Below are 115343 nucleotides of genomic sequence, written 5' to 3'. Positions count from 1 at the left end.
GGAGGAATTATAAAGCAATGAGCGGATCACTACGTTAAAATCAAAATCATCATCCGGACTAAAATAGCCTATTGCACCTGAGTATACGCCACGCTTACTGCGCTCATATTGCTCCATCAGCTGCATACAGCTCACTTTCGGGGCACCGGTCATGCTGCCCATAGGAAAAGTGTTTTTGATGGCTTGCACATTTGATAAGCCCTCCTGTATTTCACAAACCACGGTCGAGATCATCTGGTGCACCTGCTTAAAGCTGTAGATACCAAAAAGTTCTTCGGTTTTAACCGTGCCGGGTTTAGCCGAGCGGGTTAAATCATTTCTTACCAGGTCAACAACCATTACGTTTTCCTGCAGTTCTTTGGGATGGCTGCGCAGGCTCTGTTTAGCCTGTTTATCGGCTTCAATATCATCCATCCTTTTAGCCGTACCTTTTATGGGTTGCGAGATGAGTTTACTTCCCCGTTTAGCCAAAAATCGTTCGGGCGAAGCGCCGAGAATATAATTACCATTCCATTTAAAAAAAGTAGAGAACGGATTGGGTGAAACTTCGTTCAGTCTCGTAAAAATCTCCAGCGGATCAAGAAGTATATCCTCTGCAAAAAATTCCTGGCAAAAGTTAGTGACATAAATATCGCCGCGGGTAATGTGCTCTTTTATTTTGTTTACAGTGTCAATGTATTCCTGCCTGCTGAAGCGTGGGGTTAAGCTAACTGCGGATTGTTGAACATACAGGGGCAGATCTTGCCCGTCTATCGCTTTTATAACCAGTTCGGGATTATCTGAAATAATTTCAGCCCCCTCCCCCCTTATCAAAATCAGATGCTGAGGAACAAAGAAATACAAATCTGGAAATTTTAAGCCATCGTGATTAGTTGATGTAAGCGCTTCAATTTCATTTTTAAGGTCATATCCCAGGAAACCCGTCATCCAGCCGGGATTATTTTTCCTGAACTCATCAAGCTGATCAAAAGCGTTACCTGCATTTGCAGTAAGTTCGGCACGGGCGCCAACCGCTATCAGCGTATCAAATTTGGAGTAGGGATCATTAAATCCGTTCGAATCAAGGTAACACAGCGTATCAAAAGTTGTGGCCCATTGTAACGCCTTCTTTCTGAATCCCGGCAGATCATTAACCTGTACTATCACCCCGCAAAAATAACCAAGTAAATGAAAAAAGGCCGGAACGTCCGGCCTTTTTATTCTTATTTATAGCTATGTCATCCTGAACTCGTTTCAGTATCCTGCAAGAAGGTTACACACGAAGTACACCCTGCTGGTGGGGTGCCGAAATAAATTCGGCATGACGCTTTTTTATTCTTAGTGCAATGTTAAAGTCTGCTTCCTGTCTGGGCCTACTGATAAATACTTAACCGGTACGCCAAGTTCAGCTTCAAGATAATCAATGTATGATTGCAGTTTAGCCGGGATTTGAGACAGCTCGGTAATGCCGGTCAGGTCTTCGTTCCAGCCATCAATTTCCTTATATACCGGTTCTGGTTTAACTGAGCAAATATCGTAAGGCATATAATCAATCTGCTCACCTAAATAGTTATAATGAGTAGCAGCATAGATCTTTTCAAAACCACTTAAAACATCAGCCTTGGTCATTACCAGTTGGGTAACGCCATTAAGCATAATAGCATATTTTAAAGCCGGCAGGTCGATCCAGCCGGTGCGGCGTGGCCTGCCGGTAGTTGCGCCAAACTCATGGCCTACCTTACGTAATTCTTCGCCGGTTTCATTTTCCAGCTCGGTTGGGAACGGACCACCACCTACACGGGTGCAATAAGCTTTGAAAATACCTATTACTTCGCCAATTTGCTGAGGGGCAATACCTAAACCTGTGCAAGCGCCGGCAGCGGTAGTATTTGATGAAGTTACAAACGGATATGAGCCAAAGTCGATATCAAGCATAGCGCCCTGTGCACCTTCGGCCAAAACTTTCTTTCCTTCTTTGATGTAGTTATTAACCAAATGCTCGGAATCAACCAGCGGGAACTGGCGTAAAACGTCAAGCGCCTCGAAGAACAGTGTTTCGCGTTCTGAAAAATCTGCTACCTCGCCATAAAGCTGCTGCAGCATAGATACATGCTTATCAACCAGCTTCTGATAACGCTCCTTAAAATCGGGCAGGGTGATATCACCGATACGTAAACCGTTACGACCGGTTTTATCCATATACGTTGGACCAATACCTTTTAACGTTGAACCAATTTTGCCTTCACCCATCTTTTTTTCATTGGCGGCATCAAGCAACTGGTGGGTAGGTAATATCAGGTGTGCTTTTTTAGCAATTAAAAGATTCTTTTTTGCCAGCAGGTCGTGCCCGGCATCTTTTAATTTATCCAGTTCTTTTTTCAGGGTGATAGGATCAATCACCACACCATTACCAATAAGGTTCATGGTGTTTTCAAAAAATATACCTGAAGGAATGGTGTTTAAAACAAACTTTTTACTGTCAAACTCCAACGTGTGACCTGCATTTGGCCCGCCCTGGAAACGTGCAATCAGGTCATAACCTGCGCTAAGCACATCAACAATTTTTCCTTTTCCTTCATCGCCCCACTGGAGGCCTAATAATACGTCAACAGCCATTAATTTCTAATATTTCTATAATAATCGTCAAATGCGTTTGTGATGGTTTGTTTTACTTTGTCCCATGTCATACCATCTAATGACTCGGGAGTTATAGTATTTTCAGCGTCAGCAAAATAAACCACTGATCTTATGACCGCAAAGGTATCATCATAAGTATATCTATCATGATAAAATTGAAAAAGATTTTCAAATGAATAAAACTCCAGGAGTTTGGCAATGTCCCAAAAGTCTTTTTTTACCCCTCTGCCTTTCACTGCATTAAGCTTCAACGCTATTAAATCGCGAATATCGGCAATGGGAATTCCTTCAATTATTTGTGCCGGATAAGTAAATGGATCTTTAACAGAAACAAAATCAACTTTGATATTTTCAATGAGGCATTGATATATGGATTTAAACCTGTCGTTTTCACTTCTAACCTGATTGAAGTTATCATTAAGGGTTTCTTTGATAAATTCTTTATCAAGTGGCTGATCTGTAAAAAAATCAAGATCAATTGATAGCCTGTGTCCGTAAAGTAGCGAAAGTGCAGTACCTCCAACCAATCTAAATTGTTCAAATCCAGGAAATGAAACTATTTTTTTTAAAAGTTCCAGTGTTGCAGGTTCAACTGTTTCTTTTCGTAGCATTTAAAATCAGTAGGTTTAACCTTAAACAGTACGCAGCAAAAATTGATGCTGATATCTGAAAGCGATAATGCTTGCAAGGCTAATTCTTTTACCTTGTCAAAACCATAAAATTTCAACAAGTTATTAAAATCTTCTGCTTTTCCTCTTTCGATAACCTTTTCAACAACATGCGCGGCATTTTTCTGATAGTCGATACTATCCATATCAACATCCCAAAATGCCTGCTTGCTTAAAATAGGTTTGTCCATGATTTTATACTCGTCTGTCACAAAAACCCTCTCTTAATTTGGTACAATTACCATAAAGATTTAAAGAGTGGTGTTTGATGTCAAATTTCAATATATCGCCCATCATACTCTGGATCTGCTGGATGCGCGGATCGCAAAACTCAACTACTTTACCGCAATCGATGCAAATGATGTGGTCATGCTGTTTGTAACCGTATGATTTTTCGAATTGGGCCATGTTTTTGCCAAACTGGTGTTTAGTAACCAGATCGCACGAAACCAACAGCTCAAGCGTATTGTAAACCGTAGCGCGGCTTACACGGTATTTTTTATTTTTCATGTGGATGTACAACGACTCCACATCAAAGTGATCTGTACGGGAATATATCTCTTCGAGTATAGCAAAACGTTCAGGGGTTTTCCTGAGGTTTTTATTTTCGAGGTAAGCCTCAAAAATTTTTTTAACCATTGGTATGGTATCCTGCTGTGACATAATGATGTATTAACGGGGCAAAGTTATTAATAAATTATGGATTAGAGAGACAAGAGGTCAAGAGTCAAGAATCAAGATTGGTGAATTCTGCCTTGCCTCATAATTCTTAATTTCCCGGCTCTTTCTTGCTTCTTGACTCTTGACTTCCTGCTTCTATCCTCACGACGCTTTTTCAATTGCCGAATCAAAACGGTTAACCGCGGTTACGCCTTTTACTTGTTTTAGGTTTTTAATCAGGGTATCAAGGTGACTGGTATCGTTCACATACAACATCAGCGAGCCTTCAAATATACCATTATCGCTGTCAACTGTTATAGACCTGATGTTTATTTTAAAATCATTTGATATTACCGTGGTTAGCTTGTTGATCAACCCAACCTCGTCAATACCGGTAATACGCAAACCGGTAAGAAAAGCAAGTTCCTGCTGATTTGTCCAGCGGGCTTTTACTATCCTGTAGCCATAGTTAGCCATAAGCTTAGCCGCATTAGGGCAATTGGTACGGTGGATCTTGATTCCGTCGCTCACGGTAACAAAACCAAAAACATCATCGCCAGGAATAGGATTGCAGCAATTGGCCAGCTTGTAATCAATCTTTTGCATATCCTCGCCAATGAGCAGGATATCACTGTCTTTGGCCTTGATATTTTTGATGAGGTTTTGAACCTGCTCCTGGTCAATTTTATCCTGCGGCTTATTGTCAATTACTTTTTCGGATGCCTGGTACTCTTTCAGGTCTTTCATATCAATAATGCCTTTGGCAACATTGTAAAAAAGATCCTGGGTGGCCTGCAGCTTAAAAAAGTAGCTGATCTTTTGCAGGTTTTCGGAGTTATAGGTGATCTTGAGCGATTTCATTTTACGCTCAAGGATCTCTTTGCCATCCTCGGCAATCTTGCGTTTCTCCTCTTTTAAAGCCGACTTGATTTTAGCCTTAGCTTTTGCGGTAACTACAAAATTAAGCCAGTCTTCCTTAGGGGTTTGCTTGCCTGAGGTAATGATCTCTACCTGGTCGCCGTTTTGGAGCTTGTAGCTTAGCGGCACCAGTTTATGATTTACTTTAGCACCGATACAGCTTGCGCCTACATCGGTATGGATCTCGAAGGCAAAATCAAGCGCCGTAGCATTCAATGGCAACTGGATCAGCGCTCCCTTTGGCGTAAAAATGAAGATCTCATCGCTGAAGAGGTTCATCTTAAAATCATCGATGAAGTCGAGCGCGTTGGTATCGGGGTTTTTGAGCATTTCGCGCACTTTGTGTACCCATTGATCAAGACCGCTGTCGGTGCTGGCTTCCTTGTATTTCCAATGCGCGGCAAAACCTTTTTCGGCAATCTCGTTCATGCGCTTGGTGCGGATCTGTACTTCAACCCACTGCCCCCGCGGGCCCATTACCGTGGTATGCAATGATTCATAACCGTTGGCTTTGGGTGAAGAGATCCAGTCGCGCAGCCTGTCCGGGTTTGGACGGTACTGGTCGGTTACTATAGAGTAGGCTTTCCAGCAATCAGCCTTTTCATGTTCGGGGGCGCTGTCCAATATAATCCGGATGGCGAAAAGGTCATATACCTCCTCAAAAGGTATCGATTTCTTTTTCATCTTATTCCAGATAGAATGGATTGATTTCGGCCTGCCAAAAATATCAGCCTCAAGCCCCTGGCTTTGCAGCGATTTATTAATTGGCTCGATAAAATCACGAATAAAACGCTCACGCTCGGCCTTTTTCTCGTTCAGTTTATTTTTGATGAACTGGTAGGTTTCGCGCTCCATGTATTTCATGGAGAGGTCTTCCAGCTCAGATTTTATGGCATACAAGCCCAGGCGGTGTGCCAGGGGCGCATACAGGTAAACCGTTTCTGACGATAACTTAAGCTGCTTATCCCTGGGCATAAACTCCATGGTACGCATGTTATGCAGCCTGTCGGCAAGCTTAATCAGGATCACCCTCACGTCATCGGCAAGGGTAAGCAGCATTTTACGGAAGTTTTCGGCCTGCAATGAGCTGTTGGTATCAAATACACCTGATATTTTGGTAAGGCCGTCAATAATTTTGGCTACCTTTTTACCAAATTCCATCTCAATTTCATCAAGCGTCATGTTGGTATCTTCAACCACATCATGCAGCAGGGCGCACACTATTGAGGTGGTACCCAGGCCAATTTCTTCGGCGGCTATCTGTGCAACGGCAATAGGGTGATATATATAAGGTTCGCCGCTTTTACGGCGCATGTCCTTATGGCTTTCCAGGGCCATATCAAATGCCTTGCGTATCATGCGTTTATCGCCCTTTTGCAGGGTTGATTTACAGGCACGCAACAAAGCACGGTATCTTTTTAGTATCTCGTTCTTCTCGGCTTCCAGGTCTATCACTAAGTCTTTCATGTACGGGGTATTAGCGGTATTCAATCATAAACATGCAGCAAATAAATATTATTGCAGGTATTAGTAAAATACCAAAAAAAATTACATTATTTTTGTATTAAGTAAAAATATGAAATTTATTGGTTTTACGCTGCTGTTATGTTGCTTAATGGGTGCTGCAAAGGCCCAAACAGCTACGCCTGCACCCGTAACTCTTGGCAAAAATGATACCATCAAAACAGCGATGACCAACCTTGACGGTGAGCTTGTACCATGGATAGTTGAGCCGGAGGTTAGAATTGTAGATACCCGTATTTTTGCGAGCGAGGCCGACAGGCTAAACTACCGCCGTTTGCGTTATAATGTAATGAAAGTACTGCCCTACGCACGTTTTGCAGGGCAAAGGTACCGCCAGTTACAGCGCGACCTTGCCGTTACTGCCGATAGGAAAAAACAAAAAGAACTGGTAAGCACCTGTGAGGGTGAAATAAAAAACCTGTTCAATAAAGAAATAAAAAACCTGACAATTAGTCAGGGAGAGGTTTTAATTAAGCTTATTGACCGCGAAACCGGGCAAACCAGCTTTGCTATGGTTAAAGAATTAAAAGGCGGCTTTAAGGCTTTCATGTTCCAGTCGGTAGCCAGCATATTTGGTCATAATCTCAAAGAAACCTACGACCCTGAAGAACAGAAGGATATCGAGGCCATATTAAACCAGGCCGGATATAATTCATACAGCAATTAGTTTAATGGATAACAAAAGCATTTACCGGTTTAACGTTAAAAGGTTAAACGGTGAAGAGATCAGTCTTTCCGAATATAAAAACAAGGTCCTTTTAATTGTAAACACTGCATCGCAGTGCGGTTTTACACCTCAGTTAAAAGAACTTGCAGCTTTGAAAGCCGGGCTTGCAGGCAAGGATTTTGAAATCCTTGCATTCCCTTCAAATGATTTTGGCGGACAGGAACCTTTAGATGGTGAAGCTATTGCCGTTTTTTGTGAAGCCAATGGAGCAAATTATCCCATATTTGAAAAAATACGGGTACGCGGCCCCTATGCCGACCCTTTGTATCAATTTTTTGCCGATAAAAAGGAGAATGGAAATGTACGGTCGGTTCCGCGCTGGAATTTTCATAAATTTTTGATTGATAAGAATGGGCATGTAGTTGATTTTTACTACCCTTTCACCAAACCTAACTCCTCAAAAATCAGGCGAAAGATTGACCGCCTGCTGACAGCGGCATTTAACCAATGAATTATTTTTGCGCATGCTTAAATTAGATATATTAGTTTTATCGGTACATCCTGATGATGCTGAATTAGGTTGTTCAGGTACAATTTTAAAACATATTGCCCTTGGCTATAAAGTTGGTATTGTTGACCTTACCCGCGGCGAGTTGGGTACCCGCGGCTCGGCCGAAATCCGTAAGCAGGAAGCTGCGGCAGCCGCCGAAATATTAGGTTTAGCCGTACGTGAAAACCTTGGCCTGCCCGATGCCTTTTTTGAAAATACCCGCGAACACCAGGTAAAGGTTATTGAAGCCATCCGCAAATTTCGTCCTTCCATTGTAATAACCAATGCTTACCATGACCGCCACCCCGATCATGGCCGGGCAAATGAACTTGTTGAAGCCTCGGCATTTTTAGCGGGCCTTCGCAAAATAGAAACATTTGATATTGATGGCACACCACAAGAAGCCTGGCGGCCAGACATGGTGCTGCATTTTATACAGGATAATTATATTACTCCTGATATATTAATTGATGTAACCGAACATTGGGATAAAAAGATAGAGAGTATTAATGCTTACGGATCGCAGTTTTATAACCCAAGCTGGGAAGATGAACCTCAAACCTATATTTCAACATCCAATTTTATTGAAATAGTAACCGGCCGCGCACGCGAGTTTGGCAAAAGCATCCAGGTAAAATATGCCGAGGGCTTTACCAGCAGAAAAATTTTAGGGGTAGATAATTTATTTAACCTTAAATAATACTTATACTTAACTATAAGTTATATATAATAAATTTCACCCTAAATAAACAGGGAGCCTGAAAATCAGGCTCCCTGTTTATTTTATCAAGTATGATGATACTTATGCTTTAATATATTCAAAGCGATTATTTTCATTGCTCCGCTCCCTTCTAAGCTTATTTTCATTAGCTAATTTTAAAAGGATCCCTGAAAGTTCAGACGTTTTAAAATCAGAATCATACTGTTCTTTACAGTAATTGGCAATTGATGAAATAGACCGCTGACTATCAAAGAAATCTGTATTTAGCAATTGATTAAGTATTTTGGTAGCGCCTGGCTTTTTACGTCCTGAAACACCTCCGCCTTCATCTTCAACGCGTAATTTCCTTACTTTTTTACCAAACATTTCAACACCCTCGGCATCTACTTTCTCCGATTCGATCATAACTTCCAGTAAACGGTCAATTATTCGAACCTGCACAGCTTCAGATTTGAATGAGTTTACAACCTCGGCAACTTCAACCAGTTGTTTCTTTAATTTCTCTATGTGTTTGCTCATGGTGCTTGAAATAGAACTACGTTACTTTAATAGGGTTGCAACAAATCTAATCGGAATAATAACAAAAAATATAGCGTATTTTGGAAAAAAAGTAGCGTATATTAATATCTTTCTATTTTTGCAAATAATAGATGCCGATTTTACCTTATTAAATATTAGTTAATTTCATCCGTTTCATGAGCGGATTTAGCTGTAGCCGGGATTAATTTTCTTTATTTACTGTATTATAAAGTGACCGAAAGCTGTTCAAGCATATCAAGGCCTGTATCAATGTGGCTTTTTTCAATGATCAGCGCAGGGCGGAAACGCACACTCTTTTCGCCACAGCCAAGGTACATAATATTATTATCAAAACCTTTTTTAATAAAGCTGTCCCTTATTGCTTTGTCCGGAAAATCAAAGGCAGTGAGCAGTCCTTTTCCCCGCACATTACTTATAACCGGGTGCCGTTCGGCAATTTCACTCAAACCGTTTTGCAGGTACTCTCCCATTACTGCCGCATTATCGCAAAGCTTATCCTCCTCAATAATTTCCATTATTTTTGACGAGCGTACCATATCAACCAAACTGCCCCCCCAGGTTGAGTTTATGCGCGATGATACTTTAAATACATTATCTTCAACCTCATCAATGCGCCTGCCAGCCAATATGCCGCAAACCTGCATTTTTTTACCAAAAGCAATAATATCAGGGCGCGCCCTTTCACCAAAATGTTGATGGCACCAGAATTTGCCTGTTAAACCAACTCCCGTTTGTACCTCATCATAAACCAGCAATGCTTCGTACTCATCAGCAAGTTCACGCAGCTTCTCTAAAAACTCTTTGCGTACATGGTTATCACCGCCTTCTGATTGCACAGGCTCAATTATTATGGCGCATATATCATCCTTATTATCTTCAAATGCTTTCCTGATTTGTGCCACCGATAATTGCTCCCTCTTTAACAGGTCTTCATGATTGGCATCGCTGTAAGGGAAATTCATATAAGGTACAGATACCCGCGGCCAGTCAAACTTGGCAAACCACTTGGTTTTATTAGGCAAGGTATTGGTAAGGCTCAGGGTATAACCCGAGCGGCCGTGAAAAGCATGCTCAAAGTGCAATACTTTAAAACCTTTTTCCTTAGTATAGCCCCTGGCAAAGTTTTTCTGCACCTTCCAGTCCATAGCTACTTTCAGCGCGTTTTCGATAGCCAGCGCACCACCGGAAATGAAAAAAGCATGCGGTAAATATTCGGGGATCCCTATCCTGTCAAATGTTTCAACAAACTGGGCGTATTGCGTTGTGTAGATATCTGAATTTGACGGGTTGGTTAATGCCGCAAGCATGAGGTTTTTCTTAAACTCCTCGTCGTTCAGCATTTTGGGATGGTTATAGCCCAAGGGCACCGAAGCAAAGCAGGTAAAAAAGTCAAGCAGCGTACGGTTATATTTTGCATCATAAATATAAACACCCTTACTTTTTTCCATATCAAAAGTGAGGTCGAATCCATCGGCCAGTACATGCTTTTGAAGCGATGCCTGGACATCCTGCGGAGAAACAAGTAGGTTGTACATATTAATTTGGTTTATTACAAATTTAGTAAAAACCGCCTAAAATCAAAATTTAAGCGGTTTTTGAACCGATTGACAAAAAAGTAACTTTAAATTGTTTAAAGTTACTTTTTGTACCAAACTCAAAACCGGTACACCCGTTTCGATCACAATATTCATAAAAAAATGCAGCTCAAATTTACATTTACCGCCCGGTTGCCAATTAAATTCCTCATCCGCCAACCTGAATTGTACCGGCAAAATTTAATAAACGTTTCTTTTTAATTAATTTGGCATAGGTTGATTATTTTAATATTAAATTAGTACCAGATACAACCAAAGGGGATATTTATAACCATGGGAGAAGAACCATTATCTGCCAGCCACTCAAAACCGGCCCCAAAAGTAACATTTAACAATAGTGCCGACTGGGACTTGTTTGAAGACCTGCCCGTTGCAGTTTATACCTGCGATAAAGAGGGTTATATAACCTCTTTTAACAAAGCGGCGGTAATGCTTTGGGGCAAAACGCCTGAAGCTAATAAAGACAAGTGGTATGTAAACTGGGAGATATTTACCTCCGACGGTATACTGTTAACTCCCGATGAAACACCAACGGGTAAAGTATTAAAATATGGCAAGGCTATAAAGCAGCAGGAAATACTTATTAAACGTCCCGATGGAAGTGTAAGCTATATATTATCCAACCCTAAGCCCCGTTTCAATGAAAAGGGCGAACTGGCAGGCGCCGCCAATACCCTGATAGATATTACCGAACAAAAAAATGCCGAGTCAAAGCAAGGGATGCTGGCCTCTATCATTGAATCATCAGAAGATGCTATTGTAAGTAAAAACCTTAATGGTATAATTACCAGCTGGAACGGCGCGGCCCAACGTTTATTTGGTTATACCGAAGATGAGATCATAGGCAAACATATCACGGTTTTGATACCGGAAGACCGTTATGATGAGGAAGAAATGATTATTAATAAAATACGGGCTAACGAACGGATAGAACATTTTGAAACCATACGTAAAACAAAAAGCGGCGAGGAAATACAAATTTCGCTTACCATATCTCCCATAAGAAACAACAACAATAAGGTAATAGGGGCTTCAAAAATAATCCGCGATATAGGCCGGCAAAAAAAATCAGAAGAAAGATTACAACAGTATGCCGAACGCCTGGAGATCTTAAACTCCATAGGACAGGTTATTTCGGCCGAGTTGGATATTCAAAATATCCTGCAAAAAGTTACCGATGCCACCACCCAGTTGTGCGGCGCACAGTTTGGCGCTTTTTTTCACAACCAGGTTAACGAGCAGGGCGAATCATATATGCTATTCACGCTTTCGGGCGCGCCGCGTGAGGCATTTGAAAAATTTGGCATGCCACGTAATACGGCAGTCTTTCATCCCACTTTCAGTGGTGAGGGAACGGTAAGGGTTGATGATATAACCAAAGACCCACGCTACGGAAAAAATGCACCACATTTTGGCCAGCCTAAAGGGCACCTGCCGGTGGTAAGCTACCTCGCTGTTCCGGTAAGGGGCAAATCGGGCGAGGTGATTGGCGGGTTATTTTTTGGACACGAACAACCGGCCAGGTTTACCAGGGAACATGAGCAGCTTGTTTTGGCTGTTGCCGCCCAGGCCGCGGTAGCACTTGATAACGCCAAGCTTTATGAAAATATTAAAGAGCTTAATGAAAAAAAGGACGAGTTTATAGGGCTTGCAAGCCATGAGCTAAAAACACCGGTCACCAGTTTAAAGGGCTACCTCCAAATCATAGCCCGTAACCTCCCCCCGGATGATAAAAGCAAAGTACTGGCCAACAGGGCATTGGAACAGGTAGGCAAATTAACCATCCTGATATCAGACTTGCTTGATGTTACCAAAATCCAGACCGGTAAACTGCCTTTTACTTATGCTGATTTTGATGTGATCAAACTGCTTACCGAATTGAGAGAGATCCTGCAACAAACCGGCCCCTCCCATCAGCTCCTTTTAAATTTACCTGCCGGGGAATTAATTATCCATGCCGATAGCCAGCGTATTGAGCAGGTTGTCATTAACCTGGTAACCAACGCCGTTAAATATTCGCCAAAGGCAGATAAAGTGATCATCGAGGCCCTTGTTATCAACAATAAATTCAGGGTATCGGTACAGGATTTTGGTATCGGCATCCAGCCCGATCAACTGGAACGGGTGTTTTCACGTTTTTACCGCGTTGAGAACCTCGCCTCTCACATGTCGGGGTTAGGAATTGGCCTGTACATTTGCCAGGAAATTGTTAACCGTCACCAGGGCAGGCTTTGGGTTGAAAGCACTTACGGCGAAGGGTCAACCTTCCATTTTGAGATCCCGATAAACACGAATTGAAATTTATGCACGAATGCTTAGCGTATTATTGAGCAATTAGAACGAATTACACGAATTAGTTGGTTCGTGTAAATTCGGACGCATTTGTGAAATTAGTGCTATTTAATTCCAATTCGCGAAAATTCGATCTCATTCGTGTAATTAGTGTTGATTAATTAGTGTTGATTAAACTTTTCTTTCATCCCCAATAATCCCCAAATGCCCCCGCTATGAATAGCCAGGATTTTACTGCCGGGTTTAAAGTGCCCTTTGCTTATTAAATCATATAGGGCATACATCATTTTACCGGTGTATACAGGTTCTATCAATATCCCTGTTGCAGCAACAAATTGTTTAATGAAACTGATGAGCTCGTCATTTGCTTTGCCATAGCCTCCAAAGTGGTAACCGGTATGTATGTTATATCCTGCCGGGGCCGTTAAAAACCGGTCTATCTCCTCTTTAATAAAACCACCGTTTTTAAATACCGGCACCGCGTTGAATTTTGTTTTAAGCTGATGACCATTTAATCCGTTAATGATACCCGCCGCTGTTGTACCGGTACCGCAGGCACAAAAAATATGGTCGTAGGTTTCGGTTAGTTCGTTAACCAGTTCGCTGCAGCCTTTGGCCCCTTCGGCAGATGCGCCGCCTTCATCAATAAAAAAAGCCTGTTCATCATTACCAAAATACCGATTAAACAGGGCAAGTTTATCACGATAGCTGTCGCGATCGGTAAACTGCAGTTCCATACCATGCAGGCGGCATAAAAACAAGGTATCGTTATCAACCTTCTCGCCGCGAACTATGCCGGTAGCTTTAAAACCAAACTTTGCGGCAGCCGCGGCTGTGGCCATCAGGTGGTTGGAGTAAGCGCCGCCAAAAGTTACGAGGTGTGTTTTTTGTGCAGTTTGCGCCTGTTTCAGTAAATATTTAAGCTTACGCCATTTATTGCCCGATATCATGGGGTGGATCAGGTCATCGCGCTTAATGAAAACTTTAACGCCGTAGTCATCAAACAGGGGGTTACTGATTTGCTGTACCGGGCTAAAAATTTCAAGCTCAATGTTCATAAAATAATACGGCGTTAATGCTATTGCAATATTACGTTTAACCTACCATAAAAAACGATTACTTTTGCGCCTCAAATGGCACACGAACCCGAACTTATTGAGCAGGAAGAACAGGACTTGTACGAACACTTACGCGTAGTGGTTGACAAGGGCCAGTCGCTTTTGCGGATTGATAAATTTTTGATGCACCGCGTGGAGAATGCTTCGCGCAACCGCATTCAAAATGCCATTGAGCTTGGCAATGTGCTGGTGAACGATAAAACCATCAAATCGAGCTATAAGGTAAAGCCGCTTGATATAATTTCGGTAGTGCTGCCGCACCCGCCGCGCGATACGGAAGTATATCCCGAAAACATCCCCATCAATATTATTTATGAAGATGATGATGTATTGGTGGTTGATAAGGAAGCCGGTATGGTGGTTCACCCCGGCTATAACAATTACACGGGCACGTTGGTGAATGCGCTGGTTTACCATTTTCAGCAATTGCCAACCCTGCCGGGCAACGACGGCAGGCCGGGGCTGGTACACCGCATTGACAAGGATACCTCAGGCCTGCTGCTTATCAGCAAAAATGAGCGTGCCATGAACTGGCTGGCTAAGCAGTTTTTTGAGCATACCATCACTCGTAAATATATAGCGCTTGCCTGGGGCGATTTACCGGAAGACGGCACCGTTACCGGCTATATTGGCCGCAGTGTGGCCGACAGGCGGGTAATGTCGATATATGATGATCCTGAAAAAGGAAAATGGTCGGTAACGCATTATAAAGTTTTAGAGCGAATGGGCTACGTTACCCTGATTGAATGCCAACTGGAAACGGGCCGTACCCATCAGATCAGGGCACATATGAAGCATATCGGTCACCCCCTGTTTAGCGACGCCACTTACGGCGGTGATAAAATTTTAAAGGGCACCATGTTCAGCAAGTATAAGCAGTTTGTTGAAAATTGTTTTGAGCTGATGCCACGGCAAGCCCTGCATGCACAAACACTGGGCTTTTTACATCCTACATTAAAAAAGCAGGTGCATTTTGAATCGCCGCTGCCGGCTGATTTTGAGGCCGTACTTGCAAAATGGCGAAAGTACAGCGATACAGATACGAAATAACAGACGTTAGATAGAAGAGCAACAATACCCGGTAATTATTAACAACACGATCAAATTATAACATCTATCCGTCCTATGATGCCCGTATTCATCAATTTTAACGGCGAATATCTCCCTCAAAACACACCATTGCTTACCATTGGTAACAGGGGCTTTAAATATGGCGATGGCCTGTTTGAAAGCATGCGACTAATGAAAGGGAAACTGAAATTTGCCGAACTGCATGCCGACCGCCTTCAGCGGGGCATGAAAGCCCTTAAAATTGATGGTTATTCGCAAATGGACACCTGGTTCCTGAACGAAATAGTTAGTGAGCTTGCCCGCCGGAATAAAGTTAAACATGGCAGGCTGCGCCTGACAGTTTACCGCGATGCCGAAGGCTTGTATACCCCTACTCAAAATAAAATGGGTTATTGCCTGGAGCTAACCCCATCCGAAGAGCCCCGGTATTTTTTGAATGAGAAGGGCCTGATCATGGATGTGTTTACGGAACTGCCTAAACCGTCCAACTATCTGTCGAACATTAAAACATGCAACTCGCTTATTTATGTAATGGCGGGTTTGTACAAAACTCAAAACAAGCTGGATGATGTTTTTCTGTTGAACCAAAGCGGTAACTTATGCGAAGCCAGCAGTTCCAATATTTTCATCAATTATCAAAACCACTTATATACCCCGGCGCTAAGCGAGGGCTGCGTTGAAGGTGTAATGCGCCAGGTAGTGATCAAACTGGCAAAAGAAAACAACATTGATATCACCGAAGCCCAGATCAATCCTGATATTTTATACGAGGCCGACGAAGTATTTTTAACCAACGCCACCCGAGGTATCCAAACCGTTATGGGTTTTGGGGTAAGGCGCTATTTTAATCAGTACAGCAAGGTATTGATGGATGAGTTGAATAAACTATAAGCTAAACATATTTTAATAAGAAACGTCATTTCGACGGACCAGCGAGGGGCAAAGCGCCGGATTGAGGAGAAAATCCTATAGCCCATGTAACGGAAGGCTGGGCTTTCAGCTTTAGGCATTCAGCTTTTTTATGCCCCTATTGCCTTCCTGTAATTTCGAAGTGCCCTGATGATCGTCATTACAATTTCGTGCTGCCCTTCGTCCGAGTTAAGGTACTCCTCCTCTTCGGGGTTATTAATGAAACCGGTTTCAATCAATACAGCAGGCATAGCGCTATGGGCCAGCACCAATACTCCCTGTTCTTTCACACCATTACTTTCGCGGCCATCTACCCCGGTAAACTCATCGTCAAGCAAATCACCAAAACGGATACTTTGCTTACGGTATTTTTGAATATAAGCATTCAGTACGATCAGGTTTGAAGGATCGCTTTCATCATAGCTCTCGTAGTTCTGTTTGTAATCCTTTTCCTGGAAAATAGAAGCATTTTCGCGTACGGCCTCTTCCTGCTCCTTAAGGCGGTGGAAACCGTATACCAGCATCAGCACACCTTTTTGCTTGTGTGCACGTGCGGCAGTTCCCTCGGGCGATGAATTGCAGTGAATGGAAATAAACAGGTTGCCATGGTTTTGATTAGCAATAGCCGAGCGCTGGTTTAGCGGGATAAAGGTATCATCGGTACGGGTAAGGATAGCGTTAACATCAGTAATGGCCGTATCAAGAGCTGCCTTGAGCTTCAGGGCTATTGACAGTGTTACATTTTTCTCAAACGAATGTGAACCACGCGCCCCGGCATCCTTGCCGCCATGCCCGGCATCAATAACAACCGTTTTAAACCTAAAAGTTGTAACAGCAGGTATAGTATCTTTTTGCTGCGCGAATGAATTTTGAAACAGGAATAACAGGATGATCATCCCGGGCAAAGCGATGTATTTCATTTTTTCACCGCCTTTTTACTGCACCTGGGGCATAAGCCATGAGCATACAGGGTAAAGCCATGCGACTCAAAACCCGCTGGAAGATCTATTGCGGGCAAGTTCATATCATTAAGGCAATATACATTTTTGCACTGGGTGCAATTAAAATGCAGGTGCTCGTCATGGTGATCATGCTCATTACAACTTGACGAGCAAAGTGCATAATTAGCCGTACCGTTTAAATCAAATATCTTATGGATGATCCCTTTTTCTTCAAAAGCATTAAGGATCCGGTAAAGGGTAACCCTGTCGATATCATGCATCAGGTTCTCCAGGTCGGGCTGCGAGGTAGCCGAATGCCTTGACGACATCATGGATAAAACCCGCAGCCTGGGCGCGGTTTTTTTCAGGTGATGCTTATCAAGCAGGTGCTCAAAATGATGTATATCGCGGGTTTGTGTCATGTATTAATTGGGTAATAATTATAAGGCCGCTAATTTAATAATGGTACGTATAATATGCGCCATTAGTTGCCGGCTTTTATAACGGTATTTTTTATCGGCTTAGTATGATGGTTTGATACAGCCCGGGCACTATGCTTTTCATGGTTACAAGCCGGACTCAAAAAGCAGTTGAACAGCAAAAACGTATAAAAGAATTTCCTGTGGCGCTTGTCCATTATTCAACCTTTTTAAGTTTATATGTTTTATGATCATGGTTGCAGGCGCCGGTATACCTATAATTTACATAATGCGCGGCGGCTATCAGCAAGCCTCCAACAGGAACTATCATAGCCTCGGATTTTCCTGTTGTTGTAAACGCGTGCCCTGCCATTATGATAACAAAACCTGATACAAGCATAAATAGTGGAACTGAACGGCGATGCGTACGCCGGTAAGATAAGCCTATAGAATACACTCCTATCACCAGGGCGAAAATGATCATCCCCCACTCTACCCAGGCGTTAGCCAAAAAACCAAGGCCCACCAAGGGCAAACTGGTAAACAGCAAAGGCACTACTGCACAATGGATAGCACAAAGCGTTGAAGCGGTGATACCAATATTATCCAGCCGGGGCGAAAGCTTTTGAAAATCCATGCCGCAAATATAAACAAGTTAATGCAACACAATTGCATTTGTTCCCACTATCCATATTTGAGTTTATTAAATTAACAAATACCTGACAATTACTTAATATTAATCAGCAAACTGTATTTTTGCAGGCTTTCTAAAAAAAACACAGATTGAATTTAGCCTCCATTTATCATATAAAACAGCTTTGGCAGAGCGCCTACGATACCCGGGCCAGCAGGCTCAAGTTACTGGGTGCCACTATAGTCATAGTCATCATCATTAACCTGTTACCGTCTTTTTTTAAGTATGTTGAAAAAAGGCAAGACGGCGTTGTACTTAATGATTGGGTATTGGCCCATTTACCCTCTTACGATTTCTCAGTTCCGATTTTTATACTCATCTGGAGCATGGGCCTGCTCATGATGTGGCGGGCGCTTTATAACCCGAGGGTATGTATCACTTATATCTGGACACTGAATTTTGTATGTATTGCCCGGTTTATTACTATCGGCCTGGTCAAGCTCAATCCGCCAGTGGGCCTTGTCCCGCTTATTGACCCAAGCACAAGCGTGTTTTACGGGCATACATTTATCACCAAAGACCTGTTTTTTTCGGGCCACACGGCAACCATGGTACTCGTATATCTGCACCTGCAAAAGCGAACAGACAAACTGATCGCATTAATTTGCGCAATAGTATTGGTAGTATTACTGTTGATACAGCATATTCATTACACTATTGATGTAGTGGCCGCGCCGTTTTTTGTATATGGTTGCTGGAGATTGGTTAAGTGGCTGGGGCTGGAATGATAACTTTTTTAATCCGTCTTCACTCCCATCCATCCACCAAATGCATGCTGTCCTTTAAATCACCATACAGCTTTTTAAACACCGGGAACATTTTGCTGTATACTTCATGATTTTTAGGATTTGGTTCGATAAAATCCTGTTGTTCAACACGGGTAAGCATGCCATAACTTTCAGGATATAATACCCGTGCAGCGAGATAAATAGCGCCGAGCGCTGATGAATCTTCAGACTGAAGCACTGCGAGCCTTTTCCCGGTGATATCTGCCAGGACCTGTGTCCACACTGCCGAGCTGGTAAAACCACCACTGATATTAACTTGTGTAATCCCGCCCGATGCATCTTCCAATGTTTTAAGCACATCATTCAGCGCAAAGCAAATGCCTTCAAGCCCCGCACGTAAAAAGTGCGACCGGGTATGTGCCGGCTTGATATTAAAAAATGTGCCGCAGGCTTTGGTATCCCAGAGCGGAGCACGTTCACCGTACAGGTAAGGTAAAAATATAAGTCCGTTGCTGCCGGCGGGTATGGTTGCTATCTCATTAAACAAAGCGTCATAATCAGCAGCGGTAAGGTTATCCTTTTGCAAAAAGTTTTTGAGCAGCCAGTTTACCCCTATACCTCCGTTATTTACTGCTCCGCCGCATACATAAGTGTGTTCATCAAGCAGGTAATTAAAAACCATGGCTTCGTAATTGTAAACCGGCTTCGGGCTGGTAATGCGCACCGCGCCGCTGGTACCTATAGTAAGCGCCGCTACATCCGGGCCGGTAGTGTGGCTGCCCAAATTGGCACATGCCCCATCACTTGCCCCTATAACAAACGGGGTAACGGCATTTATCCCGGTTAATGCGGCTACTTCAGGCCTGATATTGTTACGGTAATAAGTGGTATTAACCGGGGTTGATAATTTTGAAGCAGTAATACCGGTGAGTGTAAGAGCCTCATCATTCCATTCTTTCGTTACAATGTTAAACAGTCCTGCAGCCGACGCAATGGAATAATCAACCTCAAAAACACCAAAAAGCCTGAACCAGATAAACTCCTTTATCGAAATGAATTTATGGGCGGCTTCAAAGATTCCACTTTGATTATCACGCAGCCACAGCAACTTATTTAGGGGCGACATGGCATGGATTGCTGTGCCGCAGTTATGATAAAGGCGTTCACCTTTTTTAGTTGCACGCAATGCCTGCGCGATGCTCTCGCTCCGCGCATCTGCCCAGGTCATCATAGGCAGCAGCGCTTCGCCATGCTCATCAACCGGAATAATACTATGCATAGCGCTGCTCAGGCTCACGGCCTGCGGAACGGCGCCCAATTTAGCAGTAATACCGGCAAGGCATTTTACAAAAGCGTCCCAAATCAACAGCGGATCCTGTTCGCTGTAACCGGGTTCAGGGCTATTAATGGGATAATGATTGGATACTGTACCTAATGGTTCGCCCGTTAAACTTACCGCTACGGCCTTTGTACTGCCGGTGCCAATATCAATACCTAAAATATATGCCTGCATAGAGATGTATTTGATTGCCAAAATAATAAACAGAACCGGGATTGTCAGAATCAGAATTTACAGAATTTTTGAATTAGCAGAATACTCTACAGAGATTTCCTATTCTGAAAATCTTATAATTCTGTAAATTCTGATTCAGATGAAATTACGGTACATCCATGACAGCAAAGGACAGTTCCGGCATTTAAATTATCTACATTAGCCTTACCAATATAAACCAATCAGAGAATATGCAAGTAATTTTAGGGGTCATCTTCCATTTTATCGGTGGCTTTGCTTCGGGGAGCTTTTACATCCCCTACAAAAAAATAAAAGGCTGGGCCTGGGAAAGCTACTGGATAGTAGGCGGCATTTTTTCCTGGCTCATTGTGCCACCGCTGGCAGCATGGCTTACTATTCCCGGCTTTGCCGATATTATAAACCATACGGATACTGCTACCCTTGGCTGGACGTACCTTATGGGACTGCTGTGGGGCATTGGCGGTTTAACGTATGGATTAGGGGTACGTTACTTGGGAGTATCGCTGGGTAGCACCATTATACTGGGCTTATGCTCGGTTTTTGGGTCGATAATTCCATCGGTGTATTATGACCTTTTCCCGAAAGAAGGGAAAGATACTTTTACGCTGATGCTGCACAGCGAATGGGGGCAGATGGTTTTATTGGGCATTGTGCTTTGTGTAGTGGGCATTATTATATGCGGTAAAGCAGGTATGATGAAAGAGAAAGAACTCTCGGCCGATAAAACCATAGCCCAGGAGAATAAAGATTACCGCTTTGGTTTAGGTATACTGGTGGCGGTAGTTTCGGGGATCCTGAGCGCTTGTTTCAACTTCGGTATTGAAGCCGGGAAACCAATGGCCGATACCGCTAACCAGATCTGGCAGGCGGCGCATCCGGGACAGGGCAATTTCCTGTTTTCAAACAACGTAACCTATATTATTATACTATGGGGTGGCTTAACCACTAACTTTATATGGTGTATGGTGCTAAATGCCCGCAACAAAACGTTTGATAATTATACCGATAAAAAAACACCGCTGCTTAAAAACTACCTATTTGCGGCACTGGCCGGCACAACCTGGTTTTTACAGTTCTTTTTTTACGGTATGGGCGAAAGCAAAATGGGTAATGGCGCCAGCTCCTGGATCCTGCACATGGCTTTCATTATCCTGATAGCTAATACGTGGGGCCTGGTACTTAAAGAGTGGAAAGGCGTAAGTAAAAAAGCATTCGCAACGGTAATAGCCGGTATAGCAGTAATTGTAATATCGGTACTGGTTGTGGGATATGGAAATAAGATAAAACCCGAAAAACCGACGGTAAAAGCCGAGCTAAATAAGCCAACGATAAAAACAAATCAATAATTCATTAACTCAATAATTCAACAATTAAAATATATGTCGTCGAAAACAACTGAATTTAAACACGTAAGCTATTTGTGGGATGAAGCAAAAGCCGCCGAACTGGCGGGCGATGAAGTAGCCCTGCTCATATACCGCTCCAACCTTTTGGGTGCCGACCTGCGCCTTACCAACTACGGCGGCGGCAACACCTCATGCAAGTTGATGAGTAAAGACCCGCTTACCGGCAATGATGTTGAGGTAATGTGGATCAAAGGCTCGGGGGGTGACATTGGTACGCTGAAAAAGAGCGGCTTGGCTGCCCTTTATGTTGATCGCCTTCGTAGCCTGAAAAACATTTATCGCGGGGTTGAATTTGAAGACGAAATGGTGGAATTATTTAACCATTGCATCTACGATCTTAACTCGAAAGCGCCATCTATTGATACGCCGCTTCACGGCTTCCTGCCATTCAAACACATTGATCACCTGCACCCTGATGCTGCCATCGCCATCGCGGCAGCAAAAGATGGTAAAAAAATAACCCAGGAGCTTTTTAACGGCACCATCGGCTGGGTTGAATGGAAAAAACCAGGCTTTGAGCTCGGCCTGCAATTAAAACAATGCCTTGACGAAAATCCCGGCATCCGTGGTATAATGCTGGGCTCGCATGGTTTATTCACCTGGGGCGATACGGCTTACGAAAGCTACATGAACACGCTTGAGGTTATTGAGCGCTGTGCCGAATATCTTGAAGAAAACTACGGAAAAAAAGGCCCTGTTTTCGGTGGTCAAAAAGTTGAAAGTTTGGACGAGACCAGCCGTAAAAAACAGGCGGCTGCCCTTGCACCTATATTACGTGGTTTTTGTTCAAGCTACAGGCACATGGTTGGTCATTTTACTGATGATGCCCGCGTACTGGAATTTATTAACTCCAATGACCTTGACCGTTTGGCCCCATTAGGTACCAGCTGCCCTGACCACTTCCTGCGTACAAAGATCAGTCCGCTGGTGCTTGACCTTGCACCGGGCGAAGACCTGAGCGATGTTACCGCGTTAAAAGCACGTTTGGCTCCTGCCTTTGAGGCTTACCGCCAAATGTATACTGATTATTACAATACCTGTAAGCATGATAACAGTCCGGCTATCAGGGATACCAACCCGGTGATCATCCTGTATCCGGGTGTAGGCTTGTTCTCTTTTTCAAAAGATAAACAAACCGCCCGTGTTGCTGCCGAGTTTTATACCAACGCCATCAACGTAATGAAAGGTGCTGAAGCTATCTCCGAATATACTTCCCTCCCGCGCCAGGAAGCTTTTGATATTGAGTACTGGCTATTGGAAGAAGCCAAACTACAGCGTATGCCTAAGCCAAAAGCCCTTTCAGGTAAAATTGCCCTGATCACCGGCAGCGCAGGTGGTATAGGTAAAGCTATCGCCAAAAAATTTGTTGATGAAGGCGCTGTAGTTATTCTGAATGATATGAATGCCGAGCGCTTGGAAGGTGCAGGTGAGGAGTTCAAAAAGCAATACGGCAAAGATTCATACACAACTGCCGTACTTGACGTAACCAAAGCCGATCAGATCAACGAAGCGCTTGAAATTGCTGCTTTAGCTTTCGGCGGCGTTGATATTGTGGTGAACAACGCCGGCTTGTCTATCTCTAAATCAATTGCCGACCATACTGAAAAAGACTGGGATTTATTGTATGACGTACTGGTTAAAGGCCAGTTCTTCATTACCCAGGCGGCAGTTGCTGTGATGAAAAAACAAGACATTGGCGGCGACATTATCAACATTGTAAGCAAAAACGCCTTAGTGAGCGGACCGAACAACGCCGGCTACGGCTCGGCAAAATCGGCCCAGTTACACCTGAGCAGGCTGAACGCGGCCGAGCTTGGCACCGATAAAATCCGTGTGAACGTTGTTAACCCGGATGCCGTAATCAGCGACAGCAACATTTGGGCCGGCGGATGGGCCGAAGGCCGTGCTAAAGCTTACGGCGTTACCGTAGATGAACTGCCAGCGTACTACGCAAAACGTACTTTATTAAACGAGGTGATTTTACCTGCCGATATAGCTAATGCCTGCTTTGCCTTTACAGGCGGCCTGCTTAACAAATCAACCGGTAACGTGTTGAATGTTGATGGCGGCGTGGCGATGGCGTTTGTGAGATAGTTACAGTAACCCATGTCGTTGCGAGCGATAGCGTGGCAATCGCACGGAAGCATGACCACCATGCGTAGCCACTCTGTATAGCATGCGATTGCTTCGTTCCTCGCAATGACATATTTATAAATTTTGCAAGTTCAAGCGTCAAACTTGAACTTGCTTTATAACCAATACCAATTATGCAGTTAGAAAAATATAAAATTGATGAAGCCAATCATCAGCAACTAAAAGATCATCAGCGCAAATTTGATTTTGTTGCCGGTGATGTAAAAAATCTGGATACCATCCTGCAAAAACTGATTGATTTTAATATTGCTATACCAAGCTGGGCTTTGGGTACGGGTGGTACCCGTTTCGGCAGGTTTTCGGGCGGTGGTGAGCCGCGTAGCCTGGAAGAAAAAATTGAAGACGTGGGCTTGATCCATGCACTTAACCGTAGCAGCAACTCTATTTCGCTGCACATTCCCTGGGATATCCCATCCAATGCCTCAGCTATCAAAGCTCATGCAGCGCAGTTGGGCTTGCATTTTGATGCGGTTAACTCCAATACCTTCCAAGATCAGCCATCACAGGAGCTGAGCTACAAATTTGGCTCATTGCACCATGTAGATAAAGCGGTACGCAAACAGGCTGTTGCCCACAATATTGAGGTGATCAAATACGGCGTTGAACTTGATTCAAAAGCATTATCGGTTTGGCTGTCGGACGGATCGAACTTCCCCGGTCAGTTGAACATGCGCGGCGCGTTTGAACGCACTTTAGAAAGCTTACAGGAAATTTATGAGGCACTGCCTGACGACTGGAAAGTTTGGGTTGAGTATAAACCTTATGAGCCTAACTTCTACTCAACCACTATTGGCGATTGGGGGCAATCATACCTGTTATCATCAAAACTGGGACAAAAAGCACAAACATTAGTTGATCTTGGTCACCATTTACAAGGGGCAAACATAGAGCAAATAGTTTCATTACTGCTGATGGAAGGCAAACTGGCCGGCTTCCACTTTAATGATTCAAAATATGGTGATGATGACCTTACCGTTGGCAGTATCAATCCATATCAGTTGTTCCTGATCTTTAACGAACTGGTTGAAGGTATGGACGCCCGCGGCATGACACACGCCACTTCTATAGGCTGGATGATCGATGCTTCACACAATGTAAAAGATCCGATTGAAGACCTGTTACAATCAGTAGAAGCCATTAAGATAGCCTATGCACAGGCATTGTTAGTAGATACTCCAGCATTGGTACAGGCCCAACAGGATAATGATGTAGTACTTGCCCAGGAAATATTGCAGCAGGCTTACCGCACCGACGTCCGTTCGTTATTGGCCGAAGCACGCTTAAGAGCAGGCGGCGCGTTAAACCCGCTGGCTGTTTACAGGCAGCAAACTATCAGGCAGCAACTGATAAACGAAAGAGGAGCTAAAGCAGTATCAACCGGATTGTAAGTCTATGGAGCCGATACCTGTTATAGCCGTTTTTGATGTGGGTAAAACCAACAAGAAGCTGTTCCTGTTCGATGAGAACTACAAAATAGTTTTTGAACGGACAGCCCGTTTTTTGGAAACCCACGACGAAGATGGCGACGCATGTGAAAACCTCGACAGCCTCAGGTTATCGGTGTTTGATTCATTGCGGGAAATTTTTAAGCATAAAGAGTTTGATCTTAAAGCGGTCAACTTTTCAACTTATGGCGCCAGCTTTGTTTATGTTGATGAACACGGCAAGCCGCTTACCCCACTGTATAATTACCTCAAACCATATCCGCCTGAACTGAGCAGGCAGTTTTATGAAAACTATGGCGATGAAGCCAGGTTTGCTTTAGAAACCGCCTCGCCGGTTTTGGGCAACCTTAATTCGGGATTGCAGTTATACAGGCTTAAATATCAACAGCCCGAAGTGTTTAAGCGGATAAAGTATGCCTTACACCTACCCCAATATATGAGCTATCTTATCAGCGGGCAAATGGTGAGCGACCTTACCAGCATTGGCTGCCATACCGCTCTTTGGGATTTTGCTAAGAACACCTATCACAACTGGCTCAACGATGAAGAGATCCTGCCCAAAATGGCGCCTCTTCATCCCGCAGATAGTGTGCTTCCGGCCGAATTTCCGGGCAGCACTTACAAGGTTGGTATTGGGTTGCATGATAGTTCGGCAGCGCTCATCCCTTACCTCGTGAGCTTTAATATGCCCTTTGTGCTGATCTCTACGGGTACCTGGTCTATCAGCCTGAACCCTTTTAACCAAACACCGCTTACAGCTGATGAGCTGAAGCATGATTGTCTTAACTACCTGCAATATAAAGGCAGCCCGGTAAAAGCCTCACGTTTGTTTACGGGTTATGAATATGAGCAGCAGGTAAAAAGAATAGCCGCCCACTTTAACCAGGACGAGATCAGGTATCGTGCCATAAATTATGATCCTGCAATTGCAGCCCGGTTAAATAATCAGCCGTCACTACAGGCAAATGAAAATGAAGGCCAGTTACAGAAATCGGCATTTGAGCAACGCGACTTAAACAGTTTTGCCGATGATGTTAAAGCTTACCACCAACTCATGATTGATATTATTGCCCAGCAAACCATATCAACCAATTATGTTTTAAACGGCTGTACGGTAAAGCGCATTTTTGTAGATGGCGGCTTTAGTAAAAACAGCGTTTTCATGCACCTGCTGGCGCTGGCCTTCCCTCATTTGGAAGTTTACGCCGCGTCGATGGCACAGGCAACTGCCGTAGGTACAGCATTGGCTATTCATCATGCCTGGAATACCAAAACACTGCCGCATGACCTGATCGAGCTGAAATATTATTCGGGGGTGCAGAGCGAGGTATGTTAAAATTATGAAGAGATCCGGTTATCCAACCGGATTTTTTTATTTTAGGCCAATTAATCCAAAGCCCCCGTCATGAAAAAATTAGCGCTGTTTCTGTTATTGCTCAACTTTTTATTTGTTGCCAACGCTCAACAAGCCAAACGCAAAAAAGCCATCATTGTGCTTACATATGATGACGGGCTAACTTCGCAGCTAAACACAGCCATTCCGCAACTGGATTCGGCACATCTTACCGCCACCTTTTTTTTAACCGGAAACATGACCGAAGCTTCGTTACCCCGCTGGCGCCAGGCAGGTAAAAAAGGTTACGAACTCGCTAACCATACTTTGTACCATCCGTGCCTGCTAAATGTAAAAACTAATCCTGCCGACAATTCGGCCAATTATACCCCATATATCATGGTGCGCGAAATAAAGGAAATGAACACCCTGCTTTTTGCCCTTGATGGTAAAACCGGCGGCCGCACTTATGCCTACCCCTGCACTGAACTTGAAGTTGGCGGCGTGAACTATGTTGATACCCTGCGTAAAGCAGGCCTCGCAAAATACGCCCGTATAGGCGGCGGGCCGGATGCTGTGATCACTGATTTTAAAAACCTCGACCCGTTAAAAGTGCCCTCATGGGGCGTAACAGGCAACCCGGTAACCGGCGATGCCCTGATAGATTTTGTAAAGAAAGTACAACAAAGCGGTGGACTGGGCATCTTCATGTTTCACGGCGTGGGCGGCGATTATTTGGTTACACCCGCAGATGCGCACAGGAAGCTGTTAGCATATTTAAAGGCACACCGAAACGAAATTGAAGTGACAACTTTTATGAAAGCCATGGATGAGGTGATGGCAGCCAAATAGTTTTATAAAAGCTTAAAGCATTTTATGTAAAATTAAGCTATCAGGCTAACGAGATCTGATATAACAAGCTCATCTTTAATAATGCGTTCATGACCGGGGCCCTGGTATACTTTGGTTTCAACTTCGGGATGAGCGATAAGGAAGTTTTCCAGGAATGCGAAGGGTGCAATTTTATCTTCCGGGTCATAGGCTAACCAATGCTTCCCGACCAGGCCGGCAGGATATAAATTATGAAGTGTAAAATCCGAAGCCTCCATATCAAACAATGCCTCAAAATCAGTAAAGAATTGATCCTGTAAACCCGGGGCTACATCGGCCGCGTTCAGGCTGGCTATAAAATTCTCTTTCAGATTAATCAGCGGGGCAATGCTGATGAGCAAGGCAGGCTGAATAGCCGTTTCCTTAATAGCAATGGCATTGGCCATTCCCCCTAACGAGTGACCGATGAGCACATCGGGCGCCCCAAAGGTTTTGATTACCGTTGCCGCAGCTTTGGCGAAGAGCAGGAGGTTTGACAGCTCTCCTTCCGAGCTGCCGTTACCCGGTGCATCAAAAGCTATTACCTGCACATCATCAACACTTTTTAAAGCCGTAATGAGCTCGGCAAAGTCGGCGGCTTTTGAGCCCCAGCCGTGGGTGATAAGTATTTTGCGTTTCCCCTCTCCCCAGGTAAAACCGTTGAACTTTAAAGTAGATTTGGCAAAATGAGGATCATCTATTTCAAGTGTAAAAGGTTTGGCTTCATCAAGCAAAAGTTGCTGCTGCAGGCGGACCGGCATTTTAGGCGAATAACAGATCAATTGCCATAGCAAGTTAACCGTACCAGGCGCTTCGGCGCCATTAAGAGATTTTACCTGGTTAAATACCGTTTTTAACTTTTTCATAAGCGAGGCAGGATTTCGCCGGCAAAATAAGCAAAAGCGCCTTTAAAATATACCAATAGGTATTTTATTTACATTGTCCCGACGAAGTCCTGCATTCCAATTGTAACAAAACGCATGTCCCAAATTTTTGATTCCCCATAAAAATTTAAAAATCCTGCCGGCGTTCTTTTTTGGAAAAACGGGGGTGTTCCAAATTCTGAATGTAAAAACGCGGAACACCTTTTTTATGAAACACGTTGATATTCAATATTTTAACATTTACGTGAAACATTATTAAAATACTGATAATCAACACTTAAAACTATAAAGAGTTTAAAACGCGTTTTTTTGAAAGGTTAAAATTGGTAGCATTTAAAAGTGTAATTTTGCCGATTTTTTAGCGTTTTTTTGAGAAAAAACCCAATGGAGGCTTTATCTGTCTGGCATACTGACAATGTGGCGACACCATTTTTATGCTCTGTTTTTCCGATAGTTTTTTGCGCCCGGATACGCAGGAATTTCTTGCCTGTGGCGGGGAGCGTGGACGCTCCTTCCCTGGCAAGGTTCAGGCGTGGATGCCATAACCGTTAATCTAAGGGATTAATTTAACGTAAGCGCTTTAAAATCCCCTCTTGAGAGGGGGCGCAGTAGGAAAAAGCGGGAGCAGGGATGTGTTATACAAGCGATAAGCCGCACGTAGAATAACACACCCCTCCGCCCCTCTCAAGAGGGGAATCGCACATTCCCCCACTTTTGAAGAGTTTTTTTCTTAGGTTACGGTTCAGGGCGTGGATGCACCTTAAACCCGCGTAAAAATAAAACTTCCGCTTCAAGGGGCTGGTGCCACTATTTTCCTCTGCCTAACCAAAGCAGCGAGTTGATGATCAGCTTATCAACATTATCGTTAGCAAAAGTTTGAGAAAGCTCTTTGTTTGTGCCGCCGTCATAGTCCATATCATTGTGACCTATGTTGAAATAAACCATGCGGTAGTTTTTATTAGTCCAGGCTACGGGGTAGTAACCGCTATGCCAGATCTCGTGTTGCTTTGGGCCTGTACCCAAGGGAAAACTTGTTGAATCAACCGCCAGCAGGATATCGATATCCGGATTTTTACGAAGATCGTGTTCCCAGCGGTACCATTCGTTAGGGTTGGTTTTAAAAGTGATGGGCAGGCCTTTGGTTACCGGATGATTAGCATCCTCAACTCTTAAAATGGCCGAAGTTGGGTGCCAGGTATTGCTCACATATTGTCCCGAACCGAGGAACTCGTTATGGTACCAGTCCCAGTTTTGCGGAAAGTCCGAGGGCGTAAGCGCGAAGGCCGAAAAATGAAACCCCATCCAGGCGCCGCCCTTTTTCATATACTGTTCAAAAGCTGCACGTTGTTCGGGGTTATCAGTGCGGGTATCTAAAAATATTACTACCTGGTATCTGGCCAAAAACTCAGGGTTCATATTTGCCCAGTTGTTGGTGCTGTCGTAGGTAAAATTATACTTTTTAGCAATTTTAGGAAACCACCGATTAGCCTCGTGCATAAAGCTGATATGCGCCAGGTCGTTCCGACCGGTGTAAAAGGCAACTACTTTGAATTTTTTGTGGCTTTGGGCGTTGGCGTTTACTGCTGTAAAAAAAGCTATAATGATGAGAGCCACAAGCAGCATGGCCCTGTTGATCAGATTTCGGTTGATGTTCATATCCCTGCGTTTATAATTGTGCTTATAAAACTAATGGATTTGATTTTATGATGATGGAGAAATGGTGTGATGAGAGGTAATGTAGGGGCGATTAGATGTTGGTGACAACACCAGCATCGGCGAAGTGATGAGAGGTAATGTAGTGTTAAGATAATGTTCTTGCGCTCGTTTGCAACGAGTGCTTAATCTGGTTTGGCGATTGTATCGCCTGTGCGTTATAAACGCAAACCCAGCTACGCACTCGTTACAAACGAGCGCGAGCTTTTTTTTCTTCCCCTTTGCCTGTGTCCTCACGAGCAAATATCATCACAACACCATCTGCTCAAACAACCTGTTCAGCGTAGCCTCCGCATCAGCAGTCATGCCCGGATGCACTTTGGATGCCTGTACCACCGTACTGCGTGTAGCCGTAAGCCAGCGGAAGCGTGAGGGCTGATCAAGCTGCGCTATTGGCCCTGCATCCTTTTCGCCATTGCAGATGCGCTCAAGCGAATTGATATTTTCCTTCAGGCAATCCAGGTCAAGGTCACCGCAAAAGGCAGCTAACCTTGCGTCATCAGCCTTGAACAATACTTTTAAAAACTTTTGCTTAGGGCAAAACAGGATCACCCCTATATTGATAAACTCTTCGCGCTCCACCCTTGGTACAACGCGGATTATGGCGTACTCAAATACCTGCATATAGGGCTTGTTTTGCGGCGTTAACAAATACTTCTGAAGCGGCCAGCCGGGTTATTAAAAACCCGGCGTATATATTTCGTACCTCATCAGGCGTTTCTTCAAAATCGCGGTAGGTGATCCACTCGTCGGGGATCAACGCAACTACATCACGGATCTTTTCGGGCGTTAGGATTGCTTTAAATTCAGCATCAACCGTGTCCAGTTGGTTGGCGCGGGGCAGCAGCACATGGTCTTTCACCTGTAAAAACGGGCGGGTAGCCATTTCCTCCCAGTTGTTCCATGAGTGATGAAAATACAGCGCGGCGCCGTTATCAATCATCCACAATTCTTTATGCCATATCAGCATATTGGTGTTACGGGCGGTACGGTCTACATTGGTAAGCAAGCAATCGAACCAAACTATTTGCGAAGCCAGTTTGCCATCAACAATAGTTACCGCCGGATCAAAAGTAATAGCGCCCGACAAATAATGCAGCGCCACGTTAAGCCCCACACTAAACTTCAGCAGGTCCTGGATCTCTTCATCAGCTTCCGAACGGCCGAAGGCTTCGTCTAAATTGGCAAATACCAGCTCAGGGACCTTGAAACCTAACAGGCGCGCTATTTCGCCGCCAATAAGTTCGGCAATGAGGGCTTTTACCCCCTGGCCTGCCCCACGGAATTTCAGTACATATAAAAATTCGTCATCGGCTTCGGCAATAGCCGGCAATGACCCGCCCTCGCGCAACGGCGTTACGTAACGGATCACGTTAACGGTGCGGAGCTGTGGTGGTGTGTAGTTCATAGTTTAAATTAGCAAAAGCCAGCGTTAGGGATTGCAGCGGATACCGGCCCTGAGCGTAATGCCTACAGGCGTATGAGCGGAAAGCCCGGGCCGCAGGCAACGCCCAATTAAATGAGCTGAGGTTTTAAACAACATACATTCGCCGCTCATTTGCCGCGGTGGCTGTTACTTTTGTCTTGATACAAAAGTAACCAAAAACCGAGTGAAACGAGCTCATGAGTACCTATTAAAACATAATACTTAACGAATAAATCAAGTCAGCAGAGAGGTTTCTTTGCCCACAGTCCGCCCTCCATGCCTCGCCATGCCTTTGCCCTGCAAAACAGGCAGAACCACGGCTGCTAAATTTTGCCTGGCCTTACCCGTTTCCTCTCCCGGCAAAATTCGCTAATGCCTTTGCAGCCACACAAGCCCACCATTGTTCTGCCTGCTTTCACCCGAAACTTATCTGCTGACGGAAAAGTTCCGTTTTATATAATCATTTATCTAAAAAAGAGAATCCGATTAATCCTAAAATCCCAAAAATCACGGTTCAGAAATAAAATCAGCGAAATCAAAAAAATCAACGGTCCCTGCTGACATAGGGCTGTCATTATCCCTTTGTTATTTTACATCATAAAACAAACAACAACACTTATGGACACTTTGAAATCGTTATTGCAGGAGATGGAGCAGGAAGCTCAAACCACCGAAAAAATGCTAAGCCGCATCCCCGACGATAAATACCAGTGGAAACCGCATCCTAAAAGCATGACTATTGAACAGCTATCTACCCACATTGCTGAACTGCCTACCTGGGTTACTATTACCTTAAATACCGACGAACTGGATTTTGCCACTGTACCTTACGAGCCTAAAAAAGTGAGCGGCACTGCCGATTTGCTGAAGTTGTTTGAGGATTCATTGGCCGATGGCTATTCAAGCCTGCAAAAAGCTGATATCAGCACGTTTGATAAAATCTGGACACTACGTAATGGAGAACAGATCCTTAATCAGCGGACAAAAGCGGAAGTGATCAGGATGACCTATTGCCAGATTGTACACCACAGGGCACAGTTGGGAGTTTATTTACGTTTACTGGATATCCCGATACCGGGCAGCTACGGCCCAAGCGCGGATGAGAAGGGTTTCTGAAAAAACAGGAGTAATAAGATCAGTTTTTAAATACAAAAGCAAAGCAGGCAAAAGCGTGCTTTGCTTTTGTATGTTTTTGCACTCAACTACGGTGCTTTGACAGCTTACCTGTATTTATTTCTTCAAGGAAGCCATTTTCATTAATAGCATATCGGGCCTCAGAGGTATCGGTATCTATCTTGTAATTAACGGTCTTTACTTTTTTGTTCCTGATCCTTTTGCCAAATATGAACATCGGCAAAATGAAAACCGCAAGCAGGACTACAACTTGTAACAGGGTTGTGTACATAACGTCTAACATAAAAATTTAAGTCTGATTGGTACCCATATAACGTTATCGGGAGAGAAATGGTTCGCCTTTTTAATGTTATTTTATACCCATCATGTGTACATATAGCTAAATGTGTGCCATACTTATATCTGACGCTCTGTATTACCTTAATATTACATTTACGCTGATATTTAATTGATTTATAATTAAATGCACCAAACACTGCGCTATCATATTGATAATAGAGCCTATCGTTTTGAAATAAATAATATACAGTACAGTTTAGTGATTTTAGTACAGTGGCGAAGTATCGTAAAAGAGCGAAATTTGATGAGATTAAGACTTATCAAACCATGTCATATCGATGGCGCTTTTATTTGTTTTTAAACAGCCTCTGAAATGGACAGGATTTTAAATAGCCGGAGATATTTCAAGAGAAATCCAATAAATCCGAATAATCCGCCCAAATCCCGGTTCAGAACATGGGCGTTGCCTGCGGCCCGTGCTATGCGCTCATACTGCACAGGCATTAGCCACAAGGCCGGTATCCGCTCCTATCACTAACGCGCCCCGCGCACCATCTTTAAATGTATTTTACACGTCATTAGGATTTTTTTCCGGGGAGCCGCGGTGGTTATCCAATGACATAAATTACAAAAGCGTTCGTGAGGACACCATATGTGTTCGGAAGATTTTTAATTCCCTCCCCTGGGAGGGGTGCGGCTGGGTTTCGTGGTGGCAGGGAGGGGTTTATACTTCATTTCGGGCGAATAAGTCTGTGAATGAAACCCCTCCCTACACCTCCCAAGGGAGGGAATCGCACTATCCTCGCTTTTTTTATTTCTTCCGAACACTTCTGGTGAGGACACGAACGCGGGGTAATGAATTAATTTAATCTCCCCGATCCGTGTCCCCACGGATCGCCTGTCATTTGCATCAACAGTAACACCAGCTACAAGCTGTAAAAAGCAGCCGCGTTCCCGCCAAAAAACAATTCCTTTTCTGCAGCGGAAAGTCTTTCAGCATACAGGTCCATTACCTCCATTGTTTTTTCATAGCCTCCGGCCAGAAGGCACACTGGCCAGTCGGAACCGAACATTACCCGGTTGATACCGAAAGCGTTGAATACAATATCGATATAAGGGATAAAATCAGCTGCGGGAGCGTGGTCCCAGTCCGCCTCGGTGAGCAGGGCCGATACCTTGCAGGATACATTGGGATAGCTTGCCAGCTTTTCGATATCCTGTTTCCATCCATCAATTTTTCCGGCTTTGATGTATGGCTTGGCCATGTGGTCGAGCACAAACTTTTGATCCGGAAATTCAGCTGCCAATTGCGCAGCATACGGCAAATGGTTAGGGAAGATGAGGATATCATAAGTATATCCGTGTTTGCCCAAAGCGGCGATGCCTTTTTTAAATTGCGGATCAAGCATGTATTGCTCGTCGGGCTCCGACTGCAGAATATGCCGGAAGCCTTTAAGCTTTTCATATTTTTTGAAATGATGCAGGCGATCTTCAAGGTCACCGGCTTTCAAATCTATCCAGCCTACTACCCCTTTGATGAAGGGGTTAACGGATGCCAGATCTAACAGAAATTCTGTTTCCTTTTCCGACTGATCGGCCTGAACGGCGACACTGCCATCCATGCCGTGTTTTTGCAGTACAGGTAACAGGTCTTCGGGATAAAAATCCCGCCCTATTACCTGCATGTCTTCAGTGATCCAGCTGTCCCTTACCGGGTTGTATTGCCAGAAATGCTGATGTGCATCAATTTTTAGCATAAGCTATCAGGTTTTGTTTTGATTCGCCAAGGCCTTCAATACCTAATTCTACCACGTCGCCTGCTTTTAAGTAGATCGGCGGCTTCATCCCTAAGCCAACCCCTGCAGGTGTACCTGTCGAGATAATATCGCCCGGCAGCAGGGTCATGAACTGGCTGGTGTATGAGATCAGGTGCGGCAGGTTAAATATAAAGTTTGAGGTAGTACCGTCCTGCATGGTTTCGCCGTTAACTTTTAGCCACAGTCGCAGGTTATGCGGATCAGCAATTTCATCAGGTGTAGCTAAAAACGGGCCAAGCGGCGCGAAGGTATCACAGCCTTTACCCTTATCCCAGGTACCATTACGCTCCAGTTGAAATTCACGCTCGCTTACGTCATTGTGCAGTACGTAACCGGCAACGTAGTCCATAGCCTCGGCTTCTTCCACATACGATGCTTTTTTGCCGATAACCACAGCAAGTTCCACTTCCCAATCGGTTTTAACCGAGTTTTTAGGGATCATGATATCATCAAACGGACCAACAATAGCGGTGGTTGCTTTCATAAAGATCACCGGCTCGGGCGGCAGCGGTGCATTGGTTTCTTTAGCGTGATCGGCATAGTTAAGGCCAATACAAACCAGTTTTGAAGGGCGCACGATAGGACTTCCTAAGCGTACATCATCGGCAACTTCGGGCAGTAAGTTATCTTTTATAAAATCAGCAAGGCGGCTAAGTCCGTCAGTTTCAAAAAACTGTTCGGTGTAATCTTCGCCAAAGGCCGATACATCATATCTTTTATCGTTTTGTATAATTCCCGGCTTCTCTTTCCCAATCTCGCCAAATCGTATAAGTTTCATATTGTCGTTGTATTAGTTTGTTATCAGTTTAATAATTGTATCGTTAGGGTCGGTTGCCACGCCGCTAAGATATACAAACACGCCCTCGGTTTGTTGTTTAAATTTCACCGTGCTGCCATCGGCCAGTAATGCTGCTTTAGTTACTTTGCCTTTTAATTGCGGAATGAAAACGTAGGGTTGTTGCGGTGCGGTCATCACATGCACATACAGGTTTTTATCTTTTTGGGTGATTACTCCCCAGGGCTGTGCCGGGATACCGCTGCCTCGGGTACCATAAATAGCTTCCCCGTTTTTTTGTACCCAGGCGCCTACAACAGCCAGTGTATCGGTAAATTCAGGCTGAATTTTTCCGTTAGGCATCGGGCCTATGTTCAATAAAAAGTTTGCATTTAAACCGGCTGCGTTCACCAAATAATGGATTATGCGTTTTGATGATTTAAAGCTCCTGTCGGTAATGTTAAAGCCCCAACTGTTGTTGATGGTTTCGCAGGTTTCCAAAGGTAATGCACCTATTTTTGATTTACCGCTGAAGCCGGTTGTATTGGCTCCGGGCAGGTCTTTCTCAAACATCTGGAAATCCTCGCCTTCTTTAGGTTCAAGGTGATGGTTGTTGCCTACCAGTATGGCGGGGTTCAGTTTATGGATCAATCCGTAGATCTCGTCATAATGCCAGTTAACATCACGCTCCCAGTGGCCGTCAAACCAAATGCCTTTAACGCCGGGGTATTTGGTAATGAGCTCCGTAAGCTGCGCTTTCATGAAATTGATGTAGCTGTCCCAGTCGCCATTTGCGGGTTTGCCGTCAACTATCGGACTGCCATAAGCATAATCCTTGCGGCCCCAATCCAACAGCGAATAATAAAAATGCAGTTCGATGCCTTCTTTAACACATTCCTGCGCCAGCTCCATCAGCGGGTCTTTGTGGTATGGCGTAGCATCAACAATATTGTACGGCGATGCTTTAGTACCAAACATGCTGAACCCATCATGATGGCGCGAGGTAACGGTGATATACTTCATACCCGCTTTTTTGGCAAACATCACCCAGTCGTGGGCGTTAAAAGCCTGCGGATTAAAGAAATCGGCCAGGCGTTTATAGCTATCATAAGGGATATGCTTTTCATTCATCACCCACTCGCCCGCGCCAAGCTCACTGTAAATACCCCAGTGAATAAACAGGCCGAACTTCATATCCTGGAAATTTTGCCTTGCAGCAAGGTTGTCGGCCGTTGGCGTGTAGGTTTGAGCACCCGCGCGTACGGCGCCAAGCAACATACCCATTAATAATAGCTTTTTAATCATATCAAGTCAGGTTTAATTGTTCAGGGTAATAAAGCCGCCATCGATAGGGTAATCGGTACCGGTAATAAATCCGGCCTCATCCGAACACAGGTATAGCGCCAAAGCTGCTACTTCTTCAGGTTTGCCCATCCTGCCTATCGGCTGGCTTTTTGAGAGCTTTTCGAAGATCTCATCCTCCTTGCCGGCGTAGTTTTTGGCGATAAAGCCATCCACAAAAGGTGTATGCACCCTTGCCGGCGAGATACAGTTGCAACGGATGTTATCATGCAGAAAGTCGCGCGCTACCGATAAAGTCATGGCATGGATGGCGCCTTTGCTCATGGAGTAAGCAAACCTGTCGGTAATACCAACGCTGGCCGCTATGGAAGCCGTGTTGAGGATCACGCCGCCGCCATTGGCTTTCATTGCCGGGAGGGCCGCGTAAAGGCAGTTGTAAGCGCCTTTAACATTCACGTTAAACACGCGCTCAAAATCTTCGGTGCTGGTATTATCTGCCCTGCCAATATGCGCTATGCCTGCGTTATTGATCAGGATATCTATCTTACCTATTTTGGTAAAAGTATCAACCACTTGTTGCTGGTTGCTAACATCACACGCATAGCCGGTTGCTTTGCCACCTGCCGAAGTTATTTCAGTTACGGTATCGGCTGCCGCCTGGTCATTTAATTCGATGATATGAACTTCGGCACCCTGCTGTGCAAATAACACGGCCATAGCTTTGCCTATGCCGCTGCCGCCACCGGTTACAATTACTGATTTATTGGTTAGTTTGAACATAAGTATGGGCCGGGCCCCCTCTAAATCTCCCCCTAAAGGGGAGACTTTTTTGTTTTTATGGTTATTATTAATTTATCTCTCAACTCCATTGTTGGTATTGTCACCAACAACTTTTTTCAATTCCCTCCCTCGGGAGGGGTGCGGTTGGACTATGCGGTGGCAGGGAGGGGTTTATACACCATGCTTGCCGATTAAACATATCGAAGAAACCCCTCCCTACACCCTCCCGAGGGAGGGAATCGCACGAGCCCCGGCTTTTATTGATGTTATAACGATACTCTCCTCTTCACCGTTGTTGGTGTTTCCGCCAACAACTTTATACTTTCACGCTAATCAAAAGCCCTCTCCCTTTAGGGGAGGGTTTGGGTGGGGCTACAACGACACCCCTCTCTTCCACGGAATAAAATCATCCTGGCCAAGTTTTACCGACTTTGGTTCGGCTTCGCCGCTGGCTACTTTTATTACGTAATCCAGGATCCGCTCGCCGGCCTGCTGGATGGTTTCAGTACCTTCAATAATGGTACCGCAGTTAATATCTATAATATCGGGCATGCGCTGAAACATAGCCGTATTGGTTGATAGTTTGATGACCGGCGTAACCGGGTTGCCTGTAGGCGTCCCCAAACCGGTGGTGAACAATACGATGTTTGCACCTGCGCCTACTTCGGCAGTGGTGCTTTCCACGTCGCTTCCGGGGGTACATAGTAAATTCAAACCGGGTTTGATTACTTTTTCCGGGTAATCCAATACCGCTGTTACCGGCGATGTACCACCTTTTTTCGCTGCACCGGCCGATTTGATAGCATCAGTGATCAATCCATCGCGGATATTACCCGGCGATGGGTTGGCATAGAAGCCTGACCCATCCGCCTCTGCACGTGCATTATAAGTAGTCATGAGGTGCATGAAGCGGTTAGCGGTTTCCACATCGATACAACGATCGCTCAGTTCCTGCTCCACACCGCAAAGCTCAGGGAACTCTGAAAGGATCACCGAACCGCCCATGGCAACCAGCAGATCGGATAAATAACCCAATGCCGGGTTAGCCGAAATGCCCGAAAAACCATCCGAACCGCCGCACTCCAAGCCAACACACAGTTTTGACAATGGTGCAGGTTGACGGGTTGTTTCATTGGCTTTCACTAAACCCGCGAAGGTTTGTTTCAAAGCTTGTTTCAACAGCTCGCTTTCGGTGCCTACTTTTTGCTGTTCCAGTACAACCAGCGGTTTACTGAAATTAGCATCACGTTTAGCAATTTCATTTTGCAAAATGCTTACCTGCGCATGCTGGCAGCCTAAGCTTAATATGGTTGCTCCGGCCACGTTGGGGTGGGTAATATAGCCTGCAATGAGTCCGCAAAGGGTATCTGAATCTTCGCGGGTGCCACCGCAACCCATGCTGTGACTCAGAAATTTAATACCGTCGATATTTTTGAACAGGCGTTTAGAGTTTGGCTTATCCTCGGATACCTGGATATCGGCATTCAAAATTTCCTCAACAGATTTACCGGCCTGGTAAAGTTCCATCAGTTGCTCTACATCACCTTCATAGCTTTTGGCTTTTTTATAGCCCAGCTTATCAACCAGTGCTTCCTTTAATACGTTGATATTCCTGTTTTCGCAAAAAACCATCGGTACCACAATCCAGTAGTTACCTGTACCTACCGAACCATCGGCACGGTGGTAGCCCATAAAGGCTTTGCCTTCAAAGTTAGCCGTATCGGGCTGGTGCCATTGTAGTTTGCGATCGCCCAAATGAAAACCTTCGGCCGCGTGGTGTACATTTTCGGTGGTTAACAAACCACCTTGCGGTATGGTTGCTGAGGCTTTGCCTACCAGCACGCCGTACATGTAAATTTCCTTGTCTACCGGCAGTTCGTTAATGGCGAATTTATGTTTAGCTGCTACTTTATCTACCAGTGTAAACGTTTGTCCATCAAACGTGATAACGGTTCCCTGCGGCAGGTCCTGCAAGGCTACCAGTACGTTATCATGCGGATGGATCCTTAAATATGTTTCCTTTTGTGTTGACATTATTTGTATATGATCGGCCCTTTTTTTAGTAAGGACAATATTTTTTTGCTTATTGCTGAAGCGTAAGTTCAATTACCGGAATTTCATACGGCGGTTTTTGTGCGGGGAGCGTTAACTCCAGGTCGTCACCGCTGCCATCCTTATATAAAAGCTCCGAGCTGTCATTTAAAAACTGCGCGTATTTGATCTTGCCTTTGTAACCAGGTAAAACCAGCTTGCCTTGCGGATAGTTAAACAAATGTATATACAGTTTACCGGCGGCTTTGTTATAAGTAAGCTTGGTTCCCTCTGGTATTTTATAAGTATCAGGAGCAAATGTACAGTTGTATACCGATTTGCTGTTGGCGTGCATCCAGTAAGCAAGGCTATCCAGCGCGCGGGTAGCGCGATAGTCAAACTCACCGCGGGCGGTTGGACCCACATTCAGGATCAGGTTGCCGCCATTGCTTACCGAAGTAATTAACAGATCAAGCAATTGACGATGGGTTTTCCAGGTATTTTCATCACGGTAGTAGCCCCATGAACCCGAAAAGGTTTGGCAGGTTTCCCAGGTTTTGCCACGGTATTTAGCTAACTCGGCGGTGCTTACCTGTTCAGGGGTTTCAAAATCGGCGCCGTCTTTATACTCTTCCAAATTAAGGCGGTTATCTACAATAATGCCCGGTTGTAACTTCCTGATCAGCTTAAGCAATTCAACTGATCCCCAATCGTCTTTGCCTTTACCGTGCCCATCCTTACGGGGGAAAGAAAAATCAAGCCAAAGGATATCGATTTTACCGTATTTGGTTAGTAGTTCGGTGATCTGATCGCGCATGTACTGGCGGTATTTGGCCATATCACGCCCTTTGTTCAGCTTAGCGTATGATGCATCACTTTTATCGGCAGGCGACTGCGGATGATGCTCATCTATTATATAATCGGGATGGTGCCAGTCTAACAGTGAATAATAAAAACCCACTTTTAAACCCTGTGCCCTGAAAGCGTTCACATATTCACGTACCAGGTCGCGTTTGGCTTTGGTATTGGGAGCTTTATAATCGGTAAATTTTGAATCGAACAGGCAAAATCCTTCGTGGTGCTTGGTGGTCAGCACAGCATATTTCATCCCTGCCGCTTTGGCCTGCTTTGCCCATTTCTGCGGATCAAAAAGATCAGGGTTAAACTGGTCGAAATATTTCTGGTAACCCGCATTATCAATTTTTTCGTTATGCTTTACCCATTCGTGACGGGCGGCCTGCGAGTACAGGCCCCAGTGAATGAACATGCCGAAGCGGTCGTCCTTCCACCATTCCATGCGTTTCTCTTTCTGGGCGTCGGTTTCGGTGCCTATCATTTTTTGCGCAAATACCGATGGGGCCATCAGCAATACAAACATCAACAGTAATTGTAGTTTCTTTAGCATAACTATTCTATTTATAAGGAGAAAATTTTGTCCATTAAAACCCATTTTGCACCTGCGGGCGCATTTTTTACCGGCGACTGAAATCCCCACATCAAATCTTCCCATTCCTTTACTTTAGGGTTCGCCGCATCTAAAGCTGCCGATTTATCGAAACTGAAAGTATCATCAACCTCCATGATCATGAACATGCGGGTATCAAAACGGTATATCTCCATTTTGGTGATTCCTTTGGCGATAATGCTGTCATGAATTTCGGGCCAAATAGCCTGGTGATATTTTTCGTATTCGGCAATGAGTGCCGCGTCATCTTTCAGATCGAGGGTTAAACAGTATCGCTTACTCATAGAATAGCTCTCAAAAAAGTTTATATCGGTAATACAAAGAAATAAGGTTTGCAGGTAAATAGTTATCGGGAATTAAACAAAATGTTCAACTATTTTGGCATAGATCAGAACCATGATTTTCAGGATCTAAGGATTGTCATGATTTTTTCTGAACCGGGATTTTTAAGGAATCTATTAGATGGACAGGATTTTTGTCTGAACTGTTTTTTGAATTTGTTAAATGGACGGAATTTTAAATAACCAGGGATATTTCGACTATTATCCCGGCAATCCTTAAATCCCGAAAATCACGGTTCAGAATCAATCAAAACCTAAATATTCCTTTTGGTGCACTTCTACCGAGCCGGAGATATTATCGTGATTAAGGAATATTACGATATGGAAAAAATCATTATCAAACAGATAGATATCGTTTTTAATATCAGAACCGTGGAGTTTCATGATCAGGCCCATGTGTTTTGCCTGGCCTATTAAATTAATGATGTGTTGCGGTGTAGAAGTGGCGTAGGTAACGGTGCGCAATATAGCCCCGCTGCTTAACTTGCTGTTAACGCCTATTACAATGGTTTCTTCCTTATTATCCGGCCCTATCCTGTTCAGGTGCTCAATGCTGTTGCCATTAACATCCTGGAGATACTGGCGCTTGAATTTTTTTCCGAGGGTAAGATAGTTGTGTGCTTCGGCGTTTGAAAGATTGGAGATATTTGCCAGATCATTAATGGTTATGCTTTGGGCAAACAACGCTGCGCTGCAAAATAACAATAAGGCAATTAACAGGGTTCTCTTCATTTTTTAACTTACCAAATATACTTTTTACTATTTAAAATAGTCGCCGGGATGATAGGTGCGCTGCGCATGCTTTAAAACATCTTTTTTGTAAAACAGCACGTCCTTAAATTTACCGTCAATAATGCCCTGCTCCTGATCGGTGAAGTTTTTTGATGCAGGATCAAAAGAGCTGCCGCCGTTTACGATGCTTTTGGCCCTTAACCGTGTACCAAATTCCACAACAGCGATAAAACTATTGCCCGAATATCCATACCGCTTGTTGGTGTTCATGATGCGGCTCTGGAACGATGGCAGCTGTCCAAAGCCCGATCCTGTTAAACCAACCGGGATACTGGGTTTATTATCATCAAAGGTAATGCCATCATCCGGGCGCTGGTAACGGTTCATCTCCCCCCACTCCACTTTCCAGGTACCAAAACGGCTTTGCAAATTTTGAAGTACATCGTTTAACCAGGCCAACTGCTGCGCCGGACTTATGGTTTTAACCAGCGTTTGAAAGCGCCGGGTAATAAAAGTGCTTTCCTGATCGGTTTGAGGCGGGGGCAGCGCTTTCATCATCAGGGTGCCCCATTCAATAGCAAGCGAACTGGCTACCGAATGGATAGCGGTATTCCTGTCCCACAACTGCAGGACCTTTATTGGCCCGGCAAGCGATTGCTTAACCGAATCGGGAGCGGCGTCATAAGCTTTGAAAAGTGATGGTAACAGATCGTCAAAAGCAGCGAGATGGTGGTCATACCCTTTAGCTACCAGGTCATCAAGCGTAAGGTTTTTCGCATCTTTTAAAATCCTGATAGCAGTTACCGCGCGGTAGTTTTCACCGTCGGGGGCCATGTAAACCGGGTATTTACTTTTATTCGGACTTGACGTGCCCGAAGCCGTATACGGCGTTGAATTACAGTTCTGGACCCACCCGGTGGCGGGGTTGGTAATGGTGATGATCTCGCTCAGCTTGTGGACACCCTGCCATTCGGTGGCCGATGTGCTGCCATCAACCGGCAGGCTCCAGTCATATTTGGGATTGCGTTTAGGGATGTAGTTGCCGTACCAAAAAATTGTATTCCCCTTATCATCGGCGTAAACGGTACTGTTCGTAGCGTTTGATAACATATTCATGGCCTTTTTATATTCGGCCAGGTTATTGGCTTTGGTTATCAGCCATGACTCAACCAGGGCATTATATGAGCGGTTGTTAGCTTTAAGTGCAAGCCATTTACCGTCCCTGGCGCCCAGCACCGGGCCATGATGGGTATAATAGCCTGTTATAGAGCGCTGTTCAATCTCATTGTTATTCTTTATTTTGAAAGATAGTTCGCGGGTGATAACGGGCCTTAGCTTACCGTCATATTCGTAATACCATTTACCATCCTTTTTGCTCACCTTTTCGGCGTAAAGATCGGCCACATCGGCATAGGCACTGGTATGCATCCATCCGCAATGCTGGTTAAAGCCCTGGTAAATAAAAAACTGGCCCCAGGTAACAGCCCCGTACGCGTTAAGGCCTTCATCGCTTACCAGCTCAACCTCACTGCGGAAATAGAACGGCACATGCGGATTGATATACAACAAAGCATGGCCCGATGCCGATTTGGATGGCGCTATAGCAAAGCCATTTGAGCCGGTTTCACGCTCGTTCACCATATCATAAATATTTTTTACAGGCTGGCTGGTTACCGCGCCAAGCTTTTCGGGGGCGGTACTGTAAAAGTCGTTGGTTTCGCTTAGTTTAATGCCCCCGGTTTCGGTAGCGGCAACGCTGCCATCGGTAAACATCAACGCGTACCAGGGTTCAAAATGTTTAAATACTTTGGGTTTTACTTCGGGATGTTTGTACAGGTAATAGTTAATGCCATCGGCAAAAGCATCCAATAATTTCCGGAACCAGGGGGCGCTTGTTTTATAATCTTTAATGGCGTCGGCACTATCGGCAATCAGTTGCAGCTGCACGTCGGTATATAAATTAGTTTCGCCATCAACCTTGGCCTGTTTACCTAACTGGTAAAGGTAATTGCGTTCAATGCCTTTAAAGTTATCTTCGCACTGGGTATACATCAATCCGAAAACAACAGCAGCATCTGTTTTTCCATAAATGTGAGGAACTCCCCAATTATCCCTGATAATGGTTACTGACTTTGCTAATGTTTTCTCCCGTTTTATTTCCTTTTGATTAATTTTTTGAGCAAAAACCAAAGCAGGAAGAAACATTGAAACAATAATAAAATTTGCTTTTATAGTAACAGCAATTTTACCAAACAATTTATCCATATAAATGTGAAGTAAACGAGGCTTTTTAAAGATTTTGAGGTAAATTTGAAGATTAATTCATAATAATTACATAGCAGCGCCGTTTTTATTCAAATATTTACAATCGGCTTTTTTTAGGGTAATTATTTGCTGTACTTTAAAACTGTATAGTTAACATTTGATAAATTTCGTGCCGGTTTCCACTCCGGTATCCGAATAGAAGAGCTTGGGTACGCATTTAAGATGATATCTGAGATTTAGTTGATTCAATATCATTTGAGACGTGATATTGTGTGCGTTCCGGGGTGAGATACGGAACGCATTTTTTGTTTATGAAAGAGATCATGGTTCATAGCTAATGGTTCATGGCAATTAGTGGTAATCACTAACAAGATTCAAATTCGGCCATGATCCGTGAACCATCAACTATGAACTACTAATGAACCCACTTATCTCTATACCACGCCATAGCTAACAACACCATGCGGTTATAGGTTTCGAGGCCCTGGGGCTGGTTGTTGGCTTTCAGGAAATTATCGTAAAAAATACTGCTTATAGCGCCCAGCTTGTTTTCGTAGGCCAGCCAGTAATTACGCTCTGCGATATAATCGCTGCGTACATCTTTACTGATGAGCGCTTTGAGTTCTTTATGAGCAAGGGTATCACGGGCACCAAGCGAATGCATGAATTCCTGCACGGCGAGATGATATGCCGAATAACGCAATAATCTGTCGTGCGATTTTACGGCGATGACAAAACCCGCAAAATCAGCTTCATCTTCGGCCCCATACCCCATTTGGTGCGACATTTCATGACATACCACAAAGGGCCGGTTAAAAATGGGCATCTGGTAATTTACCTGGGCTTCGGAGGTGAAAGGGTTATAATAGCCCGAGGTGCCAATATAATTTAATAAGGGCGTCAATATCGATGGTTTGATATCAGGATTATAAGCCCTGAAATTAACAGAATCTTTACTGAGTACGCCGATTGCATGCCGTGCTGTATTATAAATATGGGTATTACTTTGGGCCCAGTCTGCCGGTGCAAGCCGTGCACGGGTAACGTTGGCGCTGTCAATCAGGATGCGGGTTACGGCTTTAAGATCGGCGGTTGTAAAAGCCGTGTCGCTGAGCCCAAGCCGCTCGGAGGCCGGCAGCCTGAAATAGTTCATTCCCCACAACATATAAAAAGCCACAATGCCTGCCTGTATACCTATAACCAACCCTAAAAAAAGTCTCCCCGCCATTTGGAACCTTTTTTTAAACAGCAGGGCAATTAGCTTAATCACCGCATAGATCAAATAAATAACCACGGCTATATATATAATGTCGCCAACACTAAACGGAAATATGTTTAAAATGGAATGAAAAACCCGGCAAATAATAATGTAAAAACCATTGGCATAATAACGTTCAACAGCGGCCGGATGATCAGCAAACAGCATCAGCAAAAAAATAGCCAATGCCAATGATATTATCGCGATGATCCTTTTTAGTACAGGTTTTTTGTTGGTTGGGTAGCGCATTATCTAAGGTAAATATAGCGCTTTAGGGTTCAGGTTTAAAAAAGAATGCTTTTGCGCGCTAAAAACCCGGGTAATAGAAAAAGCCCCCTTGGCAGGAGGCTTTCAAAATTGTGAAAAATAAGGTTACTGAATATCATTTACTCACAGACACCGGCACTACAATCTTATCCCAGAACATGCAAAAGCTTTTTGCATCAACTGTATAAACTAATCTTTCGTGCATCGGCGCGGCTTTGGTTTTTACGTTTACACGCAGGGCGTCTTTTGACTCATCGTATTTAAACGCGCCCCATTGTTTGGCCACTTTGTTAAAGATAGCTGTCCAGGTACCGTTTTCGGCAGGGACCAGGAAGAAGCTATAAGTACCCGCTGCCAGTGGTTTACCCTCAACTTTGATATCTTTTGTTGTTGTAAAAGTTGTGGCCTCGTTAGCACCTGCACGCCATACTTTACCGTAAGCTTCAAGACCTCCCCAAATTTTACGGCCTTTAACCGATGGGCTGCCATAGTTAATAGTAATAGTTGAACCAGCCGCTGTACCGCTAACGCTATCGCGCGGGCTTGCTGGTTTGTCCTGGGCAAAGGTTACCGCTGATACTAATAAGGCGAAAGCAAACAGGAATGCTGCTTTAAGCTGAAATGATTTTTTCATAAGATTTCTCATAAATTGTTTAATATAAAGATAGATTGAAATTTGGTTTAAAAACAACTATTCGTTTAAATACCTTCGAGAGGTGATTTTAACACATAAAACACTGAAAATAAACACCTGATGGTTAAACTATTTTGATTTTATATTGTTTAATAATTGAAAGATCATATTGCAATTAGGAATCGACCGGAGGGATTCATAGCCCAAAGGTTAAACAATTGTTGTGGTTTTTTTACCCTGCCTACCATGGCAGGGTTTTTTATGCGCCGGCATCATTGTACCTTATAAGTTAATATGCTCCGTCCTATATTGCCTGCTTCATCAATACCCTCCATCACCAAACGGTAATTACCTTTGCTATCTGCATTAAAAAAATCAAACGAGGCATTGCCATCTTTGTCGGTTACAATATCGGGGTTCCAGTATATAGCGGTTCTTGCGTCAGGTTTCTTATCAGCACCTGTTGATGCTTCATAAACCGGTGAATAAAAGGTACGGGCTTTGTAAAAACCCCTTGCTGTAAAATACAGTAAGCCTGGCGACATCACATTATTTGAAACAACCGGAGCTTGAGTTTTCCGCATTTTGAGTACCAATACCCCATTTGCCCCCCTTACACCATAAATGGTAGCATCGTTATTTTTTAACACATTTACACTTTCAACATCAGCAGCATTGTAATTATCAATACTTGTTCCGGCCGGCAATACGGTATCATCAACTACGATCAACATTGGCCCTCCCTGCATGGCCGGGTTCACCTTATCAGCCAGGTAGGGTACGCCTTGTCTCAAAACAACACCATTTAAACGGCCCTGCAACCCGTTTGACAGGGTGCTTTGGTCTCGCAGGTTATTTTTCCCCAAAACCTCTGTAGTAAGTTTACCGGCATTAATACCTCTTTCATTAATAGTAACCGCATTAAGTGCCCTGCTATTCGCATCAGCTATGTAAACCGGCTGTTGCGTTGTTTTATCAAAGCCCGCACCGTTTACCCCCTGTGCCGGGCCCATCAAATCTCCGGTTTTAATATTTGTTAATGCCTTTGCCAGAGAAATGGATATTTTGGTATTACTTTTCCCTTCGGCTGTTTTAGCCTGGATCATGAACGGGGTTTTATCATCATAAACCAGGTTTTTGAAAGTAAAATTACCATCCTGATCGGTGGTTTGTGTTAATAAAGCCCCGCCTGCCTGCGGCATCAGGGTTACCATACCGCCATCAACCGGCTTCCCCGAAATTGTTTTCACCTGGCCCGATACATCGAAACCGTTTTCGGCAGTATAGACTGCGGCAGTGTTGTTATCATTGAGCACTTGCTTCCACTCAAAGTGGCGGTACCCCTGGGTTAACATCAATACATCCAGGTTAAACCGGGTATCATTGCTAACATCAGCAAAATAATAATTGGGTTGCTCAATTACCCCTTTCAGATCAGACGTTAGCAGCAGACTTGATAATATGCTATTTTCATCATCCCCGGTTACAGACGCTTTACCGGCATCAATAATTGATGCTGATAAATAGCTTTTTACCGCCTCTCCGTTTTTGTTTTTAGTATTGATAGCAATATGCACCTTTCCTCTTACCGGGTATAAAGGTTTATCGCTAACAGATGTAATCGTTAACAGGTCGGGATTTTGGATAAATACCAGGCGCTCATTCAATGGTTCGCCCTGCTCCGAAAAAAGCGTTATCCGGGTTATACCTGTTTTAAAATCTTTTTTATTAAGATTTAGGTCGAGCACCTGGTTATCAAGCACGGTTTTTACCGAGCGGATACTACCGGCCGAATAAATAATTATACCTATTTCTTTGTTCTTATTTTTAAGGTAATAAGCTTTATTGGCATTTATTTCAATGCCAAGTTTATCGGGATTATCATTGTTAACCATCAACGTGATCCCCTCGTTATCGGCTTTCGGTAAATCCACTATCGCTTTGGTACCATCGGCATAGGTTAAATTAGCTTTATAAGTTTTACCTGCTTCGGCAGTAATAAATATAAGCCCCATGCCCAGGTGTTTCGATTCAAACCTGGTTACTTCGGCATTGGAGTTATCAACCACAACACCTTTAACATCAAGCCCCGGCCCGTTTGCACTTACCGCTTTAAAGGCCAGCTTGGTTGGTATACCGTTTACAAAACTTCCCCCTTCCGGAAAAAAAGCGATGTTAGGTTTACCTGCTTTAACCACTAACGCTTTATTGCCCGCAAATGCCCTCCCATTGACGTTTACCTGCCGGTCAAATGAACTCTGCCCGTTATCGATCATCCATTTAGTATACGCCCTGATACGATAGGCCCCTCCGGGCAAGATACCGGGAAGACTAAAATCGCCTGCGGCCAAGCCATTAACCATTTGCAGCGTGATAGTTTGCAGCAGGGAATCGGAAGGGTTAACCAGGTCGACATGTAACATGCCGCTTAACTTTGAAGGCTCATGCTGTTCGCCCAGGGTTACATATGCTTTAAAGTATATGGTATCGCCTGCATTGTAATAAGGTTTATTCAAATGCAGGTACACTTTTTCAACCGCTTTACTGGCCGATAAAGTTTGCAGGCGCGATACCACAGCATCTAAAGAAACGGAAGGTGAAACCGGTTTATTATTTTGTGAAAAAACAGGCACAGAGCAATACCATGCCGCTAACAGCGATAAAACTATCTTTTTCATAAGCGGGATAATAGCAGGTTAAACTGGTTATATAATGGCAATTAAATATAAGTATTTATTTGCAAAAACACTCATTTTAAATTAGTTATACCCCCTTGCAAAACCGCGCCTGCTATTGCGTCAGTTCGGCATCCTGCTTCATTTCTTCCCAGTAGAGTGTTTCAAGGTAAATACCGTTTTGAATAGCTACACGCGCACGTATTTTTTCTAATTCGGCTTTCACTTCTTCATTGCTGAGCTCCCTACCCAGCGAATGGTAATAAATGGCGTAACCTGTTTTGCTGTTTACGCATTTATAATGCTTTTCCCCGGCTTTCATAATTGGATTGACTAATACAAATACAATACTGCAGATGGCAGGATTGTTTTAATTAAACTTAAATGTTACACAATTTTCTTCATTCAATATACGGGTTTCTTTTTACTTTAAATCAACAAGTTATAATCTCATTAATTTTGTTTTATTACATTGGCCTAACCATTCTTAACATTAACTTAACATTTGGCATTGTATTAATGGTTACTTTTATCCGCTGAATAATTTATAGTAACATATTTTAAAATCCACTGAATATAACTACTGTAAATTCACGGACTGATAAGACAGATCAATGAAGAGCACTAACTCAAAATCGATATTTCCAAACTCAAACCAGGTTTTTTACGATTTGTTCAACACTGCTGTAGCCAATGTTACCGAAATGGCCAGGCTACTGAATGAAGCCGTTAACGCCCCAACATCATATGAGCAGAAGTTTAATTTTGCGCATATTGATAAGCTGAAATTTAAAAGTTACGAAGTTACCCACAGGGTATTTTCAGAATCGGGCCGGATGCTGATCTCTCCATTTAACCGTAAGGATATGTGCGATCTGGCATCGGCTATTGATGACGTAGCCGATAGCATTACCATGGCGGCCCGCAGGATCAACCTTTACAACGTGCCTGTTATTACCCAGCCAATGATAGATTTGGCCGCGCTGATCCTTAAGACCAGTACAGAGCTTGAAAAAGCGGTAAACGCGATGAATAACCTGAACAAATCGGCTGAGATCTTTGAGCTTTGCAGCAATATCAAAAAACTGGAAGCCCAGGCCGATTCAGTTCACAATAAAGCCTTTGCCGATCTGCTTAATAATGAAAAAGATCCGATTGAATTAATTAAATATACCGATGTTTTTGCAGCCATGGAAACTGCTACCGACAGCTGTGAAGATACAACGCTGATCATTGAAAGTATTTTGATCAAGAACGGGTAACCTCACCCAACCCTCTCCAAAGGAGAAGGCTTTAAATAGATATTTTAAACAAAAAAGCGATGATAACTCATCGCTTTTTTGTTTTTAAAGTCCTCTCCTTTGGAGAGGATTTAGGTGAGGTTATTTCCCCTTATCAGTTTGAAGGCCATTGTCACCTCCATTATTATCCTGATCATTGTTTCTTTCTTTTTCCCGCTCCTTCTTAAATTCAAGCTTGCCAAACTTATAACTCAGGCTTATGCCGAACGACTGTACCGGTACCAGCCTCAGGTTGGTTGAATAAAAGTTGCTGCCAAAGGTTGATGAGCTTTGACTCACGTATTTGGCAAACGGATTGGTAGCCGTAAGGCCGATGCTTGCCTTTTTATTCATGAACATTTTGCGCATGGCAAAATTGTAGAATACAAATTTGGGATTGGTACCCTGGATGCCCTTTTGCGATGAGTTGTAGTTACCAAAAAACTCGGCGCTCAAATCATGACCAAAGCTATATTGCGCGTTGAGGTTAAGGCGGTACGCGAAAGCGCTTACATTGGCAAAACCCGGGTTAGTGCTGCGCCTGTCGCTGAAAATCATATTGGTACGCAGGCTTAGCTTACTGGTTACCGGTACCGAAGCATAGATATTGATACCGATGCGCTCTTCCGAACCTATGTTATAACGCTGGTTCAATGACACATCGGTATAAGTAGTACCGTTCACGTCAAACGTGGAGTAAAAGGTAGTGAACTGTTGGATATCATCGGTATTACGGCGATAGAACGCCGCTATGTTGATATTAGCACCCTTATCATATGATTTGTTATAACCCAACTCAAAGTTGTCGCCCTTTTCGGGTTTAAGATTTGGGTTACCGGTGCTGATATTATGCGGGTCGCTGATGTTCAGGAAAGGGTTCAGGTCGCCATAATCAGGCCGCTGGATACGGCGGGTGTAGCTCAATTTAAGTGATTCGCCGCCGTTTCCAAACTTATGAGAGAAAACCAACGATGGCGCAAGGATATTATAAGATGGGATATTTACACCCTGAAAATCGGCTGTAGTAGTGGTATACTCATCCCTTAAACCAGCTTTCACATCCAAAAATTTATTAAATACCGATGTTGATGCCGACAGGTAGTAAGCATACACTTTACGGTCGTAAGTAAAACCATAGGTTTGGCTTGGGTTAGGCACAAAGGTATTACCGCCAAAAAGCGTATCCGTTATAACGTTATTGTTGATATGGTTAAATACAAGCTTGCCGCCTGTTTCAAGTGTAAAGTTTTTGCTTACCGGCTGCGTATAGTCAACAGAGATATCGGTTTCCCTGTCCTTACCCGGATTGTTGTTGGAGATACCGGATGAGGTTATGCCCGAATCATAATCCTGCCGCTGAAATGAACTGAACAAATTACGGCCAAAACTTGATGAATATAATACATCAAGCTCCTGTCCTTCTTTGGCGAAAGTTTTTTTGTAATTCAAACTTACATCGGTTGAGTAGCCACTGAATTTACTGCTTGAGTTACGGATACTCCTGATATCAGATATTGGGTTACCTGCTGCGTCAACCTCGCTTTGATCCTGGTTGGTAATTCCGTTGCCATGGTTACCAAAATGATTAAAGCCCACACCTGCGGTCAGCTGATCTTTAGGGGTAATATCCCACGAAAAATTGATCCCTGATTCGTAACCATTACGTTTAAAGTTATTACTTCCCTGCTGGAACAAGGTAGTTTTATTATTGGCCGAATCAGTTGATACGCGGTTACGGGTATTAGGTGCATTAGTATTAATTTGGGCATTACCGCTAAAAAAAGCATTCACGCCAAAATTGCCTTTGCGGGCATTCAGGTTAAATGAGCCGTTTTCGCGGCGGGTACCTGCCGATAGGTTAACGCTGCCGTTAATGCCCTGCACTTTGCTGTCTTTCAGGATAATGTTTACGATACCTCCCGTACCGGCCGCGTCATACTTAGCGCCCGGGCTGGTAATCACCTCAATACTTTTGATCTGGCTGGCCGGGATGCTGGCCAAAGCATCGGCAAGGCTGGCCCCAAAAATGCTTGATGGTTTACCATTGATCAAAAAACGGATATTGGCATTGCCCTGAAGCTCCACATTACCATCAATATCAACCGTGATCTGCGGTACTTTTTTTAATACGTCAATAGCTACGCCGCCCTGTGCACTTAAATCGTTTTGAGGGTTGTAAACCATTTTATCTATCCGGTTTTCAACAGTAGGTACTTTAGCGGTTATGGTTACGCCTTTTAGCTCATTGGCAACCGGAGCCAATTTGATCTCGCCCAATGATACGGCTCCATCTTTAACTATTACATGTTCGATAGTTGCTTTCTGGTAACCTAAAAATTCGGCCGTTATTTTATACTCCCCGGCGGGGATGTTATTTATGCTAAAATTTCCTTTGGGATCGGTGCTGATGCCATTGAAGGGTGAAGCAGCGCCTTGTTTAAATACAGACACGGTGGCATAGTCAACCGGTAGCTTGGTAGTGGCATCGGTAACTTTACCGGTAATTTTCCCCCTGGCTCCGGGGGCAGTTTGGGCGTGTAAGGTGGTTATAAAAATAAAAGAAAATAATATCAAAAAAACAGATTTCATTATAAAATACGGGTGTTTGGAACCACAAATTTTATAAGAAAGATTGGATTAAATCTGAATTAAATGGTATTGAAGTGTATTTGTTACAATATGTTTTTGTTATGTATATATGCTTGTTACATTGTATATGAGCATGTTACAAAAAGATTAGAAAATCAATACAATTGTGCCGCCGATGATAAGCAGCGCGCCTATGGCATTTTTTAAAGTTAATGGCTCGCCCAGAAAAATAACAGAAAGCGCGATGGCCAAAGCAACGCTTAGTTTATCAACAGGGGCAACCTGGCTTACCTTGCCCAACTGCAGGGCGCGGAAATAACAGATCCACGAAAGGCCGGTTGCACAGCCAGACAAGATGAGGAAGGTCCAGTTGGTTTTGGTGAGCGTGCTGATACCACCATGGCTCCCCTTAAAAAGGGCTATAGCCCAGGCCAGGATCAGGATTATGACGGTACGGATGGCCGTAGCGAGATCGGTATCAACCCCTTTAATCCCTATTTTGGCAAAAATGGCTGTGAGCGCTGCAAACAGCGCCGAAAGTAATGCGTAGATCCACCACATAATGATCAGATTTTGTATTTAACTTGCAACAAGCTAAATGCAAATTTGCTTAGGCATTCTGTATAAAATCTGTGAGATAGCTGTTAGCTCTACTCAAAATCCAGAATCTGTACAAATTGGCATTTTAACTTTATCAAAAAAACGTTTTGAAAATACTCATCATCGAAGACGAAGAAGGCCTGCGCGAAAGTATTGAAGAATATTTTACAGAAGCCGGCAACATTTGCGAAACCGCGGCCAGCTATGCAGCAGCCCTGGCCAAGGTTGAACTGTACCGTTACGATTGTATCCTGCTGGATATCACCTTGCCCGGCGGTAATGGTATTGATATATTAAAAAAGCTTAAAGCCAATAATTACACCGATGGGGTGCTCATCATATCGGCCAAAAACTCGCTCGATGACCGCCTCCAGGGCCTTGACCTGGGTGCCGATGATTATCTGGTAAAACCCTTTCACCTGTCGGAATTGAAGGCAAGGGTATCTGCCATCATCAGGCGTAAAATGTTCAATGGCAGCAACGTGCTTAACTTTAACGAGCTCAGTATCGACCTGATGGCTAAAACCGTAGCTGTAAACGGAACCCCTGTAAAGTTTACCCGTAAAGAGTTTGCTTTGCTTATCTATTTCATATCCAACAAAGGCAAAGTAATTTCAAAAAACGCCATTGCCGAACATTTATGGGGCGATGGCATCGACCTGGCCAATAATTTCGACTTTATTTATTCGCACATCAAAAACATCCGCAAAAAAATAATGGAAGCCGGCGGTAAGGATTATATTTATGCAGCCTATGGTATGGGTTACAAATTTGCCGATCAATAATGAAGCTTTCGGAAAGGTATAACCGGGTAAATTTAATTGCTACTATCGTTATCATGCTGATAACGGGCGTTATTTATTACCAGGCTATCAGCCTCATCCTTACTAATCAAAAAGACAATTCACTTAAGGTTGAAGAGCAGGAAGTTTTTGATTATGTAAAGCTCAATCACCACCTGCCCCAGGTTTTTGCCTCGAAAGACCAGCAGATCACCTTTATTTCGGCCGAACCCAATTCTGTTAAACGCGAATTTTTTAACACTACTTATTACCGCGAAAAAGACGAGCCGGAATCTGGTCGCGGCCTGGTCAGTTCGGTAAAAGTTGGCGACAGGTATTATAAAATTCTGATAGTTGAATCGAAAGTAGAAACTGAAGACCTGATCCAGATCATCTTCGGCATTACCATTGGCGTTATCTTATTACTGCTGCTGGTGCTGGTAATTACCAACCGCCTCATATTGAGCCGGCTTTGGCAGCCATTTTACAGTATCCTGAGTGAGTTGAAACTATTTAACGTCACCGATAGCCGCGAAATGCCGTCTCCCAATACTACTATCGACGAGTTTAACGAACTCCAGGCCGAAGTTACCGCCATGGCCGAAAGGGTAAAAAAAGACTATAAAGACCTTAAAACCTTTACCGAAAACGCCTCGCACGAATTGCTTACCCCTATCGCTGTGATCAATTCCAAACTGGATACCCTGATCCAGACAGAAAACTTTAGCGAGCATCAAAGCAAGTTACTCAATGACCTTTACAGCGCGGTATCGCGCCTGAGCAGGCTTAATCAATCGTTATTATTACTGGTAAAGATTGAGAACAAACTACTGAACGATCGACAGCACCTGGATTTACAGGAACTTATAGATGATTTGCTGTATCAATTGGAAGATATTTTCAACGACAAAGAAATAACGGTTATTTCAACAATTGGCAAAAAGGAAATTGAAGCCAGCAATTACCTTATTGAGATCCTGTTGAATAACCTCATCATCAACGCGGTTCGGCATAACCAAACCGGAGGCGAGATCATCATCAGCCTCACAACCGAAAATTTAACAATCAAAAACACCGGCGAGCAAATAGCCTTGAATCCTGAAAATATCTTTACCCGCTTTCATAAAGCATCCACATCTGAAGGCAGCGGGCTGGGGCTCACTATCTCCAAACAGATCTGCGAAAGTTTGGGTTATCAACTGGTTTACAGTTATGAAGAGCCTTACCATATCTTCACGGTTAACTTTTAAATTTGTTACACTGCCCCTACCAAATTTTTCCAGAATTATCCTGTAGCTTAGCTATTATTTAACACAACATATATTATTTTGACCATCCGGATAAAATGGGTTTTCGGCTTTTTATTTTGCCTGCTTAGTGCTGCTACACAGGCACAAACTTACAATCTTGAACATTATTTGGAGCTTGCCAAAAGCAACAGTCCGCTGTTAAAGGACCTGCAAAACCAGGTTGCTTCAGGCCAATTGGACAGCCTCCGGATCAGGGCAGGTTACAGGCCACAGGTTAGCGCTAACAGTGCAGGACTTTATGCCCCGGTGTCCGGCGGTTATGGTTATGCGCCTGCTATAACCAACGAACATACACTCAATGCACTATTAGGCATCAATCAATCGCTGGATAGCAAAAAAAATATCGCTACACAGATCGACGCAGTGAAGCTGCAGTCGCAATCGGTGCTCAATACCGCTAAAATCTCTGAGCAGGATCTGAAAAAAGCAGTCACCGCGCAATACATCGCCGCATTTGGCAGCCTGCAGCAGGTAAAATTTAACCAGGAAGTGATCAGCCTGCTTAACCGGGAGGAAGCGCTGCTTAAAAAGTTAACGCGCACCAATGTTTATCACCAAAGCGATTACCTTACCTTTCTGGTTACCCTTAAGCAGCAGGAACTAACGCTGTCGCAGGCAAGGCTGCAATATAAAAATGACTATACAACGCTTAACTATTTAACCGGCATTGCCGATACCAGTTACATCGAATTACAGGATCCCGGTATTCAAAAAACTATCCGGACCGATATCAGTAACAGCATCTTTTTCAGCCAGTATAAAACGGACAGCCTTAAACTGGTGAATAGCCGTTCATTAGTTGATTTCAGCTACAAGCCCAAGATCAACCTGTTGGCAGACGGTGGTTATAACTCCGATTTTTTAAGCGGGCCAGCCTATAAAAATTTCGGGGCCAGTATTGGTTTTAGTTTTACGCTGCCATTGTATGACGGTGGCCAGCGCAAAATCCAGTACCGCAAGCTGTCGTTAGAGGAAGATACCCGCCGCAGCTACAAAGCGTTTTTTGATACTCAATACCGCCAGCAGATTGCACAGTTAAACCAGCAGATTGATGGTTCAGAAAAGCTGTTAGCCCAAATTGATGACCAGATGAAATACACCGAAAGCCTGGTAAAAGTTGACACCCAACTGCTGCAAACAGGTGACGTACGTGTGGCCGATTTGGTATTGGCCATTAATAATTATCTTGCTATAAAAAACCTTAAAACGCAAACCAATATTAATAAGCTGCAGCTCATTAATCAGCTCAATTACTGGAATAAATAATATGAAATTTAAACATATATACCTATTTGCAGGCCTTTTAATCTTGCTGTATAGCTGCAAAGGCAATACCCAACCTGCGGATGATGCCGGCGACGGAGGTTCGGCCGCTCAAACACCTGTAACCGTAACCGCCGTAGCCGATAGCGCCATGGTTGATTATATTGATCTGACTGCCACATCCGTTTTTCAGCAAAAAAACATTGTGAAGGCCAATGCTAACGGTTACATCCAAAAGGTGAACATCCTGCCAGGGCATTACGTAAATAAAGGCGAGTTTTTATTCAGCATAAAAACTAAAGAAGCACAGAGTATTGGTAACAGCATCAATGTACTGGATACCACTTTCAAATTTTCGGGCGTAAATAAAATAAAAGCTGCCGGCAATGGCTACGTTACCCAACTCAATCACCAGCAGGGCGATTACGTGCAGGATGGTGAACAACTTGCAGTGATCAGCGACCGCTCAAGCTTTGTATTTGTGATGCAATTGCCTTATGAACTGCGTAGCTATGTAAAAAACAGCCAGAACGTACAGCTTGTACTGCCCGGCGGTGAAAAATTGACGGCACAGGTAAGTTCATCAATGCCTGCTGTTGATTCGTTGTCGCAAACCCAGGGCATTGTGCTTAAGGTAAACAGCGCCAATCCCATCCCTGAAAATTTGGTGGCCAAAGCACGGATCATTAAGTCGATACGCCCGCATACGCTATCACTTCCAAAATCGGCCATACTAAGCAATGAAACACAAACGGAGTTTTGGGTAATGAAGCTGATCAATCCTACTACTGCGGTAAAAACCGCCATAACCAAAGGCATTGAAGCCGGCGGCAGGGTGGAAATTTTAACCCCCAAATTTTCGGCGAATGATAAAATAGTGGTTACAGGCAATTACGGACTCGCAGATACGGCTAAAGTGAAAATTGTAGAGTGATGAAGGAAAACCAGCGCAAAAATTACTTCATAACCCATCGCAAGCCTTTAGGCCTGGTGCTGGCCCTGATTATTATGGGCGGTTTGTTTGCTTATTCAAAACTGCAAACTTCGCTTTTTCCTGAAATCACTTTCCCCAAGATCAAGATCATTGCCGACGAGGGCCTGCAGCCGGTAAATAAAATGATGGTTACAGTTACCAAACCGCTGGAAAATGCTATTAAGCAGGTGCCCGACCTGCAACTGGTACGCAGTACTACCAGCAGGGGAAGCTGTGAAATTTCAGCACTGCTCAACTGGAATGCTGATATCGACCTCAGCCAGCAACGTATCCAGTCGAGCATCGACCAGATCAAGAACGACCTTCCCGCCGATGTAAATATCAGCGTAGCCAAAATGAACCCTTCCATTTTACCGGTAAGCGGCTATACTTTAGAGAGTCATAACCTGTCCCCTATTGAATTAAGGCAGTTAGCTACATACACAGTAAAACCATTCCTTTCGCAGGTCGACGGGGTATCGGAGATCAGGGTGATCGGCGGTAAACTCAAGGAATACTGGCTCACACTCGATCAGCAAAAAATGACTTCGTTAGGCCTTACGCCTGATATTATCAGCAATACGCTTGCTACTACCAATTTCGTAAAATCAGAGGGTTACCTGTCTGATTATAAGCGCATGTACCTCACTGTTACTGATGCTACCATCAATGCCAAAGATCAACTGGAAGACCTTGTGATCAGCAACAACCGCAAAAGAATAGTACGGCTCAAGGATTTTGCAAGCATCCAGGTTAACGAAGGGATTGAATACACCCGCATCAACGCCAACGGGCATGATGGGGTATTGATAGCTGTAGTAAAGCAGCCCAATGCCAACCTCATTTCGGTGAGTAACGATATGGCCGATAAGATTGACGCGCTGAAAAAACTACTCCCGCGGGGTGTAAGTATCCGGCCATATTATGTTCAGGCCGATTTTGTGAACGACTCGGTTAGGAGCGTGAGTGACAGCCTTTGGGTAGGTTTACTCCTGGCTATTATTGTGGCCGTGATCTTTTTACGATCATTCAAGGCAAGCATCACCATATTGATTACCATCCCGGTTACACTCGGGCTTACACTGCTCATATTGTACTGGCTTGGCTATACTTTTAATATCATGACGCTGGGTGCTATCGCAGCATCCATAGGGTTAATTATTGATGACGCCATTGTGGTGGTTGAACAGATTCACCGGATACATGAAGAACACCCTGATGAGCTGAGCAGCCATTTGGTTCGCAAGGCTATTGATTACCTTTTCCCGGCCATGGTGGGCTCATCTATCAGTACCATCGTAATTTTTATTCCTTTTGTTTTGATGACGGGTGTGGCCGGGGCCTACTTCAAGGTACTTACCGATACCATGATCATTACCTTGCTGAGTTCGTTCTTTGTAACGTGGATCGGATTGCCGGTAATTTACCTGCTCGTAACGCGTAAGCCTAAATTAACTACAGCAAAAGCTAAGACAGAAGAAATACACACAGTTAAGCAACAAAAGTGGGTAAGCTTCTTTATCCTGCGCCCTTATGTAAGCCTTATCATTATTGCCGCATTGGCAGCAGTAATTGTGATTGTCCCCCCATTGCTGGAGACCGGCTTCCTGCCTGATATGGACGAAGGCGCCATCGTGCTCGACTATAAATCACCTCCGGGAACTTCACTGGAAGAAACCGATCGGATGTTGCGCCAGATAGAAAAACAGATCATCAAGCATCCTGATGTAACTGCTTACTCGCGCCGCACGGGTACACAAATGGGCTTTTTTATTACAGAGCCTAACAGCGGCGATTATCTTATCCAGTTAAAAAAAGATCGCACCAAAAGCACTGAAGAGGTGATCAGCGATTTGCGTAAAATGGTTGAGGAAACTCAACCCGCGCTGCAGGTTGAGTTTGGCCAGGTGATATCCGATATGCTTGGCGACCTCACCACATCGGCCGAGCCTATCGAGATCAAGGTATTCGGTGATAATCAGCAAACATTGCAAAACCTGTCAAGGCAGATAGCCGGGCTGGTTGAAAAAGTAAAAGGCACTGCCGATGTGCTGCCGGGTATTGTTATCGCCGGTCCTTCGGTAAGCATTCAACCCCATTACAGCAAAATCGCACAGTATGGAATTACCGCAGCCGATCTGCAAATGCAGATCCAAACCGCGCTGGAAGGTAATGTGATAGGCAGCTTACTGGAGAAAGAACAGCTTTCACCCATTCGCATGGTTTACCCGGGTAACCGCTCGCTTAACGTGAATGATATCCATAACCTTCACATATTTTTACCAAACGGCAAACTCATCCCTATAACAGAACTTGCTTCGGTTGAGCTAAGGCCCGGCGATGCCGAGATCAACCGGGAAAACCTGCAAAGCATGAACGTAGTAAGTGCCCGGCTGGAAGGCAGCGACCTGGGTACCGTAATAACGGCCATTCAAAAAACCATCCATGCTAACGTAAACCTGCCAACAGGCTACCATGTGGAGTACGGAGGAGCCTACGCCCAGCAGCAGCAGTCATTTAAAGAATTGCTTATCATCCTCATAACTGCCTGTTTACTGGTTTTTGGGGTGATATTATTCCTGTTCAGGCAGTTCAGGATAGCGCTGCTTATTTTGGTAATTGGCATTTTAGGCATCGCCGGCAGCTTCCTGGCCTTATTTATTACCGGTACGCCGCTCAATGTGGGCAGCTATACAGGGTTGATCATGATTGTGGGCATTATTGGCGAAAATGCCATTTTCACCTTCCTGCAGTTTAAGGAAAGCGCTATCGAAAATGAAAATAAAAACATTGACGCGGCTATAACCTTTGCCATCAGTACCCGTTTAAGACCAAAACTGATGACCGCGTTGGGCGCTATTATAGCCCTGTTGCCGCTTGCTTTAGGCATAGGTGCAGGCGCGCAATTACATCAGCCACTGGCTATTGCGGTTATCGGCGGATTTTTAGCGGCGTTGCCATTACTGCTTATTGTTTTACCGGCAATGCTCCGTATATTGTACCGCAAAGGGTTTAACATTCATTTGAACGAAATTAATGAAAGCCATCACGGTTAACACAGCATTTTTACAGATTCGGGACTTAATTTCATGGCAATAAACATTCCCGAAAAATGAAAAAGCAAATTTTGGCCGTAGCCTTGCTCATAGCAGGTATAGCTCCTTTTAAACTAAACGCACAAACCTATGTAGCCGATAAAACCATCGCGCTACCGGGTGATGGCGGTTATGACTACCTGGCTATCGACAAGATCAACCGTAATCTTTATGTATCGCATGGTACTGCTGTAAATGTTATTAACCTGGATACCGAAAAGCCGGTTGGTGTTATTGATAATATGAAAGGCGTTCACGGTATAGCCATTGTAAATAAACTTAATCGTGGTTTCATCAGCGATGGCAAGGCAAATGCGGTAGTAGTTTTTGATCTGAAAACTTTTAAAACCATTACTACAATTGCCCTAACAGCTGCCAATGGCCCTGACGCTATTATGTATGACCCCTACTCCGACCGGATATTTACCTTCAACGGCGAAAGCGATAATGCATCGGTAGTTAACCCGGCAACGCTTAAACAGGTTGGCACGGTTGCACTTGGCGGTGGCCCCGAGTTTGCAGTATCGGACGGTAAAGGAAATATCTACAATAACCTTGAAGATAAAAGCAGCCTGAATGTTATTGATAGCAAAAGCCTTAAGGTGATTAAAAACTATCCCCTTGCCCCCTGTGGTGGTCCTACCGGCTTAGCGCTTGATGCCGTTAATCAGAAATTGTTTACCGTTTGCCGCGAAAATAAGGGGGTTAGTGTTGTTGATATCAAAACAGGTAAAGTGACTGCTACCCTGCCAATTGGCGCGGGGGTTGATGCTGTAGTTTATGACCCTGAAACCAAACTTATATTTTGCTCATGCGGCGATGGCACCACTACCATCATCAAACAAAAATCGGCTGATGAATATGAGGTGATCCAAACCCTAAAAACTGCCGAAAGGGCCCGCACGATGACAATTGACGCCAAAACCCACAAAATTTATTTAAGCGTTGCACAGTTTGAGCCCGGTACACGTAAAGCCATTCCAAATACTTTTAAGGTGCTTGTTTTTAAGCAAAACTAACGTAAATTGTATATAAAATTTACATGAAATGATCATGAAGATTTTGTTTATTCCTAATATTACTAATTAATTTTTACAAAACAATGAACTTTTGTGTACGTTATCGTTATATTTAACGTTTTAACACTATATGATTAAAAAGACTGATTTTGTTTATTCCCAGGAGTCTGAACCTCATCGTATCCGCACAAAAAAAATCTTGAAGGAGTTTCCGCAACTGCGAAAGCTTATAGGCAAAAACCCAAAAACCATATGGGCCATTATTGGTTTAGTAGCTTTCCAGGTTGTTTTAGCCTGGTTTGTACGTGATCAATCATGGTGGATAGTTTTTGGAGCTGCCTATTTACTTGGCGCTTTTGCCGATCACGCGCTGTTTGTAATGATCCACGAATGTACTCACCAGCTATTGTTTAAAAACCGCAACGCAAACCGTTGGGCATCCATGTTTGCCAATTTACCGCAAATATTGCCAAGCGCTATTTCATTCGAAAAATACCACATCAAACATCACTCCTTTCAAGGTGTACATGAGCTTGATGCCGATTTACCAAACCGCTGGGAAGCCAAACTGATCAGCAATTCATTTTTTGGTAAAGCAATCTGGCTGCTGTTTTTCCCGGTATTTCAATTGTTCCGCCTTTCACGTTTAAGGGAAATCCATCCTTTTGACGGCTGGATCTTGACAAACTGGTTATTACAGGCAGCATTTACAACCGCAATCGCTTACTTTATGGGCTGGCATGCAGTAGCGTTTTTGCTGTTAAGCTTTTCGTTTTCAGTTGGCCTGCACCCGCTGGGCGCCCGCTGGATCCAGGAACATTACCTTACCGTTACCGAAGAACAGGAAACATACAGCTACTACGGCAATTTCAATGCAGTTGCTTTTAACGTAGGCTTCCACAATGAGCACCATGATTTCCCTTCTATCCCATGGAATAAACTTCCGGAGATCAGGAAAACGGCCCCGGAATATTACGATACATTATACTATCATACCTCATGGACCAAACTGTTTTTCCAGTTTTTGTTCGACAGGGAGATCTCGCTGTTTAACCGCATCCTGCGTAAAGACCGCGGCCGCGTAGCGTTAACAGATATTTCAAAACCAGATATCGACCTCACCAAATCTGAAGCCACAAAGCCGGAACTTATAGACGTTGAGAAATAATAAAAACAAAAAAGGGCCTTTTTTCAAGGCCCTTTTTTGTTGGTAGTACATTGCCTCCCCCGCCCAAAACATTTCACATTCGCCCTTGCATCCGCCGCTGCCGCAAGCGTCCACGCTTATGGCCCGCGTTTAGGTATACAACCTGATTAGCCTCTCGCATAGCTTAGCATGATACCCACAAGCGAGGACGCTTGCGGTAGCGATGAAAAAGGGCCTGAAATAAGGCCCTTTTTTGTTGGTAGTACATTGCTGACCCACGCCTAAAAACATTTCACATTTCCCCTTGCATCTCACTAACTAATCTTCGTATATTGCTAATAAAATTAGCAAAATGAAACATGTAAGTGTGGCAGCCCAGCTCATTATTTTTAGCCGTTATATCGGTCAGCAGGTTATGATCATTAGTCTTTTAAACAATAGCGAAGTGAATATTGGCGTCCTTACTGGAGTAAAACATAATGCCATAGCAGTTAATATTGACGATCTAATACGCTGGATCCCGCTTTATGACAACTTCAGACTTTGCGAAATCAAACTGCTTTTAAAGCCCTTAAAAAAACTTACGCCTGATGTTGTTTCTGCAGCAAACGAACTGCCCGTAAAAGCGTTCATTACTCCATACTACCAGCAACTGGGCTATGATATGCCTGTTTTTATTGAACCCGGGCACCCCTGCAATTGCAAATATGTTCAGGAACTTGAACTGGCCGATTACCGTACCCCTGTAGAAATATACCGACAAAGCGCCTTATTACATGCCTTTGAATCGGCATAAATGTTTCGTGGTACGAATATTGTGTACCATTGCCCTGTTTGTTATATAATTTTCATATAGTCGTAACAAAATCAAATAATTAATGTCAACTTCATACTAATGCGCTTTATTTGCGTTATTGTTTGCAAGAAACAGAATGAGCCGGTCAAAAAAATTAAATATACTCTTACCCATTGTATCCCTACTTTTCATGGGGGCCTTCGCCAAGCACAGGCTGCTCGACAGGCAGGACATTACAGGCACCCTGAATGATAAAGAGATGGATGAAACGTCGGGTATCGCGGCATCTTCCATTAGCCCCGACACTTACTATGTACATAACGACAGCGGCGATACCAGCCGTTTTTTTGCTATAACAGCCGAAGGCAAACTCAAATCAACCATTTATTTTAAGGGAGACAGCACTCAAAAGCTGGGTGTACAGGATTGTGAAGATATTGATGTTGGTCCCGGACCGGAAAAAGGTAAAAGTTACGTTTATCTTGGCGATATAGGCGATAATAATCAAAACAGGCCATATATTACAGTTTACCGCATGGCCGAAAAAAAATCATGGGCTACAGGTGATAAGGCTATTACAAACACACAAGCTGTACGGGCAGATTTTAAATATCCGGATGGCCCCAAAGATGCGGAAACATTGATGATTGACCCCATAGGCAAACAATTGATCATTGTGAGCAAAAGGGGTGATACCGTTGCGGTTTACACCAGTCCGTTAAAATACCAGGCCAATACAACAACAGTATTAACCAAACGCTGCAAATTGTTCTTCGCTGGTTTTAAACCTTTTAAATGGATCACAGCCGGCGATATCTCTAAAGACGGGCAGCAGATCCTGCTAAAAAGTTACGACAAAGTTTACTACTGGCGCCGCCAGCATAACGAACCCATATGGGAAACCATGGTACGCAAACCACGCGAGCTCGTTTATAAAGTTGAAAAACAGGGCGAGGCTATAGGCTTCCAACCCGATGGCAAAGGCTACTACACTACAAGTGAAGGCGTTTTTTCGCCGGTATATCATTACGATGTGCCAAATTGATTTTCCCAACTACATCATATAAAAATGGCCTTTTATCGAATAGATATAGGCCATTTTTGCTATCAACGTCCCATCAGGGTCTCTCGCAGAGGACCCTGATGTATACGCCATGCAGATTGATATATACGCCAGATCAGCTGTTCTAAATACCCAAAACGCGATGAACCTCAGGGTCCTCTGCGAGAGACCTTGAGGGGACATGAAAATCAGCTAATCAAATAAAAAGCGTCATTGCGAGGTACGAAGCAATCCCAAACTATACAGGGTGGCCCTGCTCATCGGGGATTGCTTCGTACCTCGCAACGACGCGTGTTTTTTATCTCCCTATCCTAAATCCTTACATAACCCTAATAAGCTTTACACCATGCGGTGGGATTTTGAAAGTGTATTTGTGGTTAACCGCTATCAGGTATTTTTGTTCCCAAACATCGCGGGCTTTGGTAAAGCCTTTTAACAACTTGTCGTTAGCTTCCAGGTTAACGGTTTGATATTTAACAGATGTGTTAAAGAAACCTATTGCTTTTTCACCTTTGGTAAGCTCTTTTACCCAAATCTGCTGCTCATCTGTTTTAGAAGCCTGTCTTGCACCTTTGCCTAAGGCATCCTGGTCAATAGCCAGTACTTCATCATTCGTCAACAAGCTAAGCGTAAACCTGTCCAGATGCCCCATATCGCAGCCGATTAACAGCGGCGCAGACAGCAGGCTCCATAAACTGATGTGGGTATACTGCTCATCATAGGTTAAACGGCTATTGTGCAGGCTTGGCCCCCAGCCTACTTTGCCTACAACCAGCATATCCGGATCATTAAAATGTCCCGGACCAGCGTAAGGCGAAGCAGGGTCCTGGCTAAAGCCAATATCACTCATACTTCTCCAGGTATCCTGGATATCGCCGGTGGTACGCCAGCTGTTGCCGCCGGTTTCGGCACCCCATTTCCAAACATCGCCCCAGCCGTACTGGCAAAAACTAAACATAATATCGCGGTTTACCTTATTTAAAGAGGTGCGCATTACTTCATATGGTTTCTTAAGTGCAGGCAGGTCGGGATGCGGCGGGGTAACTTCCGAGTAGGAGCACCAGTCGTATTTTAAATAATCAAAACCCCAGTCGGCATAAGTTTTGGCATCCTGGTCTTCATGCTGCCAGCTGCCCAAAAAGCCGCCGCAGGTGCGCGGACCAGGCGATGAATAAATCCCGGTATGCAAGCCAAGGCTGTGGACATAATCGGTCAGCCCTTTCATATCCGGAAACTTACTGTTAGCAACAATAGCACCATCGGCAGCACGGTTTTCTGCTTCCCAGCCATCGTCGATATTGATATAGTTCCAGCCATAAGCACTTAATTTCTCCGACATTTCTTTAGCCGAGATCTTTACCTTTTCGTCATTAACACTCAAGCCCCAGGCATTCCAGCTGTTCCAGCCAAGGGCCGGGGTAAGACCAATTTTATCACCAATGCTAATAGTTAGTGTTTTGGTTTTATTGCCTAAGCTATTGGTAACGGTAAGCGTTACAGGATAATCTCCCTTTTGGCTTACCACACCTGTAATGATACCGGTTTTAGCATCAAGCGTTAAGCCGGCAGGCAAGCCCACGGCTTTATAGGTAAGCGGCTTTTTACCGGTTGCCGGGATCAGATAAAGGAAAGGGTTACCAGGCCTTGCCCCGTAAACATCGGCTCCGTTAATTTTTGGCCTGGGCGATGGATAAGGTGTAAGCACATAAGGCGTGGTTTCCGTTTTAACAATTTCTTTACCCGATTTTTGATCGGTAAAGGTATAAGCGATGGTATACGACTTTTTGGCTAACCGGGCTATCACAAACGAATAGGTAAAAGGCTTGCCGGTGGTAAAGTTTGCAGGGTTTGTTTTTTCGTAGATCACCGCGCCCGTTTCAGGGTCGGTAACTTTAAAGGCCAAAGTACCCTGGTACTGGTATTTATTGGTGGTTACCAATTTGACAGATTTGGCCAGGCTGTTATTTTCCTGGAAACTAAAATCGCCATCGGTATTAACTGTAACGTGATCCATTACATCGGCCATGGCAATAGAAAAGTTATCGCCGTAAATACCACCGTCGCCCCCGGTATCATAAATGCGGATGGCCAGCACATTTTCTTTATCCCACAAAATTGCAGGATCTGAAGCCGGGATACTATAAGTGCGCGAGCCGTAATGGCCATCTTTAATGGTTCCGCTGTGGCCGCCATATTTAGCGATCAGCTTTCCGTTTAAATACACCTCGTCATTATCATCAACACTGGCAAGGCTTAAGCGGAGACTATCTTTTAAATAAGCTTTCTCCTTAAGCGATGAAGGAATCACTACGTGGATGCGGTACCAGCCGAAGCCATCGTAATTAGGGTGTCCCTGCGGCTCCCAGGAATGGGCGACATCAATGTTTTGCCAGCTTTGATCGTTAAAAGTTGGGGACGACCATTGGGCAGAATCACCCACAGCAAATTTCCAGCCTTTGTTAAGCTGAACATCCTGTGCCGAAGCGCCCAGATATGTACCACCCAACAATAGCAATGCGGTAAAAATTTTCTTCATTATTATAGGTTGTTTAAAAGTGAAAAGCGAAACAGGATTTCGCCCGGTTAGTATGCAGATTTAAAGGTACAATGATTTTGAATAATTAGAAATGTATTGTTAACATTTATATAAAGATATAGTCATAAAACAGCTCTAAATACAACTGAAAGTAAAAAAGTCAATCCGGTATTATGCACGAGGTTGTTGTAGTACAGTTTTTGCCTGTAAATCAATAGCATCACCGGCAGTAAATTTAATGTACAGTTTACGTTCTGGTTTAATATCGATTTTACATTTACCGGTGAAAACAACAGCTATGAAAAAGACTTTTTTAACCTTAGCCCTTGTAACAGTTTGTATTGCGGTTTGCTTTGCAGCCATTACCGGAATTGCCGGAAAATGGGAAGGCAAGCTTGAAACAGAAACCGGTGAAGTTTATCCATTGCTTTATAATTTTCAGATTGATGGGGACAAACTAACCGGCACAGCCAAAACACCTAAAGGCGATATGCCGATTGAAGACGGCAAAATAACCGGCGACAGTTTCAAATTTACCGTAAGCATCGAAGATATCCACATTGCCCATACAGGCAAATTCTATGGCGATTCGGTAGGTGTTGATATTGAAGCCAATGGCTCAAAAGTACATAGCACTTTAAAAAGAGCTCAACAACCTTAATTTCCTGATTTAAGAATTACATGATATTTATATTCCACACCATAAAATATCATATAATCATTTCATCCTATAAATCAAGGTGCTTATATTTATAAACCAAAATTCACATTTATGAAAAAAAAGATTTTTACTACTACCTTATTGGTAAGCTGCTTTATGATATGTCTTGCAGCTATAGCTGATCTTAACGGCAAATGGGCAGGCAAATTAGTTACAAGCGACGGCCAGGAATACCCACTGCTTTATAATTTTAAGGTTGATGGCGATAAACTGACCGGCACAGCCTTAACTCCGGAAGGCGACGTTGACATTAAAGAAGGCAAAACCAATGGTACCGACTTTTCATTTACAGTAGCCACCAGCGGTATCGTGATACCTCATACAGGCAAATTCATGGGCGATTCGGTTAGCGTTGAACTGGATATCAATGGCTCAAAAAGCAACTCGGTATTGAAAAGACCAGTTGATAAGAAATAATTTTCAAATATTATCGTCATGCCGAACTTGTTTCAGCACCCCACTTGCTAAGCGACCTTGCATGGTCTGCCTGTTTCGTGGGGTGCTGAAACAAGTTACTCATGACAACTTAAAACGGGTGTCATGCTGAGCCCGTCGAAGCATGGTGGGCAGGGCCTCTGCGCGCGAGTCTTCGACGGGCTCAGACTGACAGACCCTCTTTTGTCATTTCCCCTTCACAGGCCTCCGGATTTAAACGCTCAGGATGACATTTTCTAAAATAAAAAAGAAAGACCTTACCCCGTCCGGTAAGGTTTTTCTTTTTTTTAAACTTAAAGGCAACAAAATTGTATATAGTTTAAAATTACTGCATATAGGCATCTGCTTAAGCTATATCAACAATGAAAAAAGAGTTCCTGGTGATCAGTGCGTTTGTTATTATTACCGCTTTCAGTTTTATTTCGATGGCCGATATTAACGGCAGATGGATAGGTTCGTTAGCGCTTCCGGGCGATGATCATTTTCCCTTAAGCTACACTTTTAAGGTAGACAGCGGCAAACTTACAGGTACAGCCCATGCTCCGCAGGGTGATGTAGCTATTACCGACGGCATGATCAACGGCGATAATTTCTCTTTCAGTATCCCGGTACCGGGAGGCAGTTCGCCCCATACGGGTAAAGTTTATCAGGATTCTATTGGTATGGACCTGGTTTACAAAGGTCAGCACCTGCATGCTACATTGAAAAGAGACAAGTGAAGTCGAAAGTCTTAAGTATGGAGTCTTTAGTCAAAAGGAGTGCGGCAATTTTTCAGGTCGAAAGTCAGATTATTGTATGACTTATAGATTGAGACTATAGACTTTGAACTAAATGTTGTGTATTAAACCCACAGGGCGTACCTTTGCGCCATGCTGCAACGTATTACAGCCTATTTACTCATCTTTTCGCTGATCACGGTCAATTTCTCGCGGTTTTTCATTTTCGCGGGTTTTGAGCTGAACAGGAATTACATTGCTACCAAGCTTTGCGAAAACAGGAACAGACCCTGGTTGCATTGTGACGGTAAATGCTACTTCGCGAAAAAGATCAAACAGGCAGAGGACAAGCAGGCCAGCGACGAAAGGCAGTCGCAAAAGAGCCTCTTTCAGGAGGTTTATGTCATCAGCTCAACTGATGTTAAATTCCACTCCAGCCTGTTGCAGGTTATTTCAACCCCTTACACCCCCACCGTACCGGCCGATCGCCCGGCTACGATATTCCAGCCTCCGCAGTTAGGATAATCATTTCATTTTTATTGGTTTTTGATTGATGGTGTAGGATAGCTATATCAGTTGTATAACTACAACCTTGTAATTACGTGCTAAAAAACCATCAAAAGAAGGTTAAATGACATTGGGTGCGGAGGGATTGTCATCCTGAGCCTGTCGAAGGACGCGCGCAGAGGCCCCCCACCATGCTTCGACGAGCTCAGCATGACACCCGTTTTTAAGTACTTCGTTCCTCGGCGTGACATACGTTTTTTGACCAATCATCGGCAAAAAGTAATGGCAGGCAGAAGCTACAATCCATTCCCATCAATCGCTCCACACCCTACTCTACCCATTTTTACACCGGGAGGCAACTCCCGTAATACTACATAATGAAACGATATTTAATCCTATTTATAACTTTTATACTTGCTAAAACACAGGCTTACGGTCAAAATATACAAGGCACCATAACAGATGCCAATACCCACGAAGCCATCGCGGGTGCATCAATTTGCAATGCCGATGCTGCTACAGGTGCAAAGCTTGGCATGACTAACGCCAAAGGGCACTTTAGCATTAATACGCAAAGCATTATCCGGCTTAAATTTGCCATGGTTGGTTACAGCGCACGTATTGTTGAAGTATCAACCATAAAAGTCCAAAAGCTTGATGTTGCCTTAGAGCCTTCAACTGTAGATCTGCAACCCGTTGTGGTAACCGCCAGCCGCGAAGGCCAGGCCAGGCAGGACGCCCCCATCGCCATCAGTAAGATCAATTCTACCCAAATTAAGGATACCAAAGCCACTGCCCTTTATCAATTGCTGAACAAGGTTGCGGGTGTTTACATGGTGAACCTGGGTAACGAACAGCATACCATGGCTATCAGGCAACCTATTACCTATAACGCACTCTATTTGTATATGGAGGATGGTGTACCCATTCGTCCGACGGGTATCTTTAATCATAATTCGCTGTATGAGATCAACATGTCGGGCGTTAAGGATATCGAAGTGATCAAAGGGCCTGCATCATCGCTTTATGGCAGTAACTCAATCGGCGGCGCGGTTAACTTTATTACCCAGGGCCCGCCTACAGGTTACGCCGGTAATGTTTCTGTTCAGGGTGATAATTATCATTACCGCCGCGTTGACGCCGACGGCGGTTTTACCCAGGGCAAATTTGGTTTGTATGCAGGAGGATATGTAGCCCATCAAACCGATAGCTGGCAGGATTATTCTGATTTTGATAAGTACTCGGCCAATTTTAAAACTACCTATGATTTCAGTGTCAAAACAAAGCTTACCACTTCAGCTGCCTATAATTATCTGAACACCCAAACTCCCGGCAGTTTGGATAGCGCCCATTTTTATGACCGCAGTTACAGCTCCAACCAGCGGTTCACGTATCGCAAGGTGAAATCGTTTCGTGCCGGCACCCGCCTGGATCATCAGTGGAATGACAAGAACAGCACTTTTATAACGCTCTTTTTCCGCAATAACTCTACTGCGCAGCTGCCGAGCTATTTTATATCCGATGTACGCGACAACAATGGCGTTTACAAAAGCAGCAACGGCCAGGTAAATGATCAAAAATTCAACAGCTATGGCTTACTGGCACAGCACCGGGTTGATTTTGATTTCCTGCATTCGAGGCTGATTGGTGGTGTTTATATAGATGACAGCCCGAGTTCATATTATGCCCAATATCTTGATATCACCAAAGATGTAGCTAACAACTACTACACCGGCTTCAGCAATACCGGCAGGTACATTGATAATTACAAGATCAAGTTGTTCAACACAGCGGTTTATGTCCAGTATGAAGTCAAGCCTACGGAAGCATTAAGAATTGTAGGCGGTTTACGTTATGACAGGGTTCATTACAATTTCGATAATGAGATCCAGGCCGGACAAACCAAATACAAACAACAGGAAACCAACAATTTCAATATCGTTGCTCCCAAACTCGGCATCACCTACAACGTTGGTAATAACAAAGGCCTTTACGCAAACTACAGCGTAGGTTTTCAACCGCCCGAAACCGGCGACTTGTACAGCTCGCGCCAGCTTACCCAGCTTAAACAAGCCACTTTTGATAATTACGAAGCAGGCGGCTGGTTCTCGGCCTTTAACAAAAAACTCTACTTTGAGCTGAGTGTGTTTGATTTAGAAGGCCATAACGAAATCATTAACCAATTGCTGCCGGATAACACTACCCAGAACCAAAACGCAGGCGCAACACGTCACCGGGGGATTGAATACTCGCTTACTGTGGCCCCGGTTAAAGAGCTTACCTTCAGGTTTAGCGGTACCAATGCCAAACACACCTATGTGGAATACAGTGAAGTGACCACCAATTACACCACCGGTACCAACACCGTAACCAACTATGACGGCAAACGCATGAACAACGCGCCGGCCTGGGTTGTCAACTCCGAACTTACTTATAAGCCGCAATACCTGCCCGGCTTCAGGATAGCAACAGAGTGGCAGCACATCAATCAATACTACACCAACCCTGCCAATACCAAAACCTATTCAGGTTATGATATTTACAACCTGCGCCTGGGTTATGATGTAAAAAGCAGCGTATTAAAAGGCGCGGGCATCTGGTTCAATGTGCTTAATTTAACCAATAAGCTTTACGCTACAACAGTAACCAGCAGCCAGTACGGCGATACTTATAATGCCGCGCCGCCACGTACTTACACCCTGGGCATCAGTTATTCATTTTCAAAATATTGATCAATGGCATCTGCAACAGTAAAAAGCAACTTTTATAAATGGCACCGGGTGCTGGGCTTAACGGCCCTCATCCCGGTGATCTTCTGGACATTGAGCGGTCTTTCACACCCGTTCATGTCAAACTGGTTCAGGCCTTCAATTGCGGAGGAAGTGTTTAAACCGCTACCTCAAAGCCAGATGAAACCGGTGCTCAGCATTCAGCAGGTATTGGATAAAAATAAGATCTCCATTATCCGCAACTTCGGACTGGTTAATTTTAATCACAACACTTATTACCAGGTGCTGGATAAAGATAGCGTGTACAATTACTACTCGGCCAATGATGGGGTATTGTTAAAAGATGGGGATAAGCTATATGCCACTTATCTTGCCCGCTATTTTACGCAGGATTCGACATCAAACATTAAAAAGATCGATCTCCAAACAACGTTTGATGGGCAATACCAGCCCATCAATCACCTTTTGCCTGTTTGGAAGATCAGTTTTGACCGCCCCGATGGTATGGATATTTACATTGAAACCAGTCAGAGCCGCATGGGTACATTTAACAACAATACCCGCAAGGCCTTCCTTTGGCTGTTTGAACAGTTCCATACCTGGCAGTTTTTAGCCGATATCGGCGGCGATGTTTTCCGTAATGTAATATTACTCATCATCATGGTGGTAATGCTGTTCGCCCTCATCAGCGGCTTAACTGTTTATGGTTTAATGTGGAAGAAGTTTAAATCCGTAACTCAAAAGCGAAAAGAAAATGGCGGTGAGGACACGCGCATCGTTCATCGTTATCACAGGCAGATAGGGCTTATTGTTTCCTTTGTGATGTTTACTTTCGTGATCAGCGGGGCTTTTCACCTTGTCGTAAAACTGCACAATACCGAAACACCAAAGCCTGATTACGGGCAAGTGATCAACAGGAAACAGTTGGCTATCTCCAACCTTCAGCTTCCTGTTGCCGACAGTATCATCAAAAGGATAGCTGTGGTTAACTTTGGTGGTAATACTTATTACCAGGTAACTGATGATAAAAAGCAGATCTCGTACTTTAACACCTTAACCGGCATAGAACAAATTAATGGAGATGAGGATTATGCCCGTTTTTTAAGTACCTATTACCATACCCACCAGGATCCTGACCAGTTTTATGGCAGGGTAAAAGTTAACCAGGTAAAGCAGTTTGATAACGAGTACGGTTTCATCAACAAACGCCTGCCGGTTGAGCGGGTAAGCTATGCCGACGGCAGCAATTGGTACATTGAAACTACCTCATCAAAACTGGCTGCAAAAGTTGCAGGGATTGACCGGATTGAAGGGCTTTCTTTTATATTTTTACACAAGTATTTCGGCATGACCTGGGCGGGTAAGGATATCCGCGATATAGTGAGTATGCTGGCCGCCTTAGGTGTGCTGGTAGTATCGTTGTTCGGGTTGGCCTCATTCATCAAAAACAAATAATCAATGAAAAAAAGCTTTATCATTTTAGCCTTTGCCAGCATGGCCCTTGGCGCCTGCAACAGTGCGGTTAAAAGCACCGGCAAAACCGACAGCACCTCAACCGTAAAGAAAAAAGGCAAATACACCTGCACCATGCACCCCGATCTTACCTTTGAGAAACCCGGCACCTGCCCTAAATGCGGCATGGCCCTGGTTGAAAGGGATACTACAGAGGATAAGAAATAATCGTTTTAATTCTGCCTCTGACCCGTCATTGCAAGGAAACACCAGGTAAACCCCGAAAAAAAAAGTAATGATGTATAAAACATATTTTAGAGATGGCGCGCGGGGCGCGTTAGTGATAGGAGCGGGTACCGGCCTTGTGGCTAATGCCTGTGCAGTATGAGCGTATAGCACGGGCCACAGGCAACGCCCATGTTTATAATATCGATCAAAAAAATATATTTAATAACCAACAACTTACAATCACGTCATTATAAGATAACGAAGCAATCCCCAGGTAGCAGAGCGGCTATGCACATCCGCCCTGTAAAGTCGGGGATTGCTTCGTTCCTACCCATGACGACTTAAAAAAGGGGGTGTCATACTGAGCCCGTCGAAGTATGGCGGGCAGGGCCTCTGCGCACGAGTCTTCGACAAGCTCAGACTGACAGGCCCTCTTTTGTCATTTCACCTTCAGAGGCCTCCGGATTTAACACTCAGACTGACAAGTCCGTCTTTGTCATCTAACCTTCAGAGTCCATGGATTTAATCATTCGCAATGACGCTTTTTGTTTCGCTATCTTGCACACACTGAAAACGTGCTCAATTTCTATCCGTAACAATTACCTCTTCCACCCGTCTCATACTTACAAACAATACAACTTATATCCTGTTATACCCCCTGTTACAAATAAATCACTAATTTTGGCGCTGATGAAAAAGGTGGAAGTATTAAAAATGATTGACCTGGTTGAAGAGATCAAGAAACTTGATGATCTCATACAACAAAGCCGTAAGAAAAAAACTTCTGACTTTGTGATCAACCAGTATGAGGCAAAAAAACTTAAGCTCATTGGTTCAACCATCACTGAACTGGCTTCCGCTCCCATTCAATCCATCGAAAGCTACCAGCTTATTCAAAAGATCCTGAATAAGTATTACCCCAACATTTCTGAAGACGCTCTGCTTAATGACGATGACATCAGCAAAATAGCAACCGCTATTTAATTAAAGATGCTTGTTAAAAAGGCGGGTAAATGGATGCCGTTTGCTCCAGCGATTCATCGCCTTTCCAAAACACGGTACCGGGATGAAAATGTTTCCATGAGTGCCAGTATTCCTGGTAGGCCTGAATTTTAGCCAGGCGCTGCCCTTTTTGCAAACCTGCCAGGCATAAGCCGTCCCAATCCCAAACAGAAGCTGTTTCCTCGTCGGTAAGCATACCTTTATCATCCAATTTAAAATGAAGGGTTTTACCGCTTACTGATGTATTCCAGGCATGATAGCTGAGGCTATCTTTTTCAATGCCAATAAGCAGTGAACTTTTGTTCAACTCATCATTCAGCAGGCGTTTGGCGTACATGTGGCGCCAGTCGTAAGCTTTGGCTTTGCCGTTTATGATCACACCAATTACCCAGCTTTTACGCATCAGGGAATCTTTGTTTTTTATAGTGCTGTCACGGTCGATAGCCTGCATACGGTCGTAGTTTTTCAGGTCGGCATAATCTGCGGTGTATAGCCTGTCGGGTTGTAAAATGAGCGTTTCGGGATGTTTCTGTAACCAGGCCGCGAGGGTTAATTGTTCATAAGGCAGCTCGGTTAATTGTTTTCCTTTCAGCTCCCCAACAGCCGCGTTACCGGTAGCCTGGTACCACCAGGTTTTAGTGTTTTCATCTTCAATTATGGCATTATAGTGCCTTGCCCCCACCAGCCTGAAGTTTTGCCTTACACCGTTTATAACCGGACTGTAAACCCTGCCTGTACGGCACATGGTGCAATAGGTAACCAAAACAGGTTTATTGCCTACATCGTCCTGCAGTTTATGATGATAGCCCAGGTAGATGAGCGGATAAGCTTTGGCGACACCGTTGTTTACAACACCCACTACCAGGTAGCTTAACGGCACCCTGTTTTTTAATCCGTTGGCAAAAACAGCTTTTGTGGTTTCTTTAAACATGGTTTCGGCCTTATACATATAATCGGTTATGTAAAAGCTGCCTATACAAAGTACAAAAACAGCGGCTTTAACAGCCTTTTGTTTAAAGGTATTTTTAGCGTAGAATTTAAATAAGTACCAAACAATGAATAGCAAGCCAATCAAACGCAGCGGCATGATCACCTTTTCGAGATAGTAACACAGGGTTATGGCATTCAGATCCTGGCTGCCCGGAAATGGCATGAGCAGGTAAGCATGAATAAGGCCGGGTACCACCAGTAAAATGATACCTATCCAGAATATTTTAGCACTGTTCCATCTCATGCTTATTCAATAAATCCTCAGCATTGGGCTGTTACCTCAATAAGTTTATAATTGGTTTATAATTTCCTAATTTATAAAAATTTACATATTACAAAAAATTATAGCCCAAATAAAACGATCAGTCATTATTGCTTTTTTCCATTCTCCACGCTTTTGATCTCTTCCTTACGGTCTTTCTTAAAGTCAAAGCTGTTAAATTCCGGCGTTTGCGGCAGGTCAATGGTATAGCTTGTTAACGTTTCAACTTCAATGGTGATATCATCTGCAAGCAAATCAATGATATGTCCGCCACCGGTTTTATCATCAGATAAAAAATGAAAATGGTAGCCGCTGATATGTGCTCCTTCCATCAGTGCGGGGATCTTAAAACCTATGAAATCGCCTTTGATGTTCTTAAAATCAAAAAAATGCTGCCTGTCAAGCATCGCCGTCAAGGGTAAATAAGGTTTATCAACCGGCGGGAAAGCCCTTGTTTTAACCGTACTAAAATTTCCTTTGATGTGGATAGCGTAGATCCCGTTCTGGTTGGTTAAGATACTGTCGAGGTAGCTAAACAGTGCCGATTTAGATAAAGGCTTATTACACTTATATTTTTTTTCGGCATGAAAAAAGCAAACCACAGCATAAGGGGTTTTGCCGGTATCGGCAAGTTGGGTTGTTTTACCCGTTGACTGGGTTTGATAAAGTTTGCCGTTAAACATCATGAGCTCACCATCAAGCTTGCCCGGGGCGCCCAAACCAAAATCGCCATGTTGCTTTAATTGTTTATATGGATAATAGGAATCATACAAGCCGCCGATAAAACCTGCCGCGTAACCTGCACTGAATAAATTTTTATCAGCTACTTTTTGTTGTGCCGATGTTTTAAGGCATGTAAAGATCATTAAGAGCAAAAAGCATCTCAGGCATAAATTCTTCATGAGGGGAACGTGTTTTTAAAGCCATAAAAGTAGTTCAAAAATCACTCTGGCATCTAACAAAGCCTGTTAAATTTTACTTTGCCCTTACGGGGTTAAGAATTACAGGCCTTAAATTTGTTTAAACATTTAAAATGGAAATGATGAAAGTAGAAATATGGTCGGATGTGATGTGCCCGTTTTGTTACATAGGCAAACGCAGGTTCGAGGAAGCACTGGCCGGCTTTGAAGGCAAAGAACAAATTGAGATAGAATGGAAAAGCTTTCAGCTAAATCCCGATCTTAAAACCAATCCCAATATCAGCATTAACCAGTACCTGGCCGATATAAAAGGATGGACGCTTGACCATGCTGAACAGATGAACGAGCATGTTACCCAAATGGCGGCGCAAGCCGGCCTTACCTATAATTTCAGCAAATCGGTTGTGGCTAATAGTTTTAACGCGCACAGGTTAGCTCATCTGGCCAAAAAACATGGTTTGGGAGACGCTGCCGAAGAAGCTTTGTTCAGGGCGTATTTTACTGAAGGCCGCAATATTGATGATACCGAAACCCTTATTGAAATGGGCACAGCGATTGGCCTGAACGCTGAAGAAATTAAACAAACGCTTGAAAGCGACACCTACGCCGACGATGTAAAACATGATATTGCCGAGGCTCAATATTTAGGTGTACGCGGTGTTCCGTTTTTTGTAATGAACCGCAAATATGCCGTATCAGGGGCACAGGAGGTGGCCGTATTTAAAGATACCCTTGCAAAAGCCTTTACCGGCTGGCAGGAAGAAAACCCCAAACCAGCATTTGATACGATCGAAGGCGAATCATGCAGCCCCGATGGCGACTGTAAATAATTGAAAAAATTGTAAACTTTTCTTAACATTATTTGTATCAAATAGTTTTTCTCCTACGTACAAAGAGCTAAAATACTTATATTTAAACCGTTAAAACCATAAACTATCACTCTTTGTATATATGAAAAAAATTTACTGTAAAGTAATTACCCTTCTTTTAATAGCAGCTTCGGTAAGTAGCTGCAAACTTGACCCACCGCTCGGGCCGGATAAAGAAACAAAAGCAATTGCCGTTGTCCCTACCACAAATACAGGAACGGGAACTGGAACCGGGACGGGTACCGGCACTGGAACGGGTACAGGTACAGGCACCGGAACGGGGACGGGGACGGGAACTGGTACTGGTACTGGTACAGGTACAGGTACAGGAACGGGAACGGGAACTGGTACAGGCACTGGAACTGGTACAGGGACCGGAACGGGCACTGATCCGGCGGCGACTAACATAACCGGAGATGGATTAGCACTTGGGCCTGTCGGCACAATTATATTTAAGATAGACGGGGTAACCTATACAGACAAAACAAACTCTTTTGCGGCTATTCTCGATCACAGCAGTGCTTTAGACGGGGACGTATATATTACCGGTATGGGTGATTATGATATGAATCTTGACTTTAACGGCAAATCAACAGGTACGTTCACATTAGAAAAATTAGATATTGGCGAGCTGGGACTTATACCGGGCTTAGGAAAAGTGAAAGTTACAAAATTTGCAACCAGTGGTTTCCTCGGAACCATGCAGGGAACATTCCAGGCGGATATGAAAGAGTTCTCTACCGATAAAATCCACCGCAACGTACAAGGATCTTTTAATCTGAAACAATAAATCCTCAAAACATAAAGTCCTGATTTGTATTTAAAAATGAGTCGAGGCTTCTTTTTTTAGGTCCATTTCACACAAAAGTAAAAAACGATTTAGCTTATTAAAAGTACAATTAATTGCCTTATATTTGTAGCAATTAATCATAGTGTCCAAATGACACTATGATCGTACTAAAACATGAACAATTTCCCGCAAAAAACAGATATCATTAACAAACTAACGCTCCGCATTGCCGTGGGCGCTATGTTTTTTATGGCGGGGTTAAGTTTCTCCAGCTGGGCATCGCGCATTGCTACTGTTCAGCAAAATTTAGGTTTATCAGATGCCGGTTTGGGTGCTGTGTTGTTCGCCCTTCCTGTCGGCCTTATGTGTTCCCTGCCCTTCTCGGGCTGGATCATCACCAAAATAGGCAGTAAAAAACTCGTTATCGCCGCGCTATTGGTTTATGCTGCCGCATTGGTAAGTTTAGGCCTCGCACAAAATACGTTTCAACTTATCATCTGCCTGCTATGCTTCGGCTTTGCAAGCAATTCTGTAAACATTGCGGTAAACACGCAGGCAGTGGCTACCGAGCAGCTTTACCAGCGGCCCATTATGGCTTTTTTTCACGGACTGTGGAGCCTGGCCGGTTTTACCGGGGCAGGTATAGGCACGTTCATGATAGCCAACGGCATTATCCCTTTTCATCATTTTTCGTTAATGCTGATCGTGATAGCGATTGGCGTGGCCGTAGCTGCCCGTTATCTGAAAGATGATAAAGTAACCGATTCCGGGCCTGTATTTGTAATGCCCGATAAGTCGCTCATTAAATTAGGTATTATAGCCTTCTGTTCCATGATTTGCGAAGGCGCCATGTTCGACTGGAGCGTGATCTACTTCAAAAAAGTGGTGCTGGCTCCCGAGGCGTTGGTTGGCATAGGCTTTACTACATTCATGTTCACCATGGCAGGCGGACGTTTTGTGGCCGATTGGTTTGCTCACAAGTTTGGCTTAAAACGCACCTTACAGGTTAGCGGCTCATTAACCGCAATGGGTTTGTTAATTGCCGTAGCTTTCCCCTATGTTTATACGGCCATGGCAGGCTTTTTACTGGTTGGTGCAGGTGTATCATCTGTAGTACCAATGGTATACAGCGCTGCCGGTAAATCAAAAACTATGTCGCCGGGCGTTGCACTGGCTGCAGTATCAACTATTGGTTTTATGGGCTTTTTAGTCGGCCCGCCGGTTATCGGTTTTATAGCAGGAATTGCTACCCTCAGGGCCTCTTTTATCCTGATTGCCTGTATGGGAATTTCGGTAGTAGTGGTATCAACTATGGCCAAAATTGATTCGGATAATACCAAAGAGGAATTACCAAACGAAACAACAACCGTTGATTTTAGCCCTCCTGTTCCAAATCCGCAGCGGCAGGATTAAGCAGGTATTCAAACTGCTCGTACCCGTTGTGAAAAATAAACTTCAGCCTTTCCTTCGGTAAATTAATATCCAAAGCCATCAGCGCAAGCGTTTCAGGCAGGTTATCCCTTATCAGTTTAAGATCCGTAACATGCGGCATCTCCACAAAAATATCATCTCCCTGGGGCTTGATTTCCCAACCATTTAAATGAGCGTTTTTCAATGTACTTATCCATTTTTGCTGATAGTTATTCATAATATCTGGTTTCATTGATAAATGTTTTATGGCCGGGTTTTGTTTTAAATGGATGTAATCGACAGGCGGGGAAATCGCGTTTAAAATAATTCGATTTGTTTTACTAATCTCATACTGAAAAATTTCTACACAAATGCTTTGCAGCGCTCCACAATTAATCGAATTACACGAATCTTAAATTGATTCAATTCGTGTAATTCGATTAATCCGTAAAAATTAGTGTGAAATTTTTCATTTATTGTTTTTCAATCCGCATGTGGTTAAAAGCGATTTCCCTGAATCGACAGGTTGTGTCACCCAAAAATCAAACTTAATTCCTTATTTTAGGCATCTATGAAACAAAGCTACCCTATTGATAAAATCACGCAGCCGGTAAGCAAATTCATAAACCAGGAACATACCGGCGGCATCGTGCTTTTTATCAGCGTAATTGTGGCTATCGTATGGATAAACTCGCCTTTTCAGCACAGTTACCACCAACTTTGGGAACTCACACTATCAATCGGTTTTGATAAATATGTTTTAAACCATCCCCTGCACCTTTGGATCAACGACGGCCTTATGGCTTTATTTTTCTTTGTGATAGGCCTTGAGTTGAAACGCGAGTTCATGGCCGGCGAACTATCGTCTGTAAAAAAGGCTTCGCTCCCCATGTTTGCCGCGTTGGGCGGAATGCTGGTGCCCGCTTTCATCTTTTTCCTTTTTAATACAGGTAAGCCATCAGCCCATGGCTGGGGGATCCCGATGGCTACAGATATTGCCTTCGCGCTGGCTTTACTATCTATGGCGGGCAAACATATTCCATCCTCTGTAAAAGTTTTCCTGTCGGCATTGGCCGTTGCCGATGACCTTGGCGCTGTTTTAGTTATTGCTCTTTTTTATAGCAGCCACATAGCGCTTGTACCGCTTACTGTTGGGGTTTGGCTGTTGGTACTTTTACTTATCGGCAATAAAATGGGGATCAGGAGTACCGCTTTTTATTTGATCATAGGCTTCGCTGTTTGGATAGCTTTTTTACTTTCAGGCGTCCACGCAACCATCGCGGGTGTGTTGGTGGCTTTTACTATTCCCGCACGTACCCGCATCAGCGAGATCAGTTACACCCAATCTGTAAAGCAATACCTTACCGATTTTGAAAACGAGCAACCAAACAACAGCACGCTTATAACGCCCGGACAGCACCACATTATTGATAAAATAAAAAAGCTGAGCCTTGACGCCGAAACACCGCTGCAAAAAATTGAACACATCCTGCACCCCTGGGTAGCTTTCGTCATCATGCCGCTTTTCGCTTTAGCCAATGCCGGGATTATTGTTAGCTATGACTTTTTCTCGTCACTGGCCAACCCTGTTAGCATGGGCGTGGCTATAGGCCTGGTTGCCGGCAAGTTTACAGGTGTATTGCTCTTTACCTGGCTCATGGTAAAATTTGGCGCACAATTACCCGCAGGCTCATCCTGGAAACAAATGACAGGTGTGGCTTTGCTTGCAGGCGTAGGTTTTACCATGTCCCTTTTTATATCGGCATTAGCCTTTGATCACGCCGAAATGATTGACCAGGCCAAATATGGGATCCTGTTAGCCTCTTTGCTGTCCGGGATATCGGGGGTAGCTGTTTTAAGCAAAAAGCCGAAGACTTAAAGCATAAAGCCAAAATGAATGTATTATCCACCTCCTCTATGAACCATGAACTATCATCCATGAACCGCAAGGCTACTGCTTCCAATTTGGCTTACCATAAATGCCCAGTGGTGTTATGCGGTTTTGGAAAATGGTTTGCGGGCTATTATAAAACTTTATAAAATCACCGGCGCTGGGTTGGCCGGGGTATGGCACGTAATAATGATGATCGTTTCCGTTGCGCCATGCCATTACGTAGGATACTTTATGCTTAGCGAGGGTTTGCAGTAATATATCCGTCCACCAGTTGGGCATGGGAACACCTTCAAAGCCGGTTTCGGGCAGGCATGTTATTTTATGGTGTTTTACAGCGATGCCATCAACAATGGCAAGGCGTTGATCCAGCTTAGCTTGAAAACGCTCAACGCTTTGCGTGCAATAATTATCAAAGCCTATAAAATCCGCGTAAGCATCGCCGGGATAGCGTTCCAAAAACTCATCTTCCGATTCAAAATCAGCCGCCGAATATACGATGAGCAGGTTATGCAACTTCTTTTTATCCCGCAGGTAATCGATAGTAAAACGCCACAGGGCGTTAAATTCATCGGGGGTACAGGTGTTTTTGCACCACCAAAACCAATTGCCCGTAAGCTCATGAAATGGCCGGAACAATATCGGGACAGCCTCTCCTTCCGGGCCTTTCATATCAGCTAAATAATTGGCCGCACGATCAAGATACCCAACATATACATCATGAAACGCGCCGCCGGGGATAAGATCTTTTACCGTATACTGCGTGGTATCCCAGGCGGTTTTGCCATTGGCCGGGTTATCCATATGCCAGCAAAATGTATTGATGCCGCCGCGCGCGTAAACATCTTTAACAAACTGCTTCTGCTGTTCAAAGGCGATTCCGTTAATATCATGAATGCTGTCGTGCTCAATCCTGGCCAAATCCCAGCCATACAGGGCCGGATATGATCCGGTAACACTTTTAACATCTGAGCGGCCTGGTTCATTACGCCATCCCACACCATAGGCCAGGTCATCATGGTGGCCAAATATTACCCCCACGTTAAGCAGCCGCTGCATACTGTAAAAAAGCTGCCGGGTTTCGGTTGTGGCGTGCTTATCGGCAGGTTCAAACAGCTGCGCCATAGCGGTTGAACTATGGATCAGCAGGTATAAAACAGCAATCCTTCTGAAAAATTTTATCATAATCACTGCCGCTAAGTTAAACCATTTGAAGCCTTGCTTTACGGCTAATTTATCGGGCCTATACGCCTGATAATTTCAATACATGCACGGCTGTTATGATAGGGGCATTTCCAAAGCCCTGCTTTGTCCTCGCCGGGCATTATGCTGCCATCGGCTTTGATACCCCAAAACCATTCACCGTTTTGTTTATCCAGTATTTTATCTTTTATAAAAGCCCAGTTTTTAAGGACCAAATAAAAGTATTCATCATTACCGCTAACCTGCCAGGCATTGTAAAAACCTACCATAGCTTCGGCCTGTACCCACCAGTGTTTTTCTTTGATGAGATGATCATTTGCCGGTTCATATTCATACCATAAGCCACCATCAACATCTAAACCCTGTATAGTTGCTTCTGCTATCGCGATGCAAGTGCTGCTGACATTCTCGATCATTTCCTGATTACCAATAACTTCGGCGGCCTCCAGTAAAAGCCAGGTGGCTTCAATATCGTGCCCGTACGATATGGTTTCTGACCGGCGGTTCCAATCCTCATCAAAAAACAGCACGAGGTGCCCGGTTCCAGCATCAATAAAATGATCAAAAAAATTATTGATCAGGGTTTCAATCTGCTGTTTAAGTCCGCCATCCGGCCAGATGCGGTACAGGTTGGTATAAGCTTCCAGTACGTGCAGATGGGTGTTCATGGTCTTTTTCTCATTGGCATCCTTAGCGCTTAGCCTAAGATCGCCGAGCGGCTGCCAATCGCGCGTGAAAGCTTCGAGATAACCCGTTTTATCCTTGTCGTAACTTTTATTGATCAAAAGATGATAGAGGCCGATGGCTTCCTGCTTTACCCTTTCCGATTTCGAAGCTATATAATATTCACTCAGCGCGTAAATGGTAAAGGCATTGGCATATACCTGTTTTTTTGTATCCGGCATATCACCTTTGTAATCAACCGACCAATACACGCCGCCAAACTCATCATCAACAAAATGAGCTTTGATATAATCATAGGCCCGCTTAGCTGCCTGTAAATAAGCTTCATCAGGCTTTTGATTGTAAGCAGCAGAAAAACTCCACAGTATCCTCGCGTTTAAGACCGAACCTTTGGGGGCACCGGGAGTAACCTGGTTATCATTGTTGATCTTGCCCCAAAAACCACCGTTTACATCATCTACAGTATGATTGAGCCAATAATTGAGGATATTTTTCAACTCACCTGTTAGCTCATTGCTGAAGACAGCAAGCTGATGATTTGAAACAGTATTTGATGGTTGAAGCATGTTTAAATCTCTGTTCAGGCGCCGGCTCCCTGTAATTGGCTTAAAGCTTTATTTTTATCGATAATATTGTACACTGCCTGTACCGATGAGGCCGAACGCAAACCATCGGCCGGTGTGTTCATGGCATAGTCTATCAGTTTATCAATTGTAGTAGTGGCTACATGCATGCGGGTATCTGAGGACGCATAATAAACATAAACCGATCCGTTATCATCGGCTATCCAGCCATTACAGAACACTACATTGGATACATCGCCGATACGCTCCTCACCGACCGGTGCCAAAAAATAACCTGCTGGTTGGTAAAGTACTTTAGTAAGGTCATGAAGGTCGGTCATAAACATGTACAACACATAACGTAAACCAGCAGCTGTATTGCGTACGCCATGCGCCAGGTGCAGCCAGCCTTTTTCCGTTTTGATTGGCGCCGGGCCCTGGCCATTCTTGGCTTCGTAAACGGTATGGTAGCTTTTATTGTGAATGATTGTTTCATGGTCAACAACCGCGTGCTCCATAGTATCGCACAAGCCAAAACCTATTCCACCACCGGTCCCTGCACTGATAAAACCATCCTGCGGACGGGTATACAAGGCATACTTACCATCAACAAACTCGGGGTGTAATACCACGTTGCGCTGCTGGGGCGAGTTGGTTTTCAGATCGGGCAGGCGCTCCCATTTTACCAGGTCCCTGGTGCGCGCGATACCGCAGGCTGCTATCGCCATCGACTGATCATATGACGGAGCTTCGGGGTCACGGCGTTCGGTACAAAACAGGCCATAGATCCAGCCATCTTCATGCTGGGTAAGGCGCATATCGTACACATTGGTATCGGGCTCATCGGTTTGGGGCAGTTCAACCGGGTAATCCCAAAATTTAAACCCATTGATCCCATCAGCACTTTCGGCCACAGCGAAAAACGATTTCCGATCGGCGCCTTCAACCCTCGCTACCATCAGGTATTTGCCGTTAAACTTTATAGCGCCGGCATTAAAAACCGCGTTAATACCAAAACGTTCCATTAAATGAGGGTTGGTTTTAGCATCAAGATCATATCGCCACTCAAGCGGGGTATGGGCGGCAGTAAGCACAGGATATTTAAACCGGCAAAAAATACCGTTGCCTGTTTCCTCAACCTGGTTTTGCCGGTTAATCAATTGCGCTTGTTCGGCCTGTAGTTGAATGAGCCTTTGGTTAAATTCCTGCGTCATATAGTTTTTTATCAATAGTCTTTTAATTTATTCCACCATGTTTTTTTCAGTATGGTAATAGTAACCACCAGTATGGCTATGGTAACTATGAGCGATGCTTTTTGTGCCAGTATCAGGTACATGGGCAGTATGGTAAGGCAGCATTGTGTAATAGTACCGATAACCACGTTGAACATGTTTAGCTTAAAGTTTTTGTTAGGCACAAATGATGGATTTTTCTCCATTACCAAAGCCTTAACAGGCCCCCAAAAGCCCCACGGCCTTACGGTGGTATAAAACGACCGCAACACGGTCATATCCGTTGGCGCTGTAGCGTACGAGCCGATAACCGAGCCCCCCAGCGAGATGACAAACAGCACCGGGAACCAGTACAACAGTTGGATCGAAGGGATAATAAGCGAAAATATCATGGCTGACAAAATCCCCGAAAGCATCCCGTAAAAAAAACCGTTGGCATTAAAGCGCCACCAATGCCATTTAAGTACGTTACTGGCTATATAACCGCCATAAAGTGCCGATACTATCCATTGCAGCACACTGTTCACATCCTTTACAAAAAAGCCGAGTATCACGCCTACCGCTACCACAAAAACCCCCACCATGTAATTGGCGGTGATGATTTTTTTGGTAGATGCCTTCGGGTTGATGTATTTGAGGTAGATATCATTCACAATATAAGCTTGCGCCGCGTTCATGGTACCGCTGAAGGTGCTCATGAAAGCTCCAAGCAAACCGGCCAGCAACAATCCAACCAAACCAACCGGCAAAAAGTTGTTGATCACGGCCGGCAGGATGCGTTCAAAATCAATAGCCCCTTTGGCGTCTTTCAAATCCATTCGGTGATAAAAAAGTACACCTAGGATAGTTAAACTCACAATAAGCGAATAACGGATAGGCAGCAGGATGATATTTACAAAGCCGCTCATTTTGCTGGCCTCTTCGGGCGAGCGGGTGGAGAGGATCTTTTGCATATCATAATTAGGCGCGGGCCCGGCCACTGCCGCGAAGAAGCCTTTAAAAGTCATCATCATAAAAAACAGGCCGAACAGCGAATAACCATCTTCTTTGATCTTATTGTTTACCTCGTTGATGATTCCCGTCCAGCTAAGGCCAAGATTTTTACCAAAAAAAGGGCTATACCAGCCATCGGGCACATTGAGGTGGTTCCCGCTGAGTTTGCCTGCAGCTATGAAACTGATCCACACGCAGGCTACGGTCATAATGCCGTACTTGATCATATCGCCCAGTACAATACTATGCATGCCACCTATGATAGAATAAAACATGGCAAATAGCGTAAATATGATCCCGTACATATGCGGTACATACTGAGGCGCCACGTGGAAGGGCACGTAAGCTTTAACCAGGTCCCAGGGAATAAATATTTCAATGAACTTGCCCAAACCAATAAACCCATAAGCCAGGAAACCAAAACAGCTTAACAGCGCGAAAGCGATAACTACCACATTTGACCCTGTTACCCCCGGCCCGGTTTTACCGAAGCGGGTTGCCAGCCATTCGGCCCCGGTAGCGGCGTTTGACCGACGCAGCCAGCGCGACAGGTACATCATTAAAAACACCTGGTTAAATACCGGCCACAACCAGGGGATCCAGATGCTTTTCATACCATAAACAAAGCACAGGCTTACCATCCACATGGTACCGCTGATGTCGAACATATCGGAGGCATCGCTTAAACCCAGTTTATACCAGGGTAAAGATTTGCCGCCCAGCATATAGCTTTCCTTATTTTCGCGGGCTTTTTTACGGTACCATAAACCAATAAAAATGGTGCTCAGCAGGTATAAAACTATAATGGCAACATCAAGTAAGTGTAACTTCATCTTGTCTGATTTTGTCGGAACCGGAATTTTTTGAATTAAATAATTGTCAGAATACTACAATCCTGGTTTAAAAATGGCCAAATACAATAAATTCGACGAATTCATAAATTCCAAAAATTCGAGTTCAGACACCCTAACTGTCATTACTCAAAAATGAATTTATTATCAGCAACTTTATAATACTTTTTTAACCTTATATTTAACTTTATCGATAGGCTGATACATTTTTAACCAGCCATGAAGCCAAATAAATACCAGTTAAATAAATACGCGGTTTCCGGTATAGGTTTCCCTGAATTCTTTGGGAATACACATTTTTTTACGCTTAAAGATCCTGTTGAAATTGGAGATATTGTTAAAGCCGCATTTATAGGCAATTTCGGCTACCGTGGTTGTGGAGTCAATAAGCATCCTGGAAGCATGGCCAAGCCTGATCTCGTTCAAACTGTCAATAAAGGTTTTGCCCGTGCGTTTTTTGATAAACCTGCTAAATGAAGCTTCGGGCATATTGGCAATTTTAGCTACTTCGGCAAGGGTGATTTGCTTGTTATAGTTAATATTCATGTGCTCAAACACTTTTTCAATGCGGCGACTGTTGTAGTAAAACTTCTCATTTGTAAAGCTTGGATCCGACAGCATTTTCATATTGCGGGAAATTGACAGGTCATGAAGAATGGACAGAAGCTCTAATACGGAGTCAAAACCACTCTTTTTATCCAATTGCATAATCCTGTCTTTAAGCGCGTAAATAGTGTCCGATGAGAAAGAAACCCCCCTTTGCGAGCGCTCGAGCATGCTTTTTACAAAACTTAACTGATTTCGCTTCAGAAACTTTTCATCAAACAGATCTTTATGAAACTGGATGGTAACTTCAGTTATATCTTCGCTTTGACATTGGTGCGTAAACCAGGCATGGTATAAGTTTGGGCCTATCAGCGCCAGCTCTACTTCTTCAATAACCTCAATATGGCCACCCACTACCCTTTTGGCCCCTTTGGCGTTGATAATTAAATTAAGCTCGTATTCGTCATGATAATGAAGCGGAAAGTCAAATTTCTTTTTTACCCTCGAAAAAATAGTAAAACAATCACTTGGCGTTAGCGGAGTTATCTCCCGCATTACATTACTTGTCGTCATAGAATCCACTAAAATAAGTTTACTAATTAATGATACTAATTTAACACTTTTATACTTTCAAAATGTCAATTAAACAATTAATTATTAATTCTCGTTACCTCATTGCGTATTATGCCCCCTTACAGCACCGTAACCAATTAAAATGTGCCTGCAGGGTTTAACGTTAGTTGTATGGCAAAATCACAGTTAACCTCACTATCTGATAATTTGCCGTTAATATCAAGCCGTGAAAACTCAAATGAATTTGGCAGCGCGTTTTAAAATGCCTGGTAATACAGTATAATATAAGGCAACTTATCAAAATTTTACACTTCATTAACTAATATTTTAGGGGCTGTACTGCGCTATATAAATTTTAACTTTTAGGTTTGCAGACAAATTGGTTTAAACATTTAACCCAAACGGTCAAAGGTTTATTTAGCCGTAATTTAATCTGTCATTAATACTGTATTGATAATTTGCCGGCAGAGATTTTGGCCGGCCTTTTGCTACAGCATTTTATAATTGATTTATTATCAAATGTACTTTTAATGCACGGGCAAGATATAATACTTTTTTTTCATTATTTAGTTTTAAATTACCAAAAACGTTAAATTACTACTGTAAACACTCAAAATAAAGCACCGATACCTAATACTTTTATGTCATTTTATCAATTAAATAAACTCTTTTTAAAACGATTTAAAAAGTTACCCAAAGTATCTTAAAGGAAATAAACCACGGTACAGCAAACAAACACCTGCGGGTTTTGTAGAGTTACCATACGCATATACAAGTACATTTTTAATGGACAATACGCAAAGCATTACCAGGCATACAAACAAAAGATTCGTGAAGCTTAAACAAAGCCTGAGCGACTTTTTTTTAACGCTTTATCGCATAAACCAGTTTATCATCCGCTTTTTTAAAGAAGCTTTTGTACCGCCTTTTGAACTTAAGGAAGTTATACGCCAGTGTTATGAAGTAGGTGTGCGTTCATTTACCCTGATATCGGTTACGGGTTTTATTGTGGGGGTTATATTTACCAAGCAATCAAGGCCATCGTTATCACAATTTGGCGCCGAATCGTGGTTGCCTTCGCTGGTATCCATAGCCATTATGCGTGCGCTTGCCCCATTAGTTACCGCGCTGATAGCGTCAGGAAAAGTAGGCTCAAGCATTGGCGCCGAGCTGGGGTCCATGCGCGTTACCGAGCAGATAGACGCGATGGAAGTATCGGGCACCAAACCATTTAAATACCTGGTATGTACCCGCGTACTGGCTACCACGCTTACTATTCCAATTTTATCAACCTATACAGGCTTTGTGGCTTTATTTGGTGGGTATTTAAATGTAACCATGAACGAAGGCACCACCTGGACAACTTTTATACAGGAAGTTTTTGAGCCGCTAACCTTTACCGATTTTGTGGCATCGCTTATAAAATCAATTGTATTTGGCTTTACCATTGGCATTGTGGGCTGCTACCAGGGCTATAACTCAAATAAAGGAACCGAAGGCGTGGGTAAAGCTGCAAACGGCGCGGTAATTACCGCCATGTTCCTGGTGTTTATTGAAGAAGTTATTATTGTACAGATAACCGGCTGGTTCCGCTAATTTATGGAGGTATGAAAAAGGCAGCAGTACAGACAGATCATAATAACCCGGTTATCAGCATCAGGGGCTTAAAAAAAGCTTTCCAGGATTATGCCGTGCTCCGCGGTATCGACCTTGACCTGTACCAGGGCGAAAACCTTGTGGTGCTTGGCCGCTCAGGTACAGGTAAGTCGGTACTGATCAAGATCATATCGGGCCTGCTTAAACCCGATGAGGGTATGGTAAAAGTATTTGGCCAGGACATCGCCCATATTACCGAAGATGACTTACAAAAATTACGCATCCGTATAGGCTTTTCGTTTCAGAACAGCGCTTTGTACGATAGTATGACCGTGCGTAAAAACCTGGAGTTCCCGTTGGTGCGTAACAAACGTAACCTTACCCGCGGTGAGATCAATACCGCGGTTGAAACGGTGCTTGACGCGGTTGGACTTTCGCAAACCATTAACCAGATGCCATCCGAGCTTTCGGGCGGGCAGCGTAAGCGTATAGGCATTGCCCGCACACTGATCCTGAACCCCGAGGTTATGCTGTATGATGAACCCACTGCCGGCCTCGACCCTATAACCTGCATCGAAATCAATGACCTGATTAACGAGGTGCAGCAGCGGTATAATACATCATCCATCATTATAACACATGATCTGACCTGCGCCAAGCAAACCGGCGACAGGATAGCCATGCTCTTAGACGGGCAGTTTCAGCGCACCGGCACTTTCGACGAGGTGTTTAACACCACCGATAGCCGGGTGAAACCATTTTACGATTACAACTTTATTGAATAACAACAATTAGATAAGATATACCATTATCATGGATCCAGCAGAAAAAAGAAAATCGATCATAGTAGGCATATTCCTGGCACTTGGGCTCATATTGTTTATATTGGGGGTATTTACCCTGGGGGGCCAGCAAAAAGCCTTTGTTAAAAATATAAAGTTAAGCGCCGTATTTACCGATGTTGCCGGTTTAAAGAAAGGCAACGCCATTTGGTTTTCGGGCGTTAAAGTTGGCACTATCAGCAATATCAAATTTATCGGCCCATCAGAGGTCCAGGTGTATATGAATGTTGATGAGGCTACACAGCAATACATCCGCCGCAACGCGATGGCCAAAATAGGATCAGACGGTTTGATAGGTAATAAAATTATTGTGATAGAAGGCGGAACCGCACAGGCACCGGTAATTGAAGATGGTGACGTATTGCAATCCGAAAAAATGCTCTCGACCGATGACATGCTTAAAACCCTGCAGGATAATAACCAAAACCTGTTAGCCATCACTAACGATTTTAAATCATTAAGCCATAACATATTGCAAGGTAAAGGTACCGTTGGCGCATTATTAGCCGACAGCACCATGGCGATACAACTGCGCGGCGCCATGCGCAACCTGCAGGCCACTACTCAAAGTGCTGCTTTAATGGCTGTACAGCTTGACCAGTTTAGCCGTAAAATGAACACCAAAGGCGGCCTTGCCGATAAAATGCTTACGGATACAGCTACCTTTGCTCAAATTAAACAGGCTGTAGGCCAACTGCAGCAAACCGCAGCAAACGCTTCAACACTTACCAGCAATCTTACCAGGGCAAGTAACAAGCTTAACACTACCGATAATGCTCTGGGCGTATTATTGAACGATCCCAAAGCGGCGGTGCAAACACAATCGGCCATCAATAACCTGCAGGCAGCATCTATCAAATTAAATGATGATCTGGAAGCTGTTCAGCATAACTTTTTCCTGAGAGGTTTTTTCAAAAAGAAAGAAAAAGCAAAAGCTGATAGTTTGAAGGGAAAACAGTAAGCCCCCCTCTAAACGGCGTAGCCCTCATGAGCACTAAAAACTCATGCCGTTGTTGGTGTTGTCACCAACAACTTTTTTGCCTGTTTTGTCTCTTATAATCACGAAATCACCATTTGCTATGCACGTAGTAATTGAGCGGCGCGGAGTTGTTGGTGACAACACCAACAACGGCGAAGACTTTAAAATACAATTCTTTTTAAGTCCCTCTCTCCCGGAGAGGGATTTAGGGTGAGGCAAAAAAAATGCGTCCCGTATCTCACCCCGGAACGCAATCTCGACAACATCTCATTGATATCGATCAACTAAACCAGGTTAAATCTCAGCCTGTACTTTATTATACACGCATATCGTGCCATTGTTTTAAATAATTAAAAACCAGATATTTAAATGGGATTATACTTTTTAAAACGTCCGATTTTGCACGCCTGACGTCCTCTTTCAGATCAGATAATTTTATTTACACCCGGGACCTTCACCAGCATCGACGATAACAGAAAACTGCTTGTTACAGCCAGCGGACCAACAATCAACAATTTATAAGCCGGATCCATTGGCCAACTTATGGCAGCCACCGAAAGGGAGATGAGCACCAAGGGATGAAAAATATATACGCCGAATGCCGCACGCGACATGCTTTTCCCAACTGCAGATTGCCCTGTCCACTTATGCTTCGCGATGATCAATAAGGCTGCCATAATGAAAATACCTGTAAACTGTTCCCAAAAGGCGTACATTAACGATTGCCAGTGCCCCTCTCCGCTAAACGTTTCGATAGAACTGTGCGTGCTTTCTTTTATAAAATAAATTGCCGGAAATACCGCAAAAATCATAAAAGCTGACAGCCATGCAAACAACCTACCTGTTTTGATATCAAAACTGTTAAGCCAGTTGTTTCGTGATGCTATTATTCCCATCCAAAACATGCCTATGTATTGCGCAAAATGCCCTAATTGAAAGCCAACCGGCTTAAGTATCCACCCAATTGGAAAAACCATTCGTACGATATATGAAATTAACCCTAATGCCGCAGCAAATATTATGATAGAAAAAGCTGATGGCGCCTTTTTAAACTGTCGGCTTTGGTTTTTTATCATTGAACTGATCAGCACAAAAATTAAGCTGAATAACAATAAAGCAGCTACAAACCAAAGTACCCCAAAATCTATCCACCCATCAAAACCACCTAAATATTGAAGATAGGTAACCTGATGCCCTTCAGCAAAACGGTACACAATATAACTCAGCACCGGCGACAGGATAAACGAGTAAAACACCAGCGGGACACCTAAACGCTTTAATCTGTCGGCAGTAAAACGTGCAGCGCTTTTCTTTTGCAATGACGATGCCGTAAAGTAGGCCGAAATAAAAAAGAATAGGCCCATAAAAAACGACTGATTTACGGCCACGAAAAGCGACATAGGTATAATTGCCCCTGTATGTGTTGTTTTATCCGTAAAATACCAGCCTCCCGGCGCTCCGTAAGTAATAAAAGTATGGTGCAGCACCACCAAAACCGTCAGCGCAACTTTTAAATTATCAATATAAAAGAGTTTTGAAGTGGCCGGATTCAGTACGTTATTTTCAACAGGGGGAGTATCGGTTAACAGCATATTAGGGAATTGTTTCAGACACTAAGATACCATAAACTTCTACATGTTACACCCGTGGCAGCATCGTAGTAAATTATATACAATTACAGGCAATAGAAGCGGTGTGAAATCTCCCCTTTTTACTTCGCACATTTTGCGTAATTTCTCTTTAATTTGCAACATATCTTCGATACATTTCGTTGAATATTAAAAACATACCATTTAACGGACCCTATTTGAATACGCGGTTACAAACATCTGCACCCATGGGCCAGAGCAAATCGGCAGCCGTACTTAACCTGTACAACAGTTATTCAGCAAAGCTTTTAGGCTACATTTATGAGGTTGTGCAAAATAAGCCGATAGCTGAACAGTACCTTTCAGCTGTTTTTAACGATGTACCAAACGAGCTTGAGGAATTTTCAAAAAGCGGAACAAGCGCCTTTTGTCGTTTGCAAATCATGGCGCGCGAAAAATTGGTCCACTTTTTTGAGGCGTTAGAAAATGATACCGATAAAAGAGCCTGGGAAAATTTACCCTGGGTCAATAACCGGTATGTAACTTTAATGCCCCCTTTCAACAGCAGGTTTTTTGCGATATTCATTACCAATGCAAATCGGCAGGAAGCATTGCTATAGAACTGAATAAAACAGAAGAAGAAATCAGAAAAACGTTAAAAGAATGTTTTACCATTATCAGGAACGGGAGGAACAATGAAAGAGTACATTGATAGTGGCATACTTGAAGTTTTTGTAATGGGCGCAGCTACCGACGAGGAAGCAAGGGAGCTAATGTACATGAAGGCAAAATACCCTGAAGTAGATGAGGCCCTGAAGCAATTGGAAACAGATATGGAAAAAATAGCAGGTGAAATGGCTATTTCACCGCCTCCGCATATGTGGGAAAAGATAGAAGATGAGATAGACGGCCTTATCCGCCTGGAAAATCCGGCACAACCGGTTAAATTTCGCACTTCAGGCGATGATCAGAATAAGCATAAAAAAGCACCTCCCGAGGATCAATTCATCTCGATTGAATCGGAATCGAACCATATGCGCCTGCATAAATCGTGGCGCTGGATCTTTGCTGCTGTGTTTGTGCTAGGGAAGATCTTTTTAGGCTTCGCGATATATTTTTACCTTGAAAACCGCCAAACCAGACAACAATTACAGGAGTTAAAAACCGAGATCAGGGAATTGAAGAAAAGATAGAGGTTGGTGGTTGGAGATTAGAGGTTAGATTTATTTAAAAAAATATTTGAGGTATCCCGAGGGATGCCTTTTTTGTTGTTTATTAAACCACCACCTCTTAACTTTAGCTTATGGAAAACGACTATCTAACCAGTGTAAAAAAGCAGTTTGCTTATTACAAATCCCTCGGCGAAAAAACGTTTGAACAACTTACCGACGAACAATTATATTGGCAATATAACCCCGAATCAAACAGCATTGCCATGATCGTGAAGCACATGGCAGGCAATATGATTTCCAGATGGACTGATATTTTCGCTACTGATGGTGAAAAATCCACCCGTAACCGGGAAGCTGAATTTACCCCTTCTACCCCCACCCGCCAAACAATTACCGAAACCTGGGAACAGGGATGGCAATGCCTTTTTGATACGCTTGATAAACTAACCGCCGACGATCTCGATAAGATCATCTATATCCGCAACCAGGGCCATACGGTTATGGAAGCGATAAACCGGCAATTGGCCCATTACCCTTACCACGTTGGCCAGATCGTTTTTTTAGGTAAGATGCTTTGCAATGAAAACTGGCATTCGTTATCTATCCCCAGAGGGCAATCTGAAAATTACAACGCTGATAAGTTTGCTCAGGAAAAACGAAAGGTGCATTTTACGGATGAGAAATAGCTTATTCAACCCATGAATTAAAAACACGTTCTCTGGGCTGTTAAAACGATATTTTTGAATGTAGAGACGCATAATTGCGTCTCCTGCTTGCCATTTACGCTACCTGATACGCTTTTGAAATCGGCCTGTCCTCTGAGAGACGCAATTATGCGTCTCCACAAAATTCATTTTTAAACAATTCCCGGCATCACGCTTGAAATCGCAGCTTTAAACATTTTTCGAATAAATTTCCGCAACCGATTAATTGCATTTATATTTGCAATCGAACGGTTGCAAAAAGAGACTTTTATGAGAAGAGATGTATTTCAGGCCATTGCCGATCCTACCCGCAGGGCCATTATTAGTTTGCTTGCTTTGCAGGCTATGACACCCAATGCCATTGCCGAACATTTTCAAAGCAGCAGGCAAGCTGTATCCAAGCATATCCAAATCCTGAGCGAATGCCAGCTGGTTAATCAAAAACAAACCGGCCGCGAAATTTATTATCATTTTAACGTACAAAAAATGAAAGAAGTGGATGTTTGGATGGACCAGTTCCGTGCCCTGTGGGAAACCCGTTTTAGCCAGTTAGATAACGTGTTACAAAACCTAAAAAACAAACAGTCATGAAAAACAATGAAGCTGTATTTACCAAAGACCTGCAAAACAAGAGGCTTAATGTGGTAAGAACTTTTGACGCGCCACTCTATTTAGTATGGCAGGCATGGACCGAAAGCGAGATCCTCGACCAGTGGTGGGCACCTCATCCCTATCGCACCAAAACCAAAACCCAGGATTTTAGGGAAGGTGGCTACTGGCTGTACCAAATGGTTGGCCCGGAGCATACTGAACATCCAACATGGTGCAAGGAAGAATATAAAACCATCGTAGTTCCGCAAAAAATTGCCAATGCTGTTTCCTTTTGTGATGAAAATGCTGTAACCAATACCAATTTCCCTGTTATGAACTGGGAGAAGAACTTTACCGGCGAAGGTGAGCATACTACCGTTAACATCGATATCTATTTTGATAAAGTGGAAGATATGCAAGCCATTGTTGGTATGGGCTTCCAGGAAGGCTTCACTGCCGGCTTAAGCAACCTTGATCATTACCTGAGCACAGCTTTCAGGATCAGGAAAGACCTGAAACCAGGCAACGCCGCAAGGGTTACCACTTATTTAAATTTCCCAGGGAACACTGAAGAGGCTTTAACCTTTTACAAAGAGGTTTTTAAGGGCGAGTTTACCGGCAAAAAACTTACGCGGTTCAGTGATATAGAGTTGCCGGCTGAGGTCCGGATGAACGAAGCTGATAAAAAATTGATCATCCACGGCGAACTTACCATTATGGGAGGCCACGTACTAATGGCTACCGACGCGCCGGAGAGTATGGGCTTTAAACTGCAAACCGGCAATAATATGCACATCAACGTTGAACCCGAAAGCCGCGAAGAAACCGAGCGCCTGTTCAATGAACTTTCGGCCGGTGGTGTGGTTACCATGCCATTGAGCGATATGTTCTTTGGGGCATACTTCGCAGAGTTTACGGATAAATACGGAATCAACTGGATGTTGAATTATCAGAACGTCTGAACCGGGATTTGGGGGGATTTTTGGATTAGTGGGATTTTAATTGCGATTTTAATATAGCTTAACGTCCCATCAGGGTCTCTCGCAGAGGACTCTCTACTTGCGCTCGTTTGCAACGAGCGCTTAACGTGGCTTAGCGATTGCATCGCAACTCGCATTACAAATGCGGAACCATATTAAGCACTCATCACAGATGAGCGCAGGTGGAACTTAATTTAATAAATTCGGGTTCAGACAATTTCTCAAATCTCCTATCTCACATTTCATATCAAAATCCTATCTTTGCCCATGCAAGAAAAAATCCTCATTCTTGACTTTGGTTCGCAATTCACCCAACTTATAGCGCGCCGTGTCAGGGAGCTCAATATTTATTGTGAGATCCACCCCTTCAATCATTATCCCGAAATTGACAGCACTGTAAAAGGTATCATTCTTTCCGGCAGCCCTTATTCTGTAAGGCAGGAAGATGCTCCTCATTTCGAATTTGAAAAATTCCATACCACACGCCCTATTTTAGGTGTTTGTTACGGTGCGCAGTACGTTGCCCATTTTCATGGCGGCGAAGTATTGCCTTCAAGTACCCGTGAATACGGTCGCGCCAATTTGGAATATATTAAACAAGATAATCCATTGTTTAAGGATGTTCCTGGTGGCTCACAGGTGTGGATGTCGCACGGCGATACCATTGCTACCATTGGCGATAACTTTGAGGTAATTGCAAGTACCGATAGCGTTAAAGTTGCCGCTTACCAGGTTACCGGTACCCAAACTTACGGCATCCAATTTCACCCGGAGGTTACCCACAGTATTGATGGTAAACAATTGCTGCAAAACTTTTTGGTTGACATTTGCGGTTGCAAACAAGACTGGACACCTGATTCATTCATCGAAACCACAGTTGCCGCTCTGCGCGAAAAACTGGGCGATGATAAGGTAGTACTTGGTTTATCAGGCGGCGTTGATTCGTCGGTTGCGGCAGTATTGCTTCACCATGCTATCGGCAAAAACTTACACTGTATATTTGTTGATAACGGCCTTTTGCGTAAGGATGAGTTTGAGCAGGTGCTTGATTCATACCAGCACATGGGCTTAAACATAAAAGGCATCGATGCCAAACAACGTTTTTATGACGCGCTTGCCGGCTTAACCGATCCTGAAAAAAAACGTAAAGCGATCGGCCGCGTATTCATCGAAGTATTTGATGATGCCGCGCATGAGGTACAGGATGTGAAATGGCTTGGCCAGGGCACAATCTATCCCGACGTTATCGAGTCGGTATCAGTTAAAGGCCCTTCAGCTACCATCAAGTCGCACCACAACGTAGGCGGATTGCCTGATTTTATGAAACTTAAAGTAGTTGAGCCACTTAACACTTTATTTAAAGATGAGGTAAGGAAAGTAGGTAAAGCTTTAGGTATCGACCCTAATATTTTAGGTCGCCACCCTTTCCCGGGCCCGGGCCTGGCTATCAGGATTTTGGGAGACATCACGCCTGAAAAAGTAGCGATATTACAGGAAGCTGATGCAATTTATATAAACAATTTACGTGCTGCCGGGGTTTACGATAAAGTTTGGCAGGCCGGCGCTATATTTTTACCGGTACAGTCGGTAGGCGTAATGGGCGATGAGCGTACTTACGAAAACGTGATCTGTCTCCGTGCTGTTGAATCGGTTGACGGGATGACCGCCGACTGGTGCCATTTACCGTACGACTTGCTGGCCAAGATCAGCAACGAGATCATCAACAACGTAAAAGGAATTAACCGGGTAGTATATGATATCAGTTCAAAACCACCGGCCACCATTGAGTGGGAATAAGTGGTTACCGTTTTTTTGCATAGCCTTGCTGCTGGCCGCGTGTTCACCCAAAACGCGGCCGGTAGCAACTACCGTAAAAAAACCGACTGATACCGAAAAAAAGCCCGATAATACCTCCGAAAAACCGGTCAAAGCTCCGGAGCAAAAGGTGGCTACTATAGCCATGATCCTGCCTTTGAATCTTGAGCATTTAAATCCGGCTCAAAAATATAGCCCTATACAATTAAGCCAGGCCAATATCGCTGTTGAATATTACCAGGGATTTAAGCTCGCCCTTGATTCACTTACAGTATATGGCAATAATTATAAGCTACAGATCTTTGACTCAAAGGATGAGGCTATGCAGGCACATGATCTGGCTTTAAACGCGTTTGTACGTTCAAGTGATCTGATAGTCGGCCCGGTTTTCCCGGACGGTGTAAAAGCGTTTTCAGGCGCACTGTCTTATTCAAAGGGGCCAATTTTATCTCCCTTATCGCCTGCAAATCCGGCAACTATTAGAAGTAAGAATTTAATAACCGCTATTCCGCCGCTTGAATATCATGCCTGGGGCGCAGCCGAATATCTCAACAAAACGGTTAAGCCTAAAAAGATCTTTATTCTGCGTTCGGGCTTTAACCAGGAAAATGATTACGCTGTTAATTTTAAAAAGGCTATTGACAGCTTAAGCAAAAAGAAGGTAAAGGTTACCAATGTATATGTTATACGTGGAAAACTCAGCAGCCTGATTCCGCAGCTTTCTAAAACAGAGAAAAACGTGTTTGTGGTACCCGCTACCGATCAGGCATTTTTGGGTGTAACCCTCCGGTCGTTAGATACATTGAACAAACACTACCCGGTTATGGTGTTCGGGCACCCGAGCTGGGAGAAGTTCAGTTTCCTGAAACCGCAACTTTTACAACGCCTGAACACGCATATCACCTCTACCGAAAAAATAAATTACAAAGCCGGGGCTACAATAACATTTTTACGTAACTATAAGCGGACTTATCACGTTGAACCGACCGAATACGCCATTAAGGGTTTTGATGAAGGATTGTATTTTGGAAAGCTACTTTTTACGGATAAAGGCATGCAATCTATAGATGAGACCGATTTTACCGGCTTACACAACGGCTTTCATTTCATCAAAAAGCCGGGGTTGGGCTGGATCAACACCCACGTAAATATATTAATGTATACTAACTTTGAGCTAAAACAGGTAGAATGAAGGCCATAAACCAGCTTAAAACGTTTCAGCGAATTTTGGGTGAATACCCTGCCGATACGCCACTAAGTAAATTTTTACCCGGCTTTTACCGGCAAAACAAGCAAATGGGCTCAACCGACAGGCGGGTAGCCAACCGGTTGGTATACAATTATTTTCGCCTGGGCAGGGCACTTCCAAACTTACCTGAAGATGAGCGGCTAATGGTTGCCGAATTTTTATGCAATACCCAAACCAACTCTTACCTGCAACACTTCAAACCAGAATGGGCTGCATGTATTGGTTTTAATGACGATGATAAACTAGCCCTTGTAAAAACCGCCTACCCTGATTTTAAACTGGCAGATGTTTTCCCATGGAGCAGCCAGCTTTCAGACGGGATTGATAAAGAAGCTTTCCTGAAATCATTTTTTTGTCAGCCCGATCTGTTTATCCGCGTACGCAACGGTTATGATCATTTGGTAAAAGCCGAACTGTCCAAAGCGGAGGTTGTTTTTAAGGATGAGGGCAACGGCTGTTATTCGCTGCCAAACGGTACGCGCCTCGAAACCATATTTCCCAAACAACACTGGTTTGAGGTGCAGGATTATTCATCGCAACAAACAGGTAATTACTTTAAACCACAGCGCTGGGATAGCTGGTGGGATGCCTGCGCAGCATCGGGTGGTAAATCATTATTGCTGCATGAAGATGAGCCTAATATCAAACTGGTTGTATCCGATATCCGCGAATCGATATTGGCTAACCTTGATGAGCGCTTTCAATTGGCCGGATTAACCAAATACCAGAAAAAAGCCCTCGACCTTACCCAAAACATTGATTCGGTGATGCATGATTATGCATTCGACGGGATCATCCTTGATGCCCCCTGCAGTGGCTCGGGCACCTGGGGACGTACTCCTGAAATGATAGCCCAGTTTGATGTGCATAAGATTGAGTTTTTCCAAAAGCTTCAGAAGAGTATTGCCCAAAACGTAGTAAAATACCTCAAGCCCGGTAAGCCGCTCATCTACATTACCTGCTCGGCCTTTAAAGGCGAGAACGAAGATGTGGTTGACTACCTGGTAAATGAACTTGGCTTAAAGCTTGAAGAAAAAGCGGTTTTAAAAGGCTACGAGCGTAAGGCTGATACAATGTTTGTGGCGAGGCTGAGCCCTTCTCCAATCATTTAATAAAAAATATGTCATTGTGAGCATAGCGCGGCAATCTCGTCGCGTTAATGACCATCATGCCAATCTAATATGCATTAGCTACGAGATTGCCGCGTCGCCCTTTGCGCACATTCCCTGGCTGCTCCCCGCAATGACATGTAGTATATATTTGATATCTACAAATGCGTATTACTCCTGAACAGTTTAATAGCTATAGCCAATAAAATAATCCCGAATGCTTTACGCAATACGCTCAAACCTATCGGCCCAAGCAACCTTTCCAGCCACTTTACATTTTTAAGAACTAAGTAAACTACAAGGGTATTCAGCACAATGCCTACAAGGATATTTTGGGTTTGATATTGCGATTTGAGGGAAAGCAGCGTAGTCATGGTACCGGCTCCTGCAATCAGTGGAAAAGCCAGTGGTACGATGGAAGCGGCCTGTGGTAATTCCTCTTTAAAAAAGTCGACACCTAAAATCATTTCCATGGCAATGATGAAAATCACCAATGAACCTGCAATAGCAAATGAAGAAATATCCAAGCCTATTACAGCCAATAGTTCATCACCTATAAAAAGAAAGGTCACCATAAGCACCAGCACGGCTATACTGGCCTTTTCCGACTCGATATGACCTACACGTTGCCTGAGCTGGATAATTACCGGTATAGCACCCAAAATATCAATAATAGCAAAAAGGATCATCGTAACCGAAATGATCTCCTTAAAAATAAATGGGTGCGGCATGGTCTCTTAAATTTATTCTTTTCTCTTTAACCGGATACTTAGCAGCAACGCAGCTAAAATATAGCATGAAGATAAGAAGAAAATAGCATGTACCGATAGCAAAGCTGCAAAGCCGGCTGTAACCGGACCAAGGGTTTGCCCTATGGAAGCATACGACTGGTTGATGCCCAATATTTTGCCTTGTTCTTTATGGTCAATATGATCGGCAATTATTGCGTTGAGCATAGGATTACGCAGACCGTTGAACAGGCCATAAATACAAATACCTATAACGAACGGAATAAAATGATTGGTGAGCCCGGTTGCAAACATCGCCGCAAGGCAAAGAAAAGTAGAGAGCAACAGGATCATTGATTTAGATGAAAACCATTTGGTAAACAGCGGCACACAAAGCTGCATAATAATACCGCTCACGCCGAAACCGGCATACAAAATACCGATCTGCGTAGGGTTGATCTTCAGTACATCAACAGTAAAAGTTTGAAATGCTATGATCATGGTAAACTGCGCCATGGTAAGCATAAAACCGGTAAACACAGCTGTGCCGATAACCGGTCGTTTAAGTGTAGTTATCAGCGAAGTAAACGAAAATGTAGTTTTTTCCGAGTTCTTTTTTGTTTTATCGGGCGGGTTGGTTTCCTTTAAAAAGAACAGGCTGCAAAGTGTGCCTATAAGTGAAATGCCAGCCGCAAAAAAGAAAGGTACCTGCATACCATACCTGTTCAGGAAACCACCAACGGCCGGCCCAATCACAAAGCCAAACCCAAAAGCAGAACTTAGTATACCGAACCTTTTTGCCCTATTATCCGGCCTTGCCGTATCCGATACCATGGCCTGTGCCACAGAAACATTTCCTCCTGTTAACCCGTCCAAAATCCGGGCTGCAAAAAGCATGATCATGCTCCGGGCTTCGGCAAAAAGGATAAAGGAAATACAGGTACCTGCCAGGCTGATCACCAGTAAAGGCTTTCGTCCCCATTTGTCAGACAGGGAACCCAAAACCGGTGTGGCAAAAAACTGAGCTACTGAAAAGGAAGCGGTGAGGATACCTAATGTTTCGCCGGTAACGCCAAAGGTTTTACCATAAGAGTAAAGTATCGGTACAATAATGCCGAACCCTAACGAGTTGATGATACATACAAATACTAATACCCACAGGTTTTTATCGCCCTTCATGAAGCGGCATCATTGGTTTACTGGTATAAAAAGAGAATGTAACAAAAAAGGTTCTGAAAATTCAGAACCTTTTTTGTTTATGATAACATTGTTATGATTACTCAACAAATTTAGGGTTGATAGGGTTATTAGCACCTTCAACTTTACCATGGCGTACATGTGAACGTTTGATACTGTAACCAAAGTAAACGGCAAAACCGATCAGTAACCAAACAATAAGCCTTGCCCAGTTTTCCCAGCCTTCGCTCGCAATCATACACAGGCAAATGAGGGCACCAAGCGGGCAAACTATCATATAAGCCGGAGTTTTGAACGGGCGTTCAATGCCAGGGTCGGTTCTCCTTAAAATAAAGATACCAATACATACAAGCACAAAAGCAAACAGTGTTCCTATACTCACCATATCACCTACATATTTATCAGGAATAAAACCGGCAAACAATGATACAAACACAAAGAATAACCATTGCGATTTGTAAGGGGTACGGAACTTAGGGTGTAGCTTTGAGAATACTTTAGGGATCAAACCATCGGTGCTCATGGTATAAAATACGCGGGTTTGGCCCATCAGCATCACCAGGATCACCGAAGAAAAACCTGCAAGTATCGATACGGTAACAAATGAAGCCAACCATCCATAACCAGGCATAGCGGTTTTGATAGCGTAACTTACTGAAGCTTCTTTACCCTGGATCAGGAAATCTTTGTATGATACTAAACCCGTTAACACGTGCGAAAACAGAATATAAAGTGCAGTACAAAACACTAACGATATCAAAATACCTTTTGGCATGTCTCTCTGCGGGTTCTTAGCTTCCTGAGCGGCAGTTGAAACCGCGTCAAAACCAATAAAGGCGAAAAACACAACGCTTGCTCCGCGTAGTACACCAAGCCATCCGTGGTTAAAGGTATCGGCATAGTCAACTACGCCGGCACTCACTTTAATTTTACCTGCATCGGCAGGGATGGTATATGGGGTGTGGAACGCTGGGTTAATAAAATGCCAGCCTAAACCAATGATCATCAATACTATGGCAACTTTTACAATTACGATGATATTATTCACAACTGCCGATTCTGCAGTACCACGAATCAATAACAGCGTTAACAGGAACAGGATCAGAATAGCCGGCAGGTTAACAATACCTCTTGTACCCATTTCGGCGGCGTACATACCTGCAGTGGTATTTGACACTTCCATAAACGAGTGCGACCATGCGTATGGTATATGCACGTTAAAGAAAGTGGTTAAAAATTCATTAAAATACTGCGACCAGCCAATTGCAACTGTAGCGGCACCAAGCGCGTATTCAAGTACTAAATCCCAGCCAATGATCCAGGCAATAAACTCGCCCATGGTAGCGTAAGAGTAGGTATAAGCAGATCCTGCGATGGGGATCATACTGGCAAATTCTGCGTAGCACAATCCGGCCAGGGCGCAACCGGCGGCTGCTATAAGGAAAGAGATGGTAACTGCAGGGCCGGCATGTTCACCTGCCGCAGCTGCCGTACGAACGAAAATACCGGCACCTATAATTGCGCCGATACCGAGTGCTATAAGTGAGCCAACGCCTAAGGTTCTCTTGAGCGACTTCTCCGTCTCTGCCGAAGCAGCCATTAGTTGAGCAATCGGTTTCTTAATAAATAATTTCATTTTAAATTAGTAAGATCAGTCAAAAATTAAAAATTTACATTTCCCCAAACGTACTTAAATTTATTGAAAACATAAAGCGCCGAATGAAACAACAGTTAAGTATTAATTATCAAAATATTAAACTGTTAAATGCTATTAAATCTATAGAGAATCGGATTTTAAAGCTGAATACAGAACGCCTAAAGTTCAAATCAAATAAACCGGCAAATCTCACAGCGAACTGCTGCTCACTGCAAACTGCTACTCAAGCAAAATGCTACTGCTCCCCTTCCCGTTTCACCAGCAACACTTCATCATTATCTAATAACAGGTAGCCGTACTCATAATTAAAAAAATAGGTCGACCCGGTTTTGGTTTGATAGATGCTGGTAATATGGTCAAAATCAAAACCTTTTGCTGTGAGTTTTTTACGGGTTGTTTTGGTTTTGCCGGTCGGGTTCAACTCTTCCAGCACACGGCGGTTACGGCGCAGGATATTATTGATATTACGCACCAGGTTATAGCTGTTACTGTTAAGCTGATTGTTATAATTATTGCGGCACAGATCATTACAAAACTTTTTGTCGGCACGGCCTTGTAGTGGCGTACCACAATCTAAGCATACTCTTTCCTGATTCATGACATAAAGATAGCGATTAATTTATCCGTTTGCAAACGCTTGCAAACGGATACTATCGACTATAAACGGTTAATATCCGGTTAATTTTTCTTGCCCTCCCCACCTTTGTATCGTTAATTCAAACAACAATAAACATAAATAATAAAACGATGAACTCATTAAGAAACAGTGTGCGCCTGGTAGGCAACTTAGGTATGGACCCGGAAGTAAAAGTATTTGACAGTAATAAAAAGATGGTACGCCTGTCCATAGCCACCAACGAAAGTTATAAAAACGATAAAGGCGAGAAAATAACCGATACCCAATGGCATAACCTGATTTTCTGGGGCACACAAGCTAAACTTGCCGAAGACCTGCTCAAAAAAGGTGATGAAGTTGCTGTGGAAGGCAAACTGGCCAATCGTAACTATACCGATAAAGATGGTATTAAACGCTACGTATCTGAAGTAGTGGTTAACGAATTTTTAAAAGTGGGCGTTAAAGGCTGAAAAGCAAATGGCGAGATATCTAAAGCTGTGGGGCATTGGCGGGTAAAGCCTGTGAATAACGTAGGGCTGGTATCTCGAAAGGAGGAATAAATCTATTTTATAAAAGACCATGTCTTTCAAATAACATAATCGAAATTTATCAATGACAATACCGGCAGGAATAACCTTCTGTCAACCGAACGGAGCAATTATATCATAAAAAGCGGCTTTAAACCTAAACCTTATCTTAATTATAATGTATTTCCATCCATGCCGGTATTGTCATTTAACAACCTGCTCCCTGGCTAATTTCTCTATCTCTGGCAGTTGCTTCTTATATTTCCCGGCATCCCAGTTTTTAGAGTAATCTTTCATTGGTGGCATCCCCATTGCTTTACGTCGCTCGTCCAAATGATCAATATCAGCAATAGGATAGATATATATCTTGCCTGTTTGTTTATCTGTAAATCCCTGGCTACCGTAAACTTGTTTCTTGCCGGTCCGCATATTGATCCTGTCTTCAAGGATAGCAAGGTTGCTTGAAAGTATTTCGCCATTTTTCTCCGCAGCTCTGATCATTGGTAAATAGTTTTGCTGCGTTTGCAAATCGGCATGTTGGATTACCAGGAACAGTGCCTGACTTCCCGTAATACCTACTTTTTGCGGACCCAGCCAACCATACTTTGTTAGTATAGCATTTACCCTGATCAAATTTTGACTGTCGGTTTTATGCATAACTTCTTGCAGGCTATCGGCAACATTGATTTGTGCATTATCTCTTTTTGCCCGCAGATATTTTATTCTAACCGATTGATCTGATTGATAAATAGAATCCAAAACAATCATTAATGACCGGTTTAACTTATTACTATCAATGGTGAACGTGGTAACCTGCGTAAAAGAGATATTACCCAGCAACAGAAAAACACCTGTGACAAAAAGCCTACGCATCAGCCTCGAATGCCTTAATATACGCGGTTCTTTCCACAATAGAATGAATAACCCCGTCAAGTTGCTGCGATGTAGTATCAATATGCCCGATGATCTCCTTGTTGAGTGGGTTTTGCAGATCATCGTTATCAAACAGATTAACTAAACCCAAAATAGTAGCTACCGGCTTACGCAATTCGTGCGAACTGATATTGGCTATGGTTTGCAGCCTGTGGTTTTGCTCGCGTATGTTATCTTCGGTTTTTTTGCTTTCTATCAACACCCTCAAAATATTCACCGTGCGTTCAATGATATTTAACTCCTCCTTATTTGGCTTACGCATGGTATGGTAATAAATGCCAAATACAGCCAGAACCTTTGAGTTTTTCGAACTCATTACAGGCGACGACCAGCAAGCCTTTAGTCCGTATGGTTTGGCAAGACCAACATAATCAGCCCAAAGCGGGTCGTTTTCAATGTCGCTTACTATAACCTGCTTACGGTGAAATGCCGACGTACCGCACGATCCTACATTGGGCCCTATTGATAAACCTTCCAGTTGATTACTGTAAGCCTGTGGCAACCGCGGACCGGCAAGCGTATGTAATTTCTCCTGCTTATCGTCAACTTCCAAAACAGAACAGATCATATCCGGGAAGATCCTTTCAATTCCCATAAGCAGTTCGGTAGCAGATTGCGCCAGCGTATATTGTGACATCGCGTTTAATTCCAGCACCTTCTTTTCAAGCTCCAATACCCATTCCTGCATTTTTATTTCCGTTATATCACGTATAAAAACAGCCAGCTGGTCCTGATAAGGGTATATATTGATCCGAAGCCAGCTGTTTGAATAGGCATTTAAATATTGTACCTGTATGGATTTTTTGCAGGTTAATGAAAGTTGAAACTCGCTCTCTACCGATTCAGTTAAACCAAGACTTTTAATCTCCATAAAATTGGCCCCAGCAAGTTCGGTTAAACTAAGGTTAGTCATAGCCTGGAACGCCGGATTAAAGGAAATTATATCCCAGTTGGCATTAAGTACAATAAAGCCTTCATTGAGGCTTTGAATAGTATGCTGAACAATATCATCTTCTGATTGACCGATCATGCCGGCCAGTGTATTCCCGCTCGAATAAATCAGGTTATCATCCTCATTCAGTATTACCGACCAGATAATACTAAAGTAACACCCGTCTTTCGCTTTAATACGGCTTTGGTAACCAACTAATTTTTTATTAAGCAGAAGGCTGCCCTGTGATTCTGCCTGGCGTTCTTTATCTGCCGGATGGCATAGCGCTGCGATATTTATGCCTGTTAATTCATCATCGCTATAGTTAAGAATGTTACGAAAAGCATGGTTGGTATGCATGATCACGCCATTCATATCCATGACAAAAAAAATATCTTTTGAATGAGTAAAGAGTGACGTAAACCTTGTGTCCATACGCGGCAGGTATAACATAGTTATAATAACTAAGTTATAAAAAATGTTTGCAATATTATCTAATATTTCAAGGGGTACTTGCTGCTACTGGTATTATTTTTCCGTTAAAAAATTTGCTCCCGGTTAAGGCAAAATCAGCGATATATTTACCCATTTCAAACGCCATTACAGGCGATTGATAACCAGGAAAAGCCTGTTCCAGCATCTCGGTTTGTGCCGATCCTAAAGCCAGGCAATTTACTTTGATCCCTTGTTCGGTTAACTCCTGTGCTAAACATTCGGTTAGCGTATGCAATGCTGATTTACTTGCTGAGTAAGCCGCCAGCCCCGGAAATTTAGCGCTCCCCTGAAATCCTCCCATGCTGCCAATATTAACGATGTGCGAGCCCGCAGGCATTAAAGGAAGCAATGCCTGGATAGCACGTACATGACCAATAAAATTGCTTTGCAACATCTCTACAAAATCCGACTCGAGTAATTCGGCAAATGGCTTATTGATAAGCACCCCTGCATTGTTGATTAAAATATCAACCCGATTATCAAAATGTGATGCGATGAACTGCTGCAAACCTTCATAATCATCATGCACTATATCAAATTTTAAAGCAAACAACTGGCAATCGGGGTTTAAACCATGTGCTATCTCCAGCAAACGTTCCAGTTTATCCTGTGAGCGGGCCAGGGCTATTACCTTATGGCTGCCCGAAAGTATTAGTTCAATTACGGCTTCAAAGCCCACGCCGCTACTGGCGCCGGTTATTATGATGTTCATATGCCCCCTAACCCCCTAAAGGGGGAATGATTATTTATTATTAATTTCATTTCCCACGCGTCCTTGCCTCGTTCTTCACAATGACGCGTGATTTATCCTCTAAGATGATAAATCAACGCTAAACTACCAATTTTTGCTCAACCGGGTGCTTGATCAGGTAAAAGCCATCGCTGATGAGCTTGCCGTATTCAGGCTCATTACTTCCTTTTTGCTCCAAAAAATGTTTGATCTCGGCGGCTAATTCTGAGTCTACGTTTTCGTGATCGAGTATTTCGAGGATCTCAAGGGCACAAAGCCAATCGTCATGATGATCTTTTTGGAGTTGCTGCCATACATTGCCTAAAAAACCATAATCACCATGGTTAACGCGACAATTACGCACTTGCTGGTAAAGCTTGTGCAGTTCTTTGGTTTTATGATCATGCACAGCATGATGCGTTTCTGTCTTTGATTTATAAACAATGGTTTCGTAAGCTTCCCTATCTGCGGCGCCGCAAAATACCGAAACAACTTCCTGGCCAACAGCCATATCATAAACACCCCAGACCGGATCAAACAACACCGTTCCATTATCATCAGTAACGGTTACATCGTTGAAAGTGATCAGGCAGATCTTATCCTTTGACGAAAGAATATTTTTCACCATACCTTTTATTGTAATGCCGCTTTCAAAATGCAATTCCGCGTGCTGCCCTTTTACTATGCCTGCCGCTTTTAAATCTTCTTCCGAAAAATCCTCTAAAGCAATACCGCTGCCTTTCAATTTACCAACCGGCGAACTGAAACCATCCTTATGATAATCTTTACCATGGCCTTTTAACTGTTTATTGCTTAGGGCCAGCGCGGTGGGGCCGGTGGTTTTTATAAAATAAGCTTTGCCGCCTGCATCTGTCTTAAAATCGGTAAGGTTACCCGAAACCTGCAAGCCCGAACTGTAAACAGCCGTACAGATGTTCTTACTTTCAACAGCCTTGTTTAATCCGTAAGCACCACCTTTTCTGAAAGCCATGGTATTGGCAAACTCTTCCAGCACGCTGATCAGGTTCTGAAAATCGGGGGTTACAAAAAGCTGGGGCTGTGGCTTGGTGATATCATAGGGATATTTAACAGCGTCAATAGTATACCATAGCTTTTGAACATCTTTATTCATACAGGTTGAACTTTCACCGATAGATGAAAGCAGGCCCGCGCCGTAGATTTTTGGGTGCTCCAGCGTTCCAATCAGGCCGTACTCAACCGTCCACCAGTGCAGGCGGCTCAGGAGGGCCATTTCCGATGGTTCGCCCATGTTTTCCTGGCAATAAGTTACCAGCTCTTCGGCTTTAAGTATTTCCTGTTCATCAGCATCAGGCATTTCTTTTAATATCGATAGTGCGCGGATAGCCTCATAAAGCTCAAAATCCTGTGCCGAAAACATCGCTTTAGCCCCTATCGATCCAAAATAACTCAGGTATTCATGGTAATCCTTGTCGGCAATTATGGGCGCATGCCCTGCCGATTCATGAATGATATCGGGCGCCGGGGTGTATTCAATATGTTTTAACTGGCGTATATCAGCGGCGATAACCAGCACCCGGTACGCCTGATACTCCATAAAGGCCGCCGGCGGGATAAAGCCGTCGACCGTAACAGCACCCCAGCCAATTTTGCCGAGGGCGTCATTCATCTCCTGTAAATTGGGAATATGTTCAATAGTTAAACCTGCTTTTTGCAGGCCGGGAATGTACGGGTAGTAAGCGACATCCTTTAGATAACTATAATTTTGACGCATGACATAGCGCCACACCGCATGATCGATAGGCGTATAATGCTCGTAGTGCTGGTCGACTATAAATTGTTTTAAATGACCGGGCAATGCCGCAACCTGCGGATTATTAAAATCATTAAAATGGCTCATCGATAACTAACGGTTTATATAATAACGCCAAGTTTAGCAGATGCTTGCCATGAAAACAAGTTTCAGTCTATTATTCTGAAATTAACACAGAAGCGGAATATTATTCTTCTATCGGATGATTTTCCAATTTTGGTTCTTCGCCTTTTTTAAGGCTGGCTTCAAGCCGCTTAGGAGCTAATACATAATATACACCTAATAAAGCTACAATAATTGAGATTAGATAAAATCCAAAGCTTAGGTAAACCGCCATATCTTCGGCTAAGTTAAACTGACGGGCAAGGGTAAGAAACAGCGCGTCGCGGATACCGCCGCCGCCCAAACTAAAAGGAATAATTGCCGCTAACGACGAGAAAAGAAACGACAGCAGATACGGAGCAAACTTACCGTTGAAATCCTGCGCAAGCAGTAAACAAATAATGGTAAGCAACTGCATGCTTTGTACACCTATGGCTTTTAAATGTGCCTGTATAAAGTTGTGGGTGTATTCTTTAAAAAATTTACGGGCTACGGCGTAATAGATCACAGAACCAACCGATACTATACCAAGCGGCCAGGCCAGGTAATAGGGAAAACTCGGTATTAAAACAACCAGCCCCACTACAATGGCGCCTATCGCCCAAAAACCGCTAAGCCTGTCAAACAGGATGGCCCAGAACACTTTTTTTGTAGGTAAATGATAGCGTTTGTGCAACAGGTAAATTTTGTAACCATCGCCACCGATACCGCCGGGCAATAGCACGTTATAGCACAAGCCAAGAAAATACAGGCGGAGGTTGAAGCGCCAGTCTAACCGTAAACCAATGGATTTGAAATAGCTTAATAACCGCCATGATGAAAAAAACATCGACCCGATATAACAGGCAATAGCGGCAGCTAACCAGGCGCGGTCGGCATGGAGTAAGCGATATTTAATTTTAGCAAACGGCACCTTACTGAATACATAGTAAAGCAAACCACCGGTTACTACTATGATAAGGATTACTTTTATAACGCCCCAAAGCTTACCTTTCCAGGTTTTGTGTTCGGCACCTTCGTCAATGAGATCTTCTGTTTGTGTCATTCGGCTGCAAAGCTATGTTATTTTTTTATTTCGATGTATCGGATAGTCAATTAACAAAAAAACTTCATTTTGTTTTCAGGAAACATTAAAACCAGTAAATCAGGTTATTATTTCGGGGAGGGATCAATGTAAAATGGCAAAGGCAATCTCACACCAGTGTAATCGTACTTTCAACTGAGTGTAATCATAATATTAAATGGGTGAAATCCTTGTTTCAAAGTGTTATTTTTGCGCAAATTTTTTGGAGATGAGTAAAGTAAAAGTTGGTTTAGTACAAATGAGCTGTACTGCTGATAAAGAGCAGAACCTGCAGAAAGCAATTGTTAAAGTAAGGGAAGCGGCTGCTAAAGGCGCGCAAATAGTTTGTTTACAGGAACTTTTTACCTCGCTTTACTTTTGCGATGAAGAAAATTACGACAATTTTAAGCTGGCCGAAGCTATTCCCGGCCCATCAACCGATGAACTTTCGAAGGTTGCTGCCGAGCTTAACGTGGTGATCATTGCTTCATTGTTTGAAAAACGTGCCCAGGGTGTTTATCACAACACCACAGCAGTGCTTGATGCCGACGGAAGCTATTTAGGCAAATATCGGAAAATGCATATCCCTGATGATCCGGGCTTTTACGAAAAATTTTACTTCACCCCCGGTGATTTAGGTTATAAAGTATTTAACACCAAATTTGCCCGCGTAGGCGTATTGATCTGCTGGGACCAATGGTACCCTGAAGCAGCCCGTATCACTGCATTAATGGGCGCCGATATATTATTTTACCCAACCGCTATCGGCTGGGCTACCACGCAGGATGAAGCAACCAACGTTGAGCAATACAACGCGTGGCAAACTATCCAGCGTTCGCACGCGGTAGCCAACGGAATACACGTGGTAAGCGTGAACCGTGTAGGTGAAGAAGCCGGTGTAAAATTCTGGGGCGGTTCATTCTTTGCCAATCCTTTCGGCGCGATCATCCATCAAACATCACACGATGATGAAGAAGTTGTAGTACAGGAATTGGATCTTGATAAATCTGATTATTACAGAAGTCACTGGCCGTTTTTGAGAGATCGTCGCATAGATTCTTATCAGCCGATAACTAAAAGGTTATTAGACGAGGACTAATGTCTTGAGTCCGAAAGTCAGCAAAGTCCGAAAGAAAGAGTTTATATGAGTTTTAAGTTTGAAAAGTTAGTTGTATGGCAAAAAGCTGTCGATCTGTCGGCCGACATTCATGACCTAACCAAAACTTTTCCAAAAGATGAGTTGTTTATTTTAACATCTCAGATAAAACGGGCTGCGGATTCTATTTCATTAAATATTGCTGAAGGCTCGACCGGCCAATCAAATGCAGAGTTTAATAAATTTGTCGGTTATGCTTTACGATCGGATATTGAAGTTGTGGGATGTCTTTACTTAGCACAAAAGCGGAATTTGATATCTGACGAAAATTTTTCAAAACTATATCAGCAATGCGAAGAAATTTTAGCAATGTTGAATGGTTTGCGTAACTCTCTAAAATAACCAATTATTAAATGTCACCCTTGAAAGATATATCATCCCAATCCTCACTTCCCGACTTTCGGACTTCCGGACTTTCGGACTCGCCTTTGGCGCAAGGCTTCTCTTTTCCCGCCGAGTGGGCCAAACACACCGCTACCTGGCTTAGCTGGCCTCACAAGGAGGCTTCATGGCCGGGCAAGATCGATACTATTTACGCCCCCTATATTGAGTTTATAAAGGTAGTTACAGAAGGCGAACTTGTTCGCATTAACGTGGCTGATGCTGATATGAAAGCATCTGTAATTTTTCAACTGCAGAATGCCGGTGTGGATTTGAATAAGATCGAGATCTTTGAATTCCCGACCAATGATGCCTGGTGCCGCGACCACGGTCCGGCGTTTTTGATAAACCCTGCTACTAAACAAAAAGCCATTGTTGACTGGGGTTATAACGCCTGGGGCTGTAAGTACCCTCCTTTTGACCTGGATGACGTGATCCCTACCAAAATAGGTAATCACTTCGGTTTGCCGGTATTTAATCCCGGCATAGTAATGGAAGGCGGATCGGTCGACTTTAACGGTAAAGGCACTATTTTAACTACTACTGCCTGCCTGCTCAACAAAAACCGGAACCCGGAGCTTAACCAGCAACAAATTGAAAGCTACCTGCAAAATTATTATGGCGCAGAACAGATCCTTTGGCTGGGTGATGGTATTGTAGGAGATGATACCGACGGACATATCGACGACATCACCCGCTTTGTAAACGAGGATACGGTTGTTACCGTTGTGGAGGAAGATAAGAATGATGAGAACTACCACATCCTTCAGGAAAACCTCGAAACGCTAAAAACCATGCGCCTGCTTAACGGCAAACAGCTAAACATTGTTGAATTGCCCATGCCTGATGCGGTGATTTATGAAGATACCCGTCTGCCGGCTTCATACGCCAACTTTTACATTGCCAATTCGGCGGTAATAGTGCCTACCTACCGTTCAAAGAACGACGATAAAGCGCTTGACATATTGACCCAATGCTTTTCCGACCGCAAGGTTGTGGGCATTGACAGTACCGACATTATCTGGGGCCTCGGCAGTTTCCACTGCCTAAGCCAGCAGGAACCGGAATAAAAACCTCACCCTGCCCTCTCCAAAGGAGAGGGTTCTTTTTTAATCAAAAATTGTCATTTCGACAGAGCACCGAAAGGAATGAGCGCCCGAGCGAAAGAGAAATCTTATGCGCCATATATCTCACAGCAAGGTGTATAAGATCGTATGCATGAAACAGTTAAAGAAGAG

General features: G+C 43.7%; 102 protein-coding genes (1 of these 102 running past the window's edge). 50 read left to right on the top strand and 52 right to left on the bottom strand.

What is annotated here, in order from left to right; all coding sequences use genetic code 11:
- From FHW88_RS28745 to FHW88_RS28720, 6 genes are all read right to left on the bottom strand, one after another.
- Window positions 1-1146, bottom strand: the 5' portion of a protein-coding gene (locus tag FHW88_RS28745) for an anthranilate synthase component I family protein (protein WP_317171393.1). It extends 120 nt beyond the left edge of the window; the window shows 1146 of its 1266 coding nt (coding positions 1-1146); it begins with the start codon at window positions 1144-1146; its stop codon lies beyond the left edge, outside the window.
- Between the two features lie 171 nt (window positions 1147-1317).
- Window positions 1318-2595, bottom strand: coding sequence for an adenylosuccinate synthase (locus FHW88_RS28740; RefSeq protein WP_176628940.1), 1278 nt, complete (start codon window positions 2593-2595; stop codon window positions 1318-1320).
- Window positions 2595-3227, bottom strand: coding sequence for a nucleotidyl transferase AbiEii/AbiGii toxin family protein (locus FHW88_RS28735; protein WP_176628939.1), 633 nt, complete (start codon window positions 3225-3227; stop codon window positions 2595-2597). The genes FHW88_RS28740 and FHW88_RS28735 overlap by 1 nt, the downstream gene beginning before the upstream one ends.
- Window positions 3182-3475: a DUF6922 domain-containing protein gene (locus FHW88_RS28730; RefSeq protein ID WP_176628938.1), complete on the bottom strand. Its 294-nt coding sequence runs from the start codon at window positions 3473-3475 to the stop codon at window positions 3182-3184. The genes FHW88_RS28735 and FHW88_RS28730 overlap by 46 nt, the downstream gene beginning before the upstream one ends.
- A 4-nt stretch (window positions 3476-3479) precedes the next feature.
- A complete protein-coding gene (locus FHW88_RS28725) occupies window positions 3480-3947 on the bottom strand; it encodes a Fur family transcriptional regulator (protein ID WP_090528154.1) in 468 nt (155 codons plus the stop codon).
- Window positions 3948-4106: 159 nt separating this feature from the next.
- Window positions 4107-6329 carry a RelA/SpoT family protein gene (locus FHW88_RS28720; protein WP_090529622.1) on the bottom strand — a complete coding sequence of 741 codons (2223 nt, stop codon included), beginning with the start codon at window positions 6327-6329 and terminating at the stop codon, window positions 4107-4109.
- 109 nt (window positions 6330-6438) lie between these two features.
- Between FHW88_RS28720 and FHW88_RS28715 the strand changes: the two genes are divergently transcribed.
- From FHW88_RS28715 to bshB1, 3 genes are read left to right on the top strand one after another with little or no spacing between them, the layout of a single operon-like run.
- Complete coding sequence (locus FHW88_RS28715) at window positions 6439-7053, top strand: DUF4294 domain-containing protein (RefSeq protein ID WP_091175285.1); 615 nt, start codon at window positions 6439-6441, stop codon at window positions 7051-7053.
- A 4-nt stretch (window positions 7054-7057) separates the two neighbouring features.
- Window positions 7058-7564 (top strand): glutathione peroxidase, encoded by a 507-nt coding sequence (locus FHW88_RS28710; RefSeq protein WP_176628937.1) that lies wholly within the window; start codon window positions 7058-7060, stop codon window positions 7562-7564.
- 13 nt (window positions 7565-7577) lie between these two features.
- The gene (bshB1, locus tag FHW88_RS28705; protein WP_176628936.1) at window positions 7578-8303 is read left to right on the top strand and encodes a bacillithiol biosynthesis deacetylase BshB1; all 726 of its coding nucleotides are present in this window, start codon (window positions 7578-7580) and stop codon (window positions 8301-8303) included.
- 102 nt (window positions 8304-8405) lie between these two features.
- On the opposite strand, the gene FHW88_RS28700 is transcribed toward bshB1, so the two are convergent.
- Both FHW88_RS28700 and lat read right to left on the bottom strand, forming a co-directional pair.
- Window positions 8406-8843, bottom strand: coding sequence for a hypothetical protein (locus FHW88_RS28700; protein ID WP_090528165.1), 438 nt, complete (start codon window positions 8841-8843; stop codon window positions 8406-8408).
- 224 nt (window positions 8844-9067) lie between these two features.
- Entirely contained in the window at window positions 9068-10399 is a 1332-nt protein-coding gene (gene lat / locus FHW88_RS28695) for an L-lysine 6-transaminase (protein ID WP_176628935.1), read from the bottom strand.
- Between the two features lie 333 nt (window positions 10400-10732).
- Between lat and FHW88_RS28690 the strand changes: the two genes are divergently transcribed.
- Window positions 10733-12757 carry a PAS domain S-box protein gene (locus FHW88_RS28690; protein ID WP_176628934.1) on the top strand — a complete coding sequence of 675 codons (2025 nt, stop codon included), beginning with the start codon at window positions 10733-10735 and terminating at the stop codon, window positions 12755-12757.
- Window positions 12758-12912: 155 nt separating this feature from the next.
- On the opposite strand, the gene FHW88_RS28685 is transcribed toward FHW88_RS28690, so the two are convergent.
- On the bottom strand, window positions 12913-13809 hold the full coding sequence (locus FHW88_RS28685; protein ID WP_176628933.1) for a 1-aminocyclopropane-1-carboxylate deaminase/D-cysteine desulfhydrase: 897 nt from the start codon (window positions 13807-13809) through the stop codon (window positions 12913-12915).
- 75 nt (window positions 13810-13884) lie between these two features.
- Here FHW88_RS28685 and FHW88_RS28680 point away from each other — a divergent pair, with 75 nt between their 5' ends.
- Window positions 13885-14919: an RluA family pseudouridine synthase gene (locus FHW88_RS28680; protein WP_090528176.1), complete on the top strand. Its 1035-nt coding sequence runs from the start codon at window positions 13885-13887 to the stop codon at window positions 14917-14919.
- A gap of 75 nt (window positions 14920-14994) precedes the next feature.
- Entirely contained in the window at window positions 14995-15831 is an 837-nt protein-coding gene (locus tag FHW88_RS28675) for an aminotransferase class IV (RefSeq protein WP_129571377.1), read from the top strand.
- 128 nt (window positions 15832-15959) lie between these two features.
- Here FHW88_RS28675 and FHW88_RS28670 read toward each other — a convergent pair whose 3' ends face one another.
- The 3 genes from FHW88_RS28670 to FHW88_RS28660 all read right to left on the bottom strand — a co-directional run bounded on the left by FHW88_RS28670 (window position 15960) and on the right by FHW88_RS28660 (window position 17846).
- Window positions 15960-16769 (bottom strand): N-acetylmuramoyl-L-alanine amidase, encoded by an 810-nt coding sequence (locus tag FHW88_RS28670; RefSeq protein ID WP_176628932.1) that lies wholly within the window; start codon window positions 16767-16769, stop codon window positions 15960-15962.
- A complete protein-coding gene (locus tag FHW88_RS28665) occupies window positions 16766-17212 on the bottom strand; it encodes a Fur family transcriptional regulator (protein ID WP_091175311.1) in 447 nt (148 codons plus the stop codon). The genes FHW88_RS28670 and FHW88_RS28665 overlap by 4 nt, the downstream gene beginning before the upstream one ends.
- 214 nt (window positions 17213-17426) lie before the next feature.
- Window positions 17427-17846, bottom strand: coding sequence for a MerC domain-containing protein (locus FHW88_RS28660; RefSeq protein ID WP_176628931.1), 420 nt, complete (start codon window positions 17844-17846; stop codon window positions 17427-17429).
- Window positions 17847-17992: 146 nt separating this feature from the next.
- On the opposite strand from FHW88_RS28660, the gene FHW88_RS28655 reads away from it, so the two are divergent.
- Window positions 17993-18631 carry a sphingomyelin synthase family protein gene (locus FHW88_RS28655; RefSeq protein WP_218117326.1) on the top strand — a complete coding sequence of 213 codons (639 nt, stop codon included), beginning with the start codon at window positions 17993-17995 and terminating at the stop codon, window positions 18629-18631.
- A gap of 19 nt (window positions 18632-18650) precedes the next feature.
- Here the strand turns inward: FHW88_RS28655 and FHW88_RS28650 are convergent, their stop codons facing one another.
- Window positions 18651-20144 (bottom strand): gluconokinase, encoded by a 1494-nt coding sequence (locus FHW88_RS28650; protein ID WP_176628930.1) that lies wholly within the window; start codon window positions 20142-20144, stop codon window positions 18651-18653.
- A 230-nt stretch (window positions 20145-20374) separates the two neighbouring features.
- Here FHW88_RS28650 and rhaT point away from each other — a divergent pair, with 230 nt between their 5' ends.
- The 5 genes from rhaT to FHW88_RS28625 all read left to right on the top strand — a co-directional run bounded on the left by rhaT (window position 20375) and on the right by FHW88_RS28625 (window position 27355).
- Entirely contained in the window at window positions 20375-21511 is a 1137-nt protein-coding gene (gene rhaT / locus FHW88_RS28645) for an L-rhamnose/proton symporter RhaT (RefSeq protein WP_176628929.1), read from the top strand.
- A 33-nt stretch (window positions 21512-21544) separates the two neighbouring features.
- Window positions 21545-23665, top strand: coding sequence for a bifunctional aldolase/short-chain dehydrogenase (locus FHW88_RS28640; protein WP_176628928.1), 2121 nt, complete (start codon window positions 21545-21547; stop codon window positions 23663-23665).
- A 173-nt stretch (window positions 23666-23838) separates the two neighbouring features.
- Entirely contained in the window at window positions 23839-25113 is a 1275-nt protein-coding gene (locus tag FHW88_RS28635) for a sugar isomerase (RefSeq protein ID WP_176628927.1), read from the top strand.
- A gap of 4 nt (window positions 25114-25117) precedes the next feature.
- Complete coding sequence (locus FHW88_RS28630) at window positions 25118-26506, top strand: FGGY-family carbohydrate kinase (RefSeq protein ID WP_090528206.1); 1389 nt, start codon at window positions 25118-25120, stop codon at window positions 26504-26506.
- Window positions 26507-26575: 69 nt separating this feature from the next.
- Window positions 26576-27355, top strand: a complete 780-nt coding sequence (locus FHW88_RS28625) for a polysaccharide deacetylase family protein (RefSeq protein ID WP_090528209.1) — start codon at window positions 26576-26578, stop codon at window positions 27353-27355.
- Between the two features lie 32 nt (window positions 27356-27387).
- Here the strand turns inward: FHW88_RS28625 and FHW88_RS28620 are convergent, their stop codons facing one another.
- The 4 genes from FHW88_RS28620 to FHW88_RS28605 all read right to left on the bottom strand — a co-directional run bounded on the left by FHW88_RS28620 (window position 27388) and on the right by FHW88_RS28605 (window position 31378).
- A complete protein-coding gene (locus FHW88_RS28620) occupies window positions 27388-28239 on the bottom strand; it encodes an alpha/beta fold hydrolase (RefSeq protein WP_090528212.1) in 852 nt (283 codons plus the stop codon).
- Between the two features lie 825 nt (window positions 28240-29064).
- The gene (locus tag FHW88_RS28615; RefSeq protein ID WP_218117325.1) at window positions 29065-29913 is read right to left on the bottom strand and encodes a ThuA domain-containing protein; all 849 of its coding nucleotides are present in this window, start codon (window positions 29911-29913) and stop codon (window positions 29065-29067) included.
- 306 nt (window positions 29914-30219) lie between these two features.
- Entirely contained in the window at window positions 30220-30594 is a 375-nt protein-coding gene (locus FHW88_RS28610) for a DUF3037 domain-containing protein (RefSeq protein WP_090528220.1), read from the bottom strand.
- Window positions 30581-31378: a HipA family kinase gene (locus FHW88_RS28605; RefSeq protein ID WP_176628926.1), complete on the bottom strand. Its 798-nt coding sequence runs from the start codon at window positions 31376-31378 to the stop codon at window positions 30581-30583. Before FHW88_RS28605 ends, FHW88_RS28610 begins: the two co-directional genes overlap by 14 nt.
- Before the next feature lie 636 nt (window positions 31379-32014).
- Between FHW88_RS28605 and FHW88_RS28600 the strand changes: the two genes are divergently transcribed.
- Complete coding sequence (locus FHW88_RS28600; protein ID WP_176628925.1) at window positions 32015-32512, top strand: DinB family protein; 498 nt, start codon at window positions 32015-32017, stop codon at window positions 32510-32512.
- Window positions 32513-32594: 82 nt separating this feature from the next.
- On the opposite strand, the gene FHW88_RS28595 is transcribed toward FHW88_RS28600, so the two are convergent.
- From FHW88_RS28595 to FHW88_RS28530, 14 genes are all read right to left on the bottom strand, one after another.
- Window positions 32595-32801 (bottom strand): hypothetical protein, encoded by a 207-nt coding sequence (locus FHW88_RS28595; RefSeq protein WP_090528232.1) that lies wholly within the window; start codon window positions 32799-32801, stop codon window positions 32595-32597.
- 934 nt (window positions 32802-33735) lie between these two features.
- The gene (locus tag FHW88_RS28590) at window positions 33736-34566 is read right to left on the bottom strand and encodes an amidohydrolase family protein (RefSeq protein ID WP_176628924.1); all 831 of its coding nucleotides are present in this window, start codon (window positions 34564-34566) and stop codon (window positions 33736-33738) included.
- Window positions 34553-35404: a fumarylacetoacetate hydrolase family protein gene (locus tag FHW88_RS28585; RefSeq protein ID WP_129571394.1), complete on the bottom strand. Its 852-nt coding sequence runs from the start codon at window positions 35402-35404 to the stop codon at window positions 34553-34555. The genes FHW88_RS28590 and FHW88_RS28585 overlap by 14 nt, the downstream gene beginning before the upstream one ends.
- Window positions 35405-35416: 12 nt before the next feature.
- Window positions 35417-36706: an alpha-L-fucosidase gene (locus FHW88_RS28580; protein WP_176628923.1), complete on the bottom strand. Its 1290-nt coding sequence runs from the start codon at window positions 36704-36706 to the stop codon at window positions 35417-35419.
- A gap of 12 nt (window positions 36707-36718) precedes the next feature.
- On the bottom strand, window positions 36719-37483 hold the full coding sequence (locus FHW88_RS28575) for an SDR family NAD(P)-dependent oxidoreductase (protein ID WP_176628922.1): 765 nt from the start codon (window positions 37481-37483) through the stop codon (window positions 36719-36721).
- Window positions 37484-37855: 372 nt separating this feature from the next.
- A complete protein-coding gene (locus FHW88_RS28570) occupies window positions 37856-39517 on the bottom strand; it encodes a UxaA family hydrolase (RefSeq protein ID WP_176628921.1) in 1662 nt (553 codons plus the stop codon).
- A gap of 49 nt (window positions 39518-39566) precedes the next feature.
- A complete protein-coding gene (locus FHW88_RS28565; RefSeq protein ID WP_176628920.1) occupies window positions 39567-40919 on the bottom strand; it encodes an alpha-L-fucosidase in 1353 nt (450 codons plus the stop codon).
- Window positions 40920-40930: 11 nt separating this feature from the next.
- Window positions 40931-41263, bottom strand: a complete 333-nt coding sequence (locus FHW88_RS28560; protein WP_176628919.1) for an L-rhamnose mutarotase — start codon at window positions 41261-41263, stop codon at window positions 40931-40933.
- 300 nt (window positions 41264-41563) lie between these two features.
- Entirely contained in the window at window positions 41564-42052 is a 489-nt protein-coding gene (locus FHW88_RS28555; RefSeq protein ID WP_176628918.1) for a hypothetical protein, read from the bottom strand.
- Window positions 42053-42079: 27 nt separating this feature from the next.
- Window positions 42080-44317 carry a penicillin acylase family protein gene (locus FHW88_RS28550; protein ID WP_176628917.1) on the bottom strand — a complete coding sequence of 746 codons (2238 nt, stop codon included), beginning with the start codon at window positions 44315-44317 and terminating at the stop codon, window positions 42080-42082.
- A gap of 415 nt (window positions 44318-44732) precedes the next feature.
- A complete protein-coding gene (locus tag FHW88_RS28545) occupies window positions 44733-45824 on the bottom strand; it encodes a DUF3810 domain-containing protein (protein ID WP_176628916.1) in 1092 nt (363 codons plus the stop codon).
- Between the two features lie 133 nt (window positions 45825-45957).
- On the bottom strand, window positions 45958-46476 hold the full coding sequence (locus tag FHW88_RS28540) for a DUF2911 domain-containing protein (protein WP_090528267.1): 519 nt from the start codon (window positions 46474-46476) through the stop codon (window positions 45958-45960).
- 272 nt (window positions 46477-46748) lie between these two features.
- Window positions 46749-49154 (bottom strand): TonB-dependent receptor, encoded by a 2406-nt coding sequence (locus FHW88_RS28535; protein ID WP_176628915.1) that lies wholly within the window; start codon window positions 49152-49154, stop codon window positions 46749-46751.
- A gap of 112 nt (window positions 49155-49266) precedes the next feature.
- The gene (locus FHW88_RS28530) at window positions 49267-49473 is read right to left on the bottom strand and encodes a hypothetical protein (protein ID WP_090528273.1); all 207 of its coding nucleotides are present in this window, start codon (window positions 49471-49473) and stop codon (window positions 49267-49269) included.
- 292 nt (window positions 49474-49765) lie between these two features.
- On the opposite strand from FHW88_RS28530, the gene FHW88_RS28525 reads away from it, so the two are divergent.
- A complete protein-coding gene (locus tag FHW88_RS28525; RefSeq protein WP_090528277.1) occupies window positions 49766-50413 on the top strand; it encodes a DUF47 domain-containing protein in 648 nt (215 codons plus the stop codon).
- A gap of 120 nt (window positions 50414-50533) precedes the next feature.
- Here FHW88_RS28525 and FHW88_RS28520 read toward each other — a convergent pair whose 3' ends face one another.
- Window positions 50534-53020 (bottom strand): TonB-dependent receptor domain-containing protein, encoded by a 2487-nt coding sequence (locus tag FHW88_RS28520; RefSeq protein WP_176628914.1) that lies wholly within the window; start codon window positions 53018-53020, stop codon window positions 50534-50536.
- Window positions 53021-53167: 147 nt separating this feature from the next.
- On the bottom strand, window positions 53168-53581 hold the full coding sequence (locus FHW88_RS28515) for an EamA family transporter (protein ID WP_176628913.1): 414 nt from the start codon (window positions 53579-53581) through the stop codon (window positions 53168-53170).
- Window positions 53582-53727: 146 nt separating this feature from the next.
- On the opposite strand from FHW88_RS28515, the gene FHW88_RS28510 reads away from it, so the two are divergent.
- The 9 genes from FHW88_RS28510 (at window position 53728) to FHW88_RS28470 (ending at window position 65050) form a co-directional block, all read left to right on the top strand.
- The gene (locus tag FHW88_RS28510; protein ID WP_090528286.1) at window positions 53728-54405 is read left to right on the top strand and encodes a response regulator transcription factor; all 678 of its coding nucleotides are present in this window, start codon (window positions 53728-53730) and stop codon (window positions 54403-54405) included.
- Window positions 54405-55652: a sensor histidine kinase gene (locus FHW88_RS28505; protein WP_176628912.1), complete on the top strand. Its 1248-nt coding sequence runs from the start codon at window positions 54405-54407 to the stop codon at window positions 55650-55652. Before FHW88_RS28510 ends, FHW88_RS28505 begins: the two co-directional genes overlap by 1 nt.
- A 78-nt stretch (window positions 55653-55730) precedes the next feature.
- Window positions 55731-56978 carry a TolC family protein gene (locus FHW88_RS28500; RefSeq protein WP_176628911.1) on the top strand — a complete coding sequence of 416 codons (1248 nt, stop codon included), beginning with the start codon at window positions 55731-55733 and terminating at the stop codon, window positions 56976-56978.
- A 1-nt stretch (window position 56979) separates the two neighbouring features.
- Window positions 56980-57909 (top strand): efflux RND transporter periplasmic adaptor subunit, encoded by a 930-nt coding sequence (locus tag FHW88_RS28495; protein ID WP_176628910.1) that lies wholly within the window; start codon window positions 56980-56982, stop codon window positions 57907-57909.
- Window positions 57909-61004: an efflux RND transporter permease subunit gene (locus tag FHW88_RS28490; RefSeq protein ID WP_176628909.1), complete on the top strand. Its 3096-nt coding sequence runs from the start codon at window positions 57909-57911 to the stop codon at window positions 61002-61004. The genes FHW88_RS28495 and FHW88_RS28490 overlap by 1 nt, the downstream gene beginning before the upstream one ends.
- Before the next feature lie 56 nt (window positions 61005-61060).
- Window positions 61061-62062 carry a YncE family protein gene (locus tag FHW88_RS28485; protein ID WP_176628908.1) on the top strand — a complete coding sequence of 334 codons (1002 nt, stop codon included), beginning with the start codon at window positions 61061-61063 and terminating at the stop codon, window positions 62060-62062.
- A gap of 130 nt (window positions 62063-62192) precedes the next feature.
- Window positions 62193-63230, top strand: a complete 1038-nt coding sequence (locus FHW88_RS28480) for a fatty acid desaturase (protein ID WP_176628907.1) — start codon at window positions 62193-62195, stop codon at window positions 63228-63230.
- 331 nt (window positions 63231-63561) lie between these two features.
- Window positions 63562-64005 (top strand): hypothetical protein, encoded by a 444-nt coding sequence (locus tag FHW88_RS28475; RefSeq protein ID WP_176628906.1) that lies wholly within the window; start codon window positions 63562-63564, stop codon window positions 64003-64005.
- 190 nt (window positions 64006-64195) lie between these two features.
- Window positions 64196-65050: a hypothetical protein gene (locus FHW88_RS28470; protein ID WP_176628905.1), complete on the top strand. Its 855-nt coding sequence runs from the start codon at window positions 64196-64198 to the stop codon at window positions 65048-65050.
- Between the two features lie 337 nt (window positions 65051-65387).
- On the opposite strand, the gene FHW88_RS28465 is transcribed toward FHW88_RS28470, so the two are convergent.
- Window positions 65388-67604, bottom strand: coding sequence for a putative Ig domain-containing protein (locus FHW88_RS28465; protein WP_176628904.1), 2217 nt, complete (start codon window positions 67602-67604; stop codon window positions 65388-65390).
- Window positions 67605-67902: 298 nt separating this feature from the next.
- On the opposite strand from FHW88_RS28465, the gene FHW88_RS28460 reads away from it, so the two are divergent.
- The 8 genes from FHW88_RS28460 to FHW88_RS28425 all read left to right on the top strand — a co-directional run bounded on the left by FHW88_RS28460 (window position 67903) and on the right by FHW88_RS28425 (window position 75376).
- Window positions 67903-68265: a glycoside hydrolase gene (locus tag FHW88_RS28460; RefSeq protein ID WP_176628903.1), complete on the top strand. Its 363-nt coding sequence runs from the start codon at window positions 67903-67905 to the stop codon at window positions 68263-68265.
- A 111-nt stretch (window positions 68266-68376) separates the two neighbouring features.
- Window positions 68377-68742 carry a glycoside hydrolase gene (locus FHW88_RS28455; protein ID WP_176628902.1) on the top strand — a complete coding sequence of 122 codons (366 nt, stop codon included), beginning with the start codon at window positions 68377-68379 and terminating at the stop codon, window positions 68740-68742.
- A 380-nt stretch (window positions 68743-69122) separates the two neighbouring features.
- A complete protein-coding gene (locus tag FHW88_RS28450; protein ID WP_176628901.1) occupies window positions 69123-69479 on the top strand; it encodes a hypothetical protein in 357 nt (118 codons plus the stop codon).
- A gap of 150 nt (window positions 69480-69629) precedes the next feature.
- On the top strand, window positions 69630-70001 hold the full coding sequence (locus FHW88_RS28445) for a hypothetical protein (protein WP_090528324.1): 372 nt from the start codon (window positions 69630-69632) through the stop codon (window positions 69999-70001).
- A 359-nt stretch (window positions 70002-70360) separates the two neighbouring features.
- Window positions 70361-72715: a TonB-dependent receptor gene (locus FHW88_RS28440; RefSeq protein WP_176628900.1), complete on the top strand. Its 2355-nt coding sequence runs from the start codon at window positions 70361-70363 to the stop codon at window positions 72713-72715.
- Window positions 72716-72718: 3 nt separating this feature from the next.
- The gene (locus FHW88_RS28435; protein WP_176628899.1) at window positions 72719-74167 is read left to right on the top strand and encodes a PepSY domain-containing protein; all 1449 of its coding nucleotides are present in this window, start codon (window positions 72719-72721) and stop codon (window positions 74165-74167) included.
- Between the two features lie 3 nt (window positions 74168-74170).
- The gene (locus FHW88_RS28430) at window positions 74171-74392 is read left to right on the top strand and encodes a heavy metal-binding domain-containing protein (protein WP_090528334.1); all 222 of its coding nucleotides are present in this window, start codon (window positions 74171-74173) and stop codon (window positions 74390-74392) included.
- Window positions 74393-75082: 690 nt separating this feature from the next.
- Window positions 75083-75376, top strand: a complete 294-nt coding sequence (locus FHW88_RS28425) for a hypothetical protein (protein WP_091166807.1) — start codon at window positions 75083-75085, stop codon at window positions 75374-75376.
- 13 nt (window positions 75377-75389) lie between these two features.
- Here the strand turns inward: FHW88_RS28425 and FHW88_RS28420 are convergent, their stop codons facing one another.
- Entirely contained in the window at window positions 75390-76628 is a 1239-nt protein-coding gene (locus tag FHW88_RS28420) for a DUF3179 domain-containing (seleno)protein (RefSeq protein WP_176628898.1), read from the bottom strand.
- 125 nt (window positions 76629-76753) lie between these two features.
- Window positions 76754-77512: an acetolactate decarboxylase gene (gene budA / locus FHW88_RS28415; RefSeq protein ID WP_176628897.1), complete on the bottom strand. Its 759-nt coding sequence runs from the start codon at window positions 77510-77512 to the stop codon at window positions 76754-76756.
- A gap of 176 nt (window positions 77513-77688) precedes the next feature.
- Here budA and FHW88_RS28410 point away from each other — a divergent pair, with 176 nt between their 5' ends.
- The 3 genes from FHW88_RS28410 to FHW88_RS28400 all read left to right on the top strand — a co-directional run bounded on the left by FHW88_RS28410 (window position 77689) and on the right by FHW88_RS28400 (window position 80638).
- Window positions 77689-78396, top strand: a complete 708-nt coding sequence (locus FHW88_RS28410) for a DsbA family protein (protein ID WP_112653637.1) — start codon at window positions 77689-77691, stop codon at window positions 78394-78396.
- A 121-nt stretch (window positions 78397-78517) separates the two neighbouring features.
- Window positions 78518-79225, top strand: coding sequence for a hypothetical protein (locus FHW88_RS28405; protein WP_176628896.1), 708 nt, complete (start codon window positions 78518-78520; stop codon window positions 79223-79225).
- 174 nt (window positions 79226-79399) lie between these two features.
- Entirely contained in the window at window positions 79400-80638 is a 1239-nt protein-coding gene (locus FHW88_RS28400; protein ID WP_090528348.1) for an MFS transporter, read from the top strand.
- Here FHW88_RS28400 and FHW88_RS28395 read toward each other — a convergent pair.
- A complete protein-coding gene (locus tag FHW88_RS28395; protein WP_090528351.1) occupies window positions 80601-80888 on the bottom strand; it encodes a hypothetical protein in 288 nt (95 codons plus the stop codon). The genes FHW88_RS28400 and FHW88_RS28395 overlap by 38 nt on opposite strands.
- Window positions 80889-81206: 318 nt before the next feature.
- On the opposite strand from FHW88_RS28395, the gene nhaA reads away from it, so the two are divergent.
- Window positions 81207-82514 (top strand): Na+/H+ antiporter NhaA, encoded by a 1308-nt coding sequence (nhaA, locus tag FHW88_RS28390; protein WP_176628895.1) that lies wholly within the window; start codon window positions 81207-81209, stop codon window positions 82512-82514.
- A gap of 72 nt (window positions 82515-82586) precedes the next feature.
- Here the strand turns inward: nhaA and FHW88_RS28385 are convergent, their stop codons facing one another.
- The 5 genes from FHW88_RS28385 to FHW88_RS28365 form a co-directional block, all read right to left on the bottom strand.
- Entirely contained in the window at window positions 82587-83711 is a 1125-nt protein-coding gene (locus FHW88_RS28385; RefSeq protein WP_176628894.1) for a glycoside hydrolase family 26 protein, read from the bottom strand.
- A 44-nt stretch (window positions 83712-83755) separates the two neighbouring features.
- Window positions 83756-84979, bottom strand: a complete 1224-nt coding sequence (locus tag FHW88_RS28380; protein ID WP_176628893.1) for an AGE family epimerase/isomerase — start codon at window positions 84977-84979, stop codon at window positions 83756-83758.
- A 14-nt stretch (window positions 84980-84993) separates the two neighbouring features.
- Complete coding sequence (locus tag FHW88_RS28375) at window positions 84994-86190, bottom strand: glycosidase (RefSeq protein WP_176628892.1); 1197 nt, start codon at window positions 86188-86190, stop codon at window positions 84994-84996.
- A gap of 11 nt (window positions 86191-86201) precedes the next feature.
- Window positions 86202-88034, bottom strand: coding sequence for a sodium:solute symporter family protein (locus tag FHW88_RS28370; protein WP_176628891.1), 1833 nt, complete (start codon window positions 88032-88034; stop codon window positions 86202-86204).
- Window positions 88035-88292: 258 nt separating this feature from the next.
- Entirely contained in the window at window positions 88293-89171 is an 879-nt protein-coding gene (locus FHW88_RS28365) for an AraC family transcriptional regulator (RefSeq protein WP_176628890.1), read from the bottom strand.
- A 786-nt stretch (window positions 89172-89957) separates the two neighbouring features.
- Here FHW88_RS28365 and FHW88_RS28360 point away from each other — a divergent pair.
- The 3 genes from FHW88_RS28360 to FHW88_RS28350 are packed head-to-tail and all read left to right on the top strand — an operon-like array spanning window position 89958 to window position 92570.
- Complete coding sequence (locus FHW88_RS28360; protein ID WP_091166786.1) at window positions 89958-90767, top strand: MlaE family ABC transporter permease; 810 nt, start codon at window positions 89958-89960, stop codon at window positions 90765-90767.
- An 11-nt stretch (window positions 90768-90778) separates the two neighbouring features.
- The gene (locus tag FHW88_RS28355) at window positions 90779-91552 is read left to right on the top strand and encodes an ABC transporter ATP-binding protein (protein WP_091166784.1); all 774 of its coding nucleotides are present in this window, start codon (window positions 90779-90781) and stop codon (window positions 91550-91552) included.
- Window positions 91553-91580: 28 nt separating this feature from the next.
- Window positions 91581-92570, top strand: a complete 990-nt coding sequence (locus tag FHW88_RS28350; protein WP_090528376.1) for an MlaD family protein — start codon at window positions 91581-91583, stop codon at window positions 92568-92570.
- Between the two features lie 443 nt (window positions 92571-93013).
- On the opposite strand, the gene FHW88_RS28345 is transcribed toward FHW88_RS28350, so the two are convergent.
- Window positions 93014-94180 (bottom strand): acyltransferase family protein, encoded by a 1167-nt coding sequence (locus FHW88_RS28345; protein ID WP_176628889.1) that lies wholly within the window; start codon window positions 94178-94180, stop codon window positions 93014-93016.
- A 245-nt stretch (window positions 94181-94425) separates the two neighbouring features.
- Between FHW88_RS28345 and FHW88_RS28340 the strand changes: the two genes are divergently transcribed.
- The 8 genes from FHW88_RS28340 to FHW88_RS28305 all read left to right on the top strand — a co-directional run bounded on the left by FHW88_RS28340 (window position 94426) and on the right by FHW88_RS28305 (window position 101800).
- On the top strand, window positions 94426-94797 hold the full coding sequence (locus FHW88_RS28340) for a hypothetical protein (RefSeq protein ID WP_176628888.1): 372 nt from the start codon (window positions 94426-94428) through the stop codon (window positions 94795-94797).
- A 75-nt stretch (window positions 94798-94872) separates the two neighbouring features.
- Entirely contained in the window at window positions 94873-95370 is a 498-nt protein-coding gene (locus FHW88_RS28335) for a hypothetical protein (RefSeq protein WP_176628887.1), read from the top strand.
- Window positions 95371-95480: 110 nt separating this feature from the next.
- Complete coding sequence (locus FHW88_RS28330) at window positions 95481-96035, top strand: DUF1572 family protein (protein ID WP_090528381.1); 555 nt, start codon at window positions 95481-95483, stop codon at window positions 96033-96035.
- A gap of 288 nt (window positions 96036-96323) precedes the next feature.
- A complete protein-coding gene (locus FHW88_RS28325; RefSeq protein WP_176628886.1) occupies window positions 96324-96644 on the top strand; it encodes an ArsR/SmtB family transcription factor in 321 nt (106 codons plus the stop codon).
- Window positions 96641-97606, top strand: coding sequence for an SRPBCC domain-containing protein (locus FHW88_RS30275; RefSeq protein WP_176628885.1), 966 nt, complete (start codon window positions 96641-96643; stop codon window positions 97604-97606). The genes FHW88_RS28325 and FHW88_RS30275 overlap by 4 nt, the downstream gene beginning before the upstream one ends.
- Before the next feature lie 285 nt (window positions 97607-97891).
- Window positions 97892-99421, top strand: coding sequence for a glutamine-hydrolyzing GMP synthase (gene guaA / locus FHW88_RS28315; RefSeq protein ID WP_090529629.1), 1530 nt, complete (start codon window positions 97892-97894; stop codon window positions 99419-99421).
- Entirely contained in the window at window positions 99378-100631 is a 1254-nt protein-coding gene (locus FHW88_RS28310; protein ID WP_176628884.1) for an ABC transporter substrate-binding protein, read from the top strand. The genes guaA and FHW88_RS28310 overlap by 44 nt, the downstream gene beginning before the upstream one ends.
- Window positions 100628-101800: an RsmB/NOP family class I SAM-dependent RNA methyltransferase gene (locus tag FHW88_RS28305; RefSeq protein ID WP_176628883.1), complete on the top strand. Its 1173-nt coding sequence runs from the start codon at window positions 100628-100630 to the stop codon at window positions 101798-101800. The genes FHW88_RS28310 and FHW88_RS28305 overlap by 4 nt, the downstream gene beginning before the upstream one ends.
- 155 nt (window positions 101801-101955) lie before the next feature.
- Here the strand turns inward: FHW88_RS28305 and FHW88_RS28300 are convergent, their stop codons facing one another.
- The 4 genes from FHW88_RS28300 to FHW88_RS28285 form a co-directional block, all read right to left on the bottom strand.
- The gene (locus tag FHW88_RS28300) at window positions 101956-102528 is read right to left on the bottom strand and encodes a MarC family protein (RefSeq protein ID WP_090528400.1); all 573 of its coding nucleotides are present in this window, start codon (window positions 102526-102528) and stop codon (window positions 101956-101958) included.
- A 12-nt stretch (window positions 102529-102540) separates the two neighbouring features.
- The gene (locus tag FHW88_RS28295) at window positions 102541-103704 is read right to left on the bottom strand and encodes an MFS transporter (RefSeq protein ID WP_176628882.1); all 1164 of its coding nucleotides are present in this window, start codon (window positions 103702-103704) and stop codon (window positions 102541-102543) included.
- 97 nt (window positions 103705-103801) lie between these two features.
- On the bottom strand, window positions 103802-105358 hold the full coding sequence (locus FHW88_RS28290; RefSeq protein WP_112653578.1) for an amino acid permease: 1557 nt from the start codon (window positions 105356-105358) through the stop codon (window positions 103802-103804).
- Window positions 105359-105614: 256 nt separating this feature from the next.
- Window positions 105615-105977 (bottom strand): hypothetical protein, encoded by a 363-nt coding sequence (locus FHW88_RS28285; protein WP_176628881.1) that lies wholly within the window; start codon window positions 105975-105977, stop codon window positions 105615-105617.
- 149 nt (window positions 105978-106126) lie between these two features.
- On the opposite strand from FHW88_RS28285, the gene FHW88_RS28280 reads away from it, so the two are divergent.
- Window positions 106127-106465, top strand: coding sequence for a single-stranded DNA-binding protein (locus FHW88_RS28280; protein ID WP_176628880.1), 339 nt, complete (start codon window positions 106127-106129; stop codon window positions 106463-106465).
- Between the two features lie 261 nt (window positions 106466-106726).
- Here the strand turns inward: FHW88_RS28280 and FHW88_RS28275 are convergent, their stop codons facing one another.
- From FHW88_RS28275 to FHW88_RS28255, 5 genes are all read right to left on the bottom strand, one after another.
- Window positions 106727-107395, bottom strand: coding sequence for a DUF6624 domain-containing protein (locus tag FHW88_RS28275; RefSeq protein WP_176628879.1), 669 nt, complete (start codon window positions 107393-107395; stop codon window positions 106727-106729).
- Window positions 107388-108839 (bottom strand): PAS domain S-box protein, encoded by a 1452-nt coding sequence (locus FHW88_RS28270; RefSeq protein ID WP_176628878.1) that lies wholly within the window; start codon window positions 108837-108839, stop codon window positions 107388-107390. The genes FHW88_RS28275 and FHW88_RS28270 overlap by 8 nt, the downstream gene beginning before the upstream one ends.
- 49 nt (window positions 108840-108888) lie before the next feature.
- Window positions 108889-109593: an SDR family NAD(P)-dependent oxidoreductase gene (locus FHW88_RS28265; RefSeq protein WP_176628877.1), complete on the bottom strand. Its 705-nt coding sequence runs from the start codon at window positions 109591-109593 to the stop codon at window positions 108889-108891.
- A 118-nt stretch (window positions 109594-109711) separates the two neighbouring features.
- Window positions 109712-111490 (bottom strand): aromatic amino acid hydroxylase, encoded by a 1779-nt coding sequence (locus tag FHW88_RS28260; RefSeq protein WP_176628876.1) that lies wholly within the window; start codon window positions 111488-111490, stop codon window positions 109712-109714.
- A 100-nt stretch (window positions 111491-111590) separates the two neighbouring features.
- Window positions 111591-112550, bottom strand: a complete 960-nt coding sequence (locus FHW88_RS28255; RefSeq protein ID WP_176628875.1) for a YbhN family protein — start codon at window positions 112548-112550, stop codon at window positions 111591-111593.
- Between the two features lie 247 nt (window positions 112551-112797).
- On the opposite strand from FHW88_RS28255, the gene FHW88_RS28250 reads away from it, so the two are divergent.
- Genes FHW88_RS28250 through FHW88_RS28240 form a run of 3 tightly spaced genes read left to right on the top strand, consistent with a single transcriptional unit; the run spans window position 112798 to window position 115175 of the window.
- Window positions 112798-113667, top strand: coding sequence for a carbon-nitrogen hydrolase (locus FHW88_RS28250; protein WP_112657815.1), 870 nt, complete (start codon window positions 112798-112800; stop codon window positions 113665-113667).
- A 45-nt stretch (window positions 113668-113712) separates the two neighbouring features.
- Complete coding sequence (locus FHW88_RS28245) at window positions 113713-114066, top strand: four helix bundle protein (RefSeq protein ID WP_176628874.1); 354 nt, start codon at window positions 113713-113715, stop codon at window positions 114064-114066.
- Between the two features lie 11 nt (window positions 114067-114077).
- Window positions 114078-115175, top strand: a complete 1098-nt coding sequence (locus FHW88_RS28240) for an agmatine/peptidylarginine deiminase (protein ID WP_176628873.1) — start codon at window positions 114078-114080, stop codon at window positions 115173-115175.
- Window positions 115176-115343 lie beyond the last annotated feature (168 nt).

The organism is Mucilaginibacter sp. SG538B (assembly GCF_013376065.1).
Classification (GTDB): domain Bacteria; phylum Bacteroidota; class Bacteroidia; order Sphingobacteriales; family Sphingobacteriaceae; genus Mucilaginibacter; species Mucilaginibacter rubeus.
The sequence above is the reverse complement of the archived record's forward strand: the minus strand, read 5'-3'. Positions and strand labels throughout refer to the sequence as shown.

What these genes read in the sequence shown, in the direction of transcription:
- FHW88_RS28425 (WP_091166807.1), top strand. Translation starts at nt 75,083, where the DNA reads ATGAAAAAGGTGGAAGTATTAAAAATGATTGACCTGGTTGAAGAGATC.
- FHW88_RS28365 (WP_176628890.1), bottom strand. Translation starts at nt 89,171, where the DNA reads ATGACGACAAGTAATGTAATGCGGGAGATAACTCCGCTAACGCCAAGT.
- FHW88_RS28625 (WP_090528209.1), top strand. Translation starts at nt 26,576, where the DNA reads ATGAAAAAATTAGCGCTGTTTCTGTTATTGCTCAACTTTTTATTTGTT.
- FHW88_RS28640 (WP_176628928.1), top strand. Translation starts at nt 21,545, where the DNA reads ATGTCGTCGAAAACAACTGAATTTAAACACGTAAGCTATTTGTGGGAT.
- FHW88_RS28520 (WP_176628914.1), bottom strand. Translation starts at nt 53,020, where the DNA reads ATGAAATCTGTTTTTTTGATATTATTTTCTTTTATTTTTATAACCACC.
- FHW88_RS28555 (WP_176628918.1), bottom strand. Translation starts at nt 42,052, where the DNA reads ATGAAGAGAACCCTGTTAATTGCCTTATTGTTATTTTGCAGCGCAGCG.
- FHW88_RS28465 (WP_176628904.1), bottom strand. Translation starts at nt 67,604, where the DNA reads ATGAAGAAAATTTTTACCGCATTGCTATTGTTGGGTGGTACATATCTG.
- FHW88_RS28615 (WP_218117325.1), bottom strand. Translation starts at nt 29,913, where the DNA reads ATGAACATCAACCGAAATCTGATCAACAGGGCCATGCTGCTTGTGGCT.
- FHW88_RS28600 (WP_176628925.1), top strand. Translation starts at nt 32,015, where the DNA reads ATGGACACTTTGAAATCGTTATTGCAGGAGATGGAGCAGGAAGCTCAA.
- FHW88_RS28345 (WP_176628889.1), bottom strand. Translation starts at nt 94,180, where the DNA reads ATGCTGTTAACCGATACTCCCCCTGTTGAAAATAACGTACTGAATCCG.
- FHW88_RS28245 (WP_176628874.1), top strand. Translation starts at nt 113,713, where the DNA reads ATGAGTTTTAAGTTTGAAAAGTTAGTTGTATGGCAAAAAGCTGTCGAT.
- FHW88_RS28525 (WP_090528277.1), top strand. Translation starts at nt 49,766, where the DNA reads ATGAAGAGCACTAACTCAAAATCGATATTTCCAAACTCAAACCAGGTT.
- FHW88_RS28700 (WP_090528165.1), bottom strand. Translation starts at nt 8,843, where the DNA reads ATGAGCAAACACATAGAGAAATTAAAGAAACAACTGGTTGAAGTTGCC.
- guaA (WP_090529629.1), top strand. Translation starts at nt 97,892, where the DNA reads ATGCAAGAAAAAATCCTCATTCTTGACTTTGGTTCGCAATTCACCCAA.
- FHW88_RS28540 (WP_090528267.1), bottom strand. Translation starts at nt 46,476, where the DNA reads ATGAAAAAATCATTTCAGCTTAAAGCAGCATTCCTGTTTGCTTTCGCC.
- FHW88_RS28295 (WP_176628882.1), bottom strand. Translation starts at nt 103,704, where the DNA reads ATGAAGGGCGATAAAAACCTGTGGGTATTAGTATTTGTATGTATCATC.
- FHW88_RS28680 (WP_090528176.1), top strand. Translation starts at nt 13,885, where the DNA reads ATGGCACACGAACCCGAACTTATTGAGCAGGAAGAACAGGACTTGTAC.
- FHW88_RS28715 (WP_091175285.1), top strand. Translation starts at nt 6,439, where the DNA reads ATGAAATTTATTGGTTTTACGCTGCTGTTATGTTGCTTAATGGGTGCT.
- FHW88_RS28580 (WP_176628923.1), bottom strand. Translation starts at nt 36,706, where the DNA reads ATGATTAAAAAGCTATTATTAATGGGTATGTTGCTTGGCGCCGTACGC.
- FHW88_RS28300 (WP_090528400.1), bottom strand. Translation starts at nt 102,528, where the DNA reads ATGCCGCACCCATTTATTTTTAAGGAGATCATTTCGGTTACGATGATC.
- FHW88_RS28575 (WP_176628922.1), bottom strand. Translation starts at nt 37,483, where the DNA reads ATGTTCAAACTAACCAATAAATCAGTAATTGTAACCGGTGGCGGCAGC.
- FHW88_RS28435 (WP_176628899.1), top strand. Translation starts at nt 72,719, where the DNA reads ATGGCATCTGCAACAGTAAAAAGCAACTTTTATAAATGGCACCGGGTG.
- FHW88_RS28455 (WP_176628902.1), top strand. Translation starts at nt 68,377, where the DNA reads ATGAAAAAAAAGATTTTTACTACTACCTTATTGGTAAGCTGCTTTATG.
- lat (WP_176628935.1), bottom strand. Translation starts at nt 10,399, where the DNA reads ATGTACAACCTACTTGTTTCTCCGCAGGATGTCCAGGCATCGCTTCAA.
- FHW88_RS28730 (WP_176628938.1), bottom strand. Translation starts at nt 3,475, where the DNA reads ATGGACAAACCTATTTTAAGCAAGCAGGCATTTTGGGATGTTGATATG.
- FHW88_RS28430 (WP_090528334.1), top strand. Translation starts at nt 74,171, where the DNA reads ATGAAAAAAAGCTTTATCATTTTAGCCTTTGCCAGCATGGCCCTTGGC.
- FHW88_RS28275 (WP_176628879.1), bottom strand. Translation starts at nt 107,395, where the DNA reads ATGCGTAGGCTTTTTGTCACAGGTGTTTTTCTGTTGCTGGGTAATATC.
- FHW88_RS28440 (WP_176628900.1), top strand. Translation starts at nt 70,361, where the DNA reads ATGAAACGATATTTAATCCTATTTATAACTTTTATACTTGCTAAAACA.
- FHW88_RS28380 (WP_176628893.1), bottom strand. Translation starts at nt 84,979, where the DNA reads ATGCTTCAACCATCAAATACTGTTTCAAATCATCAGCTTGCTGTCTTC.
- FHW88_RS28650 (WP_176628930.1), bottom strand. Translation starts at nt 20,144, where the DNA reads ATGCAGGCATATATTTTAGGTATTGATATTGGCACCGGCAGTACAAAG.
- FHW88_RS28480 (WP_176628907.1), top strand. Translation starts at nt 62,193, where the DNA reads ATGATTAAAAAGACTGATTTTGTTTATTCCCAGGAGTCTGAACCTCAT.
- FHW88_RS28560 (WP_176628919.1), bottom strand. Translation starts at nt 41,263, where the DNA reads ATGAGTAAGCGATACTGTTTAACCCTCGATCTGAAAGATGACGCGGCA.
- FHW88_RS28270 (WP_176628878.1), bottom strand. Translation starts at nt 108,839, where the DNA reads ATGTTATACCTGCCGCGTATGGACACAAGGTTTACGTCACTCTTTACT.
- FHW88_RS28720 (WP_090529622.1), bottom strand. Translation starts at nt 6,329, where the DNA reads ATGAAAGACTTAGTGATAGACCTGGAAGCCGAGAAGAACGAGATACTA.
- FHW88_RS28475 (WP_176628906.1), top strand. Translation starts at nt 63,562, where the DNA reads ATGAAACATGTAAGTGTGGCAGCCCAGCTCATTATTTTTAGCCGTTAT.
- FHW88_RS28610 (WP_090528220.1), bottom strand. Translation starts at nt 30,594, where the DNA reads ATGCAGGTATTTGAGTACGCCATAATCCGCGTTGTACCAAGGGTGGAG.
- FHW88_RS28515 (WP_176628913.1), bottom strand. Translation starts at nt 53,581, where the DNA reads ATGTGGTGGATCTACGCATTACTTTCGGCGCTGTTTGCAGCGCTCACA.
- FHW88_RS28620 (WP_090528212.1), bottom strand. Translation starts at nt 28,239, where the DNA reads ATGAAAAAGTTAAAAACGGTATTTAACCAGGTAAAATCTCTTAATGGC.
- FHW88_RS28250 (WP_112657815.1), top strand. Translation starts at nt 112,798, where the DNA reads ATGAGTAAAGTAAAAGTTGGTTTAGTACAAATGAGCTGTACTGCTGAT.
- nhaA (WP_176628895.1), top strand. Translation starts at nt 81,207, where the DNA reads ATGAAACAAAGCTACCCTATTGATAAAATCACGCAGCCGGTAAGCAAA.
- FHW88_RS28535 (WP_176628915.1), bottom strand. Translation starts at nt 49,154, where the DNA reads ATGAAAAAGATAGTTTTATCGCTGTTAGCGGCATGGTATTGCTCTGTG.
- FHW88_RS28325 (WP_176628886.1), top strand. Translation starts at nt 96,324, where the DNA reads ATGAGAAGAGATGTATTTCAGGCCATTGCCGATCCTACCCGCAGGGCC.
- FHW88_RS28400 (WP_090528348.1), top strand. Translation starts at nt 79,400, where the DNA reads ATGAACAATTTCCCGCAAAAAACAGATATCATTAACAAACTAACGCTC.
- FHW88_RS28260 (WP_176628876.1), bottom strand. Translation starts at nt 111,490, where the DNA reads ATGAGCCATTTTAATGATTTTAATAATCCGCAGGTTGCGGCATTGCCC.
- FHW88_RS28735 (WP_176628939.1), bottom strand. Translation starts at nt 3,227, where the DNA reads ATGCTACGAAAAGAAACAGTTGAACCTGCAACACTGGAACTTTTAAAA.
- FHW88_RS28660 (WP_176628931.1), bottom strand. Translation starts at nt 17,846, where the DNA reads ATGGATTTTCAAAAGCTTTCGCCCCGGCTGGATAATATTGGTATCACC.
- FHW88_RS28240 (WP_176628873.1), top strand. Translation starts at nt 114,078, where the DNA reads ATGTCACCCTTGAAAGATATATCATCCCAATCCTCACTTCCCGACTTT.
- FHW88_RS28450 (WP_176628901.1), top strand. Translation starts at nt 69,123, where the DNA reads ATGAAAAAAGAGTTCCTGGTGATCAGTGCGTTTGTTATTATTACCGCT.
- FHW88_RS28340 (WP_176628888.1), top strand. Translation starts at nt 94,426, where the DNA reads ATGGGCCAGAGCAAATCGGCAGCCGTACTTAACCTGTACAACAGTTAT.
- FHW88_RS28255 (WP_176628875.1), bottom strand. Translation starts at nt 112,550, where the DNA reads ATGACACAAACAGAAGATCTCATTGACGAAGGTGCCGAACACAAAACC.
- FHW88_RS28630 (WP_090528206.1), top strand. Translation starts at nt 25,118, where the DNA reads ATGGAGCCGATACCTGTTATAGCCGTTTTTGATGTGGGTAAAACCAAC.
- FHW88_RS28290 (WP_112653578.1), bottom strand. Translation starts at nt 105,358, where the DNA reads ATGAAATTATTTATTAAGAAACCGATTGCTCAACTAATGGCTGCTTCG.
- FHW88_RS28545 (WP_176628916.1), bottom strand. Translation starts at nt 45,824, where the DNA reads ATGCGCTACCCAACCAACAAAAAACCTGTACTAAAAAGGATCATCGCG.
- FHW88_RS28285 (WP_176628881.1), bottom strand. Translation starts at nt 105,977, where the DNA reads ATGAATCAGGAAAGAGTATGCTTAGATTGTGGTACGCCACTACAAGGC.
- FHW88_RS28405 (WP_176628896.1), top strand. Translation starts at nt 78,518, where the DNA reads ATGAAAAAAATTTACTGTAAAGTAATTACCCTTCTTTTAATAGCAGCT.
- FHW88_RS28395 (WP_090528351.1), bottom strand. Translation starts at nt 80,888, where the DNA reads ATGAAACCAGATATTATGAATAACTATCAGCAAAAATGGATAAGTACA.
- FHW88_RS28570 (WP_176628921.1), bottom strand. Translation starts at nt 39,517, where the DNA reads ATGTCAACACAAAAGGAAACATATTTAAGGATCCATCCGCATGATAAC.
- FHW88_RS28335 (WP_176628887.1), top strand. Translation starts at nt 94,873, where the DNA reads ATGAAAGAGTACATTGATAGTGGCATACTTGAAGTTTTTGTAATGGGC.
- FHW88_RS28410 (WP_112653637.1), top strand. Translation starts at nt 77,689, where the DNA reads ATGAAAGTAGAAATATGGTCGGATGTGATGTGCCCGTTTTGTTACATA.
- FHW88_RS28530 (WP_090528273.1), bottom strand. Translation starts at nt 49,473, where the DNA reads ATGAAAGCCGGGGAAAAGCATTATAAATGCGTAAACAGCAAAACAGGT.
- FHW88_RS28355 (WP_091166784.1), top strand. Translation starts at nt 90,779, where the DNA reads ATGAAAAAGGCAGCAGTACAGACAGATCATAATAACCCGGTTATCAGC.
- FHW88_RS28605 (WP_176628926.1), bottom strand. Translation starts at nt 31,378, where the DNA reads ATGAACTACACACCACCACAGCTCCGCACCGTTAACGTGATCCGTTAC.
- FHW88_RS28420 (WP_176628898.1), bottom strand. Translation starts at nt 76,628, where the DNA reads ATGAGATGGAACAGTGCTAAAATATTCTGGATAGGTATCATTTTACTG.
- FHW88_RS28280 (WP_176628880.1), top strand. Translation starts at nt 106,127, where the DNA reads ATGAACTCATTAAGAAACAGTGTGCGCCTGGTAGGCAACTTAGGTATG.
- FHW88_RS28265 (WP_176628877.1), bottom strand. Translation starts at nt 109,593, where the DNA reads ATGAACATCATAATAACCGGCGCCAGTAGCGGCGTGGGCTTTGAAGCC.
- FHW88_RS28485 (WP_176628908.1), top strand. Translation starts at nt 61,061, where the DNA reads ATGAAAAAGCAAATTTTGGCCGTAGCCTTGCTCATAGCAGGTATAGCT.
- FHW88_RS28370 (WP_176628891.1), bottom strand. Translation starts at nt 88,034, where the DNA reads ATGAAGTTACACTTACTTGATGTTGCCATTATAGTTTTATACCTGCTG.
- FHW88_RS28685 (WP_176628933.1), bottom strand. Translation starts at nt 13,809, where the DNA reads ATGAACATTGAGCTTGAAATTTTTAGCCCGGTACAGCAAATCAGTAAC.
- FHW88_RS28665 (WP_091175311.1), bottom strand. Translation starts at nt 17,212, where the DNA reads ATGACACAAACCCGCGATATACATCATTTTGAGCACCTGCTTGATAAG.
- FHW88_RS28310 (WP_176628884.1), top strand. Translation starts at nt 99,378, where the DNA reads ATGATATCAGTTCAAAACCACCGGCCACCATTGAGTGGGAATAAGTGG.
- FHW88_RS28740 (WP_176628940.1), bottom strand. Translation starts at nt 2,595, where the DNA reads ATGGCTGTTGACGTATTATTAGGCCTCCAGTGGGGCGATGAAGGAAAA.
- FHW88_RS28710 (WP_176628937.1), top strand. Translation starts at nt 7,058, where the DNA reads ATGGATAACAAAAGCATTTACCGGTTTAACGTTAAAAGGTTAAACGGT.
- FHW88_RS28690 (WP_176628934.1), top strand. Translation starts at nt 10,733, where the DNA reads ATGGGAGAAGAACCATTATCTGCCAGCCACTCAAAACCGGCCCCAAAA.
- FHW88_RS28565 (WP_176628920.1), bottom strand. Translation starts at nt 40,919, where the DNA reads ATGCTAAAGAAACTACAATTACTGTTGATGTTTGTATTGCTGATGGCC.
- FHW88_RS30275 (WP_176628885.1), top strand. Translation starts at nt 96,641, where the DNA reads ATGAAAAACAATGAAGCTGTATTTACCAAAGACCTGCAAAACAAGAGG.
- FHW88_RS28635 (WP_176628927.1), top strand. Translation starts at nt 23,839, where the DNA reads ATGCAGTTAGAAAAATATAAAATTGATGAAGCCAATCATCAGCAACTA.
- FHW88_RS28495 (WP_176628910.1), top strand. Translation starts at nt 56,980, where the DNA reads ATGAAATTTAAACATATATACCTATTTGCAGGCCTTTTAATCTTGCTG.
- FHW88_RS28350 (WP_090528376.1), top strand. Translation starts at nt 91,581, where the DNA reads ATGGATCCAGCAGAAAAAAGAAAATCGATCATAGTAGGCATATTCCTG.
- FHW88_RS28385 (WP_176628894.1), bottom strand. Translation starts at nt 83,711, where the DNA reads ATGATAAAATTTTTCAGAAGGATTGCTGTTTTATACCTGCTGATCCAT.
- FHW88_RS28595 (WP_090528232.1), bottom strand. Translation starts at nt 32,801, where the DNA reads ATGTACACAACCCTGTTACAAGTTGTAGTCCTGCTTGCGGTTTTCATT.
- FHW88_RS28445 (WP_090528324.1), top strand. Translation starts at nt 69,630, where the DNA reads ATGCTGCAACGTATTACAGCCTATTTACTCATCTTTTCGCTGATCACG.
- FHW88_RS28675 (WP_129571377.1), top strand. Translation starts at nt 14,995, where the DNA reads ATGATGCCCGTATTCATCAATTTTAACGGCGAATATCTCCCTCAAAAC.
- FHW88_RS28670 (WP_176628932.1), bottom strand. Translation starts at nt 16,769, where the DNA reads ATGAAATACATCGCTTTGCCCGGGATGATCATCCTGTTATTCCTGTTT.
- FHW88_RS28330 (WP_090528381.1), top strand. Translation starts at nt 95,481, where the DNA reads ATGGAAAACGACTATCTAACCAGTGTAAAAAAGCAGTTTGCTTATTAC.
- budA (WP_176628897.1), bottom strand. Translation starts at nt 77,512, where the DNA reads ATGATCTTTACATGCCTTAAAACATCGGCACAACAAAAAGTAGCTGAT.
- FHW88_RS28505 (WP_176628912.1), top strand. Translation starts at nt 54,405, where the DNA reads ATGAAGCTTTCGGAAAGGTATAACCGGGTAAATTTAATTGCTACTATC.
- FHW88_RS28590 (WP_176628924.1), bottom strand. Translation starts at nt 34,566, where the DNA reads ATGCTAAAAATTGATGCACATCAGCATTTCTGGCAATACAACCCGGTA.
- rhaT (WP_176628929.1), top strand. Translation starts at nt 20,375, where the DNA reads ATGCAAGTAATTTTAGGGGTCATCTTCCATTTTATCGGTGGCTTTGCT.
- bshB1 (WP_176628936.1), top strand. Translation starts at nt 7,578, where the DNA reads ATGCTTAAATTAGATATATTAGTTTTATCGGTACATCCTGATGATGCT.
- FHW88_RS28360 (WP_091166786.1), top strand. Translation starts at nt 89,958, where the DNA reads ATGGACAATACGCAAAGCATTACCAGGCATACAAACAAAAGATTCGTG.
- FHW88_RS28725 (WP_090528154.1), bottom strand. Translation starts at nt 3,947, where the DNA reads ATGTCACAGCAGGATACCATACCAATGGTTAAAAAAATTTTTGAGGCT.
- FHW88_RS28460 (WP_176628903.1), top strand. Translation starts at nt 67,903, where the DNA reads ATGAAAAAGACTTTTTTAACCTTAGCCCTTGTAACAGTTTGTATTGCG.
- FHW88_RS28375 (WP_176628892.1), bottom strand. Translation starts at nt 86,190, where the DNA reads ATGACGCAGGAATTTAACCAAAGGCTCATTCAACTACAGGCCGAACAA.
- FHW88_RS28550 (WP_176628917.1), bottom strand. Translation starts at nt 44,317, where the DNA reads ATGGATAAATTGTTTGGTAAAATTGCTGTTACTATAAAAGCAAATTTT.
- FHW88_RS28490 (WP_176628909.1), top strand. Translation starts at nt 57,909, where the DNA reads ATGAAGGAAAACCAGCGCAAAAATTACTTCATAACCCATCGCAAGCCT.
- FHW88_RS28470 (WP_176628905.1), top strand. Translation starts at nt 64,196, where the DNA reads ATGGGGGCCTTCGCCAAGCACAGGCTGCTCGACAGGCAGGACATTACA.
- FHW88_RS28305 (WP_176628883.1), top strand. Translation starts at nt 100,628, where the DNA reads ATGAAGGCCATAAACCAGCTTAAAACGTTTCAGCGAATTTTGGGTGAA.
- FHW88_RS28585 (WP_129571394.1), bottom strand. Translation starts at nt 35,404, where the DNA reads ATGAAACTTATACGATTTGGCGAGATTGGGAAAGAGAAGCCGGGAATT.